Below are 115,343 nucleotides of genomic sequence, written 5' to 3' on the forward strand. Positions count from 1 at the left end.
TTTTACTTCCTCATGAATCCTTTATGAGGAAGTATAAATCAGTTTTTTGTCTTTTTACTTCCTCATGAACCTTTTATGAGGAAGTATTGATCAGCTTTTTGACTTTTTACTTCCTCATGAACCTTTTATGATGAAGGATAGATCAGCTTTTTACCTTTTTACTTCTTCATGAACCCTTTATGAGGAAGAATAAATCAGCTTTTTGACTTTTTACTTCCTCATGGCACTGTATGAGTAAGTATAGATCAGATCATCATTTTTCTTTTTTACCTACTCACGACACCATTATGAACTACTCCATGATTTGATTTTCAATGCTTTCTCCTCCAAACAAACCTTTTTTACAACAAATTTAAACAATATTTAGACTTCACAAAGATTCCAGTTTATAATCTAGCTAACAAGAGTTAGTTTCGGAGGATGAAGATGACAAAGGATAAGATTATTGCAGCAGCCCTTGCCTTATTTTCTAAAAATGGTTACGAGGGCACAAGTTTAACTGAAATTGCAAAAGCAGTTGGGATTCAAAAACCATCTATTTATAATCATTTTAAAAGTAAAGAAGAAATCTTTCTTACAATTTATGAAAACATTCTATGGCTTCATGTGAAAAAAGTAGACGAGCTGATGGGAGAAATAAGCGAACTTTCAGCGAAGGAACAACTTTACCAAATTTTAAACGTAACATTTGAATATTATATTGAGTTCGAGGAGCAATCTACTTTCGTGAACCGCGCTGTCTTTTTTTCTCCTGAACCGTTAAAGGAGCATTTACATACGCAGTTCATGGAATCTGAGGAAGCAATGTCGACTATTTTAAGATCAGTGATTGATAAAGGGATTAAATATGGTGAAATTCGAACAGGAAATGTAGAAGACTTTGTTATGTCTTATTATTGCTTAATTGATGGGATCTTTATTGAACTGTCTTATTATGGAGCTGAAAAGATGAAGCCAAGGATTTCTAATATTTGGAGGAATTTTTGGTACGGTTTTAAAAATGAATAAAAAAAGGCGTTCGATTACTCGAATGCCTTTTTTCGGTAGTTTATTGATTTGAAGTTAATTCAGATACGAATTGCTGTACAACCTCTGGTGATGCTGGTGCTGCTGGTTTGTAATAACCTTTTTGAAGCGCATAATTGTACAATGTACGTTGACGTGCCTCATCTTGATTACGTAATTGAATTAAAGTTTGTCTTAATTCAGAGTTGGCTGACTCATTAATATATCCTGCATAACCAGTTAAGCTAGCATTTAGTCCTTCTAAATAATCATTAACCATATCTTTTTCTTGGAACATAATCTAATCTCCTTATCCTAAAAAATTTAAGAGTTTTTGTCTAGATTCCATTGCTGATTGGGCATCTCTTTCTAATAAAGCTTTTAATTCAGGATCAGAGCAATTTTGAGCATATGCCTCTAATTTATTTGCGATTGTACTATGCCCTCCAATCAAATGACGAAGATTTTCTAATTCAAGTTCTGTTAATGAATTGTTCATTTCTTAATGTCTCCTTTCGAACAAAAAATTACAAAATTCACTTATTTGTCTCCCTGCGCTTCTGTCCTAATCTGATCGATTAGGTTTTTCAACAGTCCACACATTGACACTATTAATTTTCCAAAATCCTGTAAAAAAATACGTAAAAAAGCTCAATCTATACTTGATAGATTGAGCTTTAAACTGCTTGTCAAATTTAATTAACTCTCACTGCTGAAGTCAGCATCTTCTAATTTAACCTTCTTCGTTTTCATCACTACTTTATAGCCAAGGTATCCAAGAATGAATAATGGTAGTCCAATATAAGAAACTGCGATACCATACCAGTCAATTTTATCTCCAGTAAATGCTCCATAATTCGTTCCAAGCATTGCAACTAAACATAAAACTGTCGCTAAAATTGGACCAAGTGGGAACCATTTTGCTAAATAAGGTAGATCCTTTAATTTTCTTCCTTGAGCGATATAAGCTTTACGGAAGCGGTAATGCGTAATTGATATGCCTAACCAAGAAATATAACCAGCTAAGCCTGCAGCATTTAATAACCAAGAATATACTGTACCATCACCAAATAATGAAGTTAAGAAGCAAACCGCACCAATTAGAGTCGTCGCAATTAATGCACTAACTGGAACTCCACCTTTGTTTACTTTTCTTAAAAACTTTGGTGCTTTTCCTTCTTCAGCTAATACCCAAAGTACACGAGAACCAACGTATAAGCTTGAATTACCCGCTGATAAAACTGAAGTCAAGATAACTGTATTCATTGCAGCAGCTGCAAAAGCCAGTCCTGCATGTTTAAATACTAAAGTAAATGGACTAATCGCAATACTATCAACATCTCCACCTAATAAGTTAGGATCTGTATAACTGATTAAACAGCCGATAACGAAAATCGCTAATACGTAGAATAATAAAATACGCCAAAAGATTTGCTTGATCGCTTTTGGAATATTCTTTTCAGGATTTTCACTTTCCCCAGCCGTTACTCCGACCATTTCAGTTCCTTGGAAAGCAAAACCTACAATCATAAATACACTAAAGATTGATAAGAGACCACCTTTGAATGGTGCTTCTCCTTTTGTGAAATTATCAAATCCACCTGTATGACCACTCATAATACCGAAAATCATTAATAATCCAATTACAATAAAAATAATGATTGTAGCTACTTTAATAATTGAAAACCAAAACTCAGATTCTCCATATCCTTTTACAGAAAGTACATTTAATCCAAAAATTAAAACAAGGAATATAGAACTCCATACAATCCCTGGAGTATGTGGGAACCAATATTTCATAATTAAAGCCGAAGCTGATAATTCTAATGCAAGGATGATTGCATTGTTATACCAATAATTCCAACCAACAGCAAAACCAAGAGCTGGATCGACAAATCTTGAAGTATATGTGCTAAAAGAACCTGAAATAGGAATTAAAGTTGCCATTTCAGCTAAGCTAGTCATCAGGAAGTAAACCATGATACCAGCAATTAAATAAGCAACAAGAGCTCCACCTGGTCCTGCATCATGGATAGTTGCTCCACTCGCTAAAAATAAACCAGTACCAATCGTACCACCCATAGCGATCATAGTTAAATGTCTCGTTTTTAGTTTTCTTTCTAAATGCTCTTTTTTAGGCGCGTTACTTTGAATTGTGAAATCATCTTTACGGTTTGTATTTTGCATGAATACACCTCTTTATTTTAAATTGAAATTTCTCCAAGAAGGATTGTTTAAATCTTTAAAAGCTCGCATTCCAATCTATTCTTTGACAATTTGTCATTCGTCAAGAAATTACAAAACACATTCCGAATTCCCTATTTTAATAGTAATCCTGGAACGAGAGCGATGTAAAGATGAAAATCCTACCTTCTAAATTTAACAAAGAAATAAAGCTTGTCCCCTCAATGCTGATAGCGTTTTCATTTTTTTTGCTTTCATCATCGAATTGTACTTAATTTAAATTATCATAATATGGCGAAAAATAGAAGGAGTTTTTTCATTGTTTAGATAATTTGGAGTTATTTAAGAATAGTTAAATTTTCAAAAAACGTATATTTATTTGAAACAATAAATATATATTAAGTCCTAGTTTAAGATTCTTCAACTATTAATTTTTAGATTGGAAAATATTATATAATGAAAGCGCTTTGTTGTCGTTTATTGTTGACTTTCCTTATTTAATAAAGCACTAGATTAGATTGAAGTTCCAAATTAAAGAATCTGTCTATAGGAAAATCCTCACCCTTTTTTTAGTAAAAATGTCATGATTTTTTTCTTTACTGTCATCGACTATATACAAAAAAATGAATAAAATCGGTTTTTAATTTTCTGAATTTTTAGAACGAAAAAACTTCAAAAAAACATTCTCCATAACTCTCGAAGAATGCTTTTTTTACCTAATTTTAATTTCTTATGGGGTTACGATATTAACCCACAGATTAAAGTGGTCAAATAAAGTTACCAACTCTTTAAATTTCTCTATATCCCCTGTAATGCTTAACTTTCCATTTGCAATTGCCTCATTTACATCAAGTTTTCCAGACATAATTAAATAAAAGGTTCCTTTATCTACAAATAGTGTTGCATCAGGACTTGAAGTAGTTAAACCATCGATATAATTAAAAACAGCGTTCTTTATATCAATTGTGTAATTTGTTTTCAAATCAGTAAAATTTATATTGAATGTAAAACGCTTATTCTCCGCTTTTGGACCATTAAGGGTGATTGAAATATAATCAAAGAAGTCATTTACTTCCATATTTAAGATTACTTGTTGGTCTACAGTACTTATAGTTTGCTTCCTAATTCCTTTTCTCAATTCCTGTGCACCCGTCAAGTAAACATTTCTCCAGGCAGCAGATTCAGCCCTGTATCCTAACTGCTCGTAAGATTTAGCTAGTAAGTTCCTTGCCTCTTTGTTATTTGGATTTGCCATAACGACATTTTTCAAAACTTGTGCTACCCATCGATAGTCACCTTTCTCAAAATCCTTTTTTGCGAGCTTCAGAACCTTCTTTTCTCCACCCATGTATTGAACGTATTTAGTTCCAGTCTCTACTTGTGGAAGTGGATCTAAATCAGAGGGATTACCGTTAAAATAACCTAAGTAATAATTGTAAACTGCTTTAGCATTTTGCTTCAAATCACCATAATACCCTCGATTCGCCCAATATTTATTAAGGCTAGCAGGTAATTTTATTTGTTCGGCTATTTCATCTGCAGTGTAACCTTGGTTGGCTAGACGAACTGTTTGATCATGTATGTATTTATATAAATCTCGTTGCTTTGTAAGCTGCTCTATTACACGATCTTTTCCCCATAACGGCCAGCTATGAGCTGTAACTAATGCATCGATTTCTTCTTTACCAAATAACTTGATAGTATGATCCAAAGCTTTTACCCACTCAGAGGCATCTCTTGTTTTTGCTCCTCTTAAAGTGTAAAAATTATGCATAGTATGACCTGTATTCTCAGCAACGACTAACGTTTTGTAATCATGTATGTAATAATGCATTTCTGAAGGTGCTTCAGTATTTAACGTTAATAAAAACTTGAATTTAATTCCATCTATTTCCATCGTTTGTACTTTATCTTTAATTTCAATTGTCGGTGGCAAAAAGCTGATTGTACCTGTACTAATTCTTGGGCCAATCCCATTTGTTACGTATCCTTTTTTATTTACGGGTAAAAGATATCCGAACATATACCCTGCCCTACGTGACATGATGTTACCTAATAGGATATTTTCACTGACTACTTCCTTAGAAAAGTTTAATGGAGCAATAATTGGTACATTTTCTGGATTTGTAGCGTACTGTACAACCCCTTTCACCCCTCCAAAATGATCAGCATGACTATGACTAATAACTACTGCACTAACTGGTTTTTTAGGGCGATTCGCATAATAAACTTCCAATGCTGCTTTTGCAGTTTCAATCGTTGATAATGTATCTAATATGATTAAACCTGTTTTACCTTCTACTATTGTCATCACAGACACATCTTGTCCACGAATTTGATATACCCCATCAACTACCTTGTATAGCCCTGGAGTATTTAATAATTGAGCTTGTCTCCATAAAGATGGATTGACAGTTAAAGGCGCCGGACCATCATTAATAATTGAATATTGATCACGATCCCAAATGATATCACCTTTTGAATTTTTTATTTTCTCTTGCATTAATGGTGCTATGAAGCCTTTATGAGCATCATTAAAATCTTGCTTATCATTGAAACTTAATTCGCTATAAATTTTTTCATTTGACTTAATTGTATCCTTAGTAGGAGGCATAGCTTGAGAAAAAACGTTTTGTGAAAAGGTGGTACTAAACAAAAACGATAGTATTAGTAAAAATGTTAACCCTTTTGTTTCCGACATGATTTTCTCCTTATAGTCAAAGTCAGCATATAGAATTGGAACAAAAAGTAATATATTTTCTATTACACTTTGTTCCAATTTATTTATTATGTGGATATGTATGTTTACTATTAATAAGCTTCCTTAAATCTCCTCTAAAAAGAGCATCTTTCATTTCTTTCGGATGAAATGGTATAAACGGTGCTAAATACGGAACTCCTAAAGATTTAATTGAGGCCATATAAGCTACTAAAATGATTAAGCCGATTAGAATCCCTTTTACTCCAAAGAAGAATCCTAGAAATAAAAAAATAAGTCGTAAAGTTAAAACCGGCCCATACAATCAACCTGCAACAATCGAAATACTAGATAGAAAATTAATACCTACTATAATTAACGTAATAGAATGAATTATTTTGGCAGTAACTGCAGTCTGTCCAACTACTATCGCACTTATTAGAGAAACAATAATAACTGTCGATTTAGGAATTCGTATTGAAGCTTCTACAAGTAGCTGAAAAATTATCATGACAAATAAGATCTCAACTATAACAGGTAAAAGTGTTTCTGATTTTTTGAAAAAGATTTTAGCAAAGTGATGTGGTACCCAATCTTGGTGGAAACGGACCATCGCTTCATACACCCCTAATAAAATCATTGAAAATAACCAACTAAATAAACGTAATAATCTGGATCTCTGGATCCATAGCGCCCCGACTTAGTATTGTATTCATCTGGTTGATGGAAATAATGAAGAAAAAGTGAAGGAACGATTAGACTATACGGAATGCCATTAACTAATATTCCAACTCTTCCCTCATATAATGCTGAAACAGTTACATCAGGACGTTCGGATGTAAAAACAGTTGGAAAAAACGTTTTTTTTCCTTCTAAAGCGTCTTCAATTACTCTTGCTTCTAATAGATAAGTAACATCTAGTTCAGTTATTCTTTTTCTTGTTTCCTCTAAAATTTGTTGATCTACGTATCCATCTATGTATAGAATCGAAACATCTGTTTTCGTTTCATTTCCAACTTGTAGATTTTCAATCGATAGTTTATGGGACTGTATCATATTACGAATTATATTAACATTTACCTTTAGTTGTTCATTACCAACTAAAGAGCCTTTTATAGACCTTTGCGTATCAGGCTCAGTTACCGAACGCATTTGCCATTCTGCAATATCTGCCAATATCCCTTCGTTGTAACCATCGATTAAAATAAGCGCCTTTCCTTTTGTTAGCCCAGCCAATACGTCTTCATTTATTTTCACCTTCGCAACATCTGCAACCGAAAGATGGCAAGTCATAATTGCGTCCATACTTTCGAATTTAATAACTCTTAGTAGTGGCGAAAGAATATTGTCTTGAATCGATTGTGTATTCGTTATTCCATCTAAATATAAAACGGCAGCATCTCGAATGACCTCATCATTAATAGTTAAAGGTCTAATTTTCAAGTCAGTAGAGTGTTTAAATTTTTCTTTTAAATATTGAATATTCTTTTCTCAACTTACTACTAAAGTAGATTGTTCCGCATTATTCACTAATAAACCCCTTAAACATATTTTTGTTTAGTTTGTCCGGCAAATACCAGTTTATGTTAAGATTAGTGCAATATTGGAAATTCAAATTATAAATGTATTTCAAATTGAAATGCTGTTCATTACTATTATTAATTCAGATATTAATATGTAGGTTAAATAGAAAAAAAGATGATACCGTCTACACGATATCATCTTTTCATTTATTCAGTTGATTCTACTTCTTTCGGTTCATGATCTGTTACGCCTAATACATCTAATAAAAAGATGAATACTGGTATCCCGATAATCAGACCCCATACGCCAAAAAATCGTTCAGAAAACACAAGAATTAGAAATGTATAAAAAACTGGTAAGTTCGTCTTAGCTGATATTAGCTTTGGATTTAAAAAATAGGTTTCAAGTGCATGTAAAATTAAGATCATCAAAATTACATACATGATATGAGTCATTCCGCCGATTGTATAAGCAATCGTACAAAGTGGAATTAACGAGATAAACATACCAGCAACCGGGATTAGTCCTAGTAAGAAAATCAAGAAACCTAAACCGATTAACTGTGGAAATCCCATAAATCTTAATGCAATAACGGATAGGATACAATTTACAAGTGCAATTAAAAACTGTGCTTCTATCACCTTACCAAAAGAACGCGAAAATCTTTCTCCAAAATAGGCCATCTCGACATAAAAAAGTGAGATTTTACTATTTTTAAATTTTCGTGTAAAGGATATAATTCTAGGTTTTTCAAGTAGGAAAAAGAAGCTCAAAACTAGTGCAATTAGTACTTCAATCCCCCACTGACTTATATTTGATGCATACTTATATAAAAAATCTAATCCTTGCTCTGTATAACCTGATATTTCAACCTTTTTAATCGCCGTAACGATATAATTTATAATCTTCTCATCTGGTGGATTCATATAAAACGTTTTGATTTGTACGATTAGTTGAACAACTTGAGATGTAATAACAGGTAAATAATTATAGATCCCTATTACTAGAGCCGCCACAATAACTATATACAAAGAGTAAACGACAACTAAGCGATTAACTGGCAAAATCTTAGTCAATCTATTAATAATAAATTTATGTATACGATCCATTAAATAAGTAAAAATGAAAATTAGTAAGATTAAATTTATTATTTTTCGAGTTAAGATTAAGACAAGTATGATACAAAGCATCATCGCTAGGCGTCTAAATGTGCTACTTTGAAAAAATTTTTTGACCTCCATTACACAATCCCCTCACTTTCTATTATTTTTGTGTAGTAGTTTGGCCTTTTCGATCAAGAACGCATTTATATTTTCAATTAAAATTCGATTTTATTTGATTCCCTCTCTTTAATTTTTATTTAATTAAGACACTTCTTATGATTATATACAATAATCAATTTCATTTCCATTGTAGAAGCCACTATAAAATTGGTAATTGAAAAATAAAAAAGAGAAGCCATTATTAGCTTCTCCTACTTGTTCTTTACTTTAAACCTAATTGACTTAAAACGTCATCTAACGTAACGCCTTTATATGAAGTCTTTGCTTTAGGTGGATTCGATACCGTATCATTTTGTAATCCATAGTTTTTAACTACAAAATACATATCTTTTTGATCAACTACACCATCGAAGTTCAAATCTGCACTTGATTTATTTGTTCCCCAATAAGTTTGTTTTTTAGATCGAAATTCACTAATTCCATATCTTCTGGTAAAGGCTTACTTCCTAAATAAGTAATAGTTTTGTTTACAATATTAAAAATTTCCTAGTATTTTGAACTGTTTATTATTCAAATAAAAAAAATCTTCAAGAATGAAGATTTTTTCAGATTGTTAAGCAAATTCAAATGATTATTATAAGTTATGTTCGATCTTAATTGACCTACAAACTGATTAACTAGTTGTTATGCTACTCTAAGTAAAGGATATAAAATTATAATTTTAGTGTAACCATTTTTTTGATGAATAAATTGATTGTAGCGGATAGTGCTCGACTCCTATGGGATAAGCGGAAAGGCTGAGACCCCGCAGGCTTGCCGAGGAAGCCAAAGAATCTCGCCCCATGGAAAGCGAGCACACTGTAGCGGAAATCAACCACAACCAACTTTATTTAATTATTAAATTGACAAACTCTTTTTTCAGTTTGTTAAATCAAGCTTATCCCCTAACCCCTTCCTTTCTTTATCCCTGCCATTTGCATTCACACTTGGGCACTTAATGAATACTATAGGCATGAGGGTGTGATCCAATGAATGACTATAAGATTAAAGAAGATCTTCGTATCATCGCTACTCTTCAAAGAGATTTAAATGTCGCCGCTGCAGCCTTATTATTAACTGGCCAAATTACGATAATAGGTGTATTTGTAACGTCTGGAGAATTTAGTCTTTCTCTAAGTGGACCCTTATTAGGTAGAGAACGTGTAGAAAGTAAATATGGAGATCAATTAACAAATTCTCTTATTGATGTAATCGATATAATCATTGCTATTTTATTATTAATTGATGAAGTTCGCGTTGTAAGCTCTGTTATAGGACCTGGTAGATTCTCATTAAATGTGAGTGGACCCATTTTTGGTGCACCAGTTAGCGTACCGACACTTCCTTTTCTAAAAAAAACATATTACTTTTGCAAAAAAATTGTTTCGAAACATTTTGATATTGATCCGCGAATCTTTAGTAAATAAAGGAATGGTGATTATGGCTTTAACAGATATCCCTACAGTAAGACCTACTGATACCCAAGTTTTTCTTATGGCAATTTCAGTCATTTCGTTTATTTTCTTCTTTACACAAAGAAAAGCTAGTGACTCAACCTCAACACCGGTGAGTTAAGAGATCACTATTCGTCTTTTTCTAACTCATTATTCATTGGTTTTTCTCTATTCTCAATAACTGATAAAACAGCTTCTTCAATCTCTTCATAGCATGTGCATCTACAAATATTGGAAGATAGCCATTCCTTCATCGTTTCATAAGTTGGATGTGGTTGTTTTAATAAAAGAGAATGACAATTCATAATAAATCCAGGAGTACAATAACCGCATTGAAACGCAAAATTTTCAACAAATGCTTTTTGTATAGGTGAATCTTTTAACCCTTCAATTGTTGTTATTTTTTGTCCAACTGCCTCGATGGCAAGCATTATACATGATTTATATACTGTATCATTTACTACAACTGAACAAGCCCCACAATCTCCATTTAGGCAACCTGGCTTCGCTCCAGTTAGACCTAATTTAGTTCGTAACACATACAGGAGAGTATCTACTGGACGAATCTCCACTTGTCGAATTTCATCATTAATACTTAAAGTAACACTTAATTTTTTGCTTGGAGACTGGTCCATTACCTTCCCTCCATTTCGATCATGATCTCTTCTATTGTGTTTTTTAGTACAAATAGTCGATACTCTTTTGATCCCTCAACATCGTCAAGTATTTCACCAGGAATAAATTGAATTGCTTTTTGTATTCTTTCTTCAACACTCGAGTTCGTATTATTTAGCTCGGCTTCCATTTGCTTTGAACGAAATGGAAAAGGACATAGTCCACTAAAAGCAAAACGCAATTGATTTTCCGATTTAATAGATGCGATCGTCAGTAGTGGATAACCCGTATCCCATTGCTGACGTTTTTTTATGCTAATATATGGTAGATTGATATATTTCTTTTCCGTTAGAAGTTGAATTAGAATTTGTCCGTCTTGGAGTTGTAAGTTTTGATTGAAGATTTGTTCGATTGGAAAAGCCTCTACACCATTGTACCCGGCAACAACTACTTGGCTATCACAAAGAAGAAATGGTAAAATTGCTTCCCGATAAAAAATTTGACCACATAAGTTTCCACCTAAGGTAATTTTATTTCTTGCGGTACGGTCAGCTATTTCCATAGAAGCTTTAGTTAGTAATGGAAATAGGTTTTTCTCCTCAATATCAGTAAGTGAAATGACTGCACCTGATATTAAATAGCTCTCATTAAACTCAAATAACTGACACTCTTTTAGATCTTTAATATCGATAAGCGCATCTGTTTCAACCAGATTTAATCGGCCTAGTGTTATGATTTCCGTACCACCTGCATAATAGATTGGCCTCTTGTTTTTAGCTTTTAAAAAATAAAAAGTCTCCAATGCTTCTTTAATCGTCATTGGTTTATAGTATTCTATATTAGAAGATAACAAGCTAGTTCCCACCTTCTTTTACTTTCCATAATAGTTCTGGGATAATAGGTAAATTATAAATTTCAGCGGAAATTGCAGTTGAAAGACTATTTCCAAGAGCAGCTGGCATTCCTAGTAATCCATGTTCCCCTACCCCTCGTGCACCAAATACAGCATCGACTTGTGGAGTTTCAACAAACGCAACTTCATATTTAGGATTCTCTCCAAATCGTATTGGTCGATATGTTCGTAATTGCGGATTTAGTACTTTTCCCTGAGAATCAAATTTAAAAGTTTCTCTACCGGCAAAGGATAGTCCCATACTCATTGCACCTTTAACTTGACCAGTTGCCGTCTTAATATTTAGTACATTACCAATATCAACAGCTGTAACAGCTTTAAGAATTCTATATTCATATGTTTTCAGATTGACTTCTACTTCCACACCATGTGCACAGACCGTCCATTCTGGTCCTGGTTTTCCAGCACCTGTTTCTCGATCTATATATGTTAAGCCAGTTAAAATATAATGTCCCCTCCCAATTATTTGTCCACCAATCGAGTTTCCATTTGGAAAAGTATATCCATAAGCGATATCTTTTATCGCTATATTTTTAGTAGGTTCGCTTCTTAAAAATACTTTACCGTAACCAACCTCTAAATCCTCAACTGGAGCACGCAATACAAAAGAGGCTATATCTTTTAATTGACGAATTAAATCTTCAGCAGCTGCTAGCAAAGCTCTTCCTGCCATGAATGTCCCTCTACTTGCAACAGTTTTCCAATGTTCAGGTGTATTTAATGTGTTAATCTTCATTTGAACATGAATATCGTTTACATCCATTTTCAGAATCTCTGCTAACATTTGAGCAAGAATTGTTTTTGTACCTTGACCCAGCTCTACTACACCCGAAAGTAAATTAATGCTACCATCAGCATTATAGATTAATATGACACCTGAACTAGCATTTGGTGTAATGGTAGAAGTTTTCCAAGAACAACTAATTCCTTTTGCCCTTACTTTATGATTTCCTAAGTCAATGACCTGACCTTCCTCCCAATTGATTAATTCTTTCATTTTTTCAATACATTTTGGTAAATTTCCAACTGTACTTGAATTTAATACAACTTGAGTAGGCGTTTGATCACCAGGTTTAATTGCGTTTTTTTCTCTTAGTTCAATCGGATCCATATTTAATTTTTTAGCAAGAATATCCATCGCTCTTTCAAATGCAAAATGTACTTCAGAATGACTAAACCCCCTAAAAGGCGCTGGATATGGATGATTTGTATACATACAAAAAGAATCACACCAAATATTTTCGATATTGTAAGGTCCTGTACAATCAACTGCTCCCGCTCGTGTTAAATCAATTGATTTATCAGCATACGCTCCGCCATCCCATAAAAATTGAATCTCAGCAACCTTGAGCATTCCCTCTTTTGTACATCCTAGTTTTACATTCGCTTCTAGGCCAATATGCACTGGCGAGGAAAGCATATCATGTTCACGACTATTTAATATTTTTACTAATCTGCCATTTACAGCTCGTGAAGCAATAAAAGCTAAAATTTCTAACTGGACTGCCCCTTTTCCACCATATCCCCCACCAACAAAAGGCGTGTTTACAATGATTTTTCCAGGTTTTATTCCAAAATAATCACCAATCAAATCCTTTACCATAAAAGGGCTTTGTGAAGAAGTAGTAATCTCAATAGTGCCATCATGATGTATTTGCGCAAATGAACATCTTGTCTCCATTGCAGCATGATCTGATGGTCTAAAAGCAAAACTCTCATCAACCATTACTTCACTTTCTCTCCAACCTTTGTTAAAATCGCCTTTTCGAATTTTAATTCTTGTAGCTATATTAGTTCCTGGCTCTGGGTAAACCCCTTCTGTTTTTTCATATTCTCCTAGGTTAGGATGTAAAAGAGGAGCATTTTGTTTAAGTGCTTCCGACGGAGAATTTACAACAGTCAGTAATTCATATTGTACTTTCACTAAACTAGCAGCATGATTTGCTTGATACTTTGTATCTGCTACAACGATTGCTACTACTTCTCCAAAAAACCGAACTCGATCAAATGCAATTGGATACCGGTCAAGTATCCCTTCTCCTACTAAAGGTAGATTTTCACCAAATATAATTTTTCTTACACCTGGTACATTTAGAGCTTCAGTTGCATCAATATTTTTAATGAGCGCATGCGCGTATGGACTTGTTACTAATTGAGCATGAAGCATATCATTTGCCTCGAAATCGTCTGTATATTTAGCATAGCCAGTAACTTTTTCGAAAGACTCTTTTCGGGGTATTCCTTTACCGATTATATGCATGATGTGTTCTCAACCCCTTCCGTAAAAAACATTTCATAAAGTATTTAATACTTTAGCAATAGTTAATATAAGATTTCTTTTATATGAGATACTTTAAAAATTTATGTTTTGAATACTAAAAAAATGCCCAGATAGGAGAATCAGGCATCTTAATCAGAACTATGAAATATAGGGTTTAATTAATTTACAACCTAATTATGATCTTAAATATTCATATTTAAAGACTTTAGTAATTACAAGATCAATTTCCATACATATCCAATTTACAAAAGGGAATAATACTTATATTCATTGCGGAGTTTTTAAGGAGTTGGTTTAAATGGAAGTAAATGAAAAAACCTCCATGCTTGAGGAAGTACAAAACGAATTTCATTCAAGTTCAGATTTTAAATATAAAAAATATTCAATTGATGAAGTAACTCTTCATTTATGTTATCTAGATACAATGATCGATTCAGAGGTTATTCAAACACATATATTAGAACGAGTAGTTTCAAAAGATCATTCAGGTCGAATCATCACGACTATATTAGATTCTGATGATGCATTTACACTTGATGAATGTATACAATCTATTCTTTCTGGAAATGTTATTGTTTTTAATGATAATAATAAAAGTAAAGCAAAGTCATATTCTGCACCTAGTAATAATAGCGACCGTTCAATATCAGAAACACTTTCTGAAACAGTAACATTAGGTGCTCATGACAGTTTTGTGGAGAGCCTTAAAATCAATTCAACTTTAATTCGAAAAAGATTACGTACGAAAGAATTAATTATCAAGAATATAACTGTTGGTAAAAAATATCCTGTAAACCTTTCCATTTTTTATTTAAATGATATAACACCTCAATCTATGATTCAAACAATTGAAGAGAAAATAAAAAAACTTGAGTCGAATGGAAAAGTCGAACCTAATCAAATGATTGAGTCTGTACATGTTCAAAACATTATAGAAGAGTATCCTTCTTCACCTTTTCCACAGGTAATGTTCACTGAAAGACCTGATCGTACAGTCCGTCATTTATTATCAGGAAAACCTGCTATTATGGTTGACAATGATCCTAGTGCATTATTATTTCCTTATGATATTTATGGTTATTTTCGAGCTGCAGATGATTTTAATTTTCGATGGTTTTTTGGAGTATTTTTCTTTTGTTTAAGAATATTAGCTTTTTGGATAGCTGTATTATTACCTTCAATTTATATTGCGATTACAACTTATCATTCAAATATTTTGCCAGTTTCAATTTTTTATACTTTAAAGCTATCAATAGAAAATGTCCCACTTCCACCATTAATCGAAGCTTTTTCGATGATTATTATTTTAGAACTGTTGAAGGAAGCTGCTTTAAGACTTCCAAATCCTATTGGATCAACCATTGGTACTGTTGGAGCGATCGTCATTGGAACGGCTATTGTACAAACCAATTTAATCTCAAATTCAATGGTTGTTGTAATTGCGATTACTGCCGTTTCATCATTCTCACTTCCATCAAAGGAAATGTCGGTTGCTGCACGAATTATGGGTATACCACTTTTAATTCTTTCATCAATTTTTGGATTTATTGGAATTAGTTTAGGCGTCTTTATGATTTTTGCTCACCTATCAAAAATTAAAGCCTTTAGTTTTCGATATGTTGAAAATCCAGGTTTCTCTGAGTTTGTTCTTTTTAAAAATAGAAAGGGGAAAGAAACATGATTAATAATAAACACCTTTTCTATTTGATTATATTTACCCAATTCGGCGTCGCCATTACAAGCTATCCTTATGATATGTATAAAATTGCAGGTCATGATAGTTGGATTTCTACTATTATAGGTGGAATAATCGTTCAAATTTTAATCTTACTTTATTATAGTTTATATAAAAAATTTCCTGACAAAAGCTTTACTGACTATACAAAAATAATAACGAATCCATTCATTGGAACATGTATAAATATTAGCTATTTCATCTATTTTTTGTATGTTGTAATCGTAGTATCAATGAGATTTTCTGATATTATCACGATCTGGATTTTTCCAAAAAGTCCTTCTTGGCTTATTCTCATTTTATTTTTAGTAACGGCGTATATTATCGCGAAAAATGACATCCAAACCATTGCAAGAACATATGTACTTTGTACATTTATCTTTCTAATCTTTATCTTATTTTTACTATCTGCTTATGATAATGTTCATATTGGCAGAATATTACCTATTGGCCAATATCCAATAAAAAAGATTGGCTCCGGTGCATATTCATCATTTCTTGAAATGTTAGGTTTTGAAATTTTTTTATTTATAGCGCCAAACTTTCAAGATACAAAAAAGAAATTATTTACTTTAACATTTGCAAATTTCTTTACGACAATTTTTTATACCTTTATTATTATTACTTCCTATATTCGACTAAGTAACAAAGAAAATAGTTATATTATAGACCCCATTCTATATATTTTTAAAACCTATCACTCGAAAATGATTGAAAGTTTAGATACGATATTTTTAAGCTTATGGACAATTGTCATTTGTGCTACAGTAGTTAGCTATATTTATATCGTTAGTGAAGATGTACATAAGCGACTATCATTAATTGTAAAAAATAGGAAAAGCATATTACTTTTCATCATTATAGTAGTATTTGCTTTTTATCCGTTAGTTTCCTTCCATCTAATCAGAAGAGAAACAATTGTAAATTTCGGTAGTTATTTAGACCCTTTATTTATTATTATTATTCCATGCCTATTGTTCCTAATTAATAAAGTTAGGGGGCTAATCAATTGATTCGCAAGTCAAAAATCATTATTTGTTTATTTTTATTTCTTTTAGTAGCTACTGGTTGCTGGGATTCAAGAACAATTACAGAAAAAACATTAGTAAATGGGATTAGTATTGATATTGATCAAGATAAAAAAATTGAGGTGAATGCACTAATACTTGATATTATCGGAAGAGGATCTGGCGTCTTCGATTTCCAAAATGAATCTGTTAAATCTACAAAGAAGAATTCAGTATCTCACGCTGGGATGGAAATACAATCATTTTTACCTGGAGATATAACGACATCAAAAACGAGGGTTATATTATTAGGTGAAGATTTCTCGAAAACTAAATTTATTCATCTTTTAAGTACCTTTCGGCGTAGAACATCTTCAAATCTAAATGTATCTGTCGCTATAACAAATAAGCAACCTGCAAAAAACGTTTTGGAATTAAAAACCGTTGGTTCAAAACCATTGTCATTTATATTAAAGGATACAATTGATAATGCCGAGTCAACCTCCATCGCTCAAAAAATGGAGTTATTTAATATTTTTACTTATACTTCTGAAGATGGAATTGATTTCACAATCCCAGTTGTAGATGTATCATCAGATAAACGAGTAGAAGTTGTTGGTTCAGGACTAATGCATAATGCTAGCTATACTGGTCATTTCATAACTTCTGATCAATCTCCTGTTCTTTTAATGTTGATGGGGAAATATGGAAATACCGGCCATTTTATTACAAAGCTTCCTAAAAAATATGAAGCACCATACAATACAATATCTTATGAAATCATTAGACCTAGAAATAATTTCTCTATTACGACTTCTAAAGATAAAATAGAAGTAAATTTAAAAATTGATGCATATGTTAGAATAGACGGAATTACATCAATTAAAATGTTACAAGAAGAAGAAATGTGGTCCATTATTAAGAAAGATTTAAATAAAAGAGCTAAAGAGGTAATCAAAGAAATTCAAGTTGCTAATAGTGATGTGCTTGGTATTGGAAGATATTTAAAAGAACATCAGCCAGAAGAATGGCGAAAACTAAATTGGCAAAAGAAATATCCTACTATTGAAATCAAACCGAAAGTGTCCGTTACCATATTAAGTACAGGAGCAATTGGAACAGAGTCTCAACTTGAAGAATAATTTAAAAAAGATAGTGTAGTCAGTTGGAATGCTGGCTTCACTATCTTTTTTAAATACTATTTTTAAACTGCAATTTAAATTCATCCATAAAATCTTTCGCAAGTGTTGATAATCCTTTTGATTGTAAGTATATCAACCAAAAATCTAAATCGAAAAACGTTTCTTCCTTTAGTGGAATAATTTTAATGTCACCATTTAAAACGATGGGGCGATTTCTTATTGAAAAATTATGTAAATATAAAATGGCTTGGCTCTCTTTCACAAGTTCATAAAGCAAGCTACTTCTATTTGTTTGAAGGACTACATTTTTGGGATTCAGTTTAGAGATTTTTTGCAATGTCTTATAGTCAGAGTTTTTATACATAACAATTTTTTCATTCGTTAGTTCGTTTGGTGTGACAGATTCATAAGAATAAAACGGAGACTTCTTACCGACCGCGATGCAAATATGCCCTTTTGTTAAATGTTCAAAACCAATAAATTTTTCTTTCTTTAATTCTTCGATTGTGCAAGGAATCAGTGCAATATCATAATCTTGCTTACTGAAATTCTGAATCATATAAGCAGGGTTTTCTTCAACTACTTCAAATGTAATTTCACTATTTTTCTCATTGTACTTGATCATCGTTTCTTGAAGAATTGCCGAAAAAGTAGGTGCCGTTAAGATTTTTAAATGATTGCTGCTTCTATTCTTAATATCATCTATTTCTTTATTAAGCTCTTTAATCGTATTTAATAAAATAATCGCTTTTGATATAACAATTTTCCCTTCAAAAGTTGGTGTAACTCCTTGTTTCGATCTGTTAAAAATTTTTATGCCAAGCTCATTTTCTAATTGAGTAATGGATTGACTCATTCCAGAAGGAGAGATAAATAATTTTTCTGCAGCTTTCGTGATTGACAACTCTTTTGCCGCAGTTACAATATGTTCCATTTGATCAAAATTCATTCTTCAACTACTCCTTAAGAAAACTAAAACTATAACTTGTTGGTAATTATATATTTATGATTCCAGAAAATCGATTCATTCTTATTATTAACATATCTTGCATCAAAATGCGTAATGATAAGTCTTATATTTAAGTGTATTCTATAACTATTATCATGATTTATGCCAATTTAAAAAATAAGACAAGAATACTGATTTTTACGTATTCTTGTCTTTTATATTTTTAAGGGAAAGTTTGTTATTAAAAAAGATGATCAATCGTTTTTTTCGAAAGGGTGTTTATTCAATTATTAAATATCCTAAACACCCCGTTCTGACTTGTTTTTACCTGAGAAACCTTGTCCTACTATTTATTATCGTTTGAACGCTATAACACTTGTCCAATCGCTGTAGATTTTTTTCGATCCAACCAATTTGTAAGAACGAACTTTGTAATAGTAAGTTTTACCTCTTGTTAATCCACTGTTCGTGTAATTTGTTTTTGTTACATTTGTTAAGTGAGCAAATGTGCCTGTTTTTGAAGTTGATTTAACAATCTCATAACCCGCAGCACCCGATACACTAGACCATGTTAATTTTACAGAAGATAAACCTGATTTTGTTAATTTTACATTTGTTGGTTTTGCTGGATTAGCTACCCATTTCGCGTAAATCGTAGTGTTTGTAGTCACTTTATCCTTCGCGAAGTTCCAAGCTACTTTTCCAGATGCATCTTTATACCATCCAAGGAATGTATATCCTTTTCTTGTTGGTGATGCTGGTTGGCTAATCGTTGAATTGTAATTTACAGTTCTAGTCGAAATTGTGCCTCCAACAGAATTAAATTTAACAGTATATTTGTTTATGTTCCATTTTGCATAAAGTGTGATATTGCTTGTTAATGTTACTGATGAACCTGCAGACGTTTTTAATGCAGAATCTTTGTACCATCCAACAAATGTATAACCTGTTCTTGTTGGATTTGGTAAAGTGATTTTGCTATTGTAATTTGCAGTTTTGTCTGCAATTTGACTGCCACCATTACTATTGAAATGGATCGAATAAGAGTTAATACTCCACTTCGCATACAATGTAATGTTGTTTGTTAATGTTACAGTTGGGCCTACTGGCGTTTTTAATGCTGCATCAGTGTACCATCCAACAAATGTGTAACCTGTTCTTGTTGGTTTTGGTAAAGAAATGTTGCTATTGTAGTTTGCAGTTTTATCAGCCACTTGACTGCCGCCATTACTGTTAAAGTGAATTGTGTAAGAGTTAATACTCCACTTTGCATATAAAACCATATCTCCAGATACTTTGTCTGTTGCAAAGTTCCATGGTGTTTTACCTTCTGAATCTTTGTACCAACCAAGGAATGTGTAACCCGTTCTTGTTGGTTTTGTTTCGTCTAGTAATGTGTTGTATTCAGCTTTTGCCGAAACAACTAGTCCAGCATCTTGTGTATCATAGATGACAGTGTATTTTGATGGTTTCCATTTTCCGTAAATCGTTTTTGCTGAGTAAATTGAATTTGTGAAATCCCAAGGGATTGTGCAATCTTGATCTGCAAACCAAGTTAATTCATAACCATGAACAGTTGGTGCCGTGATTCTTCGTGCTACAATTTGATCTTTCGTTGCTTCTTTTACTTCAGCTGGTGCATCACCTGGTACTACGAAATGTACATTATATCCATTTACTAATTTTTGAACTAATGATACATCAGCGTAATCAGTAGCCTTAATCGATATCTGATAATCTCTCGCTCTTGAGAATAGACTCTTATCTAAAGTAATTGTACGATTCTCTTTATCGACAGTATATTTCGATCCGTCTATTGCAAGTCCGTTAAGTGTGATGCCATTAATCGCATTTGCCCAATCTTTATCAATATACTCTAATACGATATTGTTCCCTATCGCATTATCCGTTGTATCTGCTGTTACAAAAGATCCTGCTAAAGCATATTTCGCATAAAGTGTAATTGGTTTTGTCACAATATTATCAAAATCATATGGTATTGTTAAATCTTGATCGCTATACCAACCATAGAACTTGTATCCAGCTTTTGATGGATCGAATGGTTTCGTCGCATTTCTGTCGACGATTTGAGCTGGAACTGGATCTCCGCCATTTGAATTAAACGTAACAGTATAACCGACAACTTGGTCAACTACATTTACATCTTTATACCCTTCTGAAACAATCGTCACATTGAACTTTTGTGCATTCGTGAAAAGAGCCGCCTTAAGAGTCATACTATTATTCGAAATCGTGTAATCCTTATTTAGTTCTAAAGTTTTATCACCGATTTTCACAGCCTTGATATTATTCTTCCAAGTTCCATCATCATTAAATGCTAACGTAATGTCGCTTCCTACAATGTTTCCAGCAACATCTTTATTAACCGTTGGTGGCACCTTATTCCAACATAGATAATAAGTTACATTATCCGTTATAAATTTACCGTTATCCATTGAAATATCAGACATCTTATCAATTGAGTTAGCTGCATCTAGATACAGATTTGAACTAATCGTCAGATTTCCATTTACTACATGAGAAGGACCTGTGATCATATTCGGTGCTGTCGCCAAACCATTGACAAGTGTATCGGCAAAGAATAAGTCTTTTGCACTCTTTAAGGATCCACCGTTCAAGTCAATATGACGTCTGTATCCTAGTTGAATATTAGGAATCGTGACTACTTCCCCTGTTGATGACGTTAGTTTGATATTATATCCTTTAATTGACCCTGCATTTGATAACGTTGGCATCTCACTGAAGGCAAATTTCTCACCTAATTTCGTTTGACCTGCTTGAACAGCTTGATCATGAGTTGCTGTTTTAAAGGAAAGGATTCCGTTATTACCATTTGACGTCAAGTCATAGGTACTTGGATCTAACGTATAGACCGTTGGTGTTGTTTCCTTTGAACCATCGCTCTTCATCTGATAGAATGTTGCCTCGATATTGGCAATCTTGTCCTTAGATGTTAACCAAGAAACATTTGTTAAATAGTCAGGAATATTGATTTTTAAATCGCCTTCTCCTAATATCCAACCAACTCCAGAAACCCCTCCGTTACTTCCGTCGAATTTTAATCCATCCGGATTCGCTTTATCAACTGGTGAGTAGCTTTGAGTCGTATTCATTTGCCATTTCGCATAAACAGTCTTGTCTGCAAATATTGGACCTGCATCCCATTGTGTTTTTAAAGATGGTTCATTCCACCAACCAAGAAATTTATATCCCGGTCTTGTTGGCGCAGGAGAATATGAGTTTAATAAATCACTATTTGGACCATTCGAACGACTTGCGCCCGGTTTGTATCCTACTGCCATCGACTTAGGGGCTGAGCCATCCTGACTGTCAAATGTAATACTATAACCAACAGGTTGTTGCGCAATGTAATTTGGATCAGAACCTGCTATAGTATCTGGATAAACTGTTCCATCTGCACCTGTTGAGCCAATCGTAAATTTGTAAAGCTGAGGTAAATAATTTTTACCACCAGGATTGATTGTCGCTTGATTATATGTTGAAGTATTATTTGGATCAAGAGTAGAATCCGTCATAAATGTTTTTGCATTAAACGTGATTTTTCCTGGTTTGCTAATGTCGTAATATTTTTGATTTGTATCTGGATTGATTAAATTCGTGATATCCACAGTTTTACCGCTATTAGTCGTCATAATTACTTTATTGATTCCATTTCGCCAGTTCGCATCTTCTTGGAAAGATAATGTTAAATCATTCCCAATATGCGCTACTGTTGGGTCTGTGATAATTGGAATCGCAGGCGTCGGAATTGGCACCGTTGATACTGTTAACGTTTTCGTTACATCTTGGTAACCTGTTGCCTTCACTGTAATTGTATAATTCGTTGCCGTCGGGAATAATGAACCCGGTAACGTAATTTTTGAAGGCATTGTTTGAATTGTACCATTTGCATCATAATACGTATAAGCCGGACTCATTGTTACTTTATCAGTTACATCTGTTGATCCTAGCATAACTTTTGTAATTGCTTTTCTCCACACTAAATCATCAACGAACACCGTGCTTGATGGAGAAAGTGAAATCGTTGCTCCATTTTGCAAGTCTTGTAGCTTAGGTGTTGATGCGACTGCTTGGGCTGGACCTGCAAAATTAAGTTTTTGCATAACTTGCTGTAGCGTATCACCAGCATTTAACGTAATTGAACCGGCATAAGCCGTTTCGATCGTCGTATCTTTATCAACTGTTAGTTGAGTATCTGGGACACTTAGACCTGCATCAATCGCACTTTGATTTTTCATACCAAAGTTTTTAAAGATATAATAGAAGTCATTATAGTCAATTCCATAACCAAATCCTGTTGGTTTAATCCAATAAATATCTGCATCACGGTTAGCATTTAAAAATGCTGTCTTGTTTGCAAGCTTATTATCTGGATTATTAAAATTAGTTAAGTTTTTATATTGGTAATAAACATCGATTTCTTTCAGTAAATCCTTCATGTCGATGACGTTGTCACCATTTACATCTCCACCTAAAAGGATTGGGAAAAGACCTGGAAGATCCTTTACTGTACCTGATTGATAACCGAATTTGTTTTGACCAATCACAGGTGTTTTTTCATATCCTTTAAAATGTCCTGGTACACTTGCTTCCAAAGAATATGGCTTGTCACTTACATCAGCTGTCAAAGCATAATATGGGTTGATAAACGCATAAGCCATTGTATTACTAGCTGTTGTCGGTTGATCTGTTGTAAATTTTTTACCATTTGCATCTGTAGCCGTTACCTTCGCACCTGAATCAACAGTGAATTGTGGATAGGAGTTATTAATGTTGTTTTTCGCGAAAGATTCCGCTGCTACACGACCTCTAATCAAAGAAGTGAACTGTCTTACATAAGGTATATCAACCGGGAACCACGCAACCCTTGTATCTGCACCTGACAATGTTAAATTCACTTGCAACAAGTCATATGAAAATTCTCCTACTACAGGTTCAATGTTTGTATAAGTTACATCTGCCTCAATAATCGGCATATCATGATCAAGAGCACCTTCTGAACCTATATTTGAAATTGTGATATCTGTTGTTTTTCCAATTTGATAATTTTGATGCATATATGGTTGACCTACAGTAAGAACGGTAGTTGGATCGATTCCTTTACTAATCAGATAATTTTTATACTCATCTGTTAGTCGGATATTAGAGAATTGGTACACACTATGGTCATTCAGTAAAAATTTACCGCCAGTCATTCCGACACCATATTTTGTTGCGATTGTTGTTTTGAATGGTTTATTCGGATCGACAACTACTTTATCTTCGGTACCTGGTCCTGCATCTACTCCATTAGATGAAGTTAGGGTAACGTAAGGATTTCCTTTTTTAATAAAGTAATAAGTTTGTTTATTGATGTCATAATCATTTTCACCCGAATAATCTGTAGGGTCAATTATAAAATCACTACCCAGTTTATTTGCTACGTCCTCTTTCGTCACACCAAAGTGGAAACGACCTTTCGCATTTGTATTGAAGTAAACTGTTGGGTAATAACTGTCTTGATAACCAGTGACCATATTCAATCCTTGATCAACAGGAACAGGTTTGCCAGTCGTTGGACTAGGTACTGATGTTTCTCCATTATTTTTCATCACGTCTACGTTCGAGTCATAAACCGTACCATGAAATCCTTTAATTTCTTGTCCAGGTAGGTACCCTGTCGTATCGATTTCATAGATTCCCGGTTTGGAGTCAGAATCCATCGTCATAGTCGGCGGAGTACCATCAACATAGACCGTATCTTCCGCTGTGTAACGTTTTCCATCTTTACCAGTAGCAATCATCTCGAGAGAGTAACTACCTTCTTTTAGTACTTCCACCTTATCTGCAATGCCAGATTCGTCATATGTTCCATCGTATGTCTTTGTAAATGGAAGATACCATCCATTAAAAAGAGTTAATAGTGGGCCATATTGGACACCTGGGATAAAATTTCTACCGCTTGATAATGTGTTTGTTACACCTATATATTTCCCGTCTTTATCCTTCACAACAATATATAAGTTTTCCATTTCGTTGTTAACAGAAACATTATAAGCCGAGATATTTCCTTCTGCCACAGCTTTTAACGCAACATTGAACGTATTAATTCCTTTTTCCGCAACTGTAATTGTAAAAGGAATTCGATAAGTCTCCGATGAGTCCGCTGCATTTATTAAGTGGATATACCCCTCGTAAGTACCCTCAAGTGAATTTGACGGAACCGTTATTTTTGCCGTAGCTTTGGCTGTACTTCCTCCGCCGACATTAATCGATTTCACGTTATTTCCATCAACCGAAAAATCAATTTTAACATCATTTCCTGTTCCTGGTCCGACTTTATTCGACCCAGCAAATTTTGAGGAAATAAATTCCGTACTTACATTAAATGTTTTAGTGCTACTTCCTTGGTTAGAAACGTTAAAATCTTTTGAAGAAACTACATCATCTGAACCGTTCGTTGCACCTTCTCCTCTACCTTTAAAACCAAAGTACATGCTACCTGTAATGTTATCTACTTCATGTGCTGTTGAGCTATCAGCTAGATTATCAATTGTAACTGTTTTATCTAAAACTTGAATTTTCACATTTTCTTTAATAGCACGTGATGGATCAACACGTCCTGCTCCTACTTGATAAACACTATAAGTCTTTGAATCTGTGTTAATATCTTTAGCAGTATTCATTAATGCTGTTTTGACATCAGCCGGTGTATAATCTGGATGTGCAGCTAAAATTAAAGCTGAGATCCCAGCAACGTGAGGAGTTGCCATTGATGTACCAGACATAATCTGATAACCAATTTTATAGTCATGTGCTGCATTTGGCTCCCAAATATCGTATGGAGCTGTTGAAGAAATATCAACCCCAGGTGCAACTACATCTGGCTTAATTGTCCAATCTTTAACTGGGCCTGTTGAGCTAAAGCTTGCTAATTCATCCCCGCTCTTAGTAATAGGCGCATCGAGTGTAGAAGGGAACGTAATATTAGCTGATTTTGGGTCCTTTTTAATCGCATCAGAAAGAGCTTGTCCTTGTTCCTGAGTTAATGAAATAGAATAAACATTATCCATGCTTACTCCTAAGAAATTAGGAATATAACCTTGAGAATCAGTATCAGCTGTATTATCCCAGATAATCATTCCAGCTGCTCCAGCATTTTTAGCATTTGTCATTTTTGTTTGTAAATAGTCTACGCCACGCTTTACTAGAACAAGTTTACCTTTCACATCAATTCCACTATAATCTGCTTCACTTCCTAAGCCAACATCAACGATTGGAAGTGTTTGACCTTTATAAACATCGTCTGCTTGTGAAAAGTTTTTACCAAATAATCGTGATTTATATGAAACTGAACCATTCTTAACAGTCATTGTTGCAATTTCTTCAGGGATTGTACTTGCACCAACAGTAATTGCCAGTGCCGAAGTTCCTGGTGAACCTACTGTAGCTTGACCAGGTCCACTATTACCTGCAGCAACATCACACACAACTCCAGCTAAAGTAGCATTGTTAATTGCAATGCTTGTTGGGTAAAATGGATCATTAACATTTGCACCAAGAGATAGATTAATTACATCCATATGATCTTTTGCAGCTTGATCGATACCACTTAGTACAGATTCGGTTGTTCCATGTCCTCCTGGTCCTAATACACGATAACCATAAAGAGCCACATCAGGTGCTACCCCATTTGCCGAATAAACATCGTTATTATTAGTCGTATTTGCTGCAATCGTACCAGAAACGTGTGTTCCATGTGAAGTAATATATGGCTTATAATCTGAAGGTGGTGTTCCCCAAACTGGATTTGAACTCGCCTTATCAGCTACCCAATCATCATAAGTTGTTTCCATTGGATCATGGTCATCCACATACTTAATGTTTCCTGTTGCATCAATTCCGTCATTATTTACAAAGTCATGACCACCATATAATTTTCCATTTTCATCATGTGTTACTTTATAAAGATCAGGGTGGTTGTAATCGATTCCTGTATCCAATACACCCACTTTAACCTTTTGGCCCGCACGTGGACCTGTTTTAATAATACCTGTATTCCCTTCAGCTTGAAGCTTATCAATCCCTAAATGGGAAAGTGCTGAAGTTGGCTTGCCAGCTGATGTAGCTGTCGCTGATTTTTGAGAATTGCCTTCATCAGGTAAAGAATATTCTACTTGAGACCAAACAGACGCAACATCTGGACTTTCTGCAAGCTTTTGAACTAAATTTGCGGGTAACGTTAATGCAACTCCATTAAATGCATCTGTAAATTCTCGCGTAATACTAATTTCTGTTTTAACAGTTTTCCCGCCAACAATAGAAGTTTTAGGTTGAGTATTTAAAAAGCTCTTAAAATTTGCATGTGAATCTTTAACTTTTATTTTAGCATCTGAATATTCGCTATCAAAAGCTTGACTATTTGCAGTTGCTCCACCTTTAGCTAAAGATTGCTTAATGATTTGTATTTTAGCTGGATCTTGTTTAAATTGAACAATAACATTAATCTTTTTTGAACCGATTAAATCCTTTTTGTCTACACGGATTTTTTCGGTATTATCTGCACCAGTAAGCTTATTAATATTTGCTTTTTGTTCTGGTGTAAGCCCGTCAAGAATACGGTTTACTTCTTTTGCGTCAAAGGTATTACTAGATAAATTTTGCTGATTAAGATTTGCTTCAGCAGTATTTCCACTTGCATAACTATGAGGAATCACAACATTTAAAAACATCGAACTTAACGCAAAGATCGAAAGTATTTTTTTTGTTGGCCTCTTACTTTTGTGAGACGATTTTCTCTCTTTCATGTTTTCCCCCCCAGTATAAACAAATAATGAAAAATTCGATTATTTGCCCAAATTCCGAAAATTCAAGTATTAAAATTTTTCTAAACACTTAAATTTAATTAAATATTACTCCATGTTTCGCTTGTCTTGTATTGGGGAAATTTAGCGATTTCCACTTGATTTTTTTTCGAATTTAATTAAAGAAAATGTTATTATTTGACATTAATTGTTGAATTTTGGCTAATACTCCTTACAAAACAGCGAATTTTAAGTAAAGTTGTAAATTTTAGACTTTTTAAAATTTGGGGGAATTTGACGTTTTTTATTAAAAAAATGAAAAAACATAATATTCCTATTTTTAACAAAAAAACTATCCTACTTTTTAATTAAAAAAGTAGGATAGTTTTTTAATAAACTTATAAACTATTTAAATTGTTTGTAAAAATAATCTATTTTGTTATTTTAAATCTAATTGAGTTAAAACATCATCTACCGTTACACCTTTATAAGCTACCTTAGCTTTAGGTGAATTTGGAACTGTAGTTCATGATACTAATTTATACTACCAAACTCACTCACCTACTCTTCAAACAAAAAATCAAATCCATGAGTTTGATTTAAATTTTACTATTATTTAGTTCTTTCAATACATTTCCCATTATAAGCAGTACATATTTTTATACTTGGACAAAAATCAGTATTATTCAAACATAATGCAGAAGTAAATTCAGGGTCTAATCTGCTAATCGTATTAAAATAACAACCTATATAATGATTACGAGCTATGCTATTTAATTGAAACGAGACTGGAAAATTATTGTTTACGTGTCGATAATATAAACCTTTAGATGTAAACGGCGGAGGATAAATTTCTGCAGGTAAGGTAGGAATGATGTCATGCACATTAAAAATACGAAAACTTCTTTTTACAATTTGATTGTATCGATAAGCAAATTCTGGATCTGCAACACGCGGACTACCGAACGTATAGACTGATAGATTGTCAAAATCAGAATTCAAACCACCCAAACTGTATCCTGCTATCAATAGTCTTTTATTAGGTGATAACTTCATTAATTCTGTAAATAGTTCGTTCCTGGCAGATTGATAAAGCACAACCTTACCGATTTGCTGTCCGAAATAAACAGCATAACGGGATCCACCACTGATAATTTCTTCATCACTCACTACTATGATAATCGGGCAATAATACGCAAGAAGCACATTTCGTTCGAGCAATCTCTGTGTGAAATGGTCTATTCCTGGTTTATTTCTGATTTCTGGGGTTGTGAAAGGATGGTACACACCCCCGTTTTTACGAATTCGTTCGCCCAGTTCACGGTTTGTCTTAGGTGTTAACGGTACACTCGGAGTCGTACTGACAATGGCAATCGTTTTTGCACCTTTTACCTCAAGCGTTCCTTCGTGCGCTTCCGTGTCGATGCCAAGCGCTAACCCACTGACGACCGTATACCCTTTTTCCGCACAACGTCTCGCAAATGTACGAGCACGTTGTCGTAGTGGTTTACTTGTTACGCGTGGCCCGATGATTCCAATGTATTTCGTACTCTCCATTTCATTCACCCTTCATCTTCTTTCTTTTATTGCATCATACCTTTTGGCTCGTTTTCACTTTTTCTTTCCTTGTGTCCTTTTCCCCTAACAAAAAAAGAATAGGAAAACTTATCACAGGCAATATATATACCGAATAGCCTTGAGACCTTTAGAATAAAGGGCTGAAGTTTTGGTATATATACTAAAACTTATACCAAAACGTTAGGCTCTGTTTAAGAATAGATTAAAATTTAAAGGCAACCTTTATGGGGTGCCTTTTTTAGTACGTCATACAATAAAAATTGCGTATTACCCCATGGTTATAATGTATTTTAGAATTGGTATATGGTATATGTTTTACCTGTAATAATTATATAGTTCAATAAAAAAATACAGCCTTTAATTAATATAAAGACTGTATTAGTAGTTAAATCATAAGTTTTGGTATAGTTTTCTACCTGTAATAAGCAGTGCTACTCTTTTTTCTTAATTAAATCGAATCAGCATTGCTTCAAAAACAGTTTTGGCTACCTTAACGATGCTTTCGTCTAATTCAGGTTGTGCGGTTAATTGAATTTGTTTCTCACGTGACAACTCAATGCGGTCACCTATGGTAAAACAGTACAAAATCTCAATCGTAGAACCTGGGTGGAGAACTAATGCGTAAGCGTTCTCTTTACTGATTTTTATCGAAAGGATTTCTCCTGTTGGTTCAGTCCAAGCGTTTATTTTCATAATGATCGCATTTGTTCTCGTCATGTTTAGGTAAATCTTCCTTTCTACCAAAAAGTAAAACCGAAAAAAAAAGTCTTAACAGCCGACTTCCTTCCGGTTTTGAGGAGGTTATTTAGTTGGTAAAAGTTTGAGATTATCCTTCTTCCCTTTTTCCGTTATACAAATTTGTGCGAAAAATAGATAAACAAACGACCTAGCCACCTATTTCAATGAAAGCGCTTGGTACAATGGGCTCTGAACACGATGAATGCGGGCAAACTCGAAGTATTTTAAAATAATGTTACTAAAATCAATTCATGCAAAAAGGTACTCCTAGTGAGTACCTTCTTTACCATCAAACGATTCTTTCAGTACAACTTTTATCCGTGCGGTTAATTCCTCAAAAAATAACCGAACTACTTCTGATTCACGCTCTTCAATTCTATGGACACACCATAAATCGACTGGTTTGATCCGTTTATCTTCAATTGGAATTACTCGAATTTCATCGGATTCGATGATAGGTTGATTCCATAATGTAAAGGAATGCAGATACAAGACCGCATCTTTTTCACTAAGCATATCGAACGCAAACTCATGCACGTTTGTCGTCAAAAACGCATCTTGAATACTAGAAAACTCAATCGGCAGTTGTTCGTAATCAGATAACGTATACGCAATCACCGTCTTTTTTTTCAAATCGGCTAACCGAACTGATTTTGCATGATAAAATGGCGATTTTTTTCCCACTGCAATACAAATTCTAGTTTGCCCTAAGTGTGTGAGCGTTTGTTTATCGAAATATTTCGATTCTGAACGTGTCAACGCACTAAACGAAAAATCGGCTAGTTGCTGCTTATTTTTTAACATTGTTTTTGTATGGTTTTCCATCACTTGAAAGGTAAGATTTGGATGAAAATGATCAAGCGATAGAATAATTTGCTGAATCAAAAACGAGAATGTCGGGGTCATCGAAATCGTGATGAGTATATCATTCTTTCGTTTTATTGTTTTAACTTCTTTATTTAAATTATCCATCATTTCCAACATTTGAATTGCATGTCTAACCACTCGTTCGCCTGCATTAGTCAGTTTAATCCCTGTATTCGTCCGATCAAAAATTTTCACTCCAAGCTCTGACTCAAGCATCGATATTCCTTGACTTAACCCTGATTTTGACACATATAAATTGTCGGCAGCTCTCGAAATCGACCCTTCTTTTGAAGCTTCTACAATGTACTTCATTTGTTCAAAATTCATCTCACTGGTCCCCCCTTTCTTTTTCTATCCTTAGTTTTTCCGATTTTCTATTCATCATGCGAAAGGCTTTTATTGTCAAGTTTTTTATTCACATCAGTGTTCCGAATTTCTGTACAAGTCATTCGTTTTTTTGGACTAGTCTTCTTTTCCTAAAAATTATAAAATGCAACTGAAACGGAAAGGTGGCGGTATCGTGTACGAAGGAAGAATCATCCAACATTATCGAAAGAAACAACGTTTGACACAAGAACAACTCGGACAAGATATTTGTTCGGTGACACATCTCAGTAAAATTGAATGTTCACGGACAACTTATGCGCCTGAGATTGTATCACTTTTAGCTTCACGTCTAGGTATTACGATGGAAAAAGAAGTTGAAAAACTTCATACGTATAAAAGTTTCTTGGCAAAATGGGAATACGCGATTACGATGCGCCTACGACACGATATGGACGGATTTGCTGCGCACCTGATCAATGAAGATCTGATTTCACTTTCTGAACATTATCATTGGTTTTTGTTATTGCACGCAAAATATTGCCTACTAACCAATCAACTTGATCAAGCACGTCAGTTGATTAAACTACTTGAAAAAAAGAAACAAACCCTTTCTTTTGATGAAACCCAACGGTTTCACCATGTAAAGGGAATGTTTTACTTGGTCACATATCAAGCAAATCATGCCATTCCGGAGTTTGAGCAAATTGATGAAACGGTTTATCCTGCAATCGATTATTTGTACCACTTAGCACTAGCTTATGAGCTAGCTGGTTTATCAACACTTGCCTATTATTATGCAGATAAAGCGAATCGCTTATTTACTGAGAATCGTCAGTTTTTATTAGCTATTGAAGCTGAACGGATCATGCTTGCTCAGTTGACAGATTTACCTCAACGCACGCTCGATTTTCGGTTAATTCAATTACTACAAAGTTGCGACCTTTGTCAAGCAGTAGAGCAGAAAGCAATGATCCTTTGTTTATTCGGGGACGTCCACTTGAAACGACACGACAAAGAACAAGGGGCTCATTATTACCTATATGCATTGAATTTATTAGATAAACAGTCAGTTTTTTATTTAACAGTACTTGAACGTCATTTACGTCTTCAAGTTGAACTCGACTTTTTGAACAAACATACTCTTCTTCCCGAAATTGAAGTTGCAAAGCAAATTGCAAGCGATTCAAAACAAGAAATGTTTGTTCACTTGTTTCAATTACTCATTTATCAAGCTTCTAACAATCTTATCGATTACCGTCGCTATTTAGAGAAAAAGGCGCTTCCTGCCTTTTTGCAATTTGGTGTAAGCGAATTTATTCAACTTGCCACTTTTAAAATCGAGCATTTGAACGCACAAATCCCTTCAAATGAACTTGCGTTAACATAAAAAAACAAGAACCACTTGCGTGTTCTTGTTTTTTTGTTCTTATTTTTTTCTTATCGTTTAATACTTACGATTGTTGACCATTCGCCATAAATAGCTTTTCCACCAACAAGTGTGTATGAACGAACTTTGTAGTAATACGTTTTACCTTTACTTAATCCGTCATTTGTTAGTGATGTTGTCGTCACAGAACGTACGTGTTGATAAGTGCCTGTTTTTGATGTCGAACGAACGACTTCATAACCAGTTGCGCCACTTACACGTGACCATGTGATTTTCGCTGATGTTTTTCCAACTAACGTCACTTTTGCATTTGACGGTGCACTTGGTAATTTCACCCACTTAGCATAGATCGTTGTATCTGCTGTGATGTGGTCTTTTTCGAAGTTCCAAGTGATTTTTCCAGCCGCATCTTTCGTCCAACCGATAAATGCATAGCCTTTTTTAGTTGGTGCAGATGGTTGTTTTACTGTACCGTTGTAAACTACTGTTTTTGATCCAACCGAGCTGCCCCCGTTTGAATTAAACTTCAAAGTATAGTTGTTTACTTTCCATTGTGCGTACAGTGTAATGTTTCCTGTCACTGTTAGATTGCTTGATACCGCCACTTTACCAGCTGCATCTTTCGTCCAACCAACGAACGTGTAACCTGTTCTTGTTGGTTTTGATAATGTCACCGTGCTATTGTAGTTAACAGTTTTTGCCGGTACACTATTTCCGCCAGTTACATCAAAACGAACCGTGTACGTGTTGATTCTCCATTGTGCATGTAACGTTGCATCCTCTGTTACTTTGTCTTTTGCAAAGTTCCAAGGCACTAGACCTGCTTCATCTTTTGTCCAACCCACAAATGTATAACCTGTTCTTGTTGGAGCAGACGGCGATGTAACCGTTGTGTTGTAATTCGTTGTTTTATCCGCTACTGCACTTCCGCCATTGCTGTCGTAATGAACAGTATACGAATTGATGTTCCATTTTGCATAAAGGATTGTATTGTCTGTTACTTTGTCAGTTGTAAAGTTCCAAGCAGTTTTGCCTTCAGCATCTTTGTACCAGCCAACAAACGTATAACCCCTTCTTGTTGGTGCACTTGTTGTGTCATCTAATAATGTGTTGTATTCCACTTTAACCGAGTAAACAAGTCCTGCATCTTGTGTGTCGAAGATTACTGAATACTTTGCTGGTTTCCATGTGCCATAAAGCGTTTTAGCTGAATAGATTGAATTTGTGAAATCCCAAGGAATTGTATAATCTGCATCTGCAAACCAAGCTAATTCATAACCGTGTACCGTCGGCGCTGTGATTCTGCGTGCGACAATTCGATCTTTTGTTGCATCCTTCACTTCAGCAGGTGCATTCTTTGGCATTACGAAATGCACAGTATATCCATTTACAACTTTTTGTACTACTGTTACATCAGCATACTCTTTAGCTTTTACAGTAATCGTATAATCTTTAGCTCTTGAGAACAGACTTTGATCCAAAGTAATTGTACGATTTCCTTTATCTACAGTGTATTTCGATGCGTCAACAGGAAGACCGTTGATATTAATGCCAGTAATCGCATTTGCCCAATCTTTGTCAATAAACTCTAAAACCATATCGTTCCCTACTGCGTTATCAGTTGTATCAGCTGTTACAACTGAACCAGCTAATGCATATTTCGCGTAAAGAGTGATTGGTTTTGTCACAATGTTATCAAAATCATATGGCATTGTTAAATCTTTGTCCAAGTACCAACCATAGAATTTGTAACCCACTTTTGTCGGATCAACTGGTTTTGTTGCATTTCTGTCTACGATTTGAGCAGAAAGTGGATCTCCACCATTTGATTCAAACGAAACTGTGTAACCAATAACTTGGTCAACCACTACAACATCTTTATATCCTTCAGAAACAATCGTCACATTGACTTTTTGTCCAACTGTGAATAGAGCAGCTTTTAGGATGATGCTATTATCAGTGATTGTGTAATCCTTATTCAGTTCTAATGTTTTCGCGCCGATTTTAACAGCTTTGATATTATTTTTCCATGTTCCATCATCAGTAAATGGTAACGTAATGTCACTTCCAACAATGTTTCCAGCAACGTCCTTATTCACTGTAGGTGGAACTTTCATCCAACATAGATAGAAAGTAGAATTATCTGTTAAAACTTTCGGATTTGTTGTAATATCTGACTTCTTGTCACTTGAATTCGCTGCATCCAAATAAAGGTCTGGACTAATCGTTAAGTTACCATTTGTTACATGTGTTACACCTGTAGACATATTTGGCGCTGTTGTTTTTCCATTAACTAACGCATCAGAAAAGAAAGCATCATTTGCAGTCTTTAACGTACCACCGTTTAAATCAATATGTCGTCTATAACCAAGTTGAATATTTGGAATTGCAACTGTTTCCCCTGTTGTAGAAGTTAAGGTTAAATTATACCCTTTAATCCCCTCAATGTTTCCAAGACTCGGCATTTCACTAAACGCAAACTTTTCTCCTAGATTGTTTTGACCTGCTTTAACAGCTTGATCATGTGTAGCCGTTTTGAATGAGAGAATACCATTACTTCCGTTAGATGATAATTCATACGTACTTGGGTCTAACGTATATTTTGTCGGGGTCGTATCAGTTGAGCCATCGCTCTTCACTTGATAGAATTTCGCTTCAATATTCGCAATTTTATCTTTTCCTGTTAACCAAGAAACATTTGTTAAATAATCTGGGATGTTGATTTTTAAATCGCCTTCTCCAAGCACCCACCCGTTACCACTTGCATTTTGGTTACTTGGGTCGAATTTCGCTCCATTCGGATTCGATTTATCAACAGGTGAATAACTTTGAGTCGCATTCATTTGCCATTTTGCATAAACTGTTTTGTCTGCAGTTAATACACCACTTGGATCCCATTGAGTTGTAGCCGATGCTTCATTAAACCAACCAAGGAATTTATAGCCTTGTTTCGTTGGCGCAGGAGTATTAAATGCTATCAAATCACTATTCGAACCATTTGATCTACTTGAGGCCGGTTTATATCCAACCGTCATTGGATTAATCGGTGTTCCTCCTTGGCTATCAAACGTAACACTATATCCAACAGGTTGTTGTCCTTTGAAAACAGGATCAGAACCAGCAATTACATCCGGATATACAGTGCCATCTGCACCTTGTGAACTGATCGTAAATCTGTAAAGTTGTGGAAGATAATTTGCTCCACCTGGGTTTACAGTTGCATTACCATAGGTTGAACCATTTTTTGGATCAAGTGTAGTATCCGTCATAAATGTTTTCGCATTGAACGTAATTTGACCCGGTTTACTAATGTCATAATATTTTTGATTCGTATCTGGATTGATCAAATTCGTGATATCCATACTTTTACCATTGTTTGTTGTTACAATCACTTTATTGATTCCATTTCGCCATTTCGCATCTTCTGGGAAGGTTAATGTTAAATCCTTTCCAATATGCGCTACTGTTGGATCAGTAATGATTGGAATCGCTGGCGTCGGAATTGGAAGCGTTGAGATTGTTAATGATTTCGTTACATCTGGGTAACCTGTCGCTTTTACCGTCATTGTGTAATTCGTTGCCGTTGGGAATAATGAACCTGGGAACGTAATTTTTGATGGCATTGTTTGAGATACTCCATTTGCATCATAATACGTATAACCTGGGTTAATTGTCACTAAATTCGTTACATCTGTTGAACCTAACATAATTTTTGTAATTGATTTTCTCCACACTACATCATCTACAAATACTGAGCTTGTAGGAACTAATGAAATCGAAGCTCCATTTTGTAAATCTTCAAGCTTTGGTGTTGATGGGATTTGCTGAGCTGGAGCTGCAAAATTAAGCTTTTGCATAACTTGCTGTACTGTGTCTCCAGCATTTAACGTAATTGAACCTGCATAATCAGTTGTAAAAGTCGTATCTTTATCTACTGTTGTTTGTGCAGTAGGAACACTTAATCCTGCATCAATTGCACTTTGATTTTGCGTACCAAAGTTTTTAAAGATGAAATAGAAGTCATTGTAATCAATTCCATATCCAAAACCTGATGGCTTAATCCAGTAAATATCTGCATCACGGTTAGTGTTTAAGAATGCAGTTTTGTTAGCTAATGTATTCGCTGGATTATTAAAATTATTTAAGTTTTTATATTGATAATAAACATCGATTTCTTTCAGTAAATCTTTCATATCGATGACGTTATCACCATTTACGTCTCCTCCTAATAAAATTGGGAAAAGAGTTGGAAGATCTTTTATAGTACCTGATTGATAACCGAATTTGTTTTCACCAATTACAGGTGTTTTTCCATATCCTTTAAAATGGCCTGGTACACTTGCTTCCATTGAATATGGTTTATCACTAACATCTGCTGTCACCGCATAATATGGATTAATAAACGTATAGGCTATTGTGTTATTAAATGATGTCGGTTGATCCGTTGTAAATTTTTTGCCCTGATCATCCGTCACCGTTACCTTCGCACCTGAATCAACTGTGAATTGTGGATAATTGTTGTTTACGTTATTTCTTGAGAAAGATTCCGCTGCCACACGTCCTCTAATTACAGAAATGTTCTGTCTTACATATGGATCATTTGTTGGAAACCAAGCGATTCTTGTATCTTCACCAGACAAAGTTAAATTTGCTGATAGTAAAATATATGGGAACTGTCCCGTAATTGGATCAGGACTAGTATAGGTCACATCTGCTTCTAATATTGGCATATCATGGTCAAGTGAACCTGCCGGACCTATATTTGAAATTGTTACATCTGTTGTATTTCCGATTTGATAAAATTGATGTTTATAAGGTTGACCTACAGTAAGAACCTTAGTTGGATCAATTCCCTTACTAATAAGATAATTTTTATACTCATCTGTTAGCCGGATATTACTATATTGGTATACGCCATTATCATTCAGTAAAAATTTACCGCCAGTCATTCCAACACCGTAGTGGGTTGTCATAGTGGTTTTGAAAGGTTTATTCGCATCGACAACTACTTTATCTTCGTTTCCTGAACCAACATCTACTCCATTAGATGCAGTTAATGTAACATACGGATTACCCTTTTTAATAAAGTAATAGGTTTGATCATTTATAATATCACTTTCTCCTGAATAATCTGTAGGGTCAATTATAAAATCACTACCTAGTTTATTTTCTACGTCCTCTTTCGTCACACCAAAGTGGAAACGACCTTTCTCATTTGTATTGAAGTATACTGTTGGGAACATACTATCTTGATAACCTACAACACTGTTCAATCCTTGATCAACAGGAACAGGTTTGCCAGTCGTAGGACTAGGTACTGATGTTTCTCCATTATTTTTCATCACGTCTACGTTCGAGTCATAAACTGTACCCGTGAACCCTTTAATTTCTTGTCCAGGTAGATACCCTGTCGGATCAATTTCATAAATCCCACCCTTGGAGTCTGCATCCATTGTCATTGTTGGTGGTGTACCGTCAACATATAGCGTATCTTCTGCAGTGTATCGTTGTCCGTCTTTACCAGTTGCAATCATCTCAAGAGAATATGCGCCTTCTTTTAAAACTTGAACATCTTTTGAAATACCAGATGCATCATACGTACCATTATATTCCTTTGTAAATGGAAGATACCATCCATTAAATAGAGTGATACGTGGGCCGTATTGGACACCAGGGATGATACTACTACCGTTGGATAAGGTGTTAGCTACCCCTATATATTTCCCGTCTTTGTCTTTTACTAGGATATAATAGTTATCCATTTCGTTATTTACCGAGAAATAATAAGATGAAAGATTTCCTACTGGCGTTGCTTTAATCCCGACTTGGAAATTATTAATTCCTTTTTCCGCAACTGTAATTGTAAACGGAACGCGATAAGACTCTGATGAATCAGCTGCGTTTACTAGGTTAATATACCCTTCGTAAGTGCCTTCTACTGCATTTGATGGTACTGTAATTTTTGCTGTTGCTTTAACAGTACCTCCACCGCCAACATTAATGTTTGTTACGTTTTGTCCATCGACAGTAAAATCAACTTTTACATCATTTCCAGTGCCCGGACCTACTTTATTCGATCCAGCAAATTTTGTTGATATAAACTCAGTACTTACTTTGAATGTTTTACTGCTATTTCCTTGGTTAGAAACATTAAAATCTTTTGAAGAAACAACATCATCTGAGCCGTTCGTTGCACCTTCTCCTCGACCTTTAAAACCAAAGAACATGCTTCCTGTAAGGTTTTCAACCTCTTTCAGAGTATTATCTGAATCTGCTGCGTATGCTTTATCTAAAACTTGAATTTTCACATCTGTCGCAATGGCACGAGCAGGATTAACACGTCCAGCACCAACTTGGTAAACACTATATTTCTTTGAATCTGTGTCAATACTTTTAGCTGTATTCATTAACACTGCTTTAACATCTGCAGGTGTATAATCTGGATGTGCAGCTTTAATTAAAGCTGAAATACCAGCAACGTGTGGTGTTGCCATTGAAGTACCAGACATAATCTGATAACCAAGTTTATAATCATGTGATGCATTTGGCTCCCAAATATCGTATGGAGCTGTTGAAGAAATATCAACACCTGGCGCAACAACATCTGGCTTAATTGTCCAATCTTTAACCGGACCTGTTGAGCTGAAGTTTGCTAATTCATCTCCACTCTTACTAATAGCAGCATCTAGTGTTGTAGGAAAAGTAATACTTGCAGTTTTAGGGTCTTTTTTAATCGCATCAGATAGAGCTTGTCCTTGTGCTTGTGTCAATGAAATGGAATAAACATTATCCATGCTGACACCTAAGAAATTAGGAATATAGCCTTGGCTATCGCTATCATCCGTATTATCCCAGATAATCATACCCGCTGCTCCAGCTTTATTAGCATTTGCCATTTTTGTTTGTAAATAGTCTACGCCACGCTTTACTAGAACAAGTTTACCTTTCACATCAATTCCGTTATAGTCAGCTTCACTTCCTAAACCAACATCAACGATTGGAAGCGTTTGTCCTTTATAAACATCGTCTGATTGTGAAAAGTTTTTACCAAATAAACGTGCTTTATAAGAAACTGAACCATTTTTAATTGTCATTGTTGCAATATCTTCAGGAACCGTACTTGCCCCTACAGTAATTGCTAGTGCTGAAGTTCCTGGTGAACCAACTGTAGCTTGTCCAGGGCCACTATTACCTGCAGCAACATCACACACAACACCAGCTAAAGTAGCATTGTTAATTGCAATACTTGTTGGGTAAAGTGGGTCATTAATTGTTGCACCAAGTGATAGGTTAATAACATCCATATGATCTTTTACAGCTTGATCGATACCACTTAGTACAGATTCCGATGTTCCGTGTCCCCCTGGTCCTAATACACGATAACCATAAAGAGCTACATCAGGTGCTACCCCATTTGCCGAATAAACATCGTTATTATTCGTCGTATTTGCTGCAATTGTACCGGAAACGTGAGTTCCATGCGAAGTAATATATGGCTTATAACTTGAAGGAGGTGTTCCCCAAACTGGATTTGAAGACGCCTTATCAGCTGCCCAATCATCATAAGTTGTTTCCATAGGATCATGGTCATCCACGTATTTTATATTTCCGTTTGCATCAAAACCTTCATTATTAACAAGGTCATGTCCACCATATAATTTTCCATTTTCATCATGTGTTACTTTATAAAGGTCAGGGTGATTGTAATCGATACCTGTATCCAATACACCCACTTTAACTTTTTGACCCGCACGCGGACCCGTTTTAATGACACCTGTGTTACCATCAGCTTGAAGTTTATCAATCCCTAAATATGAAAGCGCTGATGTTGGCTTGCCAACAGATGTACTTTTTGTTGCTATAGTTTTAGAATTTCCTTCATCAGGTAAAGAATATTCTACTTGAGACCAAACAGACGCAACATCTGGACTTTCTGCAAGCTTTTGAACTAAATTCGCTGGTAAGGTTAAAGCAACTCCATTAAATGCATCTGTAAATTCTCGCGTGATGCTGATTTCTGTTTTAACAGTTTTGCCGCCAGCAACCGAAGTTTTAGGTTGTGTATTTAAAAAGCTCTTAAAATTTGCATGTGAATCTTTAACTTTATTCTTAGCATCTGAATATTCATTATCAAAAGCTTGACTATTTGCAGTTGCCCCACCTTTAGCTAAAGATTCCTTAATGATTTGTATTTTAGCTGGATCTTGTTTAAATTGAACAATAACATTAACCTTTTTTGAACCGATTAAATCCTTTTTGTCTACACGGATTTTTTCAGCATGTTCTGCACCAGTCAACTTATTAATATTTGCTTTTTGTTCAGCGGTTAAGCCTGATAAAATGCGATTTACTTCATCTGCTGAAAATCCGTTCGACGGTTTCTTTTGCTCGACTGACGAATCAGTACTTGCGAAAACCGCCCCCGGAGGTAATGCAACATTTAGCAACATTGCACTTAACGCAACAGCAGACACTGCTTTTTGCTTCATCTTTCTCTTCTTCATGTTTACCCTCCCCAAATAACGTCAACATCTGTAGAAATTTTCAGTTTTTTGTCTACAACTTCATCATACAGGAAGGCGAAATCACTTGTATTGGGGGAATTTTCAATCCGTTTTGCGTCATTTGGGGGAAAATGAGTAGTAGTTTTATTCGAATTGTCTTCTTTTTTCTCGTTTTTCTTCTGTTTTAAACTGATTTTGCGTACATCTTCCTATTTTTCCATTTTATATAGTTCATTTGCCTTATTAAAAATTGGGGGATTTTTGATACTTTTCAGAAATATGATGCTTTCGTTGTTAAAAATTCCAATTATTGCATAACCATTCAGGGATTACTTCTTTCCTTTTCTTTGTTGAAGACTTTTTTAAATGTTTCCATTTTTCTGTCTTGACGGATTTTGGGCAGTTTCGTATACTATCGGTAGACATACATATGGGTTCGTGCTGCTGAAATACAAGTAAATCCTCTATGTGTTTTTCCAACATTTTCGGCAAATGGATACTCTATTTGATATAGGTCCTGGTCTGATTCATTGTCTTTATATGAATCTGTCCCTCTAAAAGCTATAATGATTTCATCTCTTAATTCTGCGATAAATCCAAATGGTTCAGCTACTGGCTCTTCAACTCCTGCATAAGCATAAATCGTATAGTGGAGTTTAAAACCTTTTGGTAAGACAACTTCTCCTTTGTCACTCTCTATTAATTGATTTGATTGATAACACATTGCGGAAAGTAAAATTGCATCTTTACTATTAAATACATTCTCCACTCTTGAGTAATCCATTTTAACAACCACCTTTTTTAATACAAGGTTTTGGACAGTTACAAGTTCGTTGGAAAGGAAAACACATTTCTGAATTAGGACAAAAATCAGGATTTTCATTACATAATTTGATCGCATAATCTGTATTTAAATTACTCAAGTTTTTAAAATAACATCCTATACCATCATTCCTTGGCGTATCATTCAACTGGAAGGAAATTGGAAACTTTGTATTTACATGTTGATAATAGATTCCCTCCTCTGTAAATGGTGGAGGATAAAATTTTTCTGGAAAAGTGGTAAATGAATCATGAATATTAACGATCCTTTGACTACTTTTTACGACTTGATTAAATCGATAAACAAATCTGGATCACCTACACGTGGACTCCCATAAGTATAAACGGATGCATTTTTAAATTTTGAGTTCGTTATAATATCTAAAGTGGCTAATGTTGCTATTGCTCCACCATAGTTGTGCCCAGTAATAAATAGTTTTTTATTCTTTGGAAACTTGTTTAATTCTTTAAATAATTTTTTTCTTGTAGATTGGTAAATACATGTAAAGCCTCGGGAAGTTTTACCGCTATTTTCAACATAGGGAAAAGGAACTTGAAGTATATCATAGGCTGCAATAAGATCTGCTGGATAGGCGGCATATCCTCTAAATGCGATAATAATATTTTCCTTTGACTCGGCAATAAAACCAAATACCTCAGTCGTAGGATTCTCTACATTTACCTCAGCATGAATACTATACTTTAGGACGTAACCTTTTGGTAAAGTAATCGTTCCTTTTCGAAAAAGTACATATGTTTGATAGCTGAATGCAGCTAAAAGAATAGCTTCTTTGCTATTTAAAACATTCCTTTTTTCGGAGAGTCTCAACATTACCCGTCCTCTCTTTTTTATACTGTAAGAAATAGTTATAGTGCGTGTGTTTCCGAGATTGTCCCTTGCCACATAGTAAGGACTGGCTGACCATAGTATGTCTGTACTCTAAAATCAGTATTTTGTGTATATCTACTCGATAATGGTTTAAACCAAATTGGATTACCTGCTTGATCCATCATTAAGGAACCAGTTTGACCAATCATAGTTTTCCATATGCAGTGTATGGAGCAACAAAAATATAGCCTGGAACTTTTCCAGATTTATTCACATGTATGTTAACCTTCCTAGGATGCAAGGTAGGGGCAGATTTAAAACTCATAATTCTTGATATATATTTTTTGATTTTTAAGATGAAGTTTTCAAAGTCTGGTTTTCCATGCTCAATATCATCTCCTAACCAACTTTATTTTTCATGTAGAAATAAAGGAACCATACTGCATGATTTTGCTCATCTTTTGCTGCTCTACTAAAGGCATTTTTAATGAATTGATTTGATGTTCCATCAGAAACACCTAAATAAAAATCGACTGTTTCTTGTTCATCTTTTAGTGCAAACTCCAAACCTTCAACGTATGCATTGGGACAATCTTCCGTTACTTTCTGTTGTGGTTGTTTTCCTGTTAAATTAGTATAAATTGATACAAAAAGGTTGTAATGCTTTATTTCATCTTCTTTTATTTCTAAAATTGTTTTACGTTCATCCTCATTCTTAGCCAGACTAGCTAATTTTGTATAGCATTTAATAGCTGAATATTCACCATTAATGGCCTTTTCTAATTCACTAATTAGTTTATGATCCCTCTCATACGAATTCCCATAGTATTGATCATACATAACCTCACCTCTAAAATTCTTAAGTTCAGATCAAGTATTTATTTAATTTCTCATACATTGTATGATTCTTTCATCAATATTAAGATTAATTTTTTGATGACCAATCTATTGAGGATATCTTCTTAATTTTATTCAATTTAATAGGCTGGTAATTTCTATAAGCTGATTTTATTGTCGGGAAAAGAGCTCCTCTGTTCATATGAAACGATAGTAAGAATGATCAAAGTACATATATAAAACGCAAGATACTTTAGGTAGAACAAAAAAAGGTTTTTCACTACTTTTATAAGCCAAAATAAAAAAGCATGAAATAAACATTTCATGCTTTTAATATTATTTTCTCAAATGATAAGGAACCGTGGTAACGACTACATCCTTTTGACTGATTAACCAGAGTCGAAGTAAAAGTGCTGTTTGATTGTGAAGTAAATTATGCCACCATCTCTTAGGAATAAATTGTGGAATCACAATTTGCACGTGACTATCTTGTTCATTTGCTTCAATTAACTTAATGAATCTTGAAAGGGGTGCAAGTACTGAACGATACGGGCTTTTTAGAACGACTAAGCGACATGGATTACCCCATTCTTCCCATTTTTCTTCCATTCTCTCAATTGATTCATCATCAAAGCCTACATAAACAGCGATCGGTTCTGTTGCAATACCTTTTGCAAATGACAATGTATTATGAACAACTCGATGAGTTCCCGAAACTAATACAACTGTTATGACTTTATTAGCTTCTGGTTTAAACGAACTTAAATCGATCCTTAATTCGCTTGCTACATTTTGATAATGTTTATAAATCGCTAAAGAGAAGAATATAATTGTCGGAATTACGACTAAAACAACCCAAGCACCATCTACAAATTTTGTAACTGCAAAGATTACGGTAACAACAGAAGTTACAATTAATCCTATTATATTTATTGCTAATTTAACTTGCCATTTAGGCCCTTTTACTCGCTTCCATCTTCTTGTTAATCCTAATTGTGCAATGGTAAATGATAAAAATACACCAATTGCGTATAGTGGAATTAGTGCATTTGTATGTGCTTGGAATGCAATGATTAAAATACTTGCTGCTGCAGCAAGTGCTATAATACCATTAGAATAACCTAAACGATCGCCTCGGTTTGTAAATCCTCTAGGTAAAAAACCATCAGCTGCAACGATCGCTGCTAACTGTGAAAAACCTGTAAAAGTCGAGTTAGCTGCCAAAATTAAAATAATAAATGTGAACCAAATGATTACTTGATATAAAATCCCATGACCAAAATACACCTTTATTAATTGTGATAACATCGTATCATTTGGATTAGGTGAAATGCCGTTTACATATAAGTGATAAGCAAAACCTAAAAGTGTAATTGAAGTAATTACGCCTAATGCTATATATGTTTTAATCGCATTTTTTTGACGAGGTTCTCTAAAAACTGGTACTGCATTTGAAATTGTTTCAATACCTGTTAAAGCTGAACATGCAGAACTAAATGCTTTTAAAACAAGTAAAATACTTAATCCTTGTGGAACTGTACCAAATGTAGGTGTATGGTGCTGTACAAATCCATTTTGGAATTCGTCAAAAAATCCGGTAAAAATCAAAAGTAACATACAAATCATAAAGCCAAATGTTGGCCACGCAAATATTTTAGCTGATTCAGCAACCCCACGAAGATTGACAACTAATAATAAAAATACACAAAATATTGCTAAAACTGTTTCATAAGGTGCAACTGCTGGGTATGCAGATGACACAGCTTCAAGTGCAGCAGAAACTGAAACTGCAACTGTTAAAATATAATCAACTAATAGAGAGCTTGATGCTACGAGTGAAACCCATCGAGGTTTGAAATTGTCTTTGGCAATCGCATATGCTCCACCACCACTTGGATAAGCTAAAATCCCCATAATATATGAAAGTATAAGAATTCCTAATAAAAGTACAGTAGCTATTGTTATCGGTATAATATACCAGTGGGCTTTTGTCCCTAGACTCATTAATTCGGTCATCCCAGCCTCTGGCCCATAAGAAACAGATGAATACAAATCAGCTGCAAGAATCGGTAAAGCAATAAACCAAATTAGTTTATTGTGCTGGGCATGTATTTCTGCAGTTCTCATTGGTCTACCAATAAATACTCGCTTTACACTGTTAAAATTTGCAACCGAGTAATAAATCCCAAATATCGCTAAAATAAATAGTCCAATTTCTATATATTCGGACGGATGATGCATGATTCTCTCCCCTTTAAGAAAACAAATAATATTGGTGTTTTACAGCCAATTTCCCAATTTTTTGCATACAGAAAAACACTAAGCTTTACTTAGTGTTTAAAAAACAATACTAAATAAACCCCCTTCTTTAAATGCTTACGAGGTTAGCTGTCGGATTCGGGATTAAAGAATACCCCTACCTTTACAAAAAGGATTCACCCCAATAAAGAATTGGTTCCCCCGCTCTTTTTTTAGATTAAGCAACTATGGTTTTGAATTAGAGAAATATAGAATTTAAATGTAAATATATAACTTCAGGTTAAATTTGTAAAGAGACTTTTACTAAAATTTACAACATTTTTTTTGAAACCCTCCAAAAAATATCCGAGAAATTAGGAACCTATACTAATTTTAAGTACCCCCGAGCTTTTATCGTACTTGATTCCAAACGATTTGTTGTGACTTACAATTTGCTAGTGTGTTCGTTAATACGTTTTGCACTTCTATTTGATTAAACGTTGAGATCTTTTTATTAGCATTTGACATATTCGTTTCGTACCCTGTCAGCAAAATAGAAAATCCACATCCAACTACTAAAGATAAAATTACTTTTTTCATTTTGTTTTCTCCTCCCGATTTTTTTCATATAAAAAAACCATGACCTATGGTCGTGGTTTGACGTTTGTTTTTAAACGTAAGACCAACTTAAATGGAAACTTCATGACAAATTAGCGTGCTTGATTCCAAATGATCTCTTTTGATTGATCGACTGCTACCATGTTTATTAACACGTTTTGTACCTCAGTTTGATTAAACGTTGAGATCTTTTTATTAACTTCTGACATATTCGTTTCGTACCCTGTCAGCAAAATAGAAAATCCACATCCAATAACTAAAGATAAAATTAAATTCTTCATTTTGTATTCTCCTTTCGCGATTTTTTCATATAAAAAAACCATGACCTATGGTCGTGGTTTGACGTTCGTTTTTAAACGTAAGACCAACTCTATCATGATTAAAATCACTCGTCAATTGGTGTTTTTTGGAATTATTTATGTAAACGATTACTTGAAATGAATGATTTTTGGTGCTCTTATTTTGGTAATCGTTTACATTTTTCAACTTCTTTTTTTAGTATCCTTTGGTGCACCAAGAAGTAATTTCCAATAAATTTTTTGATAGTCAATCGATCATTCTATTACATCGCACTATTCATTAAAGAATATCTTCATCATTGGTGGCGTTACAAGCGTAGAAACGAGCACAACAACTAAAAGGACGGTAAATAATGACTGATCTAATAATTTATTCTCTAGCCCTATAGAAGCAATAATTAATGCAACTTCACCTCTAGATACCATTGCTGATCCGATGCCTAGAGAATTCCTCCATGAAAATCCAGAAATTTTAGCTCCAAGAGATGAACCAACTAATTTTGTTAGAATTGCTATAATGCTTAATACGATAATAAGGGAAATATTATCTAAAATCCCTGTAAATTTAGCAGTTACTCCAATTGAAGTGAAAAATACTGGTACAAAAAGTGAATAACTAATTGTCTCCACTTTTTCAAATACTTCGTGCTTAAATTCAGTTACACTAATAGCTACACCTGCAATATAAGCTCCAATAATTGCAGCAACCCCAGTGTATTCTGCAAAATATGCATATAGAAAACAAATGATTAGAGCAGAAGAAATAACGGTTTCAGTAACACGTAATGTAGAAAATTTTCTAAGTATAAATGGAACAACTTTCCATCCAAGAATAATTGCAAACACAAAGAATAATACTTTTTTAAGTATTATTTTCCCCAAATTTACATCTCCACTTTCACCTGCCAAACTAAGTAAAAATGCCAACGCAATAATGACTAAAATATCATCAATTACTGCAGCACCCATGACAGTTGCCCCTTCACGGGTTTTTAATTTTTTCATTTCTTTCAACACTTGTACTGATATGCTTACGCTTGTCGCGGAAAGTAAAAGCCCCAAAAAACTAGATTGAATAGTAGTTAAATGAATAAACATTCCAATTAAATAGCCTACTCCAAATGGTACAATAATCCCTCCAATTCCAACTAAAGTCGATGCTATTCCAGTCCGTTTAAACTCATCAATATCTGTTTCAAGTCCTGCAATAAACATTAACAGAATTACACCGATTTGACTTATTTCTTTTAATATATCTGTGTCATTAATTAATCCTAATAGAGTAGGCCCAAGTATGATTCCGATTAAAAGTTTACCAAGAACAGACGGTTGTTTTAGTCTAACACTAATGTCACCTGCAATTTTTGAAGCGATTAAAATGATCGCAAGTTGAAAAATAAGCATATATTCTGTAGTAATTGACTCCTAAGCGTAATAACAACTACTACATTCACCTCCAGTTGAGTGCAATTCGAAATTTATGTAATTATTATCTTTACTTCTACTTCAAATATTCATAATGAATGAATTTATAAAGCAAAAAGAGAAGCTAAATAAATATCTAGACATTCTTATTAAATAGTAAAAAAATAAGGTAATCACTTTTTGAGGACTTAAAAGCAATTACCATAATGGTTATACGTATATTTTTTAAAATTGATTTTTTAATTATTTATTCAACATTTGAAAAACGATGCAAATCCCTATTTTCTCCAATCATAACCAATACATCTCCTTCATGTATAACTTCATCAGGAGAAGGCGAGATATTAACGACTCCTTCGCTCTTAATAGCGATGACTGTTAAATTAAATTCTACTCTAATATTTAATTCCTTCAAGCTTTTCCCAACCATTTTTGAAGGTAATTTAATTTCTTCTATACTGTAATTTTGTGCGAGTTCAATAAAGTTTAAAACATTTGGTGACATTAATTGATGCGCTACACGTTCTCCCATATTCTTTTCCGGATAGATAACCCAATCAGCCCCAATTTTTTTTAACACTTCACCATGTCGCTTATTTAATGCCTTCGCAACAATTTTTTTAATTTTTAATTCACTTAAGACTAAGGTTGTTAAAATACTTGATTGCATATCATTTCCAATCGCTACTATAACTGTGTCAAAATTTCCTATTCCAATAGCCTTTAAAGCTTCATCATTTGTAGAATCAGCTATTACTGCATGTGTAGCTATGTCTGCAAACTGATTAATTCGCTCTTCATTCATATCAATTACTAACACTTCATTACCATGTTGCAATAGAGTATTCACAATACCTGAGCCGAATCTACCTAATCCTATAACTGCATATTGATTTTTCATATTTACATTGCTCCTATATAAAATGAATTTGGTACGATTTATCCAATCATGATTTTACCTTTTGGTCGTTTAAAAGGATCCGAAGTTCTTCTTAGTGTAACAGCAAAAGCAATCGTCAATGGACCAACTCTTCCCGCAAACATTGTTAAAATGATCAGAATCCTTCCAATTGGTGTTAGATCTGGGGTCAATCCCATAGATAGTCCAACAGTTCCAAATGCAGAAGTTGCTTCAAATAAAATCATTAAGAAGTCCTTTCCATGCTCGGTAATTGTTAATATCATGGTAACAAAGATAACAATAAGCAGACCACTTACAGTAACAGTAAGTGCCTTATAAATAGTGTCGTACATGATACTTCTTTTAAAAAATATAACGTCTTCTTTCCCTTTAATCTGTGATCGAACGGCTCCTAATAATGTAGCGAAAGTAGTCGTTTTTATCCCTCCTCCGGTAGAACCCGGAGATGCCCCAATAAACATTAAAATGATAGTTATAAAAAGTGTGGATTGTGTTAAATCAGGTATATTGATTGTATTGGATCCTGCCGTTCTAGGTGTTACAGATTGATACAATGATCCTAGGATTTTGCCAGTCCATGATAACGGCTGTAATGTTTTGGGATTATGCAATTCTAGGAAAAAAATCAGAACAGTCCCTAAAACTAATAAATAAATACTTGTTTTAAGAACTACTTTAGTATGTAAAGAGAGAAAGCCTGTTTCTTTGTATTCGTATAATTCGTTCATTACGATAAAACCAATTCCACCAAGTGTAATCAATAAACAAACCACAATTGTAACAGTAGGGTCTGATACATAACCAGTTAGGCTCTTAAAGCCCCCCATTAAATCAAACCCTGCATTATTAAAATTTGAAATCGAATGAAATATTCCATAATAAATAGCCTTTTTTATTGGGAAATCAAATGCAAAACGAACAGCTAGCAAGATTCCACCAATTAATTCAATAATAATTGTAAATATAAAGATTCTCTTTACCAATCGAACAATTCCCGCAATCGATAAATTATTCAAAGCCTCTTGTAATAATAATCGTTCTTTTAACGAGATTCGCTTACCTAAAAGAACTGCAAAAAAAGTAGCAAACGACATAAAACCTAAACCGCCTACTTGAATGAGTGATAAGATAACTAATTGTCCAAATAACGTGAACGTTGTACCAGTATCCACTACCACTAATCCAGTTACACAAGTAGCTGATGTAGAAGTGAATAAAGCGTCCAACCAATTTAGACCTTCCCCATCCTTAGTAGCGATTGGTAGAGTTAGTAGAATACTACCTAAAACAATAATGAGAGCAAATCCAATCACTAAAACTTTTGATGGGTCTAAGGAAGGCTCCAGCTTTTTTCTCATAGTAGTACATCCCCTCTTTTCACCTAATTTTGTATTCAAAATTTTTTTCCCCATTTCAATATTAGCGTTCCCATTGAGGAAAAAATATAATAATAACATGTTATTTAATGAGTAAATATTTTGAGTTCAACAAGGTCATTCTAAGATTAGTTTATAAGTGCCTGTGAGGTGAAACATTATGGAATCAGTTGTAATGAAGACTGTTGAACATGAATTATATATCATTACTTTTGTCTTGATTTTTGGATTATTGGCAATTAAATTAGCTGAAAAAATAAAAATTCCTGATGTAGCTTTATTTATGATAATCGGAATATTAGTAGGTCCATCAGTATTTAATTTCATTTCACTGCCAAATGAATCAGTGGCTAATCAGTTCATAATCGTCCTGGGTTCTGTACTAATTCTATTTGAAGGCGGTAAAGCTATTCATGTTTCCGTTTTAAAAAAAGTATGGATTACTATCTCTCTACTATCGACTCTTGGGGTCATTATTACAGCATTAGTTGTAGCAGTTACAGCTTTTTATTTATTGAAGCTACCATTCTTATATGCACTTTTGCTAGCATCAGTCATTGCATCTACTGACCCAGCAACTTTGATTCCAGTTTTTAAACAAGTTACGATTCATGAAAAAGTAAGACAAACTGTAGAAAGTGAATCAGCATTTAATGATGCAACGGGTTCTATTTTGGCATTTACTATACTCGGAGTCATTTTAGGACAATCGCAATTATCCATTTCAGCTAGTATTTGGAGTTTTTTTCGTGAAGCTGGGGGTGGAATATTAGTTGGAATAATCATTGGTTTCATTGGAGCATTTATTACTTCAGCACATAAATGGGCGTTTTTAAATAAGTACAGTACAATAGTTAGTCTTGTTTTAGCTATTAGCTCATATTTAACAGCAGGATTAATTCATGCTAGTGGGTTTATGGCAACTTTTACTGCTGGCCTAATTTTAGGTAATCCACAATTGTTTCGTCTTCATATTTCAGAAGAGACTCGAACAACCGATGCTCATTTTTCGGATAATGCTACATTAATTATGAGGAAGCTTATTTTTATGTTACTAGGAACCCAAGTGAATTTTCATATTTTAAGTAAATATTGGATACAAGGAGTACTGATTGTTTTAGTTTTCATGTTTATTGCTCGACCACTAACAGTACTTTTTTGCACTTTACCAGATCGAAAAGCAAATTGGTCGTGGAGTGAAATTATTTTTATGTTTTGGGTCCGTGAAACAGGAGTTATTCCTGCAGCAATTTCCGGAATGATAATAGCAGCCGGAGTTGATTATGCAAACGAAATTACGACTGTCACTTTTATCGCAATATTAATGACTATTCTAATACAAGCTAGTACGACGGGTTATGTAGCTAAAAAATTAGGTCTTGTTGTAGGGAAATCTTAATTAAACACAATTAAAAAATCGTGTAAATAGTGAAATTTTTGTGGGTTCAAACTTACAAATTCATTAAAAAAGACAACTTTTGAACGTTGTCTTTTGTCTTTTTTATTTATTTATTTATTTATTTATTTCGATTTCATATTTAGCAATTTTCCGTTGAATTTTCTTTAAATTTTCTTTAGTTTCTTTTATTTGCTCTAAAACATTTTTTTCTTGCTGTTTCATAAGCTCTAAACGCTGATTCAATGTTTCTTCTCCACACATAGTCCAGTCAACAAATTGCTTTATTTTTTTGATTGGCATACCTGTGTTTTTTAAGCATAAGATCATTTCGATAAATTTAAGCGAATCTTCATCAAAAATTCTGTCTCCACTTTCAGTTCTTTTTAGAAAGGGTAACAATCCTTGCTTGTCATAATATCTTAATTGAGAAATTGTTAAGTTATTCAACATCGCTACTTGTCCAATTGTATATTCCATATACCCTCATCCTTACCAAGGCATAATTCCTTTTGCATTTAGAATTTTACCATTGTAGTTTAAATCACTTATTGCATAGTCTGTAATAATTTTAGCACCTTCTGCAGTTGTTTTACCTCCAGGTGAATTTCCGTTTAGATCAGTCGTTGTAAAACCTGGTGTAACACCAAAAATTTCAGGTCCATTACTTCCGAATTCTTTCCCAAATGTGAGTGTTAGTGAATTATTAGCAGTTTTTGAAGAATTATAACCAAGTATATTGATTGATGCAGTTTCTCCACGATCAAATAATGTTTGTGATGCCATATCTGTCGTAACATTAATAATTTTTCCACGTTCAGACTTTTTAACCAGTGGTAAAAAAGTTTGAATCATTTGGAACGTTCCAAAGAAATTCACTTCAAATGCTTGTCGTAAAGTTTCAAGTTTGATTTCACTTGGCAAAATATGAAAATCCGGGGCAATTCCAGCATTATTGATTAATAGATCTAAATGATTAGTCACTTCCGAAATTTTATTTAAAGCATCCTGAATAGATTTTGTGCTAGAAACATCCACCTGAATAAATGTAACATTTGATAAACCTAAAGCCTGCATAGCTTTAATCCCGAGATTTTCATTTCGAGCACCTAAAAATACATGGTAATTTTCTTCCGCCAACTGACGAACTACTTCTAATCCAATCCCTTTATTAGCACCTGTTACAAAAGCAAATTTTGTCATTTTTAAAACCCTCCGATTTATTATTTTGTTGCTTACAAGTCAGAGATTACAGCCTAAACCTTAGTTTAGGTCAAGGGTTTTAATATTAATTTTTTTAATTATGGTGACATTAGTCTTAAAGATTTAAATAAAAAAGCATGAAACTAAATCATTTCATGCTAAAAATATAATAAAACCATCATTTTAAACTTTGATCAGCTACTACTAAAACATCTAAATGTCGCAACTCCCTTAACAGTTTTTGAACAATCGAACCCGTTTTGATTTCTTCCCATCTAGTACGAGCTGACTGACCCATAATAACATGAGTTGTTTTTTTTTCTCGGATGTTTTTTACTAATTCGATAAAAACATGCCGGCGATCAGTTGTCTCATATAATTCAAATGAACCACCTAATCGTTTTGTTAACTCTTTTATTTTTTTTAATGATTGCTCTTCATCTTCAGAAAATTTACCATGTTCTTTAACATAAGCTACATACAATTTAGCTTTTAATCGATAAGCAATTCGAAAACCTCTCCGTATAAGTCTTTCACTATTAGGTTTTAAATTTATACAAACAAAAATGACTTCCTCTTGTCTCCAAGGTCCTCTAAGTGTTAAATCTCTTTCCCATGCTTCAAGGCGTTCATCTACATCATCAGCTACTTCTCTAAGTGCTAATTCCCTTAAAGCAATTAAATTACCCGTTTTAAAAAAATTGTTTAGTGATTGTTCTATCTTTATTGGAGCGTAAATTCTTCCTTCTCTCATTCTTTCCCTTAGTGCTTTTGGAGAAATATCAATTAATTCAATTTCATTTGCATCTCTAAGAATATTGTCTGGTACTGTTTCTCTAACTCTAACCCCAGTTATTTGTTCGACACTATCATTTAGAGTTTCAACATGTTGTATATTCATTGTAGAAATGACTGAAATTCCAGCTTCTAAGATTGCCTCAACATCCATATATCTCTTATTAAATTTACTACCAGGTATATTCGTATGTGCTAATTCATCAATTAACACTACCTCTGGGTTTCTTTGAATAATTGCCTCAGTATCCATTTCTTCTAGTGTGGTTTCTTTGTAAGGAATGACTTTTCTCGGAATAATGTCTAAGTCTCCTACTTTTTCCAATGTTTCTTTTCGCCCGTGAGTTTCAAGTAACCCAATTACAATATCTATACCTTTTTTCTTTAACTCATTACCCTCTCTTAACATCGTATATGTTTTTCCAACACCAGGAGCAGCTCCAATATAAACTTTTAAAGTACCATGTTTTATTTTATGAATTTCCTGGGCAAGCTCTTGCGGACTTAAACGACGGTATGGGTCTACTACTTCTTTATTTACTTGCATTGTAGGAATGACTCTTTCTCCATGTATTTCCGCTCGATCTGCAACAATAAATACATCTATATTGTTCGTTTTTCTTAAAATTTTATTAACGATCGAACCATTGACAATCTCTTCCCAACGTGTTCTCTTTGATTGACCTAATACAATACTTGTTATATTATTCCGTATTGAATATTCAACAATTTCACTTGCAATTGAATTGCTCGTAAGTGGTAATTCTTCAAAATTCCCTCCAACTTTTTCAACAAGTTTTATAATGGAGCGTTTAAATGTTAATTCATCACTAGTAAATTTTTTATTAGGTGCTTGGAAACATACTACATGTAAATCTCCACCCAATCTTTTGGAAATTTGTTGTCCTCTTCTAACTAAAATAGAACCATTCCAATGATATTGAACTGTTACTAAAATTTTCTCTGATGCTCCAGAAGGTCCAATGATACCGTGCTTTTCACGATATTCGTCAAGTTCGTCATTTACTTCACCTGCTATAAAACGCAACGCAAGTTCACGAAGTACTGCTAAATTGCTCTTATGTAATAATTGATATCGATTTTTGTTTTCTTCATTATTAGATTCTTCTTTTGATCTTTGTAAAATGACTTCTGGTGTAACATCTAATAACTTTACATCATCTGCCAAAGCTAAAGTATCTTCTGGAACAATTAAATTGCCCTTAACTTTACCACCAGTCAATTTGTCAGCTTCATCATAAACTTCTTTTATCTCATAAATATTCATTGTTGTAATAACGCTTATATTTTTTGATATTAAATATTTGATATCTTCTAACCGAGTAGGAAATGTAGCATCATGTCTATTTTGATGAGCTAAAGAATCAACAAGTACTACCTCTGGATTTCTAGCTATGATGGCATCTAAATCAATATCCTGTTTTAAAGAGCCACTTTCTTCCCAAGTAATTGAAGGAATTTTCTCTAAATTACCAATTTGTTCAATCGTTTTCTGACGATTTGTTTCACTGATTAGCCCAATTACAACATCAATACCACGTTCTTTTAAAACATTACCTTCTTGGAGCATATGATACGTTTTTCCAGCACCACTTGCAGCACCAATAATAATTTTTAATCTGCCTTTTTTGATTTTCTGAATGGATTCTAATAATTCCTCAGGTGTTTTCCTACGAAACTGTGTGTCGCTCAAGATTTTCCCTCCATTCTCTATATATAAGGAAAAAGGAGAGACTATCCTCCCCTTTTATCTTAACTTCTGTAATTCTAGGTTTAATTCTAATATATTCACACGTGACTCCCCAAATATTCCTAATTGACGACCTGTTGTATGACGATCAATTAACGATACTAATTTATCCTCTGATATCCCTGTTGCCTTAGCTACCCTAGGTACCTGAGCTTTCACTGCTTCTGGTGATAAATCTGGGTCAAATCCAGATCCAGATGTCGTTACTAAATCTGCAGGTATTTTCTTACCTAGATTACTATTTTCATTTTTTAATTCATTTATTTTCTCTTTCGTTGCTTTAACATATTCTTTTGACGCTACTGCCGCGTTCGTTGCAGCTGAAGCAGTAGGATTGTAGCTAGCAGCAGATGCTCTAGAATGAAACCATTCAGGCCCTTTAAATTCTTGAGCTAGTAATTTAGAACCCGTAACTTTTCCATTCGTTTCTATTAAACTACCATCTGCTTGTTTTGGGAAAATAACCTGTGCAACCCCTGTTGTAGCTAATGGATATCCCAATCCGCAAATTAATAACAATACAATAGATGCTCTTATTGCAATCATAACTGATTTCACATTAAATCCTCCATTTCCAATCTATTAAACAAAATGCAATGTGGAAACAACCAAATCGATAATTTTAATTCCAATGAACGGTGCAATTACTCCACCAAGTCCGTAGATTAATAAGTTATTAGTTAATAGTTTATTAGCATCCATTGGCTTATACTTCGCACCCTTCATCGCAACAGGAATGAGGAGAGGAATAATGATTGCATTAAAAATTAATGCGGATAGGATTGCAGACTTTGGTGAATTCAATCCCATAATATTTAAATAATCTAATTGCGGTATCGCCATAATAAATAGTGCTGGGATAATCGCGAAATATTTCGCAATATCATTTGCGATTGAAAATGTTGTTAATGAACCACGAGTGATTAGTAACTGCTTACCAATCGCAATGACAGATAGTAGTTTAGTAGGATCGGAATCTAGGTCAATCATGTTTGCTGCCTCTTTTGCAGCCATTGTTCCTGAGTTCATTGCTAAACCAACATCAGCTTGAGCTAGTGCAGGTGCATCATTTGTTCCATCGCCTGTCATCGCAACTAGCTTACCTTCATTTTGTTCTTTTTTAATTGCAGCAATTTTGTCTTCAGGCTTAGCTTCTGCAATAAATTCATCAACACCAGCTTCCCTTGCGATTGTTGCAGCTGTTAATGGATTATCTCCTGTACACATAACAGTCTTAATCCCCATCGCTCTTAATTCTTCAAATCGTTCTTTTAATCCTGGTTTTACTGTATCTTTTAAATAAATAACACCGTAAATTTGATCATTTATTGCAACAGCAAGTGGCGTTCCCCCTGCCTTTGCGACGATATTAGCTTTTTTATCAAGTTCGCTCGGGATATTCCCCCCTTTTGCTAATACATATTTTTTAACTGAATCTACTGCACCTTTTCGAATTTCAGTACCATCTTTTAAATTTAACCCTGACATTCTAGTTTCAGCTGTAAATTCAATAATGTCTGCATCTCTATACTCATTTTCATCCCAGCTTAACCCATTTTTATGAGCTAACTCCACAACTGAACGCCCTTCTGGTGTTTCATCTTTTACAGAAGATTTTAAAGCTGCTAAAACTACATCTTTTTCTGTTATATTTCCAACTGGAATGAATTCACTCGCCATTCGGTTACCAAATGTAATTGTTCCTGTCTTATCTAAAATCATCGTATCAATATCTCCAGCAGCTTCAACTGCTTTGCCAGACATAGCTAAAACATTAAATTGAGTGACACGGTTCATCCCTGCAATTCCAATCGCAGAAAGTAATCCACCAATTGTAGTCGGAATCAAACAAACTAATAAGGCGATTAAAGTTGCTACATCAATTGAGACATTTAAATAATTAGCAATTGGTACAAGTGTCATAATGACGATTAAAAATACTAATGTTAATACAGCTAATAGAGTAGTTAATGCAACTTCATTCGGTGTCTTTTGACGAGCAGCTCCTTCAACTAATGAAATCATACGGTCAATAAATGATTCACCAGGATCAGTTAAGATTTTAACAATAATATAATCTGATACTACTCGAGTACCACCAGTTACAGATGAAAAATCTCCACCTGCTTCTTTAATTACTGGCGCAGATTCACCAGTAATAGCTGATTCATCGATGGAAGCTAAACCTTCAATAATTTCTCCATCTGAAGGAATAATTTCGCCTGTATCAACTCGAACGATATCTCCTTTTCTTAATGAAGTTGATGGTACTTCTATATATGATCCATCTTTTTGTTTTAACTTTGCATTTGTTTCTGATTTCGTTTTTCTTAACGTATCTGCCTGCGCTTTTCCGCGACCCTCTGCAAGTGCTTCTGCAAAGTTTGCGAAAAGGACAGTAAATAATAGAATCAAGAATACCGCAATATTATATGGTCTTCCAACTGTACTAATTCCAAATATATCTGGTTTAAAAGAAAGTATTAAAGTAATAAAAGTACCCACTTCAACTATAAACATGACTGGATTTTTTATCATAACAAGTGGATTTAACTTTTTAAATGAATCGATGATTGCCTGAATTTTTATCTCTTTTGAAATAGGCTTATTTTCTATAGCCATATGATCAATCTCCTCTTTCGTTATGATTGCTACTAATTAAACATTCCTAAGTGTTCAGCGATTGGTCCTAGTGCAAGTACTGGGAAAAACGTTAATGCACAAACGATTAAAATAATCGCAATTAAAATAACAGTAAATAATGGTGTATCTGTTCGGAATGTCCCAGACGTTACTGCAACAGTTTTCTTAGTAGAAAACGATCCAGCAATTGCTAACATAGCAATAATAGAAATATATCGACCAAATAACATAACTAATCCGATGACGATATTATAAAAATCAGTATTAGCTGTTAATCCACCGAATGCCGATCCATTATTCGCAGCTCCAGAAGTAATGGCGTATAACACTTCAGATAAACCATGGAACCCGGGATTTAATATAGAAGAAACTGGTCCTTTTAAAGCTAATGCTAAAGCAGTTGGAACTAAGATAATTAAAGGGTGTGTTAAAATAGCGATTGATGCTAGTTTAATTTCTTTTGCTTCAATTTTCTTACCTAAAAATTCAGGTGTTCTTCCTACCATTAACCCGCAAATAAAGACTGTTAAGATGACATATAATAATCCGTTTAATAAACCGACGCCCTTTCCACCGAAAACATTATTTAACATCATTTCAGCAAGTGGTACCATTCCACCAATTGGCGTTAATGAATCGTGCATGTTGTTAACTGATCCAGTGGTAGCAGCAGTAGTAACAGCTGTAAATAAAGCTGATTCAGAAATTCCAAATCGAACTTCTTTCCCTTCCATATTTCCATGTATTCCAAGCGCTTGTAATGCAGGAGTACCATTGTACTCTGCAACAAATACTGCTGTAAGAAGCGCTATAAACAATATGCCCATTGCAGCAAATACTGTCCAACCTTGTCTTTTGTTTTTGACCATTACACCAAATGCATAAACCAAAGAAGTTGGTAAAAGCATCATACAAACAATGTGAACTAAATTTGATAAAGGTGTAGGATTTTCAAACGGGTGTGCTGCATTTGTTCCGAAAAACCCTCCACCATTTGTACCTATATGTTTAATTGATTCAAGAGCAGCTACGGGTCCTCTAGTAATTACTTGTTTAATCCCTTCGACTGTTGTTGCATCTACTGCGCCTTTTAAAGTTTGTGGTACCCCTTGGAATACTAAAAATAATGCAACGATAAACGATAAAGGTAAAAGTACACGAGTAATTGATCGAACTAAATCAACATAAAAGTTTCCGAGATTATCTTGACGTCCTACTAATCCTCTAATAAATGCTATTGCAACTGCAAAACCGGTTGCCGCTGAAGTAAACATAGGGAATGTAATAGCCGCCATTTGGGAGAAATACGATAGTGAATTCTCACCACTGTAAGCCTGCCAATTTGTATTTGTTATAAATGAAGTTGCCGTATTGAATGCCAAAGCAGATGGCATATTACCGATATGATCTGGATTGAAAGGCAAATATTTTTGAAGTCTAAAAATAGCATATAAAATAATTAACATCACAAAATTACATAACAACATTGCTAATACATATTTTTTCCAACCCATTTTCTCTTCTTCTCGTACACCAATTAATCGATAAATCAATCGTTCAAAAGGTCCAAAAACACGATCTAATCCTGTTTTCTCGCTGTCATATACTTTAACTAGGTAGCTACCTACGGGCTTTACTAATAAAACAATAATTAGCAATGTAACAACTACCTGCAAAATTCCCATGGACATTTAAAAATTCCTCCCACTTAATAAACTAAAATTTCTCTGGTTTAATTAATACGAAAACTAAATATAAAATAAGTACAATCCCAATAATCGCTGGAATAAGCATTTGTTAGTTCCTCCTTACGCTTTTTCACAAAATATTGTAAACCCCCAAAAAATTGCAAAAACGATAACTAGTAAACCTACCATTGTAAGATCATTAATCATTGCAATTCTCCTTTCTTTACTCGCTTAATAGTTACAATGTTTTTCAACCTATTTCTGAACAATAAAAAAGACCAATGGATACTAATCCTCCAGCAAATTAACTAAACTCAAAAGGATCTAAACAAAAGTCAACCATGTTTATTCCTAATAAATTTAGTTAATTGAAATTTGGAAGAAAAGTATTCATTGGTCTACCTAACACCCAGCTAGCTTAGTGCTCTCTTTGTGTTCTGTCTCCCTAATCTTTTCTATAAAATATCCAGAATTTTCCAATTAATAGCAAAATAAAAAGACCTACTTAATATTTGCTCAAGTAATTTATTGCAAAAAAATGCAATAAAAAACCCGCTCAAATTAGGCGGTCTACTGACCTCCCTCGCTTTAGCCTACGAAGTTAGCTGTCGGGTAGGATGGCGAAAGAGTATCTCATCCCTTCTACATTCATGTAAAATTAACCCCAAAAAATTGGTTCCTCCGCTTACGAATGATTCGTAATTAAGCCGATATTTATTTTGCTGACTTGATTATACGGCGATGCTTTTTACATGTAAAGAGTTTTTTTTCAACAAAAATTTTTAGTTAAGTTTTACCCCTTTACAATTTTATTCAACTCTGTATGATAAACATATCAACAAAATATATTTGCTGTAATCGCTAAATCGTAAATTACGAGCGGGGGAACCATTTGTGCATTGCACATGGGGTGAATCCATTTCTGGTAGGGCTACTTTTCAAGCCCGAATCCGTCAGCTAACCTCGCCAGCGTTTGAAGAGAGCAAAACTTAGCGTGTTATTAATATTTCAATATACTTTCCATTGAAATGTAAATAGCTATGAGAAGATTGCTCTTCTTGTGGCTATTTTTTTGTTTTAATTAACAGTATGGGAGAGATATTAATGATATCATCGAAAAAAAAGCTTGAAATCGAATTAAGTGAGGCTTTTATAAAATTCCAAAGAGAACTAATTGGTAGAGGTCCTCAAGAAGCAAAAACTTATATAGTTGAAGATATGATCATCGTTCGATTTAAAGGCGTGTTGACAACTGAAGAGAAACATTTAGTTTCCCATAGCACAGGAAAAAGTCTTGTAAAAAAAATGCGCCAAGTTCTTAGAGAAATGTACAGTAAAGAATATGAAGAAATAGTTGAAAAACATACTGGATGTAAGGTTCTATCGAGTCATAGTGATACAAGTACAAATACTGGTGAACGAATTGAAGTTTTTATAATGGATCAAAATATTAATAAATTACTAGAAGCAAGGAACAACTAATTATTATTTGGAAATATTAAACTCAAGTAAGGAGTACGAAAAATGAATATCGCGTTTTTCTTTACCCCCAAAAATGAACTTGTTTATATGAATATCAACTCGACAATGCGTCAAGCTCTTGAAAAAATGGAGCACCATCGTTTTACTGCAATTCCTTTAGTTGATGATAACGGCAAATATGTTGGTACACTAACTGAAGGTGATTTATTATGGAAATTAAAAAATACGGAAAGTTTATCTTTTTCTAATACAGGAAAAATAAGTCTAAATGAAATTTCCTTGCATAATGTTTATGCACCAGTCTCAATCAATGCACAAATTGAAGATTTATTTACAAGAGCAATTAATCAAAACTTCATTCCAGTAATTGATGATCATGAAGTTTTTATTGGTATGGTTAAGAGAAGAGAAATTATTGAGTATTGTAGTAAGAAATTGTTAAATGAAAGTAAATTTTAGACTAAGACGATAAAAGAGCAACTACATTTTTTTGTAGTTGCTCTTTTCTATTAATTTGCAAAATATATATTTAGTGTTAATTAAAGCAAGATTGACGAGAACTGCCATTTTCATAAACGATTCACCTTACATCTTAATTGTACCGACCTTATTTATTCCATTATTTTCAACAACCGGATGAATACAATATGAAAAGTAGAAGATTGATTATTAGATTGATTTATACATAAAATTAAGAAATAGCTTTTCATAATTTAATTTAAAGGTGCATTTTACATGATTAGTCTCCTTTTTTATTTGCGTATATCCAGTTTTTGTTTTCGATCTAACAATTTGTCTAATCGTAATAGGATAATATGGTCTATTTAGTAATATTAATTAGTAAAGAGATAAAAATGAAATTTCAATAATACTAGAAAATTGAAAGTTGGTGACAAATTAGTGAATGATAAAACTGTAAAAGTAACTCATTCTACTTCTCTTTCAAAAGAAGAGCTTCTTGAATTAGACCAAAAATATGTATGGCATCATATGTCGCCTCACAATCCAAATCCAATGGTTTTAGTATCCGGAAAAAATAGTACAGTCACTGATATTGATGGTAAAAATTATTTAGACGGGATGTCTGGTTTATGGTGTGTGAATGTAGGATACGGTCGCGAAGAAATCGCCAATGCTGCTGCTGAACAAATTAAAGCAATTCCCTATGTTCCAATGTCCCAAGGCAATGTTCCTTCCATCTTATTAGCTGAAAAGTTAAATGAATGGCTAGGTGGAGATTATCGTATTTTTTATTCTAACTCTGGATCTGATGCAAATGAAGTAGCTTTTAAGATTGCTAGACAATACCATCAACAAAATGGTGAACCTTTGCGTTATAAATTTATCTCAAGATATCGCGCATATCATGGTAATTCGATGGGCGCTTTGAGTGCTACTGGTCAAGCTAACCGAAAAGTTAAATATGAACCTCTTTCTTCAGGTTTCCAGCATGTAGCACCGCCTTATTGCTATCGATGCCCTTTTGGTAAAACGTATGGAGATTGCGGTATCCAATGTGCAACTGCAATAGAAGATGTTATTAATTACGAAGGTGCAGAAACGATTGCAGGGATTATAATGGAGCCAGTTATTACAGGTGGAGGAGTTATTGTACCACCTGCCGAATACTTAACAAATATTCGAAAAATTTGTGATAAATTTGGTATTTTGTTAATTGTTGATGAAGTAATATGTGGTTTTGGCCGCTCTGGAAAACAGTTTGGACATCAAAACTTCGGTATAAAACCAGATATCGTCACAATGGCTAAAGGGATGACAAGCGCTTATTCTCCTCTTTCAGCAACTGCAGTAAGTAGCGATCTATATGAAGTATTTAAACAACCAGGGGGAGATAATCATTTTCGTCATGTTAATACGTTCGGAGGAAATCCAGCTTCATGTGCAGTTGCACTTAAAAATTTGGAAATTATTGAAAGAGAAAATTTAATTGAGCGTGCTGCTTATTTAGGTGAAGAGCTCCGTAAAAAATTAGATAGTTTAATAGCTTATAAAAATGTTGGAGACATCCGAAGTTTTGGTTTTATTGCAGGAATTGAGCTTGTTGAAGATAAAAAAAGTAAAAAACCTGCAAGTCCAGAATTGGTTTTAAAAATAATAACAGAATGTAAGGCGCAAGGATTAATAATCGGTCGAAATGGGGATACGGTTCCAGGCTATAATAATATTCTTACACTTTCTCCTCCATTTACAACAACTGATGAAGAGCTAGATTTTATTGTAAATACTTTAAACAAAGCATTCTCAAAACTATAATCGTACGGGGTGATATTCTTGTCTACACAAACTAATATAAAGGTTTTAAAGAATTTTATAAATGGTGAATGGATTAAAGCTTCATTAAATGCCAGGACAATTCCCGTTCCAATTCCTGCTACTGAAGAAATATTAGCATTTGTACCTCTCTCAACTAAATCAGATTTAGAAACCGCTGTGAAAGCAGCTAAAAAAGCTTTTATAACATGGAGTAAAACACCTGTTCCAAAAAGAGCAAGAATACTATTCTCATATCAACAATTACTAATAAAGCATTGGGATGAACTAGCTAATTTAATAACGATTGAAAATGGAAAAAGCTACACTGAGGCATACGGAGAAGTTCAACGTGGAATTGAATGCGTAGAATTTGCTGCCAGTGCACCAACATTAATGATGGGTAAACAATTACCTGATATTGCGACAAATATTGAATCGGCGATGTATCGATACCCTGTTGGAGTTGTTGGGGGAATAACTCCTTTTAATTTCCCAATGATGGTACCTTGTTGGATGTTCCCATTAGCTATTGCGTGTGGAAACACGTTTATCTTAAAGCCATCAGAACGTACTCCACTTCTTGCAAATCGTTTAGCAGAACTTTTTACCGAAGCAGGTCTTCCAAAGGGTGTATTTAATATTGTTCATGGAGCACATGAAATTGTAAACGAGTTACTGCAAAACAAAGACGTTCCTGCCATTTCATTTGTAGGTTCTCAACCAGTGGCAGAATATGTGTATAAAACTGCATCTGCAAATGGTAAGCGCGTTCAAGCTTTAGCAGGTGCTAAAAACCATAGTATCGTTTTACAGGATGCAAACTTAGATGAATCGGTAAAGCAAATCATAACAGCCGCATACGGCTCCGCAGGTGAACGATGTATGGCATGCTCAGTGGTCGTAGCAGTTGGGGATATTGCCGATCCTTTAATCGAAAAGTTAAAAATAGAAGCGGATAGCATTACGATTGGAAATGGACTAGATGATGACGTATTCCTAGGTCCGGTCATCCGCAAGGAACATCGCGAACGAACGGAAAAATATATTGAAAGTGGAATTCACGAAGGTGCAACCTTATTGCGTGATGGACGAAATGATTTAATTCGAAAAGAAAAAGGTTATTTTATTGGACCAACAATCTTTGATAATGTAAACCCATCAATGAAAATTTGGAAGGAAGAGATTTTTGCACCAGTGCTTTCGATCGTTAGAGTTGAATCATTAGAGGACGCGATTGAACTCACAAACAAATCAGACTTCGGAAATGGAGCATGCATTTTTACTGACAGTGCTTCAAGTATTCGCTATTTCAGGGAGAACATTGAAGTTGGAATGCTCGGAGTAAATATCGGCGTACCAGCACCAATGGCTTTTTTCCCATTCTCTGGTTGGAAAAACTCTTTCTATGGTGACTTACATGCAAATGGTGCAGACGGTATCGAGTTCTATACAAGGAAAAAAATGATAACGAGTAGATTTGAATAAATATAATTGGGCTTTTCCATTAGTTAAGGTAATTGACTAATGGGAAAGCCTTTATAAATAGAAAAAATCGCATATTCCGTTAGTAGTTACGGATTAGATGCGATCTGTCATTCAATATAGGTATATTTTTATAAATCTGAGTGAAATTCATCTCTTTTCTTAATGATTTAACCTTTTAGAACGCTTAATATCAAAGTTAATTGCGATTGTCTAATTTTAATTGCGATTCTCAGATTTTAAATGTGGTTCGCCCATTTTATTTGCGATTCTCAGATTTTAAATGTGGTTCGCCCATTTTATTTGCGATTCACGGATTTTATTTGCGGTGCGACCAATTTAATTGCGATTCACCAACTCACAAACGAATCCCAAACTGCTTAATAATCAACGAACCAAAATACTTCCGTGTATCAGCATTCATTATATGAAGAGTGATAAAATTCTCCTCTTCTTCTTGATTTTCAAAGTCAACATAAGCACCGTCTAGCGTTTCTCTAACATTTTTAATCTTGTAGCCTTTTTTTATAAGGGAATCGATTTGATTTCTTTCGATTAAAAACTCCTTAAATGTTGACATTAGCTACTCATTCCCTTCTTACTAATCTTCTATTAAACTAGTTTCACCATACTTCTTCCTCTTTAAGTACTGTCCACTACCTGCATTACCAACAAATTGCTTCTCTTTTATGACAAACTCTCCACGAACTAGGACACTCACTGGCTCTCCGGTTACTTCCATCCCTTCGAATGCATTATAGTCGACTGCCATATGGTGCGTTTCGGAGGAGATTGTTCGTTTACTATTCGGATCAAAAATGACCAAATCTGCATCTGAACCAACTGCAATTGTTCCTTTCTCGGGATATAAACCAAATAGCTTTGCACTTCTTGTAGAGGCAATGTCAACGAATTGGTTTAATGATATTCTGCCTTTTTTAACGCCTTCAGAGAACAAGATGCTTATGCGATCTTCAATCATTGGTCCTCCGTTTGGAATTTTTGAAAAATCGTCGCGACCTAGATCCTTCTGACCTTTGAAGTCAAAAGAACATTGATCGGAACCCAATGTTTGCAGATTTCCAGTTTTTAATGCATTCCATAACACATCTTGGTTCCATTTTTCGCGAAGTGGTGGAGACCAAACGTATTTTGCTCCTTCAAAATCAGGTTTTTCTAGCATTGATTGATCAAGTACTAAGTATTGTGGGCATGTTTCACCCCATATATCAATTCCATTATTTCGGGCTTCCGTTATCTTTTCAACTGCCTCTGCACAAGTAACATGAACGACATATAATTGTGAATTTGCAAGACCAGTTAATGTAGCCGCTCTTCCTGTCGCTTCACCCTCTACTTCTGGAGGACGTGTCAATGCATGGTAAATAGGTTCTACCTTTCCTTCAGCTAAAGCTTGATTGATTAAGTAATCTACAACATCTCCATTTTCTGCATGAACCATTACCAATGCCCCGTATTCTTTGGCTGCTAATAGCGTACGGTACAATGTCGCATCATCAGCTTGAAATACATTTTTATAAGCCATAAATACTTTAAATGAAGTAATTCCCTCTTTTTCTATTACTCTTGGTAACTCTTTTAATACCTCATCATTTATTTCACCAATCATAAGATGGAAACTATAATCGATCACTGCTTTATTTTTCGATTTTTCATGCCATGTTTCGATTGCTTTTTGAGGTGGTTCTCCTTTATTTGTTAAACAAAAATCAATAATTGTTGTTGTCCCACCAAAGGCAGCAGCAATCGTTCCTGATTCAAAATCATCTTTCGTGACAGTCCCACCAAATGGCATATCTAAATGTGTATGTGGATCTACTCCACCTGGAAAAATATAATGATCTGAAGCATCAATCATTTCAGCGTCCGTACAATCTAAATTTACTCCAATTGCAGTAATTTTATTTTCCTCTATTAAAATATCAGCCTTGTAAGTATCCGTTGCAGTAACAATCGTTCCATTTCGAATGATTTTCTTCATTTCCTTTTCCTTCCCCCCTTTAAAATTGAATATTGATTAGATCGTGCTAATACCTTTAAAGCTTGTTGGCGATCATTCCAAGTCATCGAAGGTTGTTTATTAGGAACCTCTACCATGTTAATTGCACCTTCCACTGGACAGACTATTTTGCATAAATTGCATCCTACACAGTCTTCCTCACGAACCTTTAAATATGATTTTCCACTCTCATCTACTGACATATCAATACATTGGTGAGATGTATCTTCACAAGCAATATGGCATTTATTACAATTAATGCATTCATCTGTATCAATCCTAGCAACTACTTGATAATTTAAATCTAAATTTCCCCAATCTGAATATTTATGAACTGCTTTACCAACTAGCTCCGTTACAGAGGAAAGACCTTTTTCATCTAAGTAATTATTTAAACCATCAATCATGTCTTCTACAATGCGGAAACCATGGTGCATTGCTGCAGTACAAATTTGAACTCCAGTCGCTCCCATTAATAAAAACTCTACTGCATTTTGCCAATTCGAAATTCCACCAATTCCGGAAATCGGCACTGTTATACGGGGATTTCGTGCACATTCTGCCACCATATTTAATGCAATTGGTTTTACTGCCGGTCCACAATATCCACCATGTGCTCCCTTCCCGGCAACATGAGGAACCGTATTCCAAGAATCTAAGTCTACCCCCATTAAACTGTTGATTGTGTTAATCATACTGACTGCATTGGCTCCACCTCGGACTGCCGCTTCAGCCGTTACAGTAATATCAGTAATGTTTGGGGTTAGTTTTACAATGACAGGTGTTTTCGCAACTTCTTTAACCCAAAATGTTTGTTGCTCTACCAGCGCAGGAACTTGACCGGATGCAGATCCCATTCCTCGTTCTGCCATTCCATGTGGACATCCGAAGTTCAGTTCTAAACCATCAACCCCAACATCCTCTACTCTTTTCACGATTTCATGCCATTTATATTGTTGCGGTTCAACCATAAGTGATGCAATAATCGCTCGGTCAGGAAATCTTTTTTTCGTTTCATAAATTTCTTTTAAATTTACTTCAAGAGGTCGATCAGAAATCAATTCAATATTATTAAATCCTGCAACTCTTTGTCCGTTAAAGTTAATAGCAGCAAATCGAGAGGTTGTATTAATAATTGGTTCCCCTAACGTTTTCCAAACAGCCCCACCCCAACCAGCTTCAAACGCACGTTGGACCTGATAACCCGAATTTGTTGGAGGAGCAGAAGCAAGCCAAAATGGGTTAGGAGACTGTATGCCCGCAAGATTGATTCGTAGATCTGCCATGAAAGAAAACCTCCTTTTAAGTGTTTAACTGTTTATGAATCGCATAAGCTACTTCTTTTCCTTGTTGAGCTGCAGTCACTACCATTGCTTCACCTTGCCCTTTTCCAAAAATGACATCACCACAAGCAAATATTTTAGGATTAGACGTCTGAAATGATTCTTGATCAATTTTTACAACGCCATCTCTGTGTTCTAACCCAAATTGTTCGATTAAGTCTGTATAGCGAGTTTGCCCGATTGCTTTTATGACTCCATCTACCGGTATCGTGAAATTGGAATCGGGAATAAGTACAGGCCTACGACGACCGTCTTTTCCAACTTCACCGAATTCCAACCGAACACATTCAAGTGCAATTACTTTTCCGTTTTCACCAATTATTCTTATTGGTAATGTTAGCCAACGGAATTCCACTCCATCCTGCTTGGCAAAATCATATTCAAATTGGTAAGCACTCATTTCTGATTGCGTCCTACGATATAAAATTTTGACATTGCCCGCGCCTAAACGAACCGAACATGTCGCAGCATCAATTGCAGTATTGCCCGCACCTATTACAGCAATATTTTTACCTATAAAACGATTTGATAATTCCCCAGATTTTGTCTCTTTTACAAAATCAATCGCATCGTATACTCCGTCCAAATCCTCTCCTTCAATATCTAGCATCGGAACTTTACCCATACCTATAGCCAGAACGACCATGTCATAGTTTGCTAATAATTCATCTGAATAAATGTCCGAACCGATTCTAGTGTTTGTAAGAATTTTTACATCTAACTTTTCTATTTGTTGAACTTCCCAGCTGGATATACTCTTTGGTAGCCGGAACGAAACGATACCATATTGATTTAATCCTCCTGCATGATTTTCCGCTTCAAAAATCGTTACATCGTAGCCAAGTAATGCAAGTTCACGAGCAGCTGCTAAACCAGAAGGACCACTACCAACGATTGCAACTGTTTTTCCGTTCTTTTTTCCAGCCTTAAATAATACTTGATTATTTTTTATCGCCCAATCAGTTGCATAACGTTGTAAATTCCCAATCATAATCGGCTTAGTAGAAGATTTTAGTACACATGCACCTTCACACAGTTCTTCTGTAGGACAAACCCGAGCACAGCTTGCTCCAACAGGATTAGAAGACATAATTGTTTTAGCTGATCCCTTTAAATTGCCTGAACCAATTTTCTTTATAAACGTAGGAATGTCAATCCCAGTTGGACATGCTTTAATACATGGAGCATCATAGCAATAAAGACATCGATGTGCTTCTTCAAATGCTTCTCGTTCCGATAACCCAGGATGTACTTCTTCAAAGTTCTTCGATAAATTCTCTAACGAAACTCTATTCACTAACAACACCCTCCTATTAGGCTACAAAGTTACTTTTTAAGAAAGCTGATTATACGATTGTTTCAATAACTTCTACTTTTTTACATTAGTAAAGCCGTTTTCATGTAAGAACAATCACTTATTTCTTTCTTAAAAAGGTAAAGCTTTTTCTAAAATTGAGGTATTTCAATATATGTTTAAAAAAATTAATTTAGACATGTTTATGTAAGGGGTTGTCAGTGTTTAATTAATGAATATTAAAAGCTATTTACTTTTTCAATTAAATCCTTTTTTAGGTTGTTGTATTGAAAAAAATAAAAGCTCAAACCCTTATATTAGGTTTGAGCTTTTTAATTTATTCTTAAATTTTATTCTTCACAAAAACGTTAAACCGTTTTCTATAGAAATAGATTAGCAAGACGATGATTAACAGTCCTAAAATGACTTTACCGAATAAAGTAAACTCTAAAACTTGATTAACAGAATACGATTCAAATAATATGACGGGTAGCTTACCAATCAAACTAGCTAACATGAAGCTTGACCATGTGATTTTTCCAAAGGCAGCAAACAATGTAATCAAACTAGATGGTATAAAAGGAATAAACCGTAAAAATAACACACCGTAAAATGCTTCTTTTCCTTCTAAGCTTAATAGCCTATTTAATCCTTTAAATTTAGTTGAATTACTAATAAATCTTTTTTGTAAACCCTTTCTATATAAAATAAAAGATACGAATGTACCAACTAATTCACCTATGAAAGAGACTAGAAATCCATCAGCAAAACCGAATAGTTTAATATTGATTGCTGTCAAAAACCAAGCTGGTATAATACCAACAATACTAATTAGAACATTAATTAAAATACTAAGTATCGCAGCATAGTCTTTGTATGTATTTAAAAAATGTTCAATTGCAGAAAGTGTCATAATTTTCCCCCATTTTTTTTAACCACTTAATTGTACAACATTTAGTATGATAAAAAAGCTAAGGTTCCAAAAATACATAAATCTTCCATAAATTAAAACCTATTTACTATTTTAGACATTGAAATTTTAAACATACTAACCAATTTAAATTTAATTTTTTAAACAAAAAAAAGATGACTTCGAATGGTACTCGAAATCATCTTTTTGATTATTTTTTATTCTTCTTCAGTTTGTCCTTTGAAGAATATACTAAAACTGAAATTAATGTTGCTGCTAAATACGTAAGGGCAGCTGCTCCCAGTACTTTATTTACACCTTTTCTGTCAGTATCATTGATTGCTAACATTAACGTCTTTGCTCGTGAGCTAGCATTATATTCAACTGGTAAAGTGATCAGCTAAAAACGCTACTGCTATATACGAACCTAATAAAAACGTATCGTATAACGGTTCATTGTTCAAATTCGAAGTTTAACTATAAAAGTAAACTATCTACATATTAAAGTACAGAATATTAACAGGTATTATGGGAAAAATAGGATAAATTTACCTAACATAGAAAAGAGGAGCATAAAATGATAGCTGACCGAAATTTAGATAAAAATGAGATTTCACTTCGGGAATTGCTATTTAATAGTTCTGACTTTAAAACAAGCAATTTTGGTACCAGTGTACGAAGTTATCGCCTATATTATTTAGATTCAATGATTGATGAGGTAGTAGTTCAAGAACATATTATTCGTCCTTTGCTTCATAACACAACAGATAGTATACGTGAAGTTGTCTCAATTCTCGATTACAGTGAAACGGATATTCTTTCTGTAGCAGCAAAAGCTCTCGTTGAAGGAAAGACTGTTGTTCAAATCAAAGGTGAATCAAATCTCTATTTACTTAGAGCAGAGCTTATTAAAGAACGCTCTGTGAACGTTCCAATAAATGAGCGCGTTTTACGTGGCTCTCACAAAGCTTTCAATGAAAATTTAAATACGAATCTAAATATTATCCGAAATCTAGTTGCCACTCCAGATCTTGTGATTAAGTATTATCAAGTTGGCCGTAAATCGAACACCAAAGTAGCTATACTTTATTTGCAGTCCCTTACAAACGAGGTAGTTTTAAAGGAATTTGAACATAGAATTTCTAAAATTAATACTGATTACATTGAAGCACCCGGTTTTTTTCAGGAACTTATTCAAGATAAAAAATTCTCGCTATTTCCAAAAATGCTCGTATCTGAAAGACCGGATCGAATACTATCTTACTTAATGGATGGGAAAATCACTTTTTTAATCGATGGTGCACCAGAGGGAGTAATCGTTCCTGTCTCGTTCTGGGCATTCTTTCAAACTCCTGATGATTACCAGGTCGGCTGGCTATTCGGTAGCGTTTTAAGATTTTTACGAATCTTCTGTTTTATCATTGCTATTAGTTTACCTAGTGCTTATGTGGCACTCGTTACCTTTGATCCGCGAGTTCTTCCACTAGATCTTGCACTGACTCTTCAAAGCTCTATGCAGTTCGTGTCAATGCCACCTATTCTAGAAGCAATAACAATGCTATTCATACTTGAAATTTTAAAAGAGGCAACTGTCCGTTTACCAAATCCTGTAGGTCAGACAATCGGGGTTGTAGGTGGTATTTTAATCGGCACTGTTGTTGTTCAGTCTAATCTAATTTCGAACATGATGGTAGTTATAGTAGCGCTTACAGGGATTGCTTCCTTTATCATCCCTTCATATGAAATGAGTAATACAGCTCGTTTATTAGCTTATCCCTTTATCTTAATGGCTGCTTTATTCGGGCTAATCGGTTTGGAAGTATCTTTTCTATTGATTCTGACACATTTAGCAAGAATGAATACAATGGGTATTCCCTACTTTTATACGTCGTTTAATGGCAATACGATTAAAGATACTCTTTTCAGGGCACCGATTAAGAGCTTGAAAAAACGACCAGTTGAAAGCTTGGCTAAAGACGAAAGTAGTATAAGTAAGCCAAAGGGGGAGACAAATTGATACAATTAAAAAAGGTTTCCATTAATCAACTTGTTTGCCTTGTTATACTGAACCAAGTAGGTATCAGTGTTTTATCGATTCCATATAAAATGTCTCAAATATCAGGCTATGACTCTTGGATGTCCATTATCATTGGAGGTGTAATTGCTCAAATTGGTATCTTGATTATCTATCAACTTGGAAAAAGTTATCCCGACAGACCTTTTCAACAATACATATCAACTATTATTGGAAAGCCACTAGGATCGATCATAAACTTTCTATTTGCAGTATACTGTGCAGAATCATGTTTAATGATCATCATTTCATATTCTGATGTCATTAATCGATGGGTGCTATTTGAAACACCTTGGTTTGTACTAATTGGATTATTTGTCATGATTACCGGGTACATCGCTTCATCAACTCTTCGATCTATCTCGACCCTTACGCAGTCAATAATGGTTATGTTTCTGATTTGTTTCGCGATCGTCTTTATTAGTGGTTTTGGAAAAGGAGACTTGCGTCATTTTTTGCCAATTGGTACTCACGGGATTGCGCCTATACTAAAAGGTGCTTTACCAGCATTTTGGGCGTATGCTGGATACGAACTTCTCCTGTATGTATTTCCATTTGTAAAATGTAAAAAAAAGAAGGATATTTTGATTGCGATTTCAGTTGCTAATGGAATAACAACTTTATTTTATGTGTTTATAGCATTTATTGTGACGTACAACTTTAGTGAAAATCAATTAAATTTCATTCCTGAGCCAATGGTCTATATTCTACGTAAGTTCAGATGGCCAGTCGTTCAAAGTCTAGATATTCTTTTTATCACAATTTGGCTATCTGTGACGCTTGTAACAGCTTATATTTACTTATTTTTGTCAGCACGATACTTAGCTTTTCTCGGTAAAAAAGAAAAACGTAACCACCAACTTTTAGTATGGATATTAGCAATTGTATGCTTCGGGGCCGGACTATTCTTCTCAAACAGACATTTGATTCCCAAATTTTCCGAGTATCATAATATAGCAACAGCATTTATGATTATGGGCGTGCCTACATTAATTCTACTAATATCCTTTGTAAAAGAAAGGGTGGCGAAAAAATGAAAAAAGTCTTATCTTTAATTCTACTATTGCCACTATTGACTGGATGTTGGGATCGATTGGAATTAAATAAGCTTCATTTAGTTGATGTAAATGGTTTTGACCTGGACGATAAAACAGGTGAAGTTAAAGCATTATTCCTCATTACGAAGCTTAAAAGCACTGGGCAGGGAACTGGAGAGCCAATATCAGTACTGAAGGAGCTAAAAGGGCCAAGTGTAGCAGAAGCAATCGGAGAATGGGAATTTACTGATCAGTCACCTTTTATAGGGATTAGTACGAGAGTCTATTTGATAAGCCAGAGCTTTGCAATGAATCATCCAGTTTCAGAACTTGATTTTTTACTCGGTGCTCCATATTCATCTATTAATACGCCATTAATCGTAGTTGATGGAGATTTGTCAAAGGTAATTGAAACATCTTCAGGTCACGATAAAGAGTTTTCAAAAGATTTGAATGAGTTTATTATCTCTATGGAGAAGAACAAAACAATACCAACAGTTTCAATGATGAATTTTATACAATCCCGCAATGAACCGTTCTCTGATTTAGCATTACCCATGTTAAGTCCCATAAATTCAGACTTGGAATTAAGTGGTGCCTTATTATTCCGCAATGGTACACCTACAGGGAAAAAACTTGATAGAGATCAAGTTAAAATGATGATGTTACTAGAAGGTGGTAACAAAGGAAGGCAAAGGTTTACAGGAAATTTCTCAAAAAAACATGGTGATAAATCATCTTCTGATACTGGGAACAAAAATAATTATGGGTTTACAATCAAAAGAAATTTTTCAAAAATCACCGTTTCCAATACGGCAAGTAAATTACCGAAAATTAGCATTAAAGTTCAGTTACAAGTCAGTGCTTTCGAGCTTGGCGAAGAAGGCCATAAGTTAAAGCCTAATTATGCTCGAATGGAAAAAATTCTTAATAAACATTTTGAAGAAATGGCTCTGGAAACTATTAAGACTATGCAATCAGCAAATTCAGACGTTCTAGGGATTGCACAGGAATTAAAAGCTTTCCATCCAAAAGTTTGGAAGTCTTTAAATTGGAGAAAAGATTATCCACGAATGTCGATTGAACCGAAATTTGACATCAGTATTCTTAATTCGAACTAAGGTAAATCAAGCTAGTGGCAAAGCTGTTCTAAAACAAACAAAAGAACCAAGAATACAATCGTATTCTTGGTTTTTATTTAAGGGAAAATGATTTTTTTCTATCTAGAAATTACCTAACAGCTAACTAAAGTTATTGAACAACTGTTACTGTTTTAGGTGTCGATGTTACTTTAAAACCATCCTTTGTCACAAGGTCTGTAGCAATCTTTCCTTCACCTACATAAACCATATCATAGCTTTGATCTGGTATTAGATTATTTGACACCTTAAAATTATATGAAGGTGCAAATTGACCGATAATGCATACGGGCTTACACCTGGTGCACCGACTGTTCCAATATCAGGATCTTCTGCGTATGGTCTTAATGTAGACGGAACTAGCCTATTCTGCGTACTGTATGCTAAATTTCTGCTGCTACGACTACTAGTGTCCCCTGTTGTGTCGCTTCACGGATCGCTTTTTGAATTGGATCATAATCTTCATCAGCATAACCTGAATCTACGCCCAAGCTCATATTGATAACATCTGCCCTCATTGTGACAGCATGCTCAATACCAGCAATAATATCATCCTCGTAGGCTCCGCTTTCATTATCTGAAAATACATCATTCTCAGCTAAAAGCTGAACCCCAGGTGCGATACCAACTACTCCATCCTTTGTTTCGTCACCATTTGCTCATATTGTTCCAGCCATATGGGTACCATGCGGACTACCTTTTGGTCCAGGAATGACATCCGTATCGTTGTCTGCCCAGTTCATTTATTATTGAGACAGCTTCTTCTCTAAGTACTCAATAACTAATATAATCATTAAAAAATCTACTTATTTCTAATAGACTACTAACCTTATGATTAAAATATAAAAACCATGAACAAGTGCAATTGTTCATGGTTTTTCAACTTTCCTTAATTAGTAGAATACAATTTATTTAATTATTCTTCCCAATAGCGACGAGCACCAGAAAATTCTTCAATATAGCCAGGAGTGTTTAATGGAATGATTTCAACACTTCTAGCAGCATTAGGAGCCTGAATCATTAAACCATCACCGATATACATTGCAACGTGATGTACTGATCCTGTTCCGTTGTTACTTGCAAAGAATAGTAGGTCTCCAGGTTGAATCTCATCTTTTTTAACTTCTATACCGCTCTTAGATTGAGGCCCTGAATCTCGTGGAATTGTAATACCATATGACTTAAATAAGCTATATGTAAATCCTGAGCAATCAAACCCAAATCCCGACACACCAGCCCATAAGTAACGTAAACCAAGGAACTTCTTCGCCGTATTAATTAAATTTTCAGGAGTTGCCTTAGGGAACTGATTTTCATTTTGATAAACTGCCACGTCTGCTTTTTTAATAAATTTATTTCCATCATCTGGTGTTGCAACCATTACAACATCCCCAAAGTCTTTAATAACAGGTAATCGCGTATTAAAGCTAATCTCCATAAACTTATGATTTAAGGCTTTTCCATCATACAACCAAGCTGTTTGACTTGATACCATAATAAACGGGGTATCCTTATAATTCTCTAAACGATCATCCGTCGTTAATTGTCTTTTCGGCATCCAACCAGGATAACCTAATGTATTACGTGGTGTAGGCTGACCATCTACAGCAACCTTTACCCAGTCACCTGATTCCTCTAAAATAGTTACTTTTGTGCCATATACTGCTTGTGTTTCTAAATAGCTTGTTAGCCAACGTCGAACTTCAGTATCTTCCATATTAGCTGACCATTGACGTGGATCAACCGGATTGCTTAAAGATGGCGCATCAATATCCCTAACTTGGAACCTACCATTTGTTGTCCACTGGGTTGAAACAGACACATCAACGTACGCTGTCTCCCCTGGAGTAAGTTCTTCTTGTGATTTTGCTAATGATTGACTTGTCATTGTAGAAAGTAAAGTACCTGCAACACATAAACTCAATATTAAATTTTTTGTCTTTTTCATCGTAAAACTCCTCTCTCTATTTTAACGAAGACTTCTTGATAATCTTCGGTGAAGCCCTAAACCAGGTAAGGATGATAAATGAACTTCATCCCCAATAAACTCAATTCCATCAAAATCTTGATTCTTCAACCAGAGCGGCGCATCCAAATCGATTTTTTGAATATTCGGATGAGCGGTAGCTATATGTGCTGCCGCAAGTACTGAGACTGAAGTTTCCATCATACTTCCTATCATGCAAGGAATATTCGCTCTTTCTGCAATATCTGCAATTTGCAGTGCTCTTCTAATTCCCCCTGTCTTCATCAACTTAATATTTAGAAGATCAACTGCATTCTCTTTAATTAGTCGTAATGCGTCTTGCGGAGAAAAAAGACTTTCATCTGCCATGATTGGTGTATTGACGTTTTGCTTAACAAATTTTAGTCCATCAATATCGCTAGCTTGAACGGGTTGTTCGATTAGTTCGATTTTTGAATTCAACTGTTCTAGTTCTTGGATAATCGAAACAGCTTGTCTTGGAGTCCATCCTTGGTTAGCATCTACTCGGATTGTGACGCGATTACCGACTTTTTCACGGATTGCCATAATACGTTCAATGTCAGTCGACCAGTCTTTTCCGACTTTGATTTTCAAAATTGAAAAGCCATCCTCGATTATTTGCATCGCATCCTGACACATTTGATCCACCGTTCCAACACTAACGGTCATATCGTTTTTTAATTGATTTGTCCTTCCTCCAAGATATTGATAGAGTGGAAGATTAAGATATTGACATAATGCATCATACAGTGCGATTTCCATAGCTGCTTTTGCACTTGTATTTGCCACGCAAGAGCGTTCAATCAATAGAGAGAGTTCATTAATATTTCTAATATCTCTTCCTAGTAGTAGTGGTGTAAGGACAGTCTTTAAAATCGCTTCAATACTTTCTTTTGATTCTCCTGTAATAGCCAATGTTGGTGCTGCAGCCCCTACTCCGACAATCCCATCTTCTAGCTGGACATATACAAAAATGTTCTCTATTTCAGTAGCTGTCCTAAGAGCTGTCTTGAATGGCTTTTTTAAAGGGAAAACTTCTGTTTGCACTTGGATTGATTGAATAATCATCGTTTTTGTCCTTTCCTATTAGATTAAAGTTAGTTCCAAGACCTCTAATTGATTCAAAATTCTTATATTAAATAAAAAATCCAGCTATTAGAAAGGAACTTTCCCTGCTAATAGCTGGATTTCATCTACGAAAATAGATAAAGCAGCGTTTAAGATTCAATTATTTGTGTATATTTTATATGTGCATTTTTAAAGGCTACTGCCAGAGCTTTCTGGGAAGAACCAAAATAACGTGTATTAATTTCTTGTATTACCCCATCCACGTCTAACATTGATTGTCCAACAAATAGTTGCTGCACAAAGGATGAAGTTAAAGAAATTGTAGCTGAACAGTCTGCATCAACAATTAAATGGCTTGTCTGATCGACTACCAAACCAATAAAAAAAGCATTATACTTTTGCATAATCGGATTATTAGATGAAGTCTTTGCATCTCCAATAAGATAGATCGTATCTTTACTGTACAATTTATTTCCTCCCGCAAAACAGGTATTCCGTGCAAAGCTCCAACCGAAAAGAAAGGAACTGGCAACGGGATATGTATTCGCTTACAGTTAATATTAATACACGAAACTACTTTTGACAATATATTACGAATATTCAGTTTTAAGAAAAGTACTTGTGAACTATATTGAGACACTTACTTTTTTACTAGAAAGACGTTTATATAGTCTATTTTAAAATGAAAACCATCAGAGAAAAATTTCCCTTGTGGTTTTCATTTGGCTTTTTCTAAAATTAAGTTCAGGGTAGTAACGGACGATCCCAACGTTATTGAATATCCAATGCACTTTTCACACTATCTAAAGTAGCTGACTTAAACTTCTTTAAAGGTTTTGCTGTATTCTCTAAATCTTTATTTTGTTTTAAATAATTCAATTCTACAAATTCTTAAAAAGGTTAAAAAGTGGATTGAATCTAAAAAAAATCTCATTCTAATAGATCAGAATGAGATTTTATTTAGTCGATTGATATGTTAATTTACTTTTTGAATTCTTCCTTCAACTTCATAAACGAAAGGTCTTGGAAGTGATTTAACAAAATCTACAGTTGCTTGTAGATCTTCTGGTCCTACTTCTAAATCAGTAGAACGTTCGCCAATACCATATTTTACATTTCCGTACATATAGTTGTTTACTACAACTGAATATTCTTTGTTAGGATCAATTTTACTACCGTTTGGTAAAAGGATGTCTACTACTTTTCTAGTTGATGAATCCCAAGTATACTTAAATCCAGCGATGTGGAAATCTAAGCCCTTATCGGTAATTTGATTATTTAAAACTGTTTCAATATCTTGACCGCTAAGCATTACTTTATTTAAGACATTTCCAAATGGCTGAATTGCGAATAAATCACCAAACGTAACTTGACCGGCGTCAAGTGGTGATCGAACTCCTCCACCGTTCATCATTGCGAAGTCTGCATTCATTGCAACTTTCATTCCATCTGCAATTAAGTTACCTAATGCAATATCACCATAAATATCAGAAGATGGATATCCTTTTGGTAAAGTTTGCATTGAGTCACCAACAATCTCAGCTTTAATTGGCATAATTAAATCTTCATATTTTTTCATGATCGCAGAAACTGTCGGGTCTGGTGTATAGTCTTTTTGATAAACTGTTACTACTTCTGCTTCCTTCTTAACAATATCACCTGTTACTGCATCTAATTCTAAATCTACATCAGAAAATGCAGAACCATATGAATAAGCTTGTACAATTAATTTATTATCAACTTCTTTATCATTAAATACATGATTATGAGCAGCAAAAATAACATCTACTTCATCATCAACTTTTTCAGCAATATCAGTTGCATCATATAGATCCGCTTTACCTGTTTGAAGAGTAGGGTTATGTGCTAATACTACGATTGCTTTAATCCCTTGTTTTTTTAGAATATCCGTATAATGGTTAATTGCTTCAACTTCATCACGAATTTCAAGCGTTTCATTTCCTTTTCGAACAATCATATTAGGAGTTTCTTGCGTTACTACTCCGATGAAACCAATCTTTTTACCGCCCACTTCTTTAATTGTGTATGGTTGAGTAATTAATTCTCCTGTTGCAGAATCATATGCATTGGCAGCAACCACTGGAAAGTTCATTCCGTCATATCCTTTTGTACCTTTAGGATGTTCTCCACCATTCATCATACGCTTTAATTCAGCAATACCTTCATCAAACTCGTGATTACCAACTGTTCCAACATCAAAGCCCATTGCTTCCATCACTTCTACAGTTGGCTCATCTTGGAATAACGCAGAAATCAGTGGGCTTCCACCAATCATGTCACCAGCGTGAACTAGTAATGTATTTGGATTTTCTGCTTCATGTTGTTTCATTGCGGCAGCTGTGTATTCCATGCTTCCTGCTAGTACTTCTTGTCCATTAAGCGTAACTTTTGTATCAGTATCAAGCTGGCCATGAAGATCATTTAAGCCTAATAATTGAACTTTAATATTTTCTTTTGTACCTAAATCTAATTTAAAAATTCCAAAGCCTGCATTATCAGTTTTATTTGTAAATGCAATATTACTATTAGGCTTTATAAATTCTTCTGCTCTTGGTGAAGTTGTAAACGTTACATTTACATTTCCACTAATTGGAGCAATCGACCAGTTATGATCTGCTGTTGGTGTAATTGTTTTCGATTCAGAAATGTAATCCATTAAGATTTGACGATTTTCATCAGCAGAATCTACTACAAGTTCGCTACCTTTAACACCTGGGAAATTACCTCCGCCACCAGCACGATAGTTATTTGTTACAACGATGAATTCCTGATTTAAATCAATTGGTTGTCCATTATAAGTTAAGTTTAGTACTCGACTTGAATTACTATTAACTAGATTTCCGTTTATATCATACTTTGCTGGTTTTGTAACATCAATTTGGTAGTTAACACCGTCAATTACATCAAAGTTATAAACAGGGAAAGCAGGATTTAGTAATGGTTGTTCTTCTGTTTTATTTGGATCAATTTGATTATATTTACCTGCCGTCATTTCAATCCATTCTTTAACAACAGAACCTTTTACTTTAATTGCTTTTAACGTATTATCATAAAGATAAAGATCGCCTGCACTTCTTATCGTAAGATCGCCTTTTTTAATCTCAGTATATTCAGCTACACCATTACGGCCAGCTTTAAATGGAGCTCCTACTGATAAAATCGGTAATTCTTTATATTCTGGTTTCTTTTCAGCAATATATTTTTCTACAAACCATTTTTGTGCATTTGTAACAACTTGGATCGATGGATCATCTTGTATTAATGAAAAATAACTATGAATATCATCGGTAGTTGTTCCAATTGGTGTATTTACATACTTAACTGTTGCATCATGATTTGGTATAACAGCCTTTACGATATCTTGATCCGGAACTACTGTACTTTTTGTTACTGTTTTACCTGTAGTTGGATCCTTTACATCAGCCCATATTTCTCTAGTTGAAGACTGAGAATTTACTACTGACCATTTTCCTTTTTCTTTTTTAAGTGTTAGGTCAATTAATCCTAATGAACCACCGCCGTATCCTGCTTGAACTGCTGGTACTCCGTTGATTGTTCCTTTCGAATTATCAACACCCGGTAATGGCTTTTTATCTGCCCCTAAAAATAATCCATCAAGTGTAACCTCTGATTTTGCTGGAAATAACTTATGTGTATGAGAGAATGTAATTGCATCAATACCAGGTACTTCACTTAATGAATAAATTACGTCTTCAGTATTTTCTTTATTTGCATTAAATCCAGAATGAGTCATCGCAACAATTACGTCTGCTCCGTCTTTTCTCATTTCAGGAATGAATTTTTTAGCTGTTTCTACTATATTTTTAGTAATAACTTTTCCATCAAGGTTTGCCTTGTCCCACTCACTAATTTGAGGTGGTACAAAACCAATGAAGCCGATTTTAATTTCTTGCTTCTTTCCTTGTTCATCAATCACTTTTTTCTTAATAATTTTATATGGGTTAAATTTGTTTTTATCATTATTAGGATTTTTATCGTGATCATCTACGTAAACGTTTGCATTAATGTACGGAAAATCAGCATCATTATATGCTTCGTTTAAAAAGTCTAACCCATAGTTAAATTCATGGTTACCTAAAGTTGCAACATCATAACCCATTAGGTTCATTGCTTTAAATACAGGATGAACTTCACCTTTTTTTAATGGATCAATTTTTGCTTCATAAGTTCCAAGTGGTGTACCTTGAATTAAATCCCCATTATCGACTAAAACATTATTTTGAACTTCTTTTCGAGCTTCCTTTACTAAAGTAGCAGTCTTAGCTAATCCAACTTTTTCATATGCTGCATCTTTGTAGTAATCATAGTTTAATAAATTTGTATGGATATCTGTTGTTTCCATAATTCGGAAATTTACTAAATCTTTCTCATCTTTTTTCTTAGATGCAAGCATATTTACAGACTCAGCCTCTTTTGGTGTAGCATACGCTGGCGTGCTCACTACTGACATACTTAATAAAGATAAAGCTAAAGTAAGTGATAACGCTTTCGAATTTGTGTAATTCTTTCTCCCCATTTATATTCCCCTTATATACTTTATTAGGATTTCATTAAAAAATATCCCCAAAAATTATTATAAAATTAAAATAGGTTAAAATATATTTAATTATACTTAAACTAAGTTAACGATTTCTTAAGGAGCAAAAAATGAATTTAGACCATTTAGCATATATAGTTGATGTTTCCAAAACTAAATCACTATCAATGTCAGCGAAGAACTTACATATTTCTGTTTCGGCAATCTCCCAAGCTATAAATAATTTAGAAGAAGAATTCGGATTTAAAATTTTTACTCGTTTACGTCAAGGAACGATTCCAACACCTGAGGGCGAGAAATTAATTGAAAAATCCCTTAATGTGTTAGCACATGCTGAAAAATTAAAACAGTTAGCAATAAACAATAATGAAATTCAAAAGGAGATTACAATTGCTTCTGTTCCTGGACTAATGCACTATATAGTAAATTTAATTAAACTAATAAGAGCCGAAAATCCAAAGTCAAAGATTAGGGTTCACGGAAAAAATTCATTAGAAATTTTGAATGATGTAAAAGAAAAAAAATTACGTTTTGGTTTAATTTGGATTTATGATGAATTGATAAAAAAGAATAAAGAAATGGTCTTTGATATCTTTCAAGAAGTTAATATCAATGTTTGTGTGAGTAAAAATCACATACTTGCTGAATGTAAACAGTTAACAATAGACGATTTAAAAAATGAAACGTTTGTTGTTCATGATGAACAATATTTGAAATGGTATTATGCTGAATTCTTAAAAAACAAATCAGAAATATTATTCACCGCAAATAATCTCGATAGCATTAGAAGTGCTGTAAAAGAAAATATTGCGATAACAATTGGCACAGACTTTGTTGTACAAAATGAACCTCTCATTCAATCTGGGGAAGCTATTGCAATCAAACTGATTAATCCTTTTCATCGTCCTTTTTATGTTGGGTGTGTTCGAAATGAAAATCTTCCTCTTTCTGAAGCAGATAAAATCTATATAAATGAATTAAAAAATGAATTTGAACGTAGGTGCAATCGTTAGCAGCCTGTTAAATTAGGAAATGACTATTGCTTGATTTTAAAAAAAACAAAATTAAAAAGGCTAATCTATAAGGTAGCAGTTACCTTTTAGATTAGCCTTTTATATAGAATAAATTAATTTAATCGTAAAAATCTTTCAAGATACATATTTCACGTTTTTCCAAAATAACAGATGATAGGATGCTGGGAATTCCTGATCACCACATTTCTCAACTGTCTAAAAAGATCCTAATCTTTTTGACTAGGTTCTTTTTTAATTTGTGTCAGCTATACATGAACTTTAGAAGAAACAACACCTATTTCAAGAGCCGATGTCAAGCCCTCATAAGTAGCTTCTTCAATTGTACGAGGTGCTAAACAATCCCCGATTTGTCGAACAACCGGTGCCATACCTTTCACTTGTTCATAAAGCTCAAAATTTGGTACTCGTCCCATTGCAAGTACGATCGTATCCCAGTCGTTAATCAATTCAGTCTCATGAGTAAAAAGATTTCTCAATTTGACTTGATTATTATGAATACCACCAAAATCAAAATGCGGGCGAACATCTACTTTTAATTGATAGAGTCTTTTTAGATATTCATTTACTAGATATGAATGTAGTTCTTTTCCAATATGAACCTTAGCTGAAAACAAGGAAACATCGTGATTTTTCTCCTTCAAATGTATAGCTGCCTCTATTCCTGGCCAATCGCCAATTAAATCAAATACCAATACACGTCTTCCTATTTGGATCGAATTTCCGCTGAAAAGGTCATCTACCGTAATGATCCTTGGGTCACCGATGCCCTCTACATGTGGAAAGTATGGTCTAGATCCAACTGCACAAATAATGACATCAGGTTTTATTTCTGCTATTTTCTCAAGAGTAATTTTCTTACCAAGTTGGACATTTATCTTACTTTTTGATAGCTTTCTTTTATAATTGTCTATCATCGTTTCAGCTACTTCATGTCGCATAGGAGCCTTTCTCATTTTTCTTAGCAATCCGCCAATCTCATCACTTTGTTCAACTAATATTACTTCATGTCCTTCACCATCAGTAGTTAAAGCAGCATGTAGTCCAGCTGGACCTGCACCAATGACAAGCACTTTTTGTTTTACTTTTACACTTTGGACAAGCGGTAATAATTCTTTCTCTTTACCAGCCATCGGATTTTGAACACATCCAATTGGAAGACCTTTAGAATAGTGCCCTATACAAGCTTGTATACATCCTAAACATGCATCAATTGACTGTAGGTCCCCTCTCATTGCTTTATTCGGTAATTCAGGATCAACGATTAAAGCCCGAGTCATACCAACAACATCAGCTTTTCCTGAACCAACGATTCGATCTGCTTCCATAGGGTCTATGATCCGCGAGCCAACAAAAACCGGAACTGCACCTGCCATCCGAATTTTAAATGAATGTGGCGCATTATAGGAATGTTTAATTGGAGAAGGTGGAACGATATGAGTCGAACCTGCATATGTACTTGAGTCACCAGATGTTACATTTATAAAATCTACTCTAACGTTTTCAACTAAATGCTCGACAATTTTTACAGCATCTGTTACATTCGTTCCATCCATTGTCATTTCATCTGCACTCATTCGTATTCCTACGGTAAAATCTTCACCTACTTTTTCCCAGATCCGTTGTATTATTTCTATTATAAAACGCATTCGGTTTTCAAAGGATCCACCGTATTCATCTGTGCGATGGTTCGTATGGCTAGACCAAAATTGAGCTGGTAAATAACCATGGGAGCAACAAACTTCTACTCCGTCAAGACCAGCTTTTTTAGCTAATAAAGCTGAATTAGCATATCCCTCTATGACATCTTTAATTTCATCAATATTCATCGGTCTCGGCATTATTCCAAATCGAAAACTTGGTTCAGAAGACGGTGCCCAAGAAGCATTACGGTAATCGCTTGATACGACTTCTCTACCTCCGTGAAATAGTTGACTAAAAACTTTCGTGCCATATTGATGAAGTTGTTTTGCAATTTCTGCATAAGCTGGTACTACTTTTTCATCAAATCCTGCGATCGTATGTGAAGTTAGCATACCTGATGTGTGAACTGCAGCTGCTTCAAGAATAATAAGTCCAGCCCCACCCTTTGCACGTGCAACATGATAGGCAGTCATTTCAGGAGTAGGAATGCCATTTGCTACATAATTCGTTTGATGTGCTGTTGATAGTATTCTATTTTTCAGTTCAGTATTTCCAATCGTCACTTTTGAAAATAGGTGTTTAAAGTCAGTCATAATTGAACCACTTCCTTTCTTTGGAAAGTGCTAACATGATACTAGTAGTAATAAACCAAGAAACACTTAAACCTTTTTCTGGAAATAACAACAAATTAGGTTTAGCAGTTTGGGTTTACTTCTAGATTAATAGAAAAAATTATCATTTAAGCGTTTTCAAAAAAATAAAAGAAAAGCTGAGTATGTTCCATATAAATTCTTCATTATGAAATCAAATACTTAGCTTTTTATTCATAATCTTTTTTTACCGTTCTCAATTAACTAGATTATAAGTCGATCGCTTCTTTAATCATTTCATGGAAGTGTTGCATCGCGTTCTCAGTTGGAGAAAATATACCATTTTCAAATGCTTTAGAATGTAAACCTGTTTGCAATAATTCTACTAGATCAAAATCCTCTTCTCGGACTTGATCAACAAATTTAATCATTTCCTCTTCTTCTTTCGAAATTTCTTCATTAATAAAGAAATAGCGATAGACTGCTAACGTTTGGTTGGCATCAATAGGAATCAGCTGTGTTGTCGTCATATTTCCTCCTCCAGGAAATACGCTCATCATCATATTTGGCCAAATCCAGTAGAAACGTGTTAAGCTATCATCTTGATTTTTCACATTTGAACACTGGTAAGAGAAATTATCACAAGGAACAATACTATAATTCGATAAATCAAATGTTTTAGAGAATGAAGGGTGCGCAACTGGACAATGATCGCACTCTAAGAAATTATCAACTACAGCTTTCCAATTTGCTTTAATCAAACGACGGTTTTCTTTTACTAATTGTAATGAATCCAGGAAAGGATAACGGTTTAGTTCATTTATTAACTCTTCATATTCAACAGAAAAAGCCTTAGCTTTTCGATCCAAGTTTACAAAAATCATAGAACTCTGAATTTCTAATTGGACCGACTTTAAGCAGTTATATTCTCCTAGTTCAATATTTTTAAAGTTTGGAGCTCTATTTACATGCCCATCTAAATTAAAGGTCCAACCATGATAAATACATTGTAGGATTTTTTTATTTCCTGTTTCACTTTGCTCCACTTTTGTACCACGATGTGGACAAATATTATAAAACGCGCGGATTTTACCATCATTAGCATTCGTAACTAAAATAGATTCACCAGCAACTTCAAAAGTAAAAAAATCACCGACGTTTTTAACTTGACTAGTATGACCTACGAAGATCCAATTTTTACTAAAAATCTTTTTTCTTTCTATATCGAATACCTCTTGGCTGACATATGTTTTATACGGTAATGAAGTTTGTAAAGTTTGCGCTGTTCCCTTTGTAGACATAATAATGATTCCTCCTTTTATATGGATTTCATTTAAAACGAAATTCCATCCTTTATTTATTAACTTAAGCAAGATTTATGCCAATTTTAGTTTTCGCTTTACCATAGGAGATAACACTATTTATCTATTTCCAAATTAAAATAATTATCTTATAATTTACTCAATTCAGTCATTTTTAACTCAACTTACTATTTTCCGAGATTCAAAATGTTATTAGAGGGGGTTACATTTTGCCAAATACTACAAATGACAAGCTAAAACTAGAGTTCAGTAATGAGATTCTACAAAAAATATTAGACAATTCTCCTAATGAATTTTATGTACTTGATAAAGATGCTCGTATCGTGTACATTAACAAGGCCTGTGAAAGACATTATGGAATTAAACTAAAAGATGTAGTAGGAAAATCAAACGATGAATTAATTTCAAAAGAATATTGGAAGCCTCTTATTCTCCCACGTTTATTTAAAGAAAAGAAAACGGTCATAATGAAACAAATAAGTTATGTTGGAAAGGAAATCATCACAACAGCCATTCCTTTACTAAATGATCAGCAGGAAATTGAGCTGATTATCACCACTTCACAAGATGCAAGCTATAAAGACTTATACATACCCGATGAGCAAGAAATAAATGAAGCTGCTCAAGCTGAAATTTATAAAAATAATATCATTACGAATAACAAGGAAATGAGTAATATTGTTAAGATTTGTGAAAAGGTTGCTAAAGTAGATGCAACCGTATTAATCCAAGGAGAATCTGGCACAGGAAAAGGGGTAATTGCAAAATATATCCACCAGAAAAGCAGCCGAAATAAAGCTCCTTTTTTATCTTTAAACTGTGCAACGATTCCAGAAGAGCTACTAGAATCAGAACTTTTCGGATACAAAGATGGCGCATTTACTGGAGCAACAAAAGGTGGCAAACAAGGACTTTTAGAGCTTGCAGACGGGGGAACGGTATTTTTAGATGAGATTGGAGATATATCACCCAAAGTTCAAGCAAAGCTTTTAAAAGTGATTCAAGAATTTGAATTTATGCCTGTTGGAGGCAAACAACCCAAAAAAGTAAATATCCGTATCCTTTCTGCTACTAATCGAAACTTATATGAAATGGTACAGAATAAGGAATTTAGAGAAGACTTATATTATCGCCTTCATGTTGTAAATTTAAAAATTCCACCACTACGCGAAAGAAAAGAAGACATCATTCCACTAACCTACCATTTTCTTTCCGAGTTTAATAGAAAACACCAAATGAACACAATCATTTCTGAAGAAGCTTTGAATACTTTTTATAACTATTCATGGCCTGGGAATATTCGACAGTTAGAAAATATGCTTGAAAGCCTCGTCGTCACAAGTGATGGCATCATAAAAGTGCAAGACTTGACTGATTTATTAATAGAAAATAAAAAAGAGAATCCGGTCGATGAAGTAATAAGTGATTGCTCGCTTTTAGCTTCTCTAGAAGAAGTTGAGAAAAACATAGTAATAAATTCTTATACAAAATATAGGAATACAAGAAAAGTAGCAGATGATTTAGAAATCAGCCAGTCAAAAGCGGCAAGATTAGTTCGTAAGTACTGTAGTGATTTGGACTTTTATAAATAAATGTGAAATTAAAAAATACCCGGTTAATAGCCGGGTATTTTTTGTAGTAGGGTTAATGAGTATATAAAAAAGCTAAATGCTGTAAATAACTTCCTCATAAAGGGTTCATGAGTAAGTAAAAAAGCTAAATACTGTAAATTACTTCCTCATAACGGATTCATGAGGAAGTAAAAAAGCTAAATACTGTAAATTACTTCCTCATAAAGGGTTCATGAGTAAGCAAGGTCCATCATATTGACAATTTATCAAAAAATCTACAAGGTACTCAAATAAAATCAGCTAGTTTCACAAAAAAAGCGCCCATAAGTCAGTTCCCCTGACTTATGAGGCAACCCTTTTTATTTTCAACCTAACCAATTACATTTGATCCATATAAACCGTTTTGACTTGTGTATAAAAGTCTATTGCTGTCTTTCCTTGTTCGCGGGATCCAGTGCTTGAATTTTTGATGCCGCCAAAAGGTACTTGTGGCTCTGACCCTGCTGTTTCATTATTTACATGTACAAGACCAACTTCAATGTCTTCAACAAAACGCTGTGCAATTGTGAAATTGTTTGTACAAATAGCTGCACTTAAACCATATTCAGTGTCATTAGCCATCCCTACTGCTTCCTCATAGTTTTTCACTTTAAAAAGCGCTATTACAGGTCCGAATATTTCTTCTTGGGCAATACGAGCATCCGTGGAGACATTTTCAAAGATAGTAGGTTGTACATAGAAACCATTTTTTAGGGCTTCATCAGCAGGAACTTCTCCACCGCATAATAGAGTTGCCTCGTCCTTTCCAGCTTCAATCATGGCAAGCACACCGTCAAGTTGTGATTGAGAAACAGCTGGACCGACAAATGTATCGTCATGAAGTGGGTTTCCAACTTTTAATGTTTTTGTACGTTCTACAAGTCGGTCACGGAATGCTTCATAAATTGCTTCTTCCACAATCACCCTACTCGTCGCAGTACACTTTTGACCAGTAGATCTGAAAGCACCGCTCACGGCAATTTCAACTGCTTTTTCTATATCTGCATCAGCAAGTACGATCAGTGGATTCTTCCCACCTAATTCCATTTGTACTTTCTTTCCTTTTGCTGTAGCACTCTGCTGAATCTGATTTCCAACCTGATTAGATCCTGTAAATGAGATTGCTTTAATATAAGGATGTTCTACCAATTCGGTTCCAACGACAGAACCTCTACCAAATACACAGTTTACAACCCCTGCTGGAATACCAGCCTCATCAAGCGCTTTTATCACATGATAAACAGATTTTGGGGTCAAATCCGCTGGTTTAATCACTACCGTATTTCCGTAAACAAGTGCAGGAGCCATTTTCCATACAGGAATTGCAATTGGGAAATTCCAAGGCGTAATCAATCCAATTGGTCCGATTGGCGTTCGAGTTGTATATAAAAATGTATTTGTATTACCTGAAGGAATTACTTCTCCAACTGGCTGTCTTGCTTCACCTGCAAAATATTCAAGGATGCTAATCGCACGCTGTGTTTCTCCAATACCCTCAGCAAGTGTTTTCCCTTCTTCTAGTGTTAAATCACGTCCTACTTCATGGATTTTTGCTTTTAATAGATCTGCTGCTTTTTGAAGGTATACAGCTCGTTGTTGGTATGAAAGTTTCTTCCATGATATAAATGCCGTTTTCGCTGCAAGAATGGCTTGTCGTGTATCCTCTTCTGTACTTGAAGGAAATTCTCCTAATGACTCTCCATTATGAGGACTGTAATTTTCCCGATATTCGCCTAACGTAGGCTGTTTCCATTGTCCATTAATGTAGTTTGCATAACGCATATCGTTTCCCCCAATTAGATTTTTTTCACTAATAAAATAAAGAGCTCATTATTTACTATAAGATAAATTCATTTTTGACTTATCTTGACCAGCAGATAAAATCCTAGGATTTGTTACCACTTCGATAACAGCTGGCCGTCCTGATGATAATGCCCGCTTAAGTGCTGGCGCAAAATCAGTATTTTTTTCGACCTTCTGACCGTATGCACCAAATAAACTCGCAAGCTCTGCAAAGTTCGGATTAGACAACTCTGTTCCGATTAATCGATCTGGAAAATGCTTTTCTTGATGTGTTCGAATTGTTCCATACATATTGTTGTTTATCACAATCGAAATGACAGGAATGTTATAACGTACGGCTGTTTCGATTTCTTGAAGCGTCATCATAAAACCCCCATCTCCTGAGAAGGAAACAACGGTTTTATGCGGCTGAGCGAGTTTTGCACCAATAGCAGCCGGCAATCCATACCCCATCGCTCCGGATGTTGGTCCGACATATGTATTTTCATGCTCAAAGCGATAATATCGAGAAAGCCAACCAAAGAAGTTCCCTGCATCATTCGTAATAATCGCATCTTTTGGTAAATGCGAGACGATATCATACATAAAACCATCCAGATCTACATATTCATCCGTGTAATCTTCCTTCGCATTTGAAAAGCTCATGTATTCGTTATGAAGCTTTTCTACTCGCATTTCATCTGAATTTAATGGCGTAGATAAAGCAATTGTTAATGCTTCCACTAAAAAAGCTTTTGCATCAGCTGTAACTGACAAAGAAGGAGCATAAACTTTTCCAAATACATCTTCTGAAATATCAATGTGAATTAGTTTACCTTTTCCTGAAAGCAATGAATAATCTTGCGTTCCTACTTGGGAAAATCTTGTACCTAGAGCGATCACTAGGTCTGCATTGTCTATTGATTCAAGTAAATTCTTTGGTGTTCCAAAGCCAAGCCAGCCTGCATAACATGGATGTGAATTTGGAAAAGCATCGAAACGACGGAATGCAGTAACGACAGGGATTTGTACTGTTTCAGCAAATTTAACTAATAAAGGAACAGCTTGTGAACGAATGACTCCACCACCAGCTATAAGAATTGGCCGTTTGGCACTTTGAATCATTTCTACTACTTGTTGAACGCTCTCTTTATGTGGACGAGCCGGGTGAGACTGATAGACTGGGATTTCTACCATTTCGGCTGTATCTTCTAGCATGTCATGAGGTAATGCTACTAACACAGGACCAGGACGACCTGAACGAGCAATATGAAATGCACGATGTAGAAGCTCTGGAATTCGTTCAACTCGGTCAATCTCTACTGTCCATTTGCATAAATGGCTAAACATCCCTACAAGATTGACCTCTTGAAATGCTTCCTTTTCTTTAAAAGGACGCTCAACTTGTCCAATAAGTGCAACTAACGGGGTGGAATCTTGGCTAGAAGTATGAATTCCAATCGCCAAATTTGAAGCTCCAACACCACGAGTTGCCATACAAACACCTACTTCACCTGATGCTTTTGCATAGCCCTCCGCCATAAATGAGGCTCCACCTTCATGCCTGGCTGAAATCAAGCTAATTTCTGGATGTTCATATAATGCATCCATAACTCCTAAGTAACTCTCACCGGGTACACAAAAAACCTTACTAACCCCTTCTTTTGCCATTACATTGACTACTGCTTTTCCACCGCTAATTTTCATTACGAAACACTCCCTTCCCTTATGCGATTACATTGAAACACTAACTAGCAATCTATTTTCTACTCAAATTTTTTATTAAGATTTAACAGTTTCTACGTTAACCTCTTCGAATGGCCAAGCTGGAAGCATTTTTCTTAAAACTTTATCTTCCCTATAACCTAGGTCATATTCTGCCTGCATAGTTGTATGAACCTCTCTTGTTCCTTCATAAATGACTGGTGCTTTTGAATTTCTTAAATAGCGCTCTACTGGGAACTCATTTGAAAATCCATATGCACCATGAATTTGTACAGCATCATTAGCTGCCTCATTTGCTGCATTACAAGAAATCCATTTTGCTAGTGATGTTTCTCTAGTGTTACGTTTTCCATTATTTTTTAACCAGCCAGCTTTATAGACTAGTAGACGGGAGATTTCAAGATTTGAAGACATTTTAGCGATCATTTGTTGTACTAATTGATGTTTCCCGATTTCTTTACCAAAGGTTTTTCGCTCATGACAATATTTTACGCTTGCTTCAAGTGATGCCTGAATCAATCCACAAGCACCAGCTGCAACTGTAAACCTTCCATTATCAAGCGCTGACATTGCAATTTTAAACCCTTCACCTTCGAATCCTAATAGGTTCTCAGCTGGTACTCTGACATCATCTAAAAATACTTCCCCAGTGTTTCCAGCTCTAATTCCCATTTTCCCTTTAATTGCTTTTGTAGAAACCCCTTCAAAAGTACGTTCTACGATAAAGCAAGAAATTCCGTGGTGCTTTAAGTCATGATTTGTTTTTGCAAAGATTAAGAAATGATCAGCTACATCACATAAAGAAATCCATGTTTTGGATCCGTTTAAGATATAACTGTCACCATCTTTTACTGCTGTCGTCGCCATTGCAACAACATCAGATCCTGCATTTGGCTCCGTTAACCCAAATGCACCAATTTTCTTCCCTCGCGCTTGAGGAACTAGATACTTTTTCTTTTGTTCTTCAGTTCCCCACTGTAATAATGTCATGCTATTTAATCCCGTATGTACTGAAACAGCCGTACGGAAAGCTGTATCTCCACGCTCTAGTTCCTCACATACGATTGCTAAAGTATTATAGTCCATTCCAACTCCACCATATTGTTCTGGAATACATACACCCATTAGTTCCAAATCGGAAAGTCGTTTTAATATATTTACTTCAAAATGTCCTTTTTCATCCCACTCCTTAATAAATGGTATAATTTCACGATCTACAAATGATCTAACTACCTTCCTCACACTTTTTTGTTCTTCTGTTAATGAAAAATTCATTTTAACTCCTCCTCAAATTGTATTATTTCGTTTCATTTCCTGTATTTCTAATTGAGAATAACCAAGTTTACCCATTACTTCTTCAGTATGTTCTCCATGCAATGGAGGATGTCTTACTACTTCAACTGGTGTTTTTGATAATTTTAATGGTGAACCAACTAACTTTAGATCATCTATGAATGGATGTTTTACTTCTAGTACCATATCCCTTGATCTAGCATGTTCAGACAACAGGGCTTCACTTACGTTATAAATCGGTCCATTTGGAATACCAATTTTATCTAAGAGAACTTTCCACTCATCTTTACTTTTTGTTTTTATTTTATTTGAGATTATTTCCTCAATTTGTTTTCGATACTGCAATCGACTAGCATTAGTCCTATATAATTCATCTAATAAAATCGGTTCTTCAATTAGTAAAGCAAATCGATTAAATTGATGATCATTACCAACTGCGATCACCATCTCACCATCACTTGCTGAAAAAACTTGATATGGAACAATATTAGGATGATAATTTCCTAATCGCTCAGGTATAGCACCACTACATAAATAATTACTAGCCACATTTACTAAAGCAGCTAATTGAGAGTCAAAAAGTGAGATGTCAATTTCTTGTCCTTCCCCAGTGCGATTTCGATGCTGTAATGAAGCAAGAATTCCAATACATGTAAATAACCCCGTTAATACGTCTGAAATTGCAACTCCTACTTTTGTTGGCTCGCCATCCTTCTCCCCGGTAATACTCATTAAACCAGACATCGCCTGAATGATATAATCATATCCAGGAAGTGAAGAGTTAGGGCCACTGCTACCAAATCCACTAATTGATGCAAGAATAATATCTTCTTTCATCGCTTTCATCTCTTCATAGGAAAAACCTAGTTTTGCTAAAGTTCCAGGTATAAAGTTTTGGACAACAACATCCGCTTCTGAAATGAGTTTTTTTAAAACCTCTTTCCCCTTATCATCTTTCAAATTCAAAGTAATGCCTTGCTTATTTCGATTAGCACATAAATAATATGCACTTTCTCCTTCTACAAAAGGAGGCCCCCAACCCCTTGTCTCATCCCCACCGCTAATACTTTCAATTTTGATTACCTCAGCCCCAAGATCCCCAAGGATCATCGTACAAAAGGGGCCGGCTAGCACTCTAGTTAAATCGATAATTTTGAAACCATGTAATGCCCCTGGCAATTTGACCACCTCTTCGTCGATTTTCTTTTGCTAATTTCCAATTTCCACTGGGCTATTAGAATGGTTACCCATATATTTTTGTTGTTGCATGTATTTAGAAAACTCAAGGTATATTAGACCTTCATTTCCGTTATACTCTTTATAATGCAAAACTCATGCCAACTTCGAAATTCCTATTATTATTAATAAGCAAGCTGTATTTACGCATCTAATTAGTAAAAATAAAATTAAAATCCACTCAAAACCGTCATTTTTAACTCATTAAAAAATTTGCTACAAAAGTGAATCTATTAATCTAGTTCATAAATAAAAAGGATATCGAAATAGCCTATACATGTTAAAAACCCACAAAGAAATTTGTTTTCTTTGTGGGTTTTTAGTATTATATAACTTCTTTTAACACTCTATCAAATCTCTAACTGTGGGCTCAAACAGTTCGCAAGCAATATCTCTTTGGTATCGTTTTTGCTTCTTAGCTTCTTTAAATAAGTTAAAGGTATTCTTTCTGCTTAATCTTTCAATATCATCTATAACTTCCTTAGGTTCAGGTTTCACTAATCCAAAAATAACGGTGTCATAAAATCTAATTGCTCCTAAGTTTGCTACAAAATCATTCACAACATCGATCCCTCTTTGTTTGATGATCTGATCCCCTTCAGCCGAGATCGGAATATTGGCAGCCTCTACAATTAAACTCGACTTTACTTTATTAGCGTTTGATACATTAATTACATCCTCTAAAGCTGCAGGAATCAAGATGTCACAATCTACATCAAGCCATTCAGTGTTGTTTCTTACCACATAGTTCGGTTCAAAAAACTCCTGATTCATTTCTCCGTGTGAGTTTTTGTGGTCAATTAATTTCTGAACATCTAAACCCTCTTCACACGTAACTAGTAGATTTGCATCCGAAATGCCAACGATTTTATAGCCTAACTGTGATAATTTCAACGCACAACTTGCTCCTACACAGCCAAACCCTTGAATAACTACTTTCGCTACTTTATTTTCACCTTTAAATTTCCATGCTTCATCTGCGCAAAATGCAACACCGTAGCCTGTTACAGCATCATTTAGAAGGAAACAATCTATTTTAGAAGCTAGAAGATTATTAAAATCTTTTATTCCATTTTGAACACTTACATCTTCCTTCATCGATTTTGTTAAAGGTATTCCTACATTAAATTCATCAAATACTCTTAATACATCCTCATACTTCGTACCTAAATCACTTCCTAAAGATACTCCCGCTTCTACATATGGCATCATCGCAATCAAAAATCTTCTTAATACGTCATACGCATCAGGTGCTTTATAATCATAAGCAATACCAGCTTTACACCCACCTGTAGTGACACTTTCTGAAGCCATATATTTATATGCCATTGCCTCTGCCAAACGTTCAACTTCTTCCCTTGTCACTGTTGGATGCATTCTTGTCCCACCACCAGCATACCCTTTGACAAAGTTATGTACTACTAACCACCCTTTTGCATCTGTTTCACTATCATTCCACTCTACAACTAGGTAAGGTTTATTCATACTAAATAGCCTCCTTTTAAGATCATCTTTTGTAATAGATTACACTTGTGTAAGAATCTTAGCTGTATGCATACTGGTCAAATACTCTGATGAGTTGGTACATCTCCATGATCCTTCTTAATGCCGATCTTACCTTTATTTTTTCCATGACGTAAAAAGTAATAAAGATAGCTTACACCCATGAAACCTAAACCACCTATTAAGGAAGAACGTTGAGTAGGATCAAAAGCCATAAATACGATGGAAATTCCACATAAAACTAGACATAGAATAGGTATTAATGGGAACAGTGGAACTTTGTACTTTAATTCCTTAACATTTCCACCGTTTTTAATAAATTGTCGTCTAAAATTATATTGCGACAAGGCAATTGCCATCCAACTGAATGTACCAGCTAGTCCAGTTACAGACAGCAGAACGACAAAAACTGTTTGTGCAGATACTACACTTGTAAGTAATGATACTAGTGCAAAAAGAAGACTAAACAATACTGCATTAAACGGAACACCACGAGAATTTACTTTCCCTAAAGCTTTAGGTGCCATCCCACTTTGTGAAAGGGACCATAGCATGCGAGAACATACATATAATCCCGAATTACCTACAGATAGCAACGCCGTTAAAATAACTAGATTCATAATATCAGCTGCATAAGGAATACCAACATTATCAAATACAGCAACAAATGGACTTTCTACTACCCCTGCATGCCTCCATGGAATCAAAGCCGCTAATACTAAAATGGCTAACACATAAAAAATCAGGACACGAAAAATGATACTACGAATTGCTTTAGGAAGAGTCTTTTCTGGTGTTTCACTTTCACCAGCTGCAATTCCAACAACTTCTGCCCCTTGAAATGCAAATACTACTGCCATCATAGTTGAAAATATAGCTGAAAACCCATGTGGGAAAAGCCCACCATCTTTTGTAAAATTAGTAAACAAAGGTGCCGAACTACCTTTATGACCGAACCCAAATATCGTTGCTGCTCCAATCAATATAAAAGCTATAACTGCAAATACTTTAATTCCCGCAAACCAGAACTCCGCCTCTGCGTAACCTTTTACACTAAGAATGTTTAAACCCAACAAAAGAACGATAAACACAAGACACCAGATCCAAACTGGTACATGTGGAAACCACCTTTGCATCAATATTCCGGCCGCTGTGAATTCTAAACCAACCGTTGTTGCCCAACTAAGCCAATACATCCAGCCAATCGTAAATCCGGTACCAGGTCCAATATACTTCGTAGCATAAGTCTTAAATGAACCTGTAACTGGCATTGTAATTGATAGTTCACCTAAACAAACCATCACAAGGTACATCACCAATCCACCGAATAAATACGCAACAACCGCTCCCCCTGGACCAGCTTGATTAATCGTTAGACCTGAACCTAAAAATAAACCTGTACCGATTACTCCTCCAAGTGAAATCATAAACAAATGCCGACTTTTCATGGAACGTTGTAACTGACCTTTTTCATTAGTAGAATCCATAAATGCCCCACCTTTATTTTAGAATATTCAGAAAAAACAAAACGTAATAAGAGAAAAAATACAACTACTAAAATAGCATAACTTTTGTATTCATTTACAATTTCTGATAATCTCAAAAAATCGAACTAAACAAACTAATAATTGCGCACTCAACATACATCTTAAATAGTGAAAATGAATAAGTAATTAAATTCTTCTAAAAACACCTCCTAATTATGCTCATCTAAAATCGGAAATAACTTTCTCCTCTTCTCACTATTCATTAAGCAAAATTCATGCCAACAAAAAAACATGAATAAACCAACCTATAAGCCATTCCTTAAATCTAAAAACAACTGATTTATTTTAAAATCTACTCAATTCATTTATTTTAGACTCAATTACATTTTTTAAAAAGAGGCTTTTCTCATTGAGATCATTTTATTTACTTAAATAATCAATCTTAAATTCTATCCAATTAGTAAAGCAGGATTGCAGAAAATTTTTTAAAAATTTTGTTACGGGAAAATTTAGTACTTCGGAATTTTGAAAATGGTACATTGAATTGAAAAAAATGGAAAAAAATAATATGAAACAGAACTACTTGAGGAATATTGCTTTTTAAATTTTATAAATATAAAAAAGATAAGATATTGGAGAAAAAATGTGAAAAAGAAATATTTTATTTCATTTCTTATTGTAAGTATGCTTTTAGGTGGTTGTTCTAACTATAAAGAATTAAATCAAGTATCGATTGTGGTTGCGATGGGGGTTGATTACTTACCAAAAGAAAAAAAATATCATGTAATCACTCAAATTTTTAATCCTAGTGCAATAGCAACTGCAACACAGTCAGGTTCTCAAGGTGTTCCAGTAATTGCGTTAGATGAAAAAGGTAAAACTATTACAGAAGCTGTACGAAATGTATCTAAGAAAGGATCTCGACAAAATATTTATTCTCATGTTGCTCTTGTCATAATAGGAGAAACATTAGCAAAAGAAAAATCATTGAATTATATTTTCGATGTATTTGAAAGAGATTCTAAAATTCGTGTAAATATTCCAGTTATTATTGCAAGAAATAAAAGCGTAGATGAAATAATGAATAACATAGCAGCACTTGATAAAATATCTGCTAAATCAATTGTAGGTAAAATTAAAAATACATCAGCCCTTTTAGGTGAAAATCAAGAAACATTAATGCGTGAGGCAATTTCTGCAATTTCTAGTAGTGGAAGGGAACCAGTAATAAATGGCGTGAGCTTAAAAAATGAAAGTGAAGCATCACAAACACTTGAAAATGCTAATAAAGTCAATTCTAGTTATGATATGATAAATGGCACAGGGATATTTAGAGACGGAAAATTAGTTGGTTGGTTAGATGGGCCACCGGCAAAATCAATACAAATTATTGATAATCTGATCAACGAAATGAATGTAGAAATACCATGTAATAAAAAAGATTATGATTCGATGGAGCTTTCTCGGGTAAAATCAAAGACGGAAATTAAAATGAAGAATAATATTCCAATAATAAATATAAAAATTAATTCAATTGGCCATATTGACGAGGTACTATGTAATGCCAATTTTGATAAAGCAAAAACTCTCAATAAATATGAAAAGACAGCTGAAAATGTTGTAAAACAATCAATAGAAACAGGGATTTCTGAAGTAAAAAAACTCGGTGGAGATGCATTTGGATTTGGTGAAAAATTATACATGGTTAATCCAAAAATATATAAAAAATATGAGGGGAATTGGAATGTTACATTTAAAAAAGCAAAAGTTACTGTGAGTGTTGACGTTCAAATTAATAATGTCGGAATGAGAAGGAAACCTTATCCTTATTAGAAGACCGATAGTTGAAAAGAAAATTAAAAATTAGAAAGGAAAGTAATTACCTTCACCGGATGAAGTGATTCAAGAAAAAGATCTATTTGTTTTAATTGATAAATATTTACGGTGTTTCGCAAACCTAAAAGATAATTGTTTTCATGATTGAAAAATAAATTAAAATAGTAATAATTCACTTCTTGTTCAACATACGTTTGTTCAATAAGGCTTCCTAAAGGTTGTCCAATTAGACAGCCTTTTTTTCAGTTCAAAAACTAACATTTTTTAACAGAGTCTTTCATTTAAATTTCTTATTCAAAGTATAAAAAGCCTTATATCAATACAAGGCCTTAAATATCATATTCACTTTAAACAAGCTCACTATTTTTTCGATAACGCTCAACAATTGAGAGTGTGAATCGATTAGCGCGTTCAACCTCTCCTCTTTCTATATAATAATCAAACAATTTAATTTCATAATTCTCCGTTGCAAGACCATACCCCATCTCCTTATAGTACGGATATGCTACTGTCTCTAAATAATGATAGTATTCTTCTATTAAATGTTGAATCTTAAATAGATGTAGTTGAAAATAGTGCAAATACATAATATCATTTGTTTTTTTGGCTAATGTTTGGCCTTTTTTTGCTATTTTTATTAAGTTTTTTTCAGATTTTAGACCTAACTTGGTAGCGACATTTAAATAACCTTCTAATGTGACTAGATAATGAGGGTGTGAATTATCACGTTAATCTAAGGACTGACTGTAATATTCAAATGCTTTTTCATAGTACCCATTGCGGAAATGTTGATAAGCATAATTATGTAGTAATTTCGCTTTTTTATCTTTTAATCCTAAGTTATCAGCCATTTCAATTAGGCTTGGGTAACCAGAATCTTTTGTGTCAAAAATTTCTTCTTGTTCAACTTGAATTAACATTAACATTTCAGTTTCAAGTATTCGATTAAAGCAGTTCTCCCTTCTAAAAAAGTGTAATGCTTTACTAGCGAAATGGTAAGCAAGTACATGGGAATTCATACACATGTAGGCAACGGCTAAATCATAATAATATTCAGGATTATTATAGTATGTAACATTTATTTTCTTTAAATAAGAAATCGCAAGTTTATATTCACCTTGATAATCGAGATAAAATTTCCCCTTTATGTGGTAAAGCATATTTTGATCATGAGGCGAAAGTTCCTGCCAACAATCCATCTCATCTATCAAAGCATTAGCACGAGTATTTTCTCCAATTTGTATATAATATCTAGTTAAAACTAAGGTGTATAAGCGATAAAAATCTTGGATTTTCAAAGCAAAATTCTCTCCAACTTTGCTTTTATACTTGTTGCTTTTGAATTTAGTTTTAAGATAATTGATTCAAAAGCCCTCTGTACTATTTGGGAAGCTTTTTAGTGTAATGCAATATATTGTAATTACTATTGAAAAAGGTCCAACAATAAGTAAACTTCGTTGGAAAAGAAGTTTATTTCATTGTTATAATTGAGGTTTTACTAATAGATCTCTACTAGTCATTACGTACATAGTGTCATACTCAGAATTTATTTCATTCGAGAAATTTGTAGATATTTCCCGGGAATTTGTAAAAATTTGATATAAACTAAAATCTACTATTCAAAAGTATTATTTTAAACTGAAACAAACTTATATCAGTTGATTTTTCATTCTACTGGTGGCTTAGATGAAAAAATCCAATAACGATCTGATACGGTGTAGTGATACACTGGTTTAGTTATATTTTACTTTTTTTGTTTCAATGGAACTTCTGCTGTATCGTTTAGAGAATTTTTTGTATCGTGTACTTTACTATTAAAACGATTTATGAATTATTTTTATTTGTAACAATCAATGAAACGAAACAAAAAGCCGATACATCCTTACGCAAGTATCGACTTAAAGTAATTAATAAAGTATTCATTTTCAAAAGTTTTAATCAAATTTTTACAAGATTAGCATAAAAAGATATTAATAGGTCATTTATTTTCTAAATAAAGAGAAAAGCCATCCCCATTTGTCTTTAGGCTTTTGTATCACAACTTCTATACGTTTATTAAAATCATCTTGTGAGCGCCATTCTATTCTCTGTTCTTCTCGCATGTTTTGTATTTCTTCTTGAAAAAAATCAATTTTTTGTTTTTCTTGTTCCAGTAATGTCTCGTATTGGATTTTTTGTTGTTCGGCTAATTTTTCAATTTTGATATAAGTTTTTTTCGATGAATTTCCAATATTTGCACTTATATCATGATGATCTTGTTGAAGCCTGGAAACTGCCGTTTTAAGTTCTGTCATATCATTTTTCAGTTGAACATTCATTTCCCGTGCAGCTGCGAGTTCACCGACTAAAAACCTTAAAAACTCTTTTAATTGATTTGGGTCATGTGGTAAATTTTCATATGTATCAGATATTGCAATTTGTGTTTCATCGAAACCTTCTAATCTTTCTTTTTGTTGAAATACGAGGTCTTTTGCAGTATCTTCCAGAGGCTTTTCTGAATCGCGTAGCGCTATAAGCACTCTAATATCAGATTGAACAAATATACGTCGATCGCCATCTTTCAAGAACTCATATCCATTGCGCTCTAAGATTTGGCCATACTTTCGAACAGTAGGTGTTGCAATCCCCAGTTCTTCTGCTACTTCCTTGGAAGAAAAAGCTCGTTCATTCGGTTGTATATCACTTCGCATAACGGACCTCCTCCTTTTAAACAAATATGAAGGATTTTTCGGCATATTGCAACATATATCACTGTGATACAAAAAACATGTTAGTATTTTCTACTTCAATAGTTTTGAGAGTAGCGCTCTTACAAAAGCATTTTCATTAAAAAGTCGGAAACGTCAAAAGTAACAGTTTGAACATTTGAGTTATGAATTGTTCTACAAGTAAAATTTAGTAAAGCAATATGAACGATATATGAACAACTTATAGCAAGAAATTTACAAAACCAGAAAAATGTATACTCCTAACTTTTATAAGCTAGGAATCACTAATTTAACATTAACCCCCCCCCTTTTTCACACTTAAGGAAAATAGGGGATGGAACTCAAAATATTAAATTAACATCAATTAGAACCTAAAGCACCAACTACCGGATGTGGAACATAAGGCTCTTCCAAATACGCAACTTCTTTAGCCGTTAACTTAACCGACAATGCCCCAACCGAATCTTCAAGATGTGAAATTTTAGTAGCACCAATAATAGGCGCACTAACTGGTTCTTTCTGCAGTAACCAGGCAAGAGCAATGTTTGATTTTGTTACTCCATGTTTTTCAGCAATCTCTGCAACACGCTCCACTACAAGTCGATCCGTATTTTCAGTAGCACCGTATTTAGATTTCTGAGTTTCATCAGTTTCTGATCGAAGTGTCGTATTTGACCAATCACGTGTCAGTCTTCCTGACGCAAGTGGACTATATGGAATTACGCCGATTTTTTCTTCTTTACAAAGAGGCAGCATCTCCCTTTCCTCTTCACGGTATATGAGGTTTAGATGGTTTTGCATTGAGACAAATTTGGTCCATCCATTTTTCTCTGCAACATGTAAAGCCTTCAAAAACTGCCAAGCATACATAGCGGAAGCACCGATATATCTTACCTTACCAGCCTTCACTAAATCATGAAGTGCCTCCATTGTTTCTTCGATCGGAGTGTTATAATCCCAACGATGGATTTGGTATAAATCCACATAATCTGTTCCGAGGCGTTTAAGACTTTTATCAATTTCGCTCATAATATGCTTTCGAGAAAGTCCTGAGCCGTTAGGACCTTTGTGCATAGGGAAATATACCTTCGTAGCAAGTACAATTTCATCTCGATTGGCATATTCTTTTAAAGCTCTACCAACAAATTCTTCACTAGTTCCATCTGAGTAGACATTGGCCGTATCAAAAAAATTGATACCTAAGTCTAGTGCTTTTTTAATGATTGTACGGCTACTCTCCTCATCGATTACCCATGGATGGATCCATCGTTTTGCATCTCCAAATCCCATACAACCAAGGCAAAGTCTAGATATTTCTAATCCTGTATTCCCAAGTTTTGTGTATTCCATTTTTATATCCTCACTTTCAGAAATATGTAATCTATTAATCTAAAATAACTATACTTGGACTACATCACTAAAATTATGATTGATAATCTCTACTAATTTAAATTCTCTATTCTCATACTCAAATTTCAAGATGGAACAATTTCCAATTCGATCTTGTTGTGTAATAGTGCTTTTATGTTCCCAATACCTCATAAAATTTCTCAATGCTGCTCCATGAGAAACAGCTAATACCACTTCATTATCTTCTTCCATTAATTTTTGACATGTAGTAGCAATTCTTTGTTGCAGTTCTATTTGGTCTTCTCCGCCAAACTTAACAAAAAAGTCGCCATATGGTAACGGTGGATTTAAATCTTCACTTTCACCTTCGAACGTTCCGAAATTCCATTCTTTTAATCCTTTTAATCTTGTATACGGCAATTCCGTCACGATCTCCAGCGTATCACTTGCTCTTTCAGATGTGGAACAATAGGCATGGTCGAAAATAATATTTTGTTCTTTAAAGTACTTTGCAGCAGCCTCTGCCTGTTTAATTCCTAATTCTGTTAGAGGTGAATCACACCACCCTTGAATCTTCCTTCTTTTATTAAATAATGTTTGTCCATGTCCCATTGAATAAAAAGTCTTTTTCATTTGTATCCCCCTTTTGAATCTTAAAAGCATATTTTAAAAATCAAGTGGTAAGAATTCATTTGACCTTTTTTAGCCTTAATAACAACTTACAATCTAATATTATCAATATATTATTTTTAAACGTTAGCATATTCCTATCAAATATTTGCCTAATACTCTTAGTTCCAGAAAAAGTTTAACAAACTGACCACAAAAAAAGCCCAAACCTTTGTTATGTTTAGGTTTGAGCTTATTAAGGTTATTCTAAATAGTTCTTCTTAAGACGTTGCTGTTGTAGTGTATTTTTCTTCCAAAGTCTTCTTTAAAAATGCAGCTAATTCGAGCATTCCGAATTTTCCAGCTTTTTCTTCTGCATCTGAGTTATAGTTCGTATTTGTATTAATATCGTAAGTAAAAATTGTACCTTCAGCATTTCTGATAAATTCGATTCCGGCAACTTGAACATTATTTTTAGCTAGAACCTCTTTATATTTATCTAAAATTTCGTCCTCAAAGCCTTCAATGATTTGGAACTTAGGCTTCTCTTCCACTTCCTCACCTACTGGGCAGAATAAATCACCAATTTGGCACACATCAGCTGGGCAGAGTTCAAAGCCTTCGGATGTATCAACTTTAACTGCATAAACAAAGTTTCCTCCTACAAATTCACAACGAGTGATGTAGCTTTCAGGTGATTGGATGTATTCTTGAATAAGCGTAATACCATCGACTGGTTCTTCAAAAGTCGGTCCTTCGACATAAGCTTTTAAAGCATCAACACTCTGGAATAACTGGACACCTAGCCCTTTACCAGCACGATTATGCTTCGTAATAAATGACTGTCCTTCAAAGCTACTAGCTGCTTTAAGAATGTTTTCTTTACCAACAGCTGCAATCGTTTTTGGCGTTTTAACACCATATTTGTTTAACTCTAAATATTGTAAAACCTTACTAACTTCTAACTTCAAAGCATTCGTTCCATTTAATACTGTACGACCATGTGCTTCAAGCCAAGCTAATACTTGCCCAGTAAATTCTGCTGCAAAACGATGATCACGTGTATGAGAAGAAGCACTCATTCGGCTATAAAAGATCCCTTCTGGTGGTTCTGTTGATAAATCTACCGTACCTTCATCTAAATGCCATTCCTCATAAGGAACTCCAAGCTCCTCTAATCTTCTTGTTAAATGGATTGTCCACTCGCTGTTTTCATGTATTACATATACCTTACTCATTTTTATATCCCCCTTCTAGCTTTTTATTAAACTACGTTTTTGTTCTACTAATGGCATAACCTGCTTTGAAAATCGTTCCATTTCCTCTAGTTGAGGTGAAAATTGTAATAATAATAAGTCTAAGCCAGCTTCTTCATATTGTAAAATTCGGTCTGCAATTTGCTCTGGTGTCCCTACTAAATTTGGTCTAAGACCACGATTTGAAACTGAGTAATCTTGTAATTGTATTTGTTGCTCTAATTGTGATTTTGTCGTGAAGTCTTTAAAACCAGCATAACCGCTAGAATCTTTTACTGTCGTAATTTTTTCTAACTCAGCGAAAGCCTCTTCTTCTGTATCTCTACAAATAACATAAGCAGCCATACCGAAAGAACTTAAAGGTGCATTGCCAGTTTGTTCACGGCGTACTTTCATATCTGTTATTTTCTGATTAATTTCTTCAACTGTTCCACCGTGCATCACATATGCGTCACATTTTTCAACAATTGTTTGCTTACCTTTTTCACTTTCACCACCTGCATAAAGAATCGGATTTGGTCTTTGTACAGGTTTTGGAGCAAGTTTCGTATCTTTTAAGTTGTAAAATTTTCCTGAATAATTGAACGTTTCTTCTGTCCATAAGCCTTTTAGGACATCAATAAACTCCTCTGTACGAGCATAGCGTTCATCATGTTCTGTAAAAATACCGCCATATTGACGAGCTTCTTCTGCCCACCATGCAGAAACGACGTTTAGCGTAAAACGGCCGTTACTGATTTGATCGATATTAGCAGCCATTTTTGCTGTTACTGCAGGATTATGAAAACCTGGACGAATCGCGGTCATAATTTCGATTTTTTCCGTTACTGCAGCAAGTGCCGCTGCTGTTGACCAAGCTTCAAGTGAATCATGCTCTGGACCTTTAATATCGTTTAAATATAATTCAGCAATTAAAGTAGTCGAATATCCCCATCTTTCAGCTGATTGAATGACCTCTTTAGCATATTCAAATGTTGGAGGCATGCTTTCGTCATCCACATTACGTAACCATCCTCCAAAAATCGGTAACCAAAAACCATATTTCATTTCTATTCTCTCCTTTATCATAAAAATTGTCTAGTTTTCTCATTGGTTAAGTTGGGTTTAGTTTTATGAAATTCGTCTCAAAATCGAGATACTACGGGTTATGTCAACCTCCAATGTAAATAAATAAGAATACAAAAAGCCCCTTTCATTCAGAAAGAGGCATCGGAAACAATTGTTTTCGACTTATCTTTCAGAATGATTTCATTCTGCAGGAAGTGGCACCGTTCCTAAATAAGGAGGTTGCCGGACGTCATAGGGCCTGATCCCTCGGTCACTCTCGATAAGTTTGAATTATGTAATTTCTTTAACTGAATCATAAAACCTAGTAAACAGATTGTCAATAAGGGAATTTAAACATTTTTATTAAGATAGCGCTTTCATCGTTATATTTATTAGAAAAAATAAAATTTTATAATTATTTAATTGACATTAAATCGAATTTAATACATAGTACCAGTTCCCTTTAGTTTCACTACTGATTTTACTCGAAATTCAAGTTTCGGATAAATTTCTTCCCACTTATGTATTTCTTTTTTAGTCACTCCGTATTTTGCTTGATAGTTTAACCCAAGTCCAAGTGGATCAACATTTAATTCCTGTAGACGTTCTAGAAATTTTTTTGTTCTTGAGCTCATAATTATTGATGCTTTTTTCTCATACTCTTTCAATTCTCTATCTTGATGTAATGACTTTTTAGATTCCTCAATAAATCCTTTTACCTTTATATGAACGTCTACATATGGCTTTTTATTTTTGGGCACAACAATTTTCATGTCAATTTTCGTATTTCCAGCACTTATGCAAAATTGATTTTTTCCTTTTCCAACATTAATTAATGTTGTTTTTTTTGGATTTAAAAGCTCATTAAGTAATCTTGTTTCATCGCGATTTAATACTGCTTTACCTTTTGAGCATACTAAATTCAGATTCTTGCTTTGTTTATACTCATGAACCTTTTATGAGTTAATTTAAGGATCTTGCTTTTTTCCTTAGCATTTACTCTTTATGAGTTACTTCATTTCGGTTTTCTGCTTTTTTACTTACTCACAAAACCTATCTTACTAAAACAGAAAAACCCAACAAATCGTTGGGTTAGGTTACATTACTTATAAATTATTAATTTCATTAGCAGTGCGGACTCCTGCTTCAATTCCTCCTTGTATCCATCCAGGAAATGATGATGAGTGAGCCCCTTCAAAATGAATCCTTCCTTCTGGAGAACTAATATAGGGACCGAGCTCTTTTTGTTGATTCGGTTTATACATAACAAAAGCACCACCGGAAAATGAAAATTGCGTCCAGCTATGCGAATATCCTACTAAAAATTCTTTATAAACCACATCACCAAAAATGGTTGAAAGATTAGCTAATGCTTTATCAATACGTGTATTATTGTTCATATTATCCCAGATTGCAGCATCGTCCCCCCAAGTGTAACTGGCTAAAATTACCCCTGTTTCTTTTCCAAAATCATGACTAGGGAAATAGGAAGCCTTGATTGGTAAATCAGTTACTATTTTCCCGCCAAATATACCAAACTTTTCCCAAAACCTCGTTCTAAACTGTATAGCAATCTTTGTTGAATCCGCGTAATGTAGTTCTCTTATTACCTTCCATTTTTTATATGAAATAGACTCAAAAGGAAGAATTTCTACAAAGTTTAATAAAGAATAAGGGATTGTTGAAATAATATAATCACACTCAAGTTGACTCTGACGATTAAGTACTTCATTTTCTGAATAAATGATTACCTTTTTGTCTTCTTGTATAAGTTTACTTTACTCTTTCGTTAAGCATTATATTTTCCTTTAACTGGGGTAAAAATGATCTTACAAGGAAGTCAGTTCCGCCTGTAATTTCATATAATGTTAGGTTGGGTGTTAAAAGTACAAGTACTTCTCTTAGTATCGCTGTAAATGAAAGTTCAGGAAAACCTTCAATCCCGATCATTGTATGGATCATATCAATTGCCCCAGAAGATAGTGATTTCCCAAAAGGATTAAATCTTAAAAAATTTTCCATAGAATATTGATCAAACTTATCAATTACAATTTCCCAGTTCCTTATTGGATCTTGATGGATAAATTCTACTAAAGGACCAATGGCGTATGTGAGTAATTCTATAGCAGTTTTTCCTTTTTCATTTGGAGTGACAGGATAGTTTAATATATCTGGATTCATTTCGTAATTTTTTACATTTGTTAATATATTATTTACGTAAATTAAATCATTTGGCGTACTATTAATAAATTGATTTACTTTTAAATTAAATTTATTTATATATGCAAATGTTAAATGGTGGAATGAAGGGATACGCATAGCACCAAGTTCAGTATACTGGTTATCAAGAAATGGTTCTCTTTTTGTATAAACCCTTCCCCCAATCCTGCGATTTGCCTCAATAATCGTAACTTGGTGCCCTGCATCTTTCAAAAGTGATGCACTAACTAAACCAGATATACCTCCGCCAATTATAGTTACTCGCTTTGGTGAATTAGTTTTAGTTAATCCGTTTTGAATGATCTCAAGCATTTCCTTCATTGGAAGGGCTTCTCGAACCAAAGGATACCACCTCATTAAAAAAAAAAACATTATCTTATAAACACTATTCGATTTCAAATGAATGTAGAATTTAAACATATATTTTGTATATATCTAAATAAAAAAGTGAAACTAAATCTATCCATTTAGCTGTTTAAATAAAAAACATTCAATGTATAGCTTCCTAAGTAAACGCCTATTAGCTCATTTAAATAAATAGTATAAAATACTCAAATGGTTTAATAATAATTTTTGTACCTACCTCTTTATAAGGAGATTAGTATGAATTTATTTGAGAAGGGAAGTAAATTAATAATGGGAGTATTAAGTGGAAATCCACAAAATGAACCTTTACATTATGGAGAAGTTTACGGTCTATGGACTCACCTATCAGCTACTAAAGCGGGTGTAGATACTTATCAAGTTTATATTAACCATACTGGTGATGAAGAGTTAAAAGCATTTTTAAAACAAGTAATTGAAAGTTCAATGAAGCCTGCAATTAAAGAAATTGAAGAAGTACTTCTACATAATGATATTGCGGTGCCACCAACTCCATCAGAACGACCAGAAGCAGATTTGGAACAAATTCCAGCTGGAGCTAGATTTCAAGATGCTCAAATCGCTTACATGGTTGCTGCTGGAATAGCAGCTGGAGTTACAACTGATGCTACATTAATGAGCCAATCAATTCGCGAAGATATTGGTACGATGTTTGCTAGTTTCGGAGCAAAAAAAGCGAAAGATGGTGCGGCACTACTACAAATCATGAAAACAAAAGGCTGGTTAGTTCCACCACCACTTCACTTTGAAACAAAACAACAACAACATTAAAAAATCGTCCACCTTAAATTAGGTGGACTTTTTTTGTTTTCAGTAATTGTTTATTTGGTTTACCAACAATATATTAACCTTTTAAAATCTTCATTTTAAAAAAAGTGCATTACTCCGTATTTAGAATTCTTTTTCAATATGTTGCATTTACTAAGATAAATAATTACCAATCAATTCTTTGTCCATCTCTAAAAAATTCTCCATTGGGTCCTTCATTTCCAATTGTCGCTAACCTAATAATAGACTTAGCAGCTTGTTCAGGAGTTCTTGGGGCAGATGGTCCCCCCATGTCCGTACTTACCCACCCTGGATCGACGGCATTTATTTTGATATCTCCTTTGATTTCTGCAGCTAACAATCTTGTCAATCCATTCAGAGCAAGTTTGGATAGCTTATAAGCTCCTACTTCTGGATATGCCATTTCACTCATCGCTCCATATTCTGAAGAGATATTAATAATTCTTCCATAACCTTCTTTCTCCATAATAGGAATAAAAGTATGAATCACATGGTACGCCCCGAAAAAGTTGGTTGTCATCGTTTTCTCTAGAATTGTAGGTTTCATCTTTAATAAGTCTTTATCTTCATGAAAAATCACGCCAGCATTATTAATCAATATATCTAATCTTCCATACTTCTGGTTAACTATAGTGGCAGCATTGTTGATACTTTCTTGATTGTTTACATCCATCTCTATAAAGGAAACGTCTAGATTGAACTCATTAAATTTCTGGGTTATTAATTGTCCATTTTCAGGATCACGACTTGTTAAAATCACTTTAAAACCATCCAAAGCCAATTGTTTGACTAACTCATATCCAATTCCTCGATTTCCACCAGTTACAAGTGCAATTCTTTTTTCATGTAACATATAGCTCCTCCTTATCGTTATTCAATTTATTGCCCTTTAAAAAGGTTAGTCTCCCTTAGATGGAGAGTTGTTTAGTTGAATTAGATAAATAATTTCTAAATAGAATGCTTACCAAACCTAGTATCAATGATAAAATTCCCACTAATATGACATATCGTGTACCTAACTCAGTTATAAATGTCCCACCTACAGCTGCACCGATTGTTGTACCTATGTTACAAGCAGACAAAAATAAACCGTTAGCAAAATCTGGGGCCTCGGGTGCTGATGATGTAATCCAATATTGATTGATATTCCCACCAATACCAGCTAAAATCCCCCATGCTAATGTAATAAACAAAACAGGTACGGTAAAACCACCTGTTAAGAATAAAATGATATAAACGATCCCTAGTATAAATGGATAGATGACCACAGTTTTACTCGCATTTTTCGTAAGTAATTTCCCTGCTACTACGTTACCTATAATATTAGCACTACCAAACATGAAAAATATTAAACTTATAAGTTTCGGTGACATATTCGTAACTGTTTTTAAATACTCAGCAAAATAACTATATACTCCAAAAACCGCTGAATTTAATAAAATAACCCCCACGATTGAAAGCAAAGTAATCGATTTTTTTAAAACGCTTAATTGCCTTCCGTAAGAAAGTCTTTCCTTTACAGGCATCATTGGTACAAAGAGTAATGTAGCAATGAATACAATTGTATTAACAAAAGCAAAGAACGCCATAGCTAATTGCAAATTAGCTGCACTTGCAATAAAACTTACGATTGGTACACCTACAACCATCCCTGCAGATACCCCAATAAATACTTTAGAGACAGCTTTTGTAGCTTCATCTTTACTTACTGAAGCAGCAGCTACTGTAAAAGCTAAAGAACAATAGATGGGATGAAAAAATGCTGGAATTATACGAGCTATCAATAGAACGTTAAAACTACTTGTAAATATTGAAACAATATTCCCTACTAAGAAAATACTAAGAACAAGTAACATCACTTTCTTTCGATCTATTCCCGAGAATAATAACGGCATCGTTGGTCCAGCTAATGCAACAGCTAATGCAAATAGACTCACCAACAACCCTGCTTGAGATACACTAACATCATATTGCGTTGCAATGTCAGGTAATATCCCAATAACCCCCATTTCAGTGTTTAAAATGCCGAAAACACCCAACGATAGTATAAATATAAGTAAGTTATTACTTCTCACTCTAATCCCCCTTATTAATTTAAAATCTTCCTAACATGGAAGACTATCGAGAGTATTTTACAAATTTAATTTTTAAAAGTTACTAAAACACTTGTTTAGCTTGGCAAATGATTGCCATCCCTTCTTACTGTTTAATTCACTCTTTGTAATCTATTCTAACCCACACTTATCATATAGCAATTACTTATATCTTATAATTAAATATGCTTGATAGGCATATCTAGTTTATATATACTGGTATCATTATTGAGGGGGAATGATGCATGGAACTAAGAGTATTGCGATATTTTCTTACTGTAGCAAGAGAAGGAAGTTTTACGGGTGCTGCAGATTTTTTGCATATTACTCAGCCTACCTTATCAAGACAGATAAAAGATCTTGAACAAGAGTTAGGAAAAAAACTATTTACTCGCAGTAGTCACAATATAATTCTTACAGAAGAAGGAATGATTCTGCGAAAAAGAGCTGAAGAAATCGTTGATATGGTAGATAAATTAGAGGCAGAATTTAGCTCAATGGAAGAAACAATTAGTGGTGATGTTTACATAGGTAGTGGAGAAACAGAAGCCATGAAACAGATTGCGCGAGTTGTAAAAAACCTACAGCTAACTTATCCAAGTATACGATATCACCTTTACAGTGGTAATGAAGACGATGTGACTGAACGGCTAGACAAAGGGTTACTCGATTTTGGAATTCTTATTCAACCTGCTGATTTATCAAGATACAATTATATAAATATCCCTGCCAAAGATGTTTGGGGCGTTGTTATGAGAAAAGACAGTCCTCTTGCCTTAAAAGATACTATTCAAGCAGAGGATTTATTAAACATTCCCTTAATCTGTTCGAGACAAGCAATAAAAAAGACATTTTCTAAAAATGAATTTGCGGATTGGTTTAGTGAAGAATTTGATAGACTAAACATCGTGACTACATACAACCTAGCTTATAATGCTGCGATTATGGTTGAAGAAGGCATTGGTTATGCGATCGTACTTGATAAAATCGTGAATACATCTAGTGACAGTAACCTTTGTTTTAGACCGCTAGAGCCAAGGCTAGAATCTGGCTTAAATATCGTATGGAAAAAACATCAAGTTTTTTCGGTTGCTGCAAATCTGTTTTTAAGAAAAATCCAGGAGGAATTTTCAAATTTTTCAGGTGCTCAATAAAATGAAGCCGCCCCCCCATATTCGTATGGAGGGGCTTCTGTTACTTAGTAATGAACGTCCCTATTTTTTTATTTTTAAAAATATCTTCCGTTCCTGCTTCCAATGCAGTTTTGTAATATGAACATTTATGCTGGATTATTTCCATTGTTCTTTTTAATTCTTCCATCTGAGCTTCTACACTAGCTTTTCTTTCCAAAAACATGTCATATCTTTGTTGTAATGTGGAGTCCCCGTCAGAACACCATTCAATGAAATTTTTAATTTCCTTAATAGGCATCCCAGTCGCTTTCAAACATTCAATTACTTTTAAAGCTTCTATATCGGATTCTTTAAACACTCGTATTCCACTAGTTGTCCGTTCTACAAATGGCATTAAGCCTTCTTTGTCGTAATATCTCAAAGCATATACTGTAAGATTCAATTCCTTTGCTACTTCTCCAATTGAATATGTCTTCAATATTAATCTTCCTTTCATTTAGATCTAGACCTCGAGTTAACTCTATTATTATGAATGGATTTTATCACGTTATTTTTTTGATGTCATTTTTAAGTACACAATAATTAATTCATACATAAAAATATAATTTAATCACTTGACCTAGAGTTAACTCGAGGGAATATCATTGTGGTGAAAGAGAAAAAATATTGAATTATTCACCGAATGTTTAATTTGTTCTCTTGAAAAAATTTTTTATGGAGGTTTTATTATGATAACTGCAAAAGCAAGAGCTGTAGATGGTCCTGACAAATCCTTTCGAGTTGCTGAAATCAAACGACGTGATCTTGATTTAAATGATGTTCTAATTGAAATTAAATATGCTGGAATATGCCATTCTGACATTCATACTGCACATGGAGAATGGGGTCATGTGCACTACCCACTTGTACCGGGACACGAGATTGCTGGAGTAATTACGGATGTAGGAGCAGAGGTAACGAAATATAAGATTGGTGACAGAGTTGGAGTAGGATGCATGGTAGACTCATGTGGCGATTGTGATAACTGTCGTAAAGGAGAAGAACAGTATTGTCTCAAAGGAAATACACCTACTTATGCTGGTGTTGATAAATACGGCGAGCCAACTCAGGGTGGCTACTCAACCCACATAGTTGTAACAGAGGATTTCGTAGTTAAAATACCAGATAACATTGAACTTAATGTTGCAGCACCGTTACTTTGTGCAGGTATTACTACATATTCTCCATTAAACCATTGGGGTACAGGACCAGGTAAAAAGATAGCTGTAATTGGTATGGGCGGACTTGGTCATTTGGCGGTAAAAATCGCAAATGCAATGGGTGCAGAGGTAACCGTTCTATCACAAACATTGAACAAAAAAGAAGATGGCTTACAATTTGGAGCAACCCACTACTATGCTACAAATGATGCAGAAACATTTGAAAAACTTCTAGGAACTTTCGACTTAATTATTAACACTGTAAGTGCAAAAATTAATTTGGATGCCTATTTAAGATTACTCACTCTTGATGGTACGCTAGTAAATGTCGGTGCTCCAGCAGAGCCGTTGTCGCTAAGTGTTTTTTCACTTATAGGTCATCGCCGCTCATTTGCAGGTTCAATGATTGGAGGAATTCGTGAGACTCAAGAGATGTTAGATTTCTGTGGGGAACATAATATTGTACCTAATATTGAAGTTATTTCTGCTGATCAAATTGACGAAGCATACAAGCGAGTTCTAGCTTCTGATGTGAAGTATCGATTTGTCATCGACACTAGCACTATGTAAGGTATGCGATTTTAATTATTCATTATATTTTTTGAGATGTCCTAAAAGCTTAGCTTTTGTGGCATCTTTTTTAATAGAAATGCTGTTAATTAGGTTAAAAATAAAGTTATAGGAGGAATTAATAATGATAAAACATGAAGAAGTTAAGAATGGTGTCATATTCCCTGTTGGCGAAAAAAATGAAGCTTACGCACAATTTTTTGTAGGACAAAGTTATCTTAAAACCTTAATTGCTGATCCAAAAGTGAATGTTGGTGTTGGGAACGTGACCTTTGAACCTGGTTGTAGAAATAATTGGCATATCCATCATAATGGATTCCAAATTTTATTAGTAACCGGTGGAGAAGGTTGGTACCAAGAAGAAGGTAAACCCGCTCAAT

The 115,343-nt window shown here is 34.3% G+C and carries 87 protein-coding genes, 2 pseudogenes and 4 riboswitches (1 of these 93 running past the window's edge); of the genes and pseudogenes, 22 read left to right on the forward strand and 67 right to left on the reverse strand.

The window, feature by feature from the left end:
• The first annotated feature begins 426 nt into the window (after positions 1–426).
• Positions 427–1,008 carry a TetR/AcrR family transcriptional regulator gene (locus COI44_RS08420; RefSeq protein WP_179887050.1) on the forward strand — a complete coding sequence of 194 codons (582 nt, stop codon included), beginning with the start codon at positions 427–429 and terminating at the stop codon, positions 1,006–1,008.
• A 40-nt stretch (positions 1,009–1,048) separates the two neighbouring features.
• Here the strand turns inward: COI44_RS08420 and COI44_RS08425 are convergent, their stop codons facing one another.
• The 8 genes and pseudogenes from COI44_RS08425 to COI44_RS24085 form a co-directional block, all read right to left on the reverse strand.
• Positions 1,049–1,303, reverse strand: a complete 255-nt coding sequence (locus tag COI44_RS08425; RefSeq protein ID WP_098427535.1) for a spore coat protein — start codon at positions 1,301–1,303, stop codon at positions 1,049–1,051.
• Between the two features lie 12 nt (positions 1,304–1,315).
• Positions 1,316–1,504: a hypothetical protein gene (locus COI44_RS08430; RefSeq protein WP_098427536.1), complete on the reverse strand. Its 189-nt coding sequence runs from the start codon at positions 1,502–1,504 to the stop codon at positions 1,316–1,318.
• A gap of 200 nt (positions 1,505–1,704) precedes the next feature.
• A complete protein-coding gene (locus COI44_RS08435) occupies positions 1,705–3,192 on the reverse strand; it encodes an amino acid permease (RefSeq protein WP_098427537.1) in 1,488 nt (495 codons plus the stop codon).
• Between the two features lie 727 nt (positions 3,193–3,919).
• A complete protein-coding gene (locus COI44_RS08440; protein ID WP_098427538.1) occupies positions 3,920–5,890 on the reverse strand; it encodes an alkyl/aryl-sulfatase in 1,971 nt (656 codons plus the stop codon).
• A gap of 79 nt (positions 5,891–5,969) precedes the next feature.
• Positions 5,970–6,527 (reverse strand): annotated as a pseudogene (locus COI44_RS24560) (spore germination protein).
• The gene (locus COI44_RS08455) at positions 6,524–7,369 is read right to left on the reverse strand and encodes a spore germination protein (RefSeq protein ID WP_098427541.1); all 846 of its coding nucleotides are present in this window, start codon (positions 7,367–7,369) and stop codon (positions 6,524–6,526) included. Before COI44_RS08455 ends, COI44_RS24560 begins: the two are co-directional and overlap by 4 nt.
• A 248-nt stretch (positions 7,370–7,617) precedes the next feature.
• Positions 7,618–8,652: an AI-2E family transporter gene (locus COI44_RS08460; RefSeq protein ID WP_098427542.1), complete on the reverse strand. Its 1,035-nt coding sequence runs from the start codon at positions 8,650–8,652 to the stop codon at positions 7,618–7,620.
• A 244-nt stretch (positions 8,653–8,896) separates the two neighbouring features.
• Entirely contained in the window at positions 8,897–9,052 is a 156-nt protein-coding gene (locus COI44_RS24085) for a hypothetical protein (RefSeq protein ID WP_179887052.1), read from the reverse strand.
• Between the two features lie 610 nt (positions 9,053–9,662).
• On the opposite strand from COI44_RS24085, the gene COI44_RS08465 reads away from it, so the two are divergent.
• The gene (locus tag COI44_RS08465; protein ID WP_098427543.1) at positions 9,663–10,100 is read left to right on the forward strand and encodes a hypothetical protein; all 438 of its coding nucleotides are present in this window, start codon (positions 9,663–9,665) and stop codon (positions 10,098–10,100) included.
• Positions 10,101–10,113: 13 nt separating this feature from the next.
• On the forward strand, positions 10,114–10,248 hold the full coding sequence (locus COI44_RS24565; RefSeq protein ID WP_286163830.1) for a hypothetical protein: 135 nt from the start codon (positions 10,114–10,116) through the stop codon (positions 10,246–10,248).
• Positions 10,249–10,255: 7 nt separating this feature from the next.
• Here the strand turns inward: COI44_RS24565 and COI44_RS08470 are convergent, their stop codons facing one another.
• The 3 genes from COI44_RS08470 to COI44_RS08480 are packed head-to-tail and all read right to left on the reverse strand — an operon-like array spanning position 10,256 to position 13,915.
• Positions 10,256–10,762: a (2Fe-2S)-binding protein gene (locus tag COI44_RS08470; RefSeq protein ID WP_098427544.1), complete on the reverse strand. Its 507-nt coding sequence runs from the start codon at positions 10,760–10,762 to the stop codon at positions 10,256–10,258.
• Positions 10,762–11,595, reverse strand: a complete 834-nt coding sequence (locus COI44_RS08475) for an FAD binding domain-containing protein (RefSeq protein WP_098427545.1) — start codon at positions 11,593–11,595, stop codon at positions 10,762–10,764. Before COI44_RS08475 ends, COI44_RS08470 begins: the two co-directional genes overlap by 1 nt.
• 1 nt (position 11,596) lies before the next feature.
• Positions 11,597–13,915, reverse strand: coding sequence for a xanthine dehydrogenase family protein molybdopterin-binding subunit (locus COI44_RS08480; protein WP_098427546.1), 2,319 nt, complete (start codon positions 13,913–13,915; stop codon positions 11,597–11,599).
• A gap of 319 nt (positions 13,916–14,234) precedes the next feature.
• Here COI44_RS08480 and COI44_RS08485 point away from each other — a divergent pair, with 319 nt between their 5' ends.
• From COI44_RS08485 to COI44_RS08495, 3 genes are read left to right on the forward strand one after another with little or no spacing between them, the layout of a single operon-like run.
• Positions 14,235–15,617 (forward strand): spore germination protein, encoded by a 1,383-nt coding sequence (locus COI44_RS08485; RefSeq protein ID WP_098427547.1) that lies wholly within the window; start codon positions 14,235–14,237, stop codon positions 15,615–15,617.
• Positions 15,614–16,684, forward strand: a complete 1,071-nt coding sequence (locus COI44_RS08490) for a GerAB/ArcD/ProY family transporter (RefSeq protein WP_098427548.1) — start codon at positions 15,614–15,616, stop codon at positions 16,682–16,684. The genes COI44_RS08485 and COI44_RS08490 overlap by 4 nt, the downstream gene beginning before the upstream one ends.
• Complete coding sequence (locus COI44_RS08495; RefSeq protein ID WP_098427549.1) at positions 16,681–17,820, forward strand: Ger(x)C family spore germination protein; 1,140 nt, start codon at positions 16,681–16,683, stop codon at positions 17,818–17,820. Before COI44_RS08490 ends, COI44_RS08495 begins: the two co-directional genes overlap by 4 nt.
• Positions 17,821–17,869: 49 nt before the next feature.
• Here COI44_RS08495 and COI44_RS08500 read toward each other — a convergent pair whose 3' ends face one another.
• The 5 genes from COI44_RS08500 to COI44_RS08520 form a co-directional block, all read right to left on the reverse strand.
• Positions 17,870–18,769, reverse strand: coding sequence for a LysR family transcriptional regulator (locus COI44_RS08500; RefSeq protein ID WP_098427550.1), 900 nt, complete (start codon positions 18,767–18,769; stop codon positions 17,870–17,872).
• A gap of 353 nt (positions 18,770–19,122) precedes the next feature.
• A complete protein-coding gene (locus tag COI44_RS08505; protein WP_098427551.1) occupies positions 19,123–27,597 on the reverse strand; it encodes an InlB B-repeat-containing protein in 8,475 nt (2,824 codons plus the stop codon).
• 609 nt (positions 27,598–28,206) lie between these two features.
• Entirely contained in the window at positions 28,207–29,151 is a 945-nt protein-coding gene (locus tag COI44_RS08510; RefSeq protein WP_098427552.1) for a DNA-processing protein DprA, read from the reverse strand.
• Between the two features lie 465 nt (positions 29,152–29,616).
• Positions 29,617–29,889 (reverse strand): hypothetical protein, encoded by a 273-nt coding sequence (locus COI44_RS08515; RefSeq protein WP_098427553.1) that lies wholly within the window; start codon positions 29,887–29,889, stop codon positions 29,617–29,619.
• A 288-nt stretch (positions 29,890–30,177) separates the two neighbouring features.
• The gene (locus COI44_RS08520) at positions 30,178–31,104 is read right to left on the reverse strand and encodes a LysR family transcriptional regulator (RefSeq protein ID WP_098427554.1); all 927 of its coding nucleotides are present in this window, start codon (positions 31,102–31,104) and stop codon (positions 30,178–30,180) included.
• Positions 31,105–31,267: 163 nt separating this feature from the next.
• Between COI44_RS08520 and COI44_RS08525 the strand changes: the two genes are divergently transcribed.
• Positions 31,268–32,491, forward strand: a complete 1,224-nt coding sequence (locus COI44_RS08525) for a helix-turn-helix domain-containing protein (RefSeq protein ID WP_142329243.1) — start codon at positions 31,268–31,270, stop codon at positions 32,489–32,491.
• Between the two features lie 50 nt (positions 32,492–32,541).
• On the opposite strand, the gene COI44_RS08530 is transcribed toward COI44_RS08525, so the two are convergent.
• The 11 genes from COI44_RS08530 to COI44_RS08575 all read right to left on the reverse strand — a co-directional run bounded on the left by COI44_RS08530 (position 32,542) and on the right by COI44_RS08575 (position 50,343).
• Positions 32,542–40,995 carry an InlB B-repeat-containing protein gene (locus tag COI44_RS08530; RefSeq protein WP_098427556.1) on the reverse strand — a complete coding sequence of 2,818 codons (8,454 nt, stop codon included), beginning with the start codon at positions 40,993–40,995 and terminating at the stop codon, positions 32,542–32,544.
• A 412-nt stretch (positions 40,996–41,407) separates the two neighbouring features.
• Positions 41,408–41,779 carry an alpha/beta hydrolase family protein gene (locus tag COI44_RS08535; protein ID WP_098427557.1) on the reverse strand — a complete coding sequence of 124 codons (372 nt, stop codon included), beginning with the start codon at positions 41,777–41,779 and terminating at the stop codon, positions 41,408–41,410.
• Between the two features lie 318 nt (positions 41,780–42,097).
• Positions 42,098–42,649 (reverse strand): lipase family protein, encoded by a 552-nt coding sequence (locus COI44_RS24815; protein ID WP_353616008.1) that lies wholly within the window; start codon positions 42,647–42,649, stop codon positions 42,098–42,100.
• Between the two features lie 35 nt (positions 42,650–42,684).
• Positions 42,685–42,855 carry a hypothetical protein gene (locus COI44_RS24090; RefSeq protein ID WP_179887053.1) on the reverse strand — a complete coding sequence of 57 codons (171 nt, stop codon included), beginning with the start codon at positions 42,853–42,855 and terminating at the stop codon, positions 42,685–42,687.
• Positions 42,856–43,045: 190 nt separating this feature from the next.
• On the reverse strand, positions 43,046–43,486 hold the full coding sequence (locus COI44_RS08545; protein WP_098427558.1) for a ferritin family protein: 441 nt from the start codon (positions 43,484–43,486) through the stop codon (positions 43,046–43,048).
• Between the two features lie 333 nt (positions 43,487–43,819).
• Complete coding sequence (locus COI44_RS08550; protein WP_098427559.1) at positions 43,820–45,724, reverse strand: APC family permease; 1,905 nt, start codon at positions 45,722–45,724, stop codon at positions 43,820–43,822.
• Between the two features lie 117 nt (positions 45,725–45,841).
• A riboswitch (cyclic di-AMP (ydaO/yuaA leader) is annotated at positions 45,842–45,976 on the reverse strand.
• Positions 45,977–46,132: 156 nt separating this feature from the next.
• Positions 46,133–46,321 (reverse strand): hypothetical protein, encoded by a 189-nt coding sequence (locus COI44_RS08555; protein ID WP_098427560.1) that lies wholly within the window; start codon positions 46,319–46,321, stop codon positions 46,133–46,135.
• A gap of 110 nt (positions 46,322–46,431) precedes the next feature.
• Complete coding sequence (locus COI44_RS08560) at positions 46,432–46,620, reverse strand: hypothetical protein (RefSeq protein WP_098427561.1); 189 nt, start codon at positions 46,618–46,620, stop codon at positions 46,432–46,434.
• Between the two features lie 291 nt (positions 46,621–46,911).
• Positions 46,912–48,042 (reverse strand): cation:proton antiporter, encoded by a 1,131-nt coding sequence (locus tag COI44_RS08565; RefSeq protein ID WP_098427562.1) that lies wholly within the window; start codon positions 48,040–48,042, stop codon positions 46,912–46,914.
• A gap of 268 nt (positions 48,043–48,310) precedes the next feature.
• Positions 48,311–48,964: a potassium channel family protein gene (locus COI44_RS08570; protein ID WP_091021866.1), complete on the reverse strand. Its 654-nt coding sequence runs from the start codon at positions 48,962–48,964 to the stop codon at positions 48,311–48,313.
• Positions 48,965–49,002: 38 nt separating this feature from the next.
• A complete protein-coding gene (locus tag COI44_RS08575; protein ID WP_098427563.1) occupies positions 49,003–50,343 on the reverse strand; it encodes a TrkH family potassium uptake protein in 1,341 nt (446 codons plus the stop codon).
• Between the two features lie 178 nt (positions 50,344–50,521).
• On the opposite strand from COI44_RS08575, the gene COI44_RS08580 reads away from it, so the two are divergent.
• Positions 50,522–51,760 (forward strand): cation:proton antiporter, encoded by a 1,239-nt coding sequence (locus COI44_RS08580; protein WP_098427564.1) that lies wholly within the window; start codon positions 50,522–50,524, stop codon positions 51,758–51,760.
• 114 nt (positions 51,761–51,874) lie between these two features.
• Here the strand turns inward: COI44_RS08580 and COI44_RS08585 are convergent, their stop codons facing one another.
• The 7 genes from COI44_RS08585 to COI44_RS24820 all read right to left on the reverse strand — a co-directional run bounded on the left by COI44_RS08585 (position 51,875) and on the right by COI44_RS24820 (position 59,963).
• Positions 51,875–52,237: a MerR family transcriptional regulator gene (locus COI44_RS08585; RefSeq protein ID WP_098427565.1), complete on the reverse strand. Its 363-nt coding sequence runs from the start codon at positions 52,235–52,237 to the stop codon at positions 51,875–51,877.
• Between the two features lie 12 nt (positions 52,238–52,249).
• Positions 52,250–52,960: an SDR family NAD(P)-dependent oxidoreductase gene (locus COI44_RS08590; RefSeq protein ID WP_098427566.1), complete on the reverse strand. Its 711-nt coding sequence runs from the start codon at positions 52,958–52,960 to the stop codon at positions 52,250–52,252.
• A 178-nt stretch (positions 52,961–53,138) separates the two neighbouring features.
• Positions 53,139–55,469, reverse strand: coding sequence for a universal stress protein (locus COI44_RS08595; protein ID WP_098427567.1), 2,331 nt, complete (start codon positions 55,467–55,469; stop codon positions 53,139–53,141).
• Positions 55,470–55,523: 54 nt separating this feature from the next.
• Positions 55,524–56,084 carry a potassium-transporting ATPase subunit KdpC gene (gene kdpC, locus COI44_RS08600; protein ID WP_091021855.1) on the reverse strand — a complete coding sequence of 187 codons (561 nt, stop codon included), beginning with the start codon at positions 56,082–56,084 and terminating at the stop codon, positions 55,524–55,526.
• A 24-nt stretch (positions 56,085–56,108) separates the two neighbouring features.
• Positions 56,109–58,148: a potassium-transporting ATPase subunit KdpB gene (gene kdpB / locus COI44_RS08605; protein WP_098427568.1), complete on the reverse strand. Its 2,040-nt coding sequence runs from the start codon at positions 58,146–58,148 to the stop codon at positions 56,109–56,111.
• Between the two features lie 32 nt (positions 58,149–58,180).
• Positions 58,181–59,854, reverse strand: a complete 1,674-nt coding sequence (gene kdpA / locus COI44_RS08610) for a potassium-transporting ATPase subunit KdpA (RefSeq protein ID WP_098427944.1) — start codon at positions 59,852–59,854, stop codon at positions 58,181–58,183.
• 31 nt (positions 59,855–59,885) lie between these two features.
• Positions 59,886–59,963 carry a potassium-transporting ATPase subunit F gene (locus COI44_RS24820; RefSeq protein WP_088012318.1) on the reverse strand — a complete coding sequence of 26 codons (78 nt, stop codon included), beginning with the start codon at positions 59,961–59,963 and terminating at the stop codon, positions 59,886–59,888.
• 469 nt (positions 59,964–60,432) lie between these two features.
• Positions 60,433–60,576, reverse strand: a riboswitch (cyclic di-AMP (ydaO/yuaA leader).
• A gap of 130 nt (positions 60,577–60,706) precedes the next feature.
• A riboswitch (cyclic di-AMP (ydaO/yuaA leader) is annotated at positions 60,707–60,845 on the forward strand.
• 116 nt (positions 60,846–60,961) lie between these two features.
• Between COI44_RS24820 and COI44_RS08620 the strand changes: the two genes are divergently transcribed.
• The 4 genes from COI44_RS08620 to COI44_RS08635 all read left to right on the forward strand — a co-directional run bounded on the left by COI44_RS08620 (position 60,962) and on the right by COI44_RS08635 (position 65,098).
• Positions 60,962–61,339: a Na-translocating system protein MpsC family protein gene (locus COI44_RS08620; protein WP_098427569.1), complete on the forward strand. Its 378-nt coding sequence runs from the start codon at positions 60,962–60,964 to the stop codon at positions 61,337–61,339.
• A gap of 42 nt (positions 61,340–61,381) precedes the next feature.
• Positions 61,382–61,798 carry a CBS domain-containing protein gene (locus tag COI44_RS08625; protein ID WP_098427570.1) on the forward strand — a complete coding sequence of 139 codons (417 nt, stop codon included), beginning with the start codon at positions 61,382–61,384 and terminating at the stop codon, positions 61,796–61,798.
• Positions 61,799–62,239: 441 nt separating this feature from the next.
• Positions 62,240–63,613 carry an aspartate aminotransferase family protein gene (locus COI44_RS08630; RefSeq protein WP_098427571.1) on the forward strand — a complete coding sequence of 458 codons (1,374 nt, stop codon included), beginning with the start codon at positions 62,240–62,242 and terminating at the stop codon, positions 63,611–63,613.
• 18 nt (positions 63,614–63,631) lie between these two features.
• Positions 63,632–65,098, forward strand: coding sequence for a CoA-acylating methylmalonate-semialdehyde dehydrogenase (locus COI44_RS08635; RefSeq protein ID WP_098427572.1), 1,467 nt, complete (start codon positions 63,632–63,634; stop codon positions 65,096–65,098).
• Between the two features lie 355 nt (positions 65,099–65,453).
• On the opposite strand, the gene COI44_RS08640 is transcribed toward COI44_RS08635, so the two are convergent.
• The 6 genes and pseudogenes from COI44_RS08640 to COI44_RS08665 all read right to left on the reverse strand — a co-directional run.
• The gene (locus COI44_RS08640) at positions 65,454–65,675 is read right to left on the reverse strand and encodes a hypothetical protein (protein WP_098427573.1); all 222 of its coding nucleotides are present in this window, start codon (positions 65,673–65,675) and stop codon (positions 65,454–65,456) included.
• Positions 65,676–65,696: 21 nt separating this feature from the next.
• Positions 65,697–67,097 (reverse strand): dihydropyrimidinase, encoded by a 1,401-nt coding sequence (gene hydA, locus COI44_RS08645; protein ID WP_098427574.1) that lies wholly within the window; start codon positions 67,095–67,097, stop codon positions 65,697–65,699.
• Positions 67,094–68,401 (reverse strand): NAD-dependent dihydropyrimidine dehydrogenase subunit PreA, encoded by a 1,308-nt coding sequence (preA, locus tag COI44_RS08650; protein ID WP_098427575.1) that lies wholly within the window; start codon positions 68,399–68,401, stop codon positions 67,094–67,096. The genes hydA and preA overlap by 4 nt, the downstream gene beginning before the upstream one ends.
• Positions 68,402–68,417: 16 nt before the next feature.
• Positions 68,418–69,755 (reverse strand): NAD(P)-dependent oxidoreductase, encoded by a 1,338-nt coding sequence (locus tag COI44_RS08655; protein WP_483295477.1) that lies wholly within the window; start codon positions 69,753–69,755, stop codon positions 68,418–68,420.
• 340 nt (positions 69,756–70,095) lie between these two features.
• The gene (locus COI44_RS08660; protein ID WP_097975964.1) at positions 70,096–70,665 is read right to left on the reverse strand and encodes a TVP38/TMEM64 family protein; all 570 of its coding nucleotides are present in this window, start codon (positions 70,663–70,665) and stop codon (positions 70,096–70,098) included.
• A 208-nt stretch (positions 70,666–70,873) separates the two neighbouring features.
• Positions 70,874–71,062, reverse strand: a pseudogene (locus COI44_RS08665) (zinc metallopeptidase); the annotation flags it as partial.
• Between the two features lie 177 nt (positions 71,063–71,239).
• On the opposite strand from COI44_RS08665, the gene COI44_RS08670 reads away from it, so the two are divergent.
• Genes COI44_RS08670 through COI44_RS08680 form a run of 3 tightly spaced genes read left to right on the forward strand, consistent with a single transcriptional unit; the run spans position 71,240 to position 74,894 of the window.
• Positions 71,240–72,679: a spore germination protein gene (locus COI44_RS08670; RefSeq protein ID WP_098427578.1), complete on the forward strand. Its 1,440-nt coding sequence runs from the start codon at positions 71,240–71,242 to the stop codon at positions 72,677–72,679.
• Positions 72,676–73,773: a GerAB/ArcD/ProY family transporter gene (locus COI44_RS08675; protein ID WP_098427579.1), complete on the forward strand. Its 1,098-nt coding sequence runs from the start codon at positions 72,676–72,678 to the stop codon at positions 73,771–73,773. Before COI44_RS08670 ends, COI44_RS08675 begins: the two co-directional genes overlap by 4 nt.
• Positions 73,770–74,894 (forward strand): Ger(x)C family spore germination protein, encoded by a 1,125-nt coding sequence (locus COI44_RS08680; RefSeq protein WP_098427580.1) that lies wholly within the window; start codon positions 73,770–73,772, stop codon positions 74,892–74,894. Before COI44_RS08675 ends, COI44_RS08680 begins: the two co-directional genes overlap by 4 nt.
• Before the next feature lie 130 nt (positions 74,895–75,024).
• Here the strand turns inward: COI44_RS08680 and COI44_RS24570 are convergent, their stop codons facing one another.
• From COI44_RS24570 to COI44_RS08705, 6 genes are all read right to left on the reverse strand, one after another.
• Complete coding sequence (locus tag COI44_RS24570) at positions 75,025–75,159, reverse strand: hypothetical protein (protein ID WP_286163833.1); 135 nt, start codon at positions 75,157–75,159, stop codon at positions 75,025–75,027.
• A 136-nt stretch (positions 75,160–75,295) separates the two neighbouring features.
• On the reverse strand, positions 75,296–75,535 hold the full coding sequence (locus COI44_RS24575) for a S8 family serine peptidase (protein WP_286163861.1): 240 nt from the start codon (positions 75,533–75,535) through the stop codon (positions 75,296–75,298).
• Positions 75,536–75,828: 293 nt separating this feature from the next.
• Positions 75,829–76,860, reverse strand: a complete 1,032-nt coding sequence (locus COI44_RS08690; protein ID WP_098427581.1) for a C40 family peptidase — start codon at positions 76,858–76,860, stop codon at positions 75,829–75,831.
• Between the two features lie 21 nt (positions 76,861–76,881).
• Positions 76,882–77,967 carry a dipeptide epimerase gene (locus COI44_RS08695; RefSeq protein WP_098427582.1) on the reverse strand — a complete coding sequence of 362 codons (1,086 nt, stop codon included), beginning with the start codon at positions 77,965–77,967 and terminating at the stop codon, positions 76,882–76,884.
• 149 nt (positions 77,968–78,116) lie between these two features.
• Positions 78,117–78,434, reverse strand: a complete 318-nt coding sequence (locus tag COI44_RS08700) for a DUF3870 domain-containing protein (protein ID WP_098427583.1) — start codon at positions 78,432–78,434, stop codon at positions 78,117–78,119.
• Between the two features lie 509 nt (positions 78,435–78,943).
• A complete protein-coding gene (locus COI44_RS08705; RefSeq protein ID WP_483295478.1) occupies positions 78,944–82,402 on the reverse strand; it encodes a bifunctional 2',3'-cyclic-nucleotide 2'-phosphodiesterase/3'-nucleotidase in 3,459 nt (1,152 codons plus the stop codon).
• A 254-nt stretch (positions 82,403–82,656) separates the two neighbouring features.
• Between COI44_RS08705 and COI44_RS08710 the strand changes: the two genes are divergently transcribed.
• A complete protein-coding gene (locus COI44_RS08710; RefSeq protein WP_098427585.1) occupies positions 82,657–83,559 on the forward strand; it encodes a LysR family transcriptional regulator in 903 nt (300 codons plus the stop codon).
• A 266-nt stretch (positions 83,560–83,825) separates the two neighbouring features.
• On the opposite strand, the gene COI44_RS08715 is transcribed toward COI44_RS08710, so the two are convergent.
• The gene (locus COI44_RS08715; protein ID WP_098427586.1) at positions 83,826–85,814 is read right to left on the reverse strand and encodes an oxidoreductase; all 1,989 of its coding nucleotides are present in this window, start codon (positions 85,812–85,814) and stop codon (positions 83,826–83,828) included.
• 266 nt (positions 85,815–86,080) lie between these two features.
• The gene (locus COI44_RS08720; protein ID WP_098427587.1) at positions 86,081–87,112 is read right to left on the reverse strand and encodes an aromatic ring-hydroxylating oxygenase subunit alpha; all 1,032 of its coding nucleotides are present in this window, start codon (positions 87,110–87,112) and stop codon (positions 86,081–86,083) included.
• Positions 87,113–87,342: 230 nt separating this feature from the next.
• Between COI44_RS08720 and COI44_RS08725 the strand changes: the two genes are divergently transcribed.
• A complete protein-coding gene (locus COI44_RS08725; RefSeq protein ID WP_097976000.1) occupies positions 87,343–88,725 on the forward strand; it encodes a sigma-54 interaction domain-containing protein in 1,383 nt (460 codons plus the stop codon).
• A 357-nt stretch (positions 88,726–89,082) separates the two neighbouring features.
• Here COI44_RS08725 and COI44_RS08730 read toward each other — a convergent pair whose 3' ends face one another.
• From COI44_RS08730 to COI44_RS08755, 6 genes are all read right to left on the reverse strand, one after another.
• Positions 89,083–90,525 carry an aldehyde dehydrogenase family protein gene (locus tag COI44_RS08730; protein WP_098427588.1) on the reverse strand — a complete coding sequence of 481 codons (1,443 nt, stop codon included), beginning with the start codon at positions 90,523–90,525 and terminating at the stop codon, positions 89,083–89,085.
• 48 nt (positions 90,526–90,573) lie between these two features.
• On the reverse strand, positions 90,574–92,232 hold the full coding sequence (locus COI44_RS08735; RefSeq protein WP_098427589.1) for a thiamine pyrophosphate-dependent enzyme: 1,659 nt from the start codon (positions 92,230–92,232) through the stop codon (positions 90,574–90,576).
• Between the two features lie 75 nt (positions 92,233–92,307).
• Complete coding sequence (locus COI44_RS08740) at positions 92,308–93,525, reverse strand: acyl-CoA dehydrogenase family protein (RefSeq protein ID WP_098427590.1); 1,218 nt, start codon at positions 93,523–93,525, stop codon at positions 92,308–92,310.
• Between the two features lie 12 nt (positions 93,526–93,537).
• On the reverse strand, positions 93,538–94,722 hold the full coding sequence (locus COI44_RS08745; protein ID WP_098427591.1) for a CaiB/BaiF CoA transferase family protein: 1,185 nt from the start codon (positions 94,720–94,722) through the stop codon (positions 93,538–93,540).
• Between the two features lie 396 nt (positions 94,723–95,118).
• On the reverse strand, positions 95,119–96,264 hold the full coding sequence (locus COI44_RS08750) for a Glu/Leu/Phe/Val family dehydrogenase (RefSeq protein ID WP_098427592.1): 1,146 nt from the start codon (positions 96,262–96,264) through the stop codon (positions 95,119–95,121).
• 77 nt (positions 96,265–96,341) lie between these two features.
• The gene (locus tag COI44_RS08755) at positions 96,342–97,769 is read right to left on the reverse strand and encodes an amino acid permease (protein ID WP_098427593.1); all 1,428 of its coding nucleotides are present in this window, start codon (positions 97,767–97,769) and stop codon (positions 96,342–96,344) included.
• A 645-nt stretch (positions 97,770–98,414) separates the two neighbouring features.
• Here COI44_RS08755 and COI44_RS08760 point away from each other — a divergent pair.
• Positions 98,415–99,602 carry a Ger(x)C family spore germination protein gene (locus tag COI44_RS08760; protein ID WP_098427594.1) on the forward strand — a complete coding sequence of 396 codons (1,188 nt, stop codon included), beginning with the start codon at positions 98,415–98,417 and terminating at the stop codon, positions 99,600–99,602.
• A gap of 350 nt (positions 99,603–99,952) precedes the next feature.
• Here the strand turns inward: COI44_RS08760 and COI44_RS23870 are convergent, their stop codons facing one another.
• The 10 genes from COI44_RS23870 to COI44_RS24830 all read right to left on the reverse strand — a co-directional run bounded on the left by COI44_RS23870 (position 99,953) and on the right by COI44_RS24830 (position 109,137).
• The gene (locus COI44_RS23870) at positions 99,953–100,186 is read right to left on the reverse strand and encodes a hypothetical protein (protein WP_142329244.1); all 234 of its coding nucleotides are present in this window, start codon (positions 100,184–100,186) and stop codon (positions 99,953–99,955) included.
• A 147-nt stretch (positions 100,187–100,333) separates the two neighbouring features.
• On the reverse strand, positions 100,334–100,903 hold the full coding sequence (locus COI44_RS08765) for a hypothetical protein (protein ID WP_098427595.1): 570 nt from the start codon (positions 100,901–100,903) through the stop codon (positions 100,334–100,336).
• Positions 100,904–101,587: 684 nt separating this feature from the next.
• Entirely contained in the window at positions 101,588–102,295 is a 708-nt protein-coding gene (locus tag COI44_RS08770) for a hypothetical protein (protein ID WP_098427596.1), read from the reverse strand.
• Positions 102,296–102,673: 378 nt separating this feature from the next.
• A complete protein-coding gene (locus tag COI44_RS08775; protein ID WP_098427597.1) occupies positions 102,674–103,663 on the reverse strand; it encodes an aldo/keto reductase in 990 nt (329 codons plus the stop codon).
• Between the two features lie 48 nt (positions 103,664–103,711).
• Positions 103,712–104,296 (reverse strand): histidine phosphatase family protein, encoded by a 585-nt coding sequence (locus COI44_RS08780; protein ID WP_098427598.1) that lies wholly within the window; start codon positions 104,294–104,296, stop codon positions 103,712–103,714.
• 257 nt (positions 104,297–104,553) lie between these two features.
• Positions 104,554–105,510, reverse strand: a complete 957-nt coding sequence (locus COI44_RS08785) for an ATP-grasp domain-containing protein (protein ID WP_098427599.1) — start codon at positions 105,508–105,510, stop codon at positions 104,554–104,556.
• Between the two features lie 15 nt (positions 105,511–105,525).
• Positions 105,526–106,575 (reverse strand): LLM class flavin-dependent oxidoreductase, encoded by a 1,050-nt coding sequence (locus COI44_RS08790; protein WP_098427600.1) that lies wholly within the window; start codon positions 106,573–106,575, stop codon positions 105,526–105,528.
• A 180-nt stretch (positions 106,576–106,755) separates the two neighbouring features.
• Positions 106,756–106,862, reverse strand: a riboswitch (SAM riboswitch).
• 153 nt (positions 106,863–107,015) lie between these two features.
• Positions 107,016–107,501, reverse strand: coding sequence for a Ger(x)C family spore germination C-terminal domain-containing protein (locus COI44_RS08795; RefSeq protein ID WP_098427601.1), 486 nt, complete (start codon positions 107,499–107,501; stop codon positions 107,016–107,018).
• 180 nt (positions 107,502–107,681) lie between these two features.
• Positions 107,682–108,344: a flavin monoamine oxidase family protein gene (locus COI44_RS24825; RefSeq protein ID WP_353616014.1), complete on the reverse strand. Its 663-nt coding sequence runs from the start codon at positions 108,342–108,344 to the stop codon at positions 107,682–107,684.
• A gap of 4 nt (positions 108,345–108,348) precedes the next feature.
• Entirely contained in the window at positions 108,349–109,137 is a 789-nt protein-coding gene (locus tag COI44_RS24830; RefSeq protein ID WP_353616009.1) for a flavin monoamine oxidase family protein, read from the reverse strand.
• A gap of 294 nt (positions 109,138–109,431) precedes the next feature.
• Between COI44_RS24830 and COI44_RS08805 the strand changes: the two genes are divergently transcribed.
• The gene (locus COI44_RS08805; protein ID WP_179887083.1) at positions 109,432–109,950 is read left to right on the forward strand and encodes a DUF3231 family protein; all 519 of its coding nucleotides are present in this window, start codon (positions 109,432–109,434) and stop codon (positions 109,948–109,950) included.
• Between the two features lie 163 nt (positions 109,951–110,113).
• Here COI44_RS08805 and COI44_RS08810 read toward each other — a convergent pair whose 3' ends face one another.
• The gene (locus tag COI44_RS08810) at positions 110,114–110,821 is read right to left on the reverse strand and encodes an SDR family oxidoreductase (RefSeq protein WP_098427603.1); all 708 of its coding nucleotides are present in this window, start codon (positions 110,819–110,821) and stop codon (positions 110,114–110,116) included.
• Between the two features lie 55 nt (positions 110,822–110,876).
• Complete coding sequence (locus COI44_RS08815) at positions 110,877–112,049, reverse strand: MFS transporter (RefSeq protein WP_286163862.1); 1,173 nt, start codon at positions 112,047–112,049, stop codon at positions 110,877–110,879.
• Positions 112,050–112,306: 257 nt separating this feature from the next.
• Between COI44_RS08815 and COI44_RS08820 the strand changes: the two genes are divergently transcribed.
• The gene (locus COI44_RS08820) at positions 112,307–113,215 is read left to right on the forward strand and encodes a LysR family transcriptional regulator (RefSeq protein ID WP_098427604.1); all 909 of its coding nucleotides are present in this window, start codon (positions 112,307–112,309) and stop codon (positions 113,213–113,215) included.
• 40 nt (positions 113,216–113,255) lie between these two features.
• Here COI44_RS08820 and COI44_RS08825 read toward each other — a convergent pair whose 3' ends face one another.
• Entirely contained in the window at positions 113,256–113,672 is a 417-nt protein-coding gene (locus COI44_RS08825) for a MerR family transcriptional regulator (protein ID WP_098427605.1), read from the reverse strand.
• 250 nt (positions 113,673–113,922) lie between these two features.
• On the opposite strand from COI44_RS08825, the gene COI44_RS08830 reads away from it, so the two are divergent.
• Both COI44_RS08830 and COI44_RS08835 read left to right on the forward strand, forming a co-directional pair.
• Positions 113,923–114,963 (forward strand): NAD(P)-dependent alcohol dehydrogenase, encoded by a 1,041-nt coding sequence (locus COI44_RS08830; protein WP_098427606.1) that lies wholly within the window; start codon positions 113,923–113,925, stop codon positions 114,961–114,963.
• Positions 114,964–115,087: 124 nt separating this feature from the next.
• A protein-coding gene (locus COI44_RS08835) for a cupin domain-containing protein (RefSeq protein WP_098427607.1) crosses the window boundary here: on the forward strand, positions 115,088–115,343 show its 5' portion. The gene runs 158 nt beyond the window's last position; only the first 256 of its 414 coding nucleotides appear in the window; it begins with the start codon at positions 115,088–115,090; its stop codon lies off the right edge, out of view.

This window comes from Bacillus sp. AFS088145 (assembly GCF_002564465.1).
Taxonomy (GTDB): domain Bacteria; phylum Bacillota; class Bacilli; order Bacillales; family Bacillaceae_G; genus Gottfriedia.

Coding starts and splice junctions, on each gene's coding strand:
- COI44_RS08420 (WP_179887050.1), top strand. CDS start 427: ATGACAAAGGATAAGATTATTGCAGCAGCCCTTGCCTTATTTTCTAAA.
- COI44_RS08425 (WP_098427535.1), bottom strand. CDS start 1,303: ATGTTCCAAGAAAAAGATATGGTTAATGATTATTTAGAAGGACTAAAT.
- COI44_RS08430 (WP_098427536.1), bottom strand. CDS start 1,504: ATGAACAATTCATTAACAGAACTTGAATTAGAAAATCTTCGTCATTTG.
- COI44_RS08435 (WP_098427537.1), bottom strand. CDS start 3,192: ATGCAAAATACAAACCGTAAAGATGATTTCACAATTCAAAGTAACGCG.
- COI44_RS08440 (WP_098427538.1), bottom strand. CDS start 5,890: ATGTCGGAAACAAAAGGGTTAACATTTTTACTAATACTATCGTTTTTG.
- COI44_RS08460 (WP_098427542.1), bottom strand. CDS start 8,652: ATGGAGGTCAAAAAATTTTTTCAAAGTAGCACATTTAGACGCCTAGCG.
- COI44_RS08465 (WP_098427543.1), top strand. CDS start 9,663: ATGAATGACTATAAGATTAAAGAAGATCTTCGTATCATCGCTACTCTT.
- COI44_RS24565 (WP_286163830.1), top strand. CDS start 10,114: ATGGCTTTAACAGATATCCCTACAGTAAGACCTACTGATACCCAAGTT.
- COI44_RS08470 (WP_098427544.1), bottom strand. CDS start 10,762: ATGGACCAGTCTCCAAGCAAAAAATTAAGTGTTACTTTAAGTATTAAT.
- COI44_RS08480 (WP_098427546.1), bottom strand. CDS start 13,915: ATGCATATAATCGGTAAAGGAATACCCCGAAAAGAGTCTTTCGAAAAA.
- COI44_RS08485 (WP_098427547.1), top strand. CDS start 14,235: ATGGAAGTAAATGAAAAAACCTCCATGCTTGAGGAAGTACAAAACGAA.
- COI44_RS08490 (WP_098427548.1), top strand. CDS start 15,614: ATGATTAATAATAAACACCTTTTCTATTTGATTATATTTACCCAATTC.
- COI44_RS08500 (WP_098427550.1), bottom strand. CDS start 18,769: ATGAATTTTGATCAAATGGAACATATTGTAACTGCGGCAAAAGAGTTG.
- COI44_RS08505 (WP_098427551.1), bottom strand. CDS start 27,597: ATGAAAGAGAGAAAATCGTCTCACAAAAGTAAGAGGCCAACAAAAAAA.
- COI44_RS08510 (WP_098427552.1), bottom strand. CDS start 29,151: ATGGAGAGTACGAAATACATTGGAATCATCGGGCCACGCGTAACAAGT.
- COI44_RS08515 (WP_098427553.1), bottom strand. CDS start 29,889: ATGACGAGAACAAATGCGATCATTATGAAAATAAACGCTTGGACTGAA.
- COI44_RS08520 (WP_098427554.1), bottom strand. CDS start 31,104: ATGAATTTTGAACAAATGAAGTACATTGTAGAAGCTTCAAAAGAAGGG.
- COI44_RS08525 (WP_142329243.1), top strand. CDS start 31,268: ATGCAACTGAAACGGAAAGGTGGCGGTATCGTGTACGAAGGAAGAATC.
- COI44_RS08530 (WP_098427556.1), bottom strand. CDS start 40,995: ATGAAGAAGAGAAAGATGAAGCAAAAAGCAGTGTCTGCTGTTGCGTTA.
- COI44_RS08535 (WP_098427557.1), bottom strand. CDS start 41,779: ATGGATTACTCAAGAGTGGAGAATGTATTTAATAGTAAAGATGCAATT.
- COI44_RS24815 (WP_353616008.1), bottom strand. CDS start 42,649: ATGTTGAGACTCTCCGAAAAAAGGAATGTTTTAAATAGCAAAGAAGCT.
- COI44_RS24090 (WP_179887053.1), bottom strand. CDS start 42,855: ATGATTGGTCAAACTGGTTCCTTAATGATGGATCAAGCAGGTAATCCA.
- COI44_RS08545 (WP_098427558.1), bottom strand. CDS start 43,486: ATGTATGATCAATACTATGGGAATTCGTATGAGAGGGATCATAAACTA.
- COI44_RS08550 (WP_098427559.1), bottom strand. CDS start 45,724: ATGCATCATCCGTCCGAATATATAGAAATTGGACTATTTATTTTAGCG.
- COI44_RS08555 (WP_098427560.1), bottom strand. CDS start 46,321: ATGAAAAAAGTAATTTTATCTTTAGTAGTTGGATGTGGATTTTCTATT.
- COI44_RS08560 (WP_098427561.1), bottom strand. CDS start 46,620: ATGAAGAATTTAATTTTATCTTTAGTTATTGGATGTGGATTTTCTATT.
- COI44_RS08565 (WP_098427562.1), bottom strand. CDS start 48,042: ATGCTTATTTTTCAACTTGCGATCATTTTAATCGCTTCAAAAATTGCA.
- COI44_RS08570 (WP_091021866.1), bottom strand. CDS start 48,964: ATGAAAAATCAATATGCAGTTATAGGATTAGGTAGATTCGGCTCAGGT.
- COI44_RS08575 (WP_098427563.1), bottom strand. CDS start 50,343: ATGAGAAAAAAGCTGGAGCCTTCCTTAGACCCATCAAAAGTTTTAGTG.
- COI44_RS08580 (WP_098427564.1), top strand. CDS start 50,522: ATGGAATCAGTTGTAATGAAGACTGTTGAACATGAATTATATATCATT.
- COI44_RS08585 (WP_098427565.1), bottom strand. CDS start 52,237: ATGGAATATACAATTGGACAAGTAGCGATGTTGAATAACTTAACAATT.
- COI44_RS08590 (WP_098427566.1), bottom strand. CDS start 52,960: ATGACAAAATTTGCTTTTGTAACAGGTGCTAATAAAGGGATTGGATTA.
- kdpB (WP_098427568.1), bottom strand. CDS start 58,148: ATGGCTATAGAAAATAAGCCTATTTCAAAAGAGATAAAAATTCAGGCA.
- kdpA (WP_098427944.1), bottom strand. CDS start 59,854: ATGGGAATTTTGCAGGTAGTTGTTACATTGCTAATTATTGTTTTATTA.
- COI44_RS24820 (WP_088012318.1), bottom strand. CDS start 59,963: ATGCTTATTCCAGCGATTATTGGGATTGTACTTATTTTATATTTAGTT.
- COI44_RS08620 (WP_098427569.1), top strand. CDS start 60,962: ATGATATCATCGAAAAAAAAGCTTGAAATCGAATTAAGTGAGGCTTTT.
- COI44_RS08625 (WP_098427570.1), top strand. CDS start 61,382: ATGAATATCGCGTTTTTCTTTACCCCCAAAAATGAACTTGTTTATATG.
- COI44_RS08640 (WP_098427573.1), bottom strand. CDS start 65,675: ATGTCAACATTTAAGGAGTTTTTAATCGAAAGAAATCAAATCGATTCC.
- hydA (WP_098427574.1), bottom strand. CDS start 67,097: ATGAAGAAAATCATTCGAAATGGAACGATTGTTACTGCAACGGATACT.
- preA (WP_098427575.1), bottom strand. CDS start 68,401: ATGGCAGATCTACGAATCAATCTTGCGGGCATACAGTCTCCTAACCCA.
- COI44_RS08660 (WP_097975964.1), bottom strand. CDS start 70,665: ATGACACTTTCTGCAATTGAACATTTTTTAAATACATACAAAGACTAT.
- COI44_RS08670 (WP_098427578.1), top strand. CDS start 71,240: ATGATAGCTGACCGAAATTTAGATAAAAATGAGATTTCACTTCGGGAA.
- COI44_RS08680 (WP_098427580.1), top strand. CDS start 73,770: ATGAAAAAAGTCTTATCTTTAATTCTACTATTGCCACTATTGACTGGA.
- COI44_RS08690 (WP_098427581.1), bottom strand. CDS start 76,860: ATGAAAAAGACAAAAAATTTAATATTGAGTTTATGTGTTGCAGGTACT.
- COI44_RS08695 (WP_098427582.1), bottom strand. CDS start 77,967: ATGATTATTCAATCAATCCAAGTGCAAACAGAAGTTTTCCCTTTAAAA.
- COI44_RS08705 (WP_483295478.1), bottom strand. CDS start 82,402: ATGCTTGCATCTAAGAAAAAAGATGAGAAAGATTTAGTAAATTTCCGA.
- COI44_RS08710 (WP_098427585.1), top strand. CDS start 82,657: ATGAATTTAGACCATTTAGCATATATAGTTGATGTTTCCAAAACTAAA.
- COI44_RS08715 (WP_098427586.1), bottom strand. CDS start 85,814: ATGACTGACTTTAAACACCTATTTTCAAAAGTGACGATTGGAAATACT.
- COI44_RS08720 (WP_098427587.1), bottom strand. CDS start 87,112: ATGTCTACAAAGGGAACAGCGCAAACTTTACAAACTTCATTACCGTAT.
- COI44_RS08730 (WP_098427588.1), bottom strand. CDS start 90,525: ATGCGTTATGCAAACTACATTAATGGACAATGGAAACAGCCTACGTTA.
- COI44_RS08735 (WP_098427589.1), bottom strand. CDS start 92,232: ATGAAAATTAGCGGTGGAAAAGCAGTAGTCAATGTAATGGCAAAAGAA.
- COI44_RS08740 (WP_098427590.1), bottom strand. CDS start 93,525: ATGAATTTTTCATTAACAGAAGAACAAAAAAGTGTGAGGAAGGTAGTT.
- COI44_RS08750 (WP_098427592.1), bottom strand. CDS start 96,264: ATGAATAAACCTTACCTAGTTGTAGAGTGGAATGATAGTGAAACAGAT.
- COI44_RS08755 (WP_098427593.1), bottom strand. CDS start 97,769: ATGGATTCTACTAATGAAAAAGGTCAGTTACAACGTTCCATGAAAAGT.
- COI44_RS08770 (WP_098427596.1), bottom strand. CDS start 102,295: ATGCGAAGTGATATACAACCGAATGAACGAGCTTTTTCTTCCAAGGAA.
- COI44_RS08775 (WP_098427597.1), bottom strand. CDS start 103,663: ATGGAATACACAAAACTTGGGAATACAGGATTAGAAATATCTAGACTT.
- COI44_RS08780 (WP_098427598.1), bottom strand. CDS start 104,296: ATGAAAAAGACTTTTTATTCAATGGGACATGGACAAACATTATTTAAT.
- COI44_RS08785 (WP_098427599.1), bottom strand. CDS start 105,510: ATGAGTAAGGTATATGTAATACATGAAAACAGCGAGTGGACAATCCAT.
- COI44_RS08790 (WP_098427600.1), bottom strand. CDS start 106,575: ATGAAATATGGTTTTTGGTTACCGATTTTTGGAGGATGGTTACGTAAT.
- COI44_RS08805 (WP_179887083.1), top strand. CDS start 109,432: ATGGGAGTATTAAGTGGAAATCCACAAAATGAACCTTTACATTATGGA.
- COI44_RS08810 (WP_098427603.1), bottom strand. CDS start 110,821: ATGTTACATGAAAAAAGAATTGCACTTGTAACTGGTGGAAATCGAGGA.
- COI44_RS08820 (WP_098427604.1), top strand. CDS start 112,307: ATGGAACTAAGAGTATTGCGATATTTTCTTACTGTAGCAAGAGAAGGA.
- COI44_RS08830 (WP_098427606.1), top strand. CDS start 113,923: ATGATAACTGCAAAAGCAAGAGCTGTAGATGGTCCTGACAAATCCTTT.